This is a genomic window from Arenibacter arenosicollis (assembly GCF_014397245.1).
In the GTDB taxonomy this organism is placed as follows: Bacteria; Bacteroidota; Bacteroidia; order Flavobacteriales; family Flavobacteriaceae; genus Arenibacter; species Arenibacter arenosicollis.
In genome coordinates this window covers 57,672-173,014 of record NZ_JACLHY010000002.1, presented here as the reverse complement: position 1 = coordinate 173,014, position 115,343 = coordinate 57,672, and the positions used below count along the sequence as shown (strand labels likewise).

At 38.9% G+C, this 115,343-nt stretch carries 88 protein-coding genes, 1 tRNA gene, 1 other RNA gene and 1 pseudogene (2 of these 91 cut by a window edge); 48 read left to right on the top strand and 43 right to left on the bottom strand.

The window, feature by feature from the left end:
- The 3 genes from gldB to H4O18_RS03805 all read left to right on the top strand — a co-directional run.
- Window positions 1–294: the end of a gliding motility lipoprotein GldB gene (gldB, locus tag H4O18_RS03815; protein ID WP_187581786.1), read on the top strand. It extends 672 nt beyond the left edge of the window; the window shows 294 of its 966 coding nt (coding positions 673–966); the start codon falls outside the window, past its left edge; it ends in the stop codon at window positions 292–294.
- A gap of 27 nt (window positions 295–321) precedes the next feature.
- Window positions 322–657, top strand: coding sequence for a gliding motility protein GldC (gldC, locus tag H4O18_RS03810; RefSeq protein ID WP_187581785.1), 336 nt, complete (start codon window positions 322–324; stop codon window positions 655–657).
- Window positions 658–762: 105 nt separating this feature from the next.
- The gene (locus H4O18_RS03805; protein WP_187581784.1) at window positions 763–1,143 is read left to right on the top strand and encodes a GTPase; all 381 of its coding nucleotides are present in this window, start codon (window positions 763–765) and stop codon (window positions 1,141–1,143) included.
- Window positions 1,144–1,168: 25 nt separating this feature from the next.
- On the opposite strand, the gene yihA is transcribed toward H4O18_RS03805, so the two are convergent.
- Window positions 1,169–1,783, bottom strand: coding sequence for a ribosome biogenesis GTP-binding protein YihA/YsxC (gene yihA, locus H4O18_RS03800; protein WP_187581783.1), 615 nt, complete (start codon window positions 1,781–1,783; stop codon window positions 1,169–1,171).
- 38 nt (window positions 1,784–1,821) lie between these two features.
- Complete coding sequence (locus tag H4O18_RS03795; protein ID WP_187581782.1) at window positions 1,822–2,586, bottom strand: alpha/beta fold hydrolase; 765 nt, start codon at window positions 2,584–2,586, stop codon at window positions 1,822–1,824.
- Window positions 2,587–2,851: 265 nt separating this feature from the next.
- On the opposite strand from H4O18_RS03795, the gene mraZ reads away from it, so the two are divergent.
- From mraZ to H4O18_RS03715, 16 genes are all read left to right on the top strand, one after another.
- Complete coding sequence (gene mraZ / locus H4O18_RS03790; protein WP_187581781.1) at window positions 2,852–3,316, top strand: division/cell wall cluster transcriptional repressor MraZ; 465 nt, start codon at window positions 2,852–2,854, stop codon at window positions 3,314–3,316.
- Entirely contained in the window at window positions 3,303–4,199 is an 897-nt protein-coding gene (rsmH, locus tag H4O18_RS03785) for a 16S rRNA (cytosine(1402)-N(4))-methyltransferase RsmH (RefSeq protein ID WP_187581780.1), read from the top strand. The genes mraZ and rsmH overlap by 14 nt, the downstream gene beginning before the upstream one ends.
- 77 nt (window positions 4,200–4,276) lie before the next feature.
- Window positions 4,277–4,600: an FtsL-like putative cell division protein gene (locus tag H4O18_RS03780; RefSeq protein WP_187581779.1), complete on the top strand. Its 324-nt coding sequence runs from the start codon at window positions 4,277–4,279 to the stop codon at window positions 4,598–4,600.
- A complete protein-coding gene (locus H4O18_RS03775) occupies window positions 4,600–6,606 on the top strand; it encodes a penicillin-binding transpeptidase domain-containing protein (protein WP_187581778.1) in 2,007 nt (668 codons plus the stop codon). Before H4O18_RS03780 ends, H4O18_RS03775 begins: the two co-directional genes overlap by 1 nt.
- Window positions 6,603–8,066, top strand: a complete 1,464-nt coding sequence (locus H4O18_RS03770; RefSeq protein WP_187581777.1) for a UDP-N-acetylmuramoyl-L-alanyl-D-glutamate--2,6-diaminopimelate ligase — start codon at window positions 6,603–6,605, stop codon at window positions 8,064–8,066. The genes H4O18_RS03775 and H4O18_RS03770 overlap by 4 nt, the downstream gene beginning before the upstream one ends.
- A 51-nt stretch (window positions 8,067–8,117) precedes the next feature.
- Window positions 8,118–9,341, top strand: coding sequence for a phospho-N-acetylmuramoyl-pentapeptide-transferase (mraY, locus tag H4O18_RS03765; RefSeq protein ID WP_187581776.1), 1,224 nt, complete (start codon window positions 8,118–8,120; stop codon window positions 9,339–9,341).
- Between the two features lies 1 nt (window position 9,342).
- Window positions 9,343–10,677 carry a UDP-N-acetylmuramoyl-L-alanine--D-glutamate ligase gene (gene murD / locus H4O18_RS03760; RefSeq protein WP_187581775.1) on the top strand — a complete coding sequence of 445 codons (1,335 nt, stop codon included), beginning with the start codon at window positions 9,343–9,345 and terminating at the stop codon, window positions 10,675–10,677.
- A 24-nt stretch (window positions 10,678–10,701) separates the two neighbouring features.
- Window positions 10,702–11,874, top strand: a complete 1,173-nt coding sequence (locus H4O18_RS03755; protein ID WP_187581774.1) for an FtsW/RodA/SpoVE family cell cycle protein — start codon at window positions 10,702–10,704, stop codon at window positions 11,872–11,874.
- On the top strand, window positions 11,861–12,949 hold the full coding sequence (murG, locus tag H4O18_RS03750; protein WP_187581773.1) for an undecaprenyldiphospho-muramoylpentapeptide beta-N-acetylglucosaminyltransferase: 1,089 nt from the start codon (window positions 11,861–11,863) through the stop codon (window positions 12,947–12,949). Before H4O18_RS03755 ends, murG begins: the two co-directional genes overlap by 14 nt.
- 10 nt (window positions 12,950–12,959) lie before the next feature.
- Complete coding sequence (gene murC, locus H4O18_RS03745; protein ID WP_187581772.1) at window positions 12,960–14,321, top strand: UDP-N-acetylmuramate--L-alanine ligase; 1,362 nt, start codon at window positions 12,960–12,962, stop codon at window positions 14,319–14,321.
- A gap of 11 nt (window positions 14,322–14,332) precedes the next feature.
- On the top strand, window positions 14,333–15,052 hold the full coding sequence (locus H4O18_RS03740) for a cell division protein FtsQ/DivIB (RefSeq protein WP_187581771.1): 720 nt from the start codon (window positions 14,333–14,335) through the stop codon (window positions 15,050–15,052).
- Window positions 15,053–15,055: 3 nt separating this feature from the next.
- Window positions 15,056–16,384 (top strand): cell division protein FtsA, encoded by a 1,329-nt coding sequence (gene ftsA, locus H4O18_RS03735; RefSeq protein ID WP_187581770.1) that lies wholly within the window; start codon window positions 15,056–15,058, stop codon window positions 16,382–16,384.
- Between the two features lie 44 nt (window positions 16,385–16,428).
- Window positions 16,429–18,354 (top strand): cell division protein FtsZ, encoded by a 1,926-nt coding sequence (gene ftsZ / locus H4O18_RS03730; RefSeq protein ID WP_187581769.1) that lies wholly within the window; start codon window positions 16,429–16,431, stop codon window positions 18,352–18,354.
- Window positions 18,355–18,448: 94 nt separating this feature from the next.
- Window positions 18,449–18,901, top strand: coding sequence for a GatB/YqeY domain-containing protein (locus H4O18_RS03725; protein WP_187581768.1), 453 nt, complete (start codon window positions 18,449–18,451; stop codon window positions 18,899–18,901).
- A 136-nt stretch (window positions 18,902–19,037) separates the two neighbouring features.
- Window positions 19,038–19,229: a GIY-YIG nuclease family protein gene (locus H4O18_RS03720; RefSeq protein ID WP_187581767.1), complete on the top strand. Its 192-nt coding sequence runs from the start codon at window positions 19,038–19,040 to the stop codon at window positions 19,227–19,229.
- Between the two features lie 43 nt (window positions 19,230–19,272).
- Window positions 19,273–19,346: transfer RNA gene (locus tag H4O18_RS03715), tRNA-Arg, on the top strand.
- Between the two features lie 196 nt (window positions 19,347–19,542).
- Here the strand turns inward: H4O18_RS03715 and H4O18_RS03710 are convergent.
- From H4O18_RS03710 to H4O18_RS03700, 3 genes are all read right to left on the bottom strand, one after another.
- The gene (locus tag H4O18_RS03710) at window positions 19,543–20,169 is read right to left on the bottom strand and encodes a hypothetical protein (RefSeq protein ID WP_187581766.1); all 627 of its coding nucleotides are present in this window, start codon (window positions 20,167–20,169) and stop codon (window positions 19,543–19,545) included.
- Between the two features lie 77 nt (window positions 20,170–20,246).
- On the bottom strand, window positions 20,247–22,265 hold the full coding sequence (locus tag H4O18_RS03705; RefSeq protein WP_187581765.1) for a hypothetical protein: 2,019 nt from the start codon (window positions 22,263–22,265) through the stop codon (window positions 20,247–20,249).
- A 287-nt stretch (window positions 22,266–22,552) separates the two neighbouring features.
- A complete protein-coding gene (locus H4O18_RS03700) occupies window positions 22,553–23,146 on the bottom strand; it encodes a hypothetical protein (RefSeq protein WP_187581764.1) in 594 nt (197 codons plus the stop codon).
- A 140-nt stretch (window positions 23,147–23,286) separates the two neighbouring features.
- Here H4O18_RS03700 and H4O18_RS03695 point away from each other — a divergent pair, with 140 nt between their 5' ends.
- Complete coding sequence (locus H4O18_RS03695) at window positions 23,287–24,063, top strand: LuxR C-terminal-related transcriptional regulator (protein WP_187581763.1); 777 nt, start codon at window positions 23,287–23,289, stop codon at window positions 24,061–24,063.
- Between the two features lie 288 nt (window positions 24,064–24,351).
- On the opposite strand, the gene H4O18_RS03690 is transcribed toward H4O18_RS03695, so the two are convergent.
- Window positions 24,352–26,508 (bottom strand): cation:proton antiporter, encoded by a 2,157-nt coding sequence (locus H4O18_RS03690; protein ID WP_187581762.1) that lies wholly within the window; start codon window positions 26,506–26,508, stop codon window positions 24,352–24,354.
- 248 nt (window positions 26,509–26,756) lie between these two features.
- On the opposite strand from H4O18_RS03690, the gene H4O18_RS03685 reads away from it, so the two are divergent.
- Together H4O18_RS03685 and H4O18_RS03680 are read left to right on the top strand one after the other, a co-directional pair.
- A complete protein-coding gene (locus H4O18_RS03685) occupies window positions 26,757–28,553 on the top strand; it encodes an arylsulfatase (protein ID WP_187581761.1) in 1,797 nt (598 codons plus the stop codon).
- A gap of 229 nt (window positions 28,554–28,782) precedes the next feature.
- A complete protein-coding gene (locus H4O18_RS03680; protein ID WP_187581760.1) occupies window positions 28,783–29,970 on the top strand; it encodes a hypothetical protein in 1,188 nt (395 codons plus the stop codon).
- Here the strand turns inward: H4O18_RS03680 and H4O18_RS22570 are convergent.
- The 8 genes and pseudogenes from H4O18_RS22570 to kduI form a co-directional block, all read right to left on the bottom strand.
- Window positions 29,909–30,130: pseudogene (locus H4O18_RS22570) on the bottom strand (helix-turn-helix domain-containing protein). The gene H4O18_RS03680 and the pseudogene H4O18_RS22570 sit on opposite strands and share 62 nt — an antisense overlap.
- 3 nt (window positions 30,131–30,133) lie before the next feature.
- Complete coding sequence (locus H4O18_RS03675) at window positions 30,134–30,613, bottom strand: DUF2975 domain-containing protein (protein ID WP_187581759.1); 480 nt, start codon at window positions 30,611–30,613, stop codon at window positions 30,134–30,136.
- Between the two features lie 267 nt (window positions 30,614–30,880).
- Entirely contained in the window at window positions 30,881–33,010 is a 2,130-nt protein-coding gene (locus H4O18_RS03670; RefSeq protein ID WP_187581758.1) for a S9 family peptidase, read from the bottom strand.
- A gap of 717 nt (window positions 33,011–33,727) precedes the next feature.
- Window positions 33,728–35,020, bottom strand: coding sequence for a glycosyl hydrolase family 28 protein (locus H4O18_RS03665; protein WP_187581757.1), 1,293 nt, complete (start codon window positions 35,018–35,020; stop codon window positions 33,728–33,730).
- A gap of 309 nt (window positions 35,021–35,329) precedes the next feature.
- Complete coding sequence (locus H4O18_RS03660; RefSeq protein WP_187581756.1) at window positions 35,330–36,865, bottom strand: pyruvate kinase; 1,536 nt, start codon at window positions 36,863–36,865, stop codon at window positions 35,330–35,332.
- A 183-nt stretch (window positions 36,866–37,048) separates the two neighbouring features.
- Window positions 37,049–38,227 carry a DUF4861 family protein gene (locus tag H4O18_RS03655; RefSeq protein WP_187581755.1) on the bottom strand — a complete coding sequence of 393 codons (1,179 nt, stop codon included), beginning with the start codon at window positions 38,225–38,227 and terminating at the stop codon, window positions 37,049–37,051.
- 9 nt (window positions 38,228–38,236) lie between these two features.
- Window positions 38,237–39,031 (bottom strand): gluconate 5-dehydrogenase, encoded by a 795-nt coding sequence (locus H4O18_RS03650; protein ID WP_187581754.1) that lies wholly within the window; start codon window positions 39,029–39,031, stop codon window positions 38,237–38,239.
- A 19-nt stretch (window positions 39,032–39,050) separates the two neighbouring features.
- A complete protein-coding gene (kduI, locus tag H4O18_RS03645; RefSeq protein WP_187581753.1) occupies window positions 39,051–39,893 on the bottom strand; it encodes a 5-dehydro-4-deoxy-D-glucuronate isomerase in 843 nt (280 codons plus the stop codon).
- A 153-nt stretch (window positions 39,894–40,046) separates the two neighbouring features.
- On the opposite strand from kduI, the gene H4O18_RS03640 reads away from it, so the two are divergent.
- Together H4O18_RS03640 and H4O18_RS03635 are read left to right on the top strand one after the other, a co-directional pair.
- On the top strand, window positions 40,047–41,063 hold the full coding sequence (locus H4O18_RS03640) for a LacI family DNA-binding transcriptional regulator (protein WP_187581752.1): 1,017 nt from the start codon (window positions 40,047–40,049) through the stop codon (window positions 41,061–41,063).
- Window positions 41,064–41,131: 68 nt separating this feature from the next.
- Window positions 41,132–42,361 (top strand): glycoside hydrolase family 88 protein, encoded by a 1,230-nt coding sequence (locus H4O18_RS03635; RefSeq protein ID WP_187581751.1) that lies wholly within the window; start codon window positions 41,132–41,134, stop codon window positions 42,359–42,361.
- Between the two features lie 19 nt (window positions 42,362–42,380).
- Here H4O18_RS03635 and H4O18_RS03630 read toward each other — a convergent pair whose 3' ends face one another.
- The 3 genes from H4O18_RS03630 to H4O18_RS03620 form a co-directional block, all read right to left on the bottom strand.
- Window positions 42,381–43,379, bottom strand: coding sequence for a YpdA family putative bacillithiol disulfide reductase (locus H4O18_RS03630; protein WP_187581750.1), 999 nt, complete (start codon window positions 43,377–43,379; stop codon window positions 42,381–42,383).
- On the bottom strand, window positions 43,379–44,038 hold the full coding sequence (gene rpe / locus H4O18_RS03625) for a ribulose-phosphate 3-epimerase (RefSeq protein WP_187581749.1): 660 nt from the start codon (window positions 44,036–44,038) through the stop codon (window positions 43,379–43,381). Before rpe ends, H4O18_RS03630 begins: the two co-directional genes overlap by 1 nt.
- Window positions 44,039–44,149: 111 nt before the next feature.
- Window positions 44,150–45,385 (bottom strand): DEAD/DEAH box helicase, encoded by a 1,236-nt coding sequence (locus tag H4O18_RS03620; RefSeq protein ID WP_187581748.1) that lies wholly within the window; start codon window positions 45,383–45,385, stop codon window positions 44,150–44,152.
- 523 nt (window positions 45,386–45,908) lie between these two features.
- On the opposite strand from H4O18_RS03620, the gene H4O18_RS03615 reads away from it, so the two are divergent.
- A complete protein-coding gene (locus tag H4O18_RS03615) occupies window positions 45,909–46,883 on the top strand; it encodes an NmrA/HSCARG family protein (protein WP_187581747.1) in 975 nt (324 codons plus the stop codon).
- A 112-nt stretch (window positions 46,884–46,995) separates the two neighbouring features.
- Here H4O18_RS03615 and H4O18_RS03610 read toward each other — a convergent pair whose 3' ends face one another.
- The 5 genes from H4O18_RS03610 to rpsO all read right to left on the bottom strand — a co-directional run bounded on the left by H4O18_RS03610 (window position 46,996) and on the right by rpsO (window position 53,851).
- Window positions 46,996–47,289 (bottom strand): hypothetical protein, encoded by a 294-nt coding sequence (locus H4O18_RS03610; protein WP_187581746.1) that lies wholly within the window; start codon window positions 47,287–47,289, stop codon window positions 46,996–46,998.
- Between the two features lie 297 nt (window positions 47,290–47,586).
- Entirely contained in the window at window positions 47,587–49,788 is a 2,202-nt protein-coding gene (locus tag H4O18_RS03605) for a B12-binding domain-containing radical SAM protein (protein WP_187581745.1), read from the bottom strand.
- Window positions 49,789–50,082: 294 nt separating this feature from the next.
- On the bottom strand, window positions 50,083–50,946 hold the full coding sequence (locus H4O18_RS03600; protein ID WP_103440424.1) for a sigma-70 family RNA polymerase sigma factor: 864 nt from the start codon (window positions 50,944–50,946) through the stop codon (window positions 50,083–50,085).
- Between the two features lie 187 nt (window positions 50,947–51,133).
- Window positions 51,134–53,353: a polyribonucleotide nucleotidyltransferase gene (locus tag H4O18_RS03595; protein ID WP_187581744.1), complete on the bottom strand. Its 2,220-nt coding sequence runs from the start codon at window positions 53,351–53,353 to the stop codon at window positions 51,134–51,136.
- 228 nt (window positions 53,354–53,581) lie between these two features.
- A complete protein-coding gene (rpsO, locus tag H4O18_RS03590; RefSeq protein WP_187581743.1) occupies window positions 53,582–53,851 on the bottom strand; it encodes a 30S ribosomal protein S15 in 270 nt (89 codons plus the stop codon).
- 257 nt (window positions 53,852–54,108) lie between these two features.
- Between rpsO and H4O18_RS03585 the strand changes: the two genes are divergently transcribed.
- The gene (locus H4O18_RS03585; protein ID WP_187581742.1) at window positions 54,109–54,969 is read left to right on the top strand and encodes a hypothetical protein; all 861 of its coding nucleotides are present in this window, start codon (window positions 54,109–54,111) and stop codon (window positions 54,967–54,969) included.
- Between the two features lie 49 nt (window positions 54,970–55,018).
- Here H4O18_RS03585 and accD read toward each other — a convergent pair whose 3' ends face one another.
- The 3 genes from accD to tamL are packed head-to-tail and all read right to left on the bottom strand — an operon-like array spanning window position 55,019 to window position 59,574.
- A complete protein-coding gene (gene accD, locus H4O18_RS03580) occupies window positions 55,019–55,879 on the bottom strand; it encodes an acetyl-CoA carboxylase, carboxyltransferase subunit beta (RefSeq protein WP_187581741.1) in 861 nt (286 codons plus the stop codon).
- A gap of 24 nt (window positions 55,880–55,903) precedes the next feature.
- A complete protein-coding gene (gene fbaA, locus H4O18_RS03575) occupies window positions 55,904–56,971 on the bottom strand; it encodes a class II fructose-bisphosphate aldolase (RefSeq protein ID WP_187581740.1) in 1,068 nt (355 codons plus the stop codon).
- A 59-nt stretch (window positions 56,972–57,030) separates the two neighbouring features.
- Window positions 57,031–59,574, bottom strand: coding sequence for a translocation and assembly module lipoprotein TamL (gene tamL / locus H4O18_RS03570; protein WP_343065404.1), 2,544 nt, complete (start codon window positions 59,572–59,574; stop codon window positions 57,031–57,033).
- A 75-nt stretch (window positions 59,575–59,649) separates the two neighbouring features.
- Here tamL and H4O18_RS03565 point away from each other — a divergent pair, with 75 nt between their 5' ends.
- Window positions 59,650–60,372, top strand: coding sequence for a TrmH family RNA methyltransferase (locus H4O18_RS03565; RefSeq protein ID WP_187581738.1), 723 nt, complete (start codon window positions 59,650–59,652; stop codon window positions 60,370–60,372).
- Window positions 60,373–60,376: 4 nt separating this feature from the next.
- Here the strand turns inward: H4O18_RS03565 and porT are convergent, their stop codons facing one another.
- Both porT and ubiE read right to left on the bottom strand, forming a co-directional pair.
- Complete coding sequence (gene porT / locus H4O18_RS03560) at window positions 60,377–61,072, bottom strand: type IX secretion/gliding motility protein PorT/SprT (RefSeq protein ID WP_187581737.1); 696 nt, start codon at window positions 61,070–61,072, stop codon at window positions 60,377–60,379.
- 3 nt (window positions 61,073–61,075) lie between these two features.
- A complete protein-coding gene (gene ubiE, locus H4O18_RS03555) occupies window positions 61,076–61,804 on the bottom strand; it encodes a bifunctional demethylmenaquinone methyltransferase/2-methoxy-6-polyprenyl-1,4-benzoquinol methylase UbiE (protein WP_187581736.1) in 729 nt (242 codons plus the stop codon).
- A gap of 358 nt (window positions 61,805–62,162) precedes the next feature.
- On the opposite strand from ubiE, the gene trkA reads away from it, so the two are divergent.
- Window positions 62,163–63,512 carry a Trk system potassium transporter TrkA gene (gene trkA, locus H4O18_RS03550; RefSeq protein WP_187581735.1) on the top strand — a complete coding sequence of 450 codons (1,350 nt, stop codon included), beginning with the start codon at window positions 62,163–62,165 and terminating at the stop codon, window positions 63,510–63,512.
- A 1-nt stretch (window position 63,513) separates the two neighbouring features.
- Window positions 63,514–65,004, top strand: coding sequence for a TrkH family potassium uptake protein (locus tag H4O18_RS03545; protein ID WP_187581734.1), 1,491 nt, complete (start codon window positions 63,514–63,516; stop codon window positions 65,002–65,004).
- Window positions 65,005–65,072: 68 nt separating this feature from the next.
- Here the strand turns inward: H4O18_RS03545 and H4O18_RS03540 are convergent, their stop codons facing one another.
- Window positions 65,073–66,257: a pyridoxal phosphate-dependent aminotransferase gene (locus H4O18_RS03540; protein ID WP_187581733.1), complete on the bottom strand. Its 1,185-nt coding sequence runs from the start codon at window positions 66,255–66,257 to the stop codon at window positions 65,073–65,075.
- A 14-nt stretch (window positions 66,258–66,271) separates the two neighbouring features.
- A complete protein-coding gene (locus tag H4O18_RS03535; protein ID WP_187581732.1) occupies window positions 66,272–67,375 on the bottom strand; it encodes a fatty acid desaturase family protein in 1,104 nt (367 codons plus the stop codon).
- Window positions 67,376–67,492: 117 nt separating this feature from the next.
- On the opposite strand from H4O18_RS03535, the gene rsmG reads away from it, so the two are divergent.
- The 5 genes from rsmG to H4O18_RS03510 all read left to right on the top strand — a co-directional run bounded on the left by rsmG (window position 67,493) and on the right by H4O18_RS03510 (window position 78,824).
- Entirely contained in the window at window positions 67,493–68,128 is a 636-nt protein-coding gene (rsmG, locus tag H4O18_RS03530) for a 16S rRNA (guanine(527)-N(7))-methyltransferase RsmG (RefSeq protein WP_187581731.1), read from the top strand.
- Between the two features lie 816 nt (window positions 68,129–68,944).
- Complete coding sequence (locus H4O18_RS03525) at window positions 68,945–72,223, top strand: SusC/RagA family TonB-linked outer membrane protein (protein WP_246473960.1); 3,279 nt, start codon at window positions 68,945–68,947, stop codon at window positions 72,221–72,223.
- An 11-nt stretch (window positions 72,224–72,234) separates the two neighbouring features.
- Window positions 72,235–74,103, top strand: coding sequence for a RagB/SusD family nutrient uptake outer membrane protein (locus H4O18_RS03520; RefSeq protein ID WP_187581730.1), 1,869 nt, complete (start codon window positions 72,235–72,237; stop codon window positions 74,101–74,103).
- A gap of 96 nt (window positions 74,104–74,199) precedes the next feature.
- Window positions 74,200–77,508 carry a VCBS repeat-containing protein gene (locus H4O18_RS03515; RefSeq protein ID WP_246473958.1) on the top strand — a complete coding sequence of 1,103 codons (3,309 nt, stop codon included), beginning with the start codon at window positions 74,200–74,202 and terminating at the stop codon, window positions 77,506–77,508.
- A gap of 77 nt (window positions 77,509–77,585) precedes the next feature.
- On the top strand, window positions 77,586–78,824 hold the full coding sequence (locus tag H4O18_RS03510) for a multiheme c-type cytochrome (RefSeq protein ID WP_187581729.1): 1,239 nt from the start codon (window positions 77,586–77,588) through the stop codon (window positions 78,822–78,824).
- 121 nt (window positions 78,825–78,945) lie between these two features.
- On the opposite strand, the gene pruA is transcribed toward H4O18_RS03510, so the two are convergent.
- Both pruA and apaG read right to left on the bottom strand, forming a co-directional pair.
- Window positions 78,946–80,574, bottom strand: a complete 1,629-nt coding sequence (gene pruA, locus H4O18_RS03505; protein WP_187581728.1) for an L-glutamate gamma-semialdehyde dehydrogenase — start codon at window positions 80,572–80,574, stop codon at window positions 78,946–78,948.
- A gap of 210 nt (window positions 80,575–80,784) precedes the next feature.
- A complete protein-coding gene (apaG, locus tag H4O18_RS03500; protein ID WP_187581727.1) occupies window positions 80,785–81,171 on the bottom strand; it encodes a Co2+/Mg2+ efflux protein ApaG in 387 nt (128 codons plus the stop codon).
- 545 nt (window positions 81,172–81,716) lie between these two features.
- Between apaG and H4O18_RS03495 the strand changes: the two genes are divergently transcribed.
- Together H4O18_RS03495 and H4O18_RS03490 are read left to right on the top strand one after the other, a co-directional pair.
- Window positions 81,717–84,140, top strand: a complete 2,424-nt coding sequence (locus tag H4O18_RS03495) for a transglycosylase domain-containing protein (RefSeq protein WP_246473956.1) — start codon at window positions 81,717–81,719, stop codon at window positions 84,138–84,140.
- Between the two features lie 413 nt (window positions 84,141–84,553).
- The gene (locus H4O18_RS03490) at window positions 84,554–84,964 is read left to right on the top strand and encodes a response regulator (RefSeq protein WP_187581726.1); all 411 of its coding nucleotides are present in this window, start codon (window positions 84,554–84,556) and stop codon (window positions 84,962–84,964) included.
- A gap of 240 nt (window positions 84,965–85,204) precedes the next feature.
- Here the strand turns inward: H4O18_RS03490 and ssrA are convergent.
- Window positions 85,205–85,603, bottom strand: a transfer-messenger RNA (tmRNA) gene (ssrA, locus tag H4O18_RS03485).
- Between the two features lie 477 nt (window positions 85,604–86,080).
- Here ssrA and H4O18_RS03480 point away from each other — a divergent pair.
- The gene (locus H4O18_RS03480; RefSeq protein WP_187581725.1) at window positions 86,081–87,301 is read left to right on the top strand and encodes an NAD(P)-dependent oxidoreductase; all 1,221 of its coding nucleotides are present in this window, start codon (window positions 86,081–86,083) and stop codon (window positions 87,299–87,301) included.
- A 42-nt stretch (window positions 87,302–87,343) separates the two neighbouring features.
- On the opposite strand, the gene H4O18_RS03475 is transcribed toward H4O18_RS03480, so the two are convergent.
- Window positions 87,344–88,459 (bottom strand): Sb-PDE family phosphodiesterase, encoded by a 1,116-nt coding sequence (locus tag H4O18_RS03475; protein WP_187581724.1) that lies wholly within the window; start codon window positions 88,457–88,459, stop codon window positions 87,344–87,346.
- A gap of 92 nt (window positions 88,460–88,551) precedes the next feature.
- Between H4O18_RS03475 and H4O18_RS03470 the strand changes: the two genes are divergently transcribed.
- The gene (locus H4O18_RS03470; protein ID WP_187581723.1) at window positions 88,552–88,911 is read left to right on the top strand and encodes a DUF1801 domain-containing protein; all 360 of its coding nucleotides are present in this window, start codon (window positions 88,552–88,554) and stop codon (window positions 88,909–88,911) included.
- A 90-nt stretch (window positions 88,912–89,001) separates the two neighbouring features.
- On the opposite strand, the gene H4O18_RS03465 is transcribed toward H4O18_RS03470, so the two are convergent.
- Together H4O18_RS03465 and kdsA are read right to left on the bottom strand one after the other, a co-directional pair.
- Window positions 89,002–90,609, bottom strand: coding sequence for a sulfatase family protein (locus H4O18_RS03465; RefSeq protein WP_187581722.1), 1,608 nt, complete (start codon window positions 90,607–90,609; stop codon window positions 89,002–89,004).
- Window positions 90,610–90,913: 304 nt separating this feature from the next.
- A complete protein-coding gene (gene kdsA, locus H4O18_RS03460; protein WP_187581721.1) occupies window positions 90,914–91,732 on the bottom strand; it encodes a 3-deoxy-8-phosphooctulonate synthase in 819 nt (272 codons plus the stop codon).
- Window positions 91,733–91,911: 179 nt separating this feature from the next.
- Between kdsA and H4O18_RS03455 the strand changes: the two genes are divergently transcribed.
- From H4O18_RS03455 to H4O18_RS03440, 4 genes are all read left to right on the top strand, one after another.
- Complete coding sequence (locus H4O18_RS03455) at window positions 91,912–92,397, top strand: DinB family protein (protein ID WP_187581720.1); 486 nt, start codon at window positions 91,912–91,914, stop codon at window positions 92,395–92,397.
- 198 nt (window positions 92,398–92,595) lie between these two features.
- Complete coding sequence (typA, locus tag H4O18_RS03450) at window positions 92,596–94,395, top strand: translational GTPase TypA (protein ID WP_187581719.1); 1,800 nt, start codon at window positions 92,596–92,598, stop codon at window positions 94,393–94,395.
- Between the two features lie 310 nt (window positions 94,396–94,705).
- A complete protein-coding gene (locus tag H4O18_RS03445) occupies window positions 94,706–95,494 on the top strand; it encodes an SDR family NAD(P)-dependent oxidoreductase (protein WP_187581718.1) in 789 nt (262 codons plus the stop codon).
- Between the two features lie 39 nt (window positions 95,495–95,533).
- A complete protein-coding gene (locus H4O18_RS03440; RefSeq protein WP_187581717.1) occupies window positions 95,534–96,442 on the top strand; it encodes a hypothetical protein in 909 nt (302 codons plus the stop codon).
- 124 nt (window positions 96,443–96,566) lie between these two features.
- Here H4O18_RS03440 and ppgK read toward each other — a convergent pair whose 3' ends face one another.
- The 3 genes from ppgK to H4O18_RS03425 all read right to left on the bottom strand — a co-directional run bounded on the left by ppgK (window position 96,567) and on the right by H4O18_RS03425 (window position 99,807).
- A complete protein-coding gene (gene ppgK / locus H4O18_RS03435) occupies window positions 96,567–97,319 on the bottom strand; it encodes a polyphosphate--glucose phosphotransferase (RefSeq protein ID WP_187581716.1) in 753 nt (250 codons plus the stop codon).
- A gap of 128 nt (window positions 97,320–97,447) precedes the next feature.
- Window positions 97,448–98,935 carry a sulfatase gene (locus tag H4O18_RS03430; RefSeq protein WP_187581715.1) on the bottom strand — a complete coding sequence of 496 codons (1,488 nt, stop codon included), beginning with the start codon at window positions 98,933–98,935 and terminating at the stop codon, window positions 97,448–97,450.
- 56 nt (window positions 98,936–98,991) lie between these two features.
- On the bottom strand, window positions 98,992–99,807 hold the full coding sequence (locus H4O18_RS03425) for an NUDIX hydrolase (protein WP_187581714.1): 816 nt from the start codon (window positions 99,805–99,807) through the stop codon (window positions 98,992–98,994).
- 285 nt (window positions 99,808–100,092) lie between these two features.
- On the opposite strand from H4O18_RS03425, the gene H4O18_RS03420 reads away from it, so the two are divergent.
- Window positions 100,093–103,128, top strand: coding sequence for a ThuA domain-containing protein (locus tag H4O18_RS03420; RefSeq protein ID WP_187581713.1), 3,036 nt, complete (start codon window positions 100,093–100,095; stop codon window positions 103,126–103,128).
- A 186-nt stretch (window positions 103,129–103,314) separates the two neighbouring features.
- On the opposite strand, the gene H4O18_RS03415 is transcribed toward H4O18_RS03420, so the two are convergent.
- The 4 genes from H4O18_RS03415 to H4O18_RS03400 all read right to left on the bottom strand — a co-directional run bounded on the left by H4O18_RS03415 (window position 103,315) and on the right by H4O18_RS03400 (window position 106,705).
- Complete coding sequence (locus tag H4O18_RS03415; RefSeq protein WP_187581712.1) at window positions 103,315–104,076, bottom strand: LytR/AlgR family response regulator transcription factor; 762 nt, start codon at window positions 104,074–104,076, stop codon at window positions 103,315–103,317.
- Window positions 104,073–105,110: a sensor histidine kinase gene (locus H4O18_RS03410; protein WP_187581711.1), complete on the bottom strand. Its 1,038-nt coding sequence runs from the start codon at window positions 105,108–105,110 to the stop codon at window positions 104,073–104,075. Before H4O18_RS03410 ends, H4O18_RS03415 begins: the two co-directional genes overlap by 4 nt.
- A gap of 149 nt (window positions 105,111–105,259) precedes the next feature.
- Window positions 105,260–105,742 carry a hypothetical protein gene (locus H4O18_RS03405; protein ID WP_187581710.1) on the bottom strand — a complete coding sequence of 161 codons (483 nt, stop codon included), beginning with the start codon at window positions 105,740–105,742 and terminating at the stop codon, window positions 105,260–105,262.
- Between the two features lie 279 nt (window positions 105,743–106,021).
- Complete coding sequence (locus H4O18_RS03400) at window positions 106,022–106,705, bottom strand: cell division ATP-binding protein FtsE (protein WP_187581709.1); 684 nt, start codon at window positions 106,703–106,705, stop codon at window positions 106,022–106,024.
- Window positions 106,706–106,852: 147 nt separating this feature from the next.
- Between H4O18_RS03400 and H4O18_RS03395 the strand changes: the two genes are divergently transcribed.
- From H4O18_RS03395 to H4O18_RS03375, 5 genes are all read left to right on the top strand, one after another.
- Window positions 106,853–109,873, top strand: a complete 3,021-nt coding sequence (locus H4O18_RS03395) for a tetratricopeptide repeat protein (protein ID WP_187581708.1) — start codon at window positions 106,853–106,855, stop codon at window positions 109,871–109,873.
- 25 nt (window positions 109,874–109,898) lie between these two features.
- Window positions 109,899–111,650, top strand: a complete 1,752-nt coding sequence (locus tag H4O18_RS03390) for a TonB-dependent receptor (protein WP_187581707.1) — start codon at window positions 109,899–109,901, stop codon at window positions 111,648–111,650.
- Between the two features lie 243 nt (window positions 111,651–111,893).
- On the top strand, window positions 111,894–112,976 hold the full coding sequence (locus H4O18_RS03385; protein ID WP_246473954.1) for an OmpA family protein: 1,083 nt from the start codon (window positions 111,894–111,896) through the stop codon (window positions 112,974–112,976).
- 124 nt (window positions 112,977–113,100) lie between these two features.
- Window positions 113,101–113,292 carry a cold-shock protein gene (locus tag H4O18_RS03380; RefSeq protein WP_103440382.1) on the top strand — a complete coding sequence of 64 codons (192 nt, stop codon included), beginning with the start codon at window positions 113,101–113,103 and terminating at the stop codon, window positions 113,290–113,292.
- A gap of 430 nt (window positions 113,293–113,722) precedes the next feature.
- Entirely contained in the window at window positions 113,723–114,439 is a 717-nt protein-coding gene (locus tag H4O18_RS03375) for a sugar isomerase domain-containing protein (RefSeq protein WP_187581706.1), read from the top strand.
- 15 nt (window positions 114,440–114,454) lie between these two features.
- Here H4O18_RS03375 and H4O18_RS03370 read toward each other — a convergent pair whose 3' ends face one another.
- Window positions 114,455–115,343: the 3' portion of an Nramp family divalent metal transporter gene (locus tag H4O18_RS03370; RefSeq protein WP_187581705.1), read on the bottom strand. 386 nt of this gene lie beyond the right edge of the window; only the last 889 of its 1,275 coding nucleotides appear in the window; the start codon falls outside the window, past its right edge; its stop codon occupies window positions 114,455–114,457.

The following is a 115,343-nucleotide window of genomic DNA, read 5'->3' as shown; positions in this document are numbered from 1 at the left end:
GATGAACTGGAATGGGCCAATGTCAACGAGGAGCAGATTTGGCGTTATTTTATTGAGCGCGAATTATTGTATAGTACCAATAGTAAATTGGGGCCGCGTTTTTTAGATCCAGCTCCTTTTTCAAAATTTGAATTGGAACTTGATAACGAGTCGCCAGGCAAAATTGGGAGATATTTAGGTTGGCAAATAGTAAAGGCATTTATGAATAATAATAAGATCACTTTACAGGAAATGTTGACTGTACCGGAAGAAGAGCTATTTAAAAGATCGGGATATAAACCCAGAAAGCTATAAAAGATAAAACATATCAAAAAATAAAATATGGCAAAACTACATACATCAGAAATTACGTTAAAGGTTGGATTGGATGAAAATAGGGTTCCTGAGGAATTAACGTGGTCTGCCCAAGATGGCGGTATAGATAATGAAAAGGCTAAGGCTATGTTATTGTCCGTATGGGATAGTGAAAACCAGGAATCTCTGAAAATTGATCTATGGACCAAAGATATGCCTGTTGATGAAATGAAAATTTTCTTTCATCAAACTTTGGTTTCTTTGTCCGATACCTTTATGAAAGCAACACAAGACGAAAAAATGACCGCAACAATGAAGGATTTCTGCGATTATTTTGCCGAAAAACTTGAGTTGAAAAAATAGTTACTTCTACGACTTTTGTTCTCCCTGCCTTGTAATTTGAGCTTCAGTTAAGTATTGTTGTTGTTTACCGACAAAGTAGATAATAGGAACTTATAGTTTATTGTTATGGATAGTACTGGGGTAGATCGGCTAGTCTTTGTGTATAATGCCAAATCGGGTATAGGTAGTGCATTGTTGGGTAGTGCACACAAAATATTAAGTCCTGGCACTTACGATTGTAATTTATGCGCGATAACCTTTGGTGTTTTTTCTGAAAATAAAAAATGGAAAGAATTTAGGCGAAAATTCGATTTGGAGATGGAGTTTCTTCATCTAGATGAGTTTATGGAACGATATCCAAACGAAAATTATAATAACAGGGACTTTCCAAAGGTGTTTGTTTCAAAAAATGGCAGACTGGTAGGGTTTTTTGAAAAAGAAGAGATAAATGCCATGAAGAATCAGGAAGATTTAATATCGGGAGTTCAGGAAAAATATGCCCAATAAAACGCTAGGTGAATTTAAGGAAGTCCTAGTGTACTTCTTTGAAGAAATTGGTATTTAATTCATCAATATATCCCAGCAATTCTTCCTGACCCAAGCCATTGGAGGAGGAGGTGACAAAATAATGGGGTGCTTCTTCCCAAACTCCTTCCAATAGTTGCTTAATATAGGTGTTAACGTGGTTTTCTATGGCCTTTGGTTTCAATTTGTCGGCCTTGGTGAAAATCATGCAAAATGGAATCTGGTTTTCTCCCATCCATTCCAAAAATTCCAAATCCACTTTTTGAGGTTCATGCCTAATATCGATCAAAACAAATGCACATACCAATTGCTGGCGTTCAATAAAGTAGTCTGTAATATATTTCTGAAAAGTTTTTTTGTCTTTTTTGGACACACGGGCATACCCATAACCAGGTAAATCTACCAAAAACCAATTTTCATTTATTTTAAAATGATTTATGAGTTGGGTCTTTCCTGGGCGGCCGGATGTTTTGGCCAAGCCTTTCCTTTGGGTAAGCATATTGATCAAGGAGGATTTTCCCACATTGGAGCGACCAATAAAGGCATATTCCGGCAATTGGTCCTTTGGGCAATTTGTTACGTTGGAATTGCTCATGACAAAGTCGGCCGACTTTATTTTCATTTGTTTGCTATTAAAGAATTATTAGTAATGAATCCAGGTTATAAATTTCGCTTCTCCAACCAAGCGTCAAGAACAGTGTTGAATTCTTGCGGGTGCTCCATCATTGGTGCATGTCCGCACTTATCGATCCAAAATAAATCGGAATCAGGGAGAAGTGAATGAAATTCTTCAGCCACGTTCGGTGGGGTAACACTATCGTTTTTGCCCCATATAATACAAGTGGGGGTCAACATATGTGGTAAATCCTTGGACATGTTGTGTCTTATAGCACTTTTAGCAATGGATAAGGTCTTTACCAATTTTATTCGGTCGTTGACTGTAGCAAAAACTTCGTCTACAATTTCTTTGGTGGCTATTTCGGGATCATAAAATACATCCTGTGCCTTTTTCTTAATAAATTCATAATCGCCACGCTTGGGATACCCATCTCCCATTGCACTTTCGTATAGGCCAGAACTACCTGTTATTACCAGGGCCTTAACCATTTTCGGATAAAGTTTGGTGTGAAGTAGGCCAATATGTCCGCCCAAAGAATTACCCAAAAGAATTACATCTTTTAGTTCTTTGTGTTCTATAAACCGCTCCAAAAATTTAGCAAAGCTCTTTACGTTGGTCTTAAGCAATGGCATATCGTAAATCGGAAGCTCGGGTACCAATACCTTATAGCCCTTAGGTGGGAAATGATTCATGACCCCGTGGAAATTGCTCAATCCACCCATGAGGCCGTGCAATATTATAATAGGTGTTCCTTCACCCATTTCAATGTAGCGGTATTTCCCCTCTTTAATTATCTTTTTTTCCATTAAGGATCCTTCTGGTCTTAGTTGACAAATATAGGCATTTCATTGTTATACAAGTATAGCCAAGTTTTTGGAAAGGCAATAGATAATGACATTTTTTTTGTTGAAAGAATTTTTGCGGAATAGTTCCTAAGAATTTTTTGAAGGACAATTTGAGTGTCGTTTGTCGATAAAGTATGCATTTTATTAACAAAGTGGTATTTTGTGGTAAATTGTGGTAATAATTTCTATATATTTGAGTTATTAAATTAAAAACCAGCTACTTTAAGTGATAAGTTTCATTGGAACATATGATTGTAAGGCCGATTCTAAGGGAAGGGTAATGCTTCCTGTGGCGCTTAAAAATCAGATGTCACCCGTAATCAATGATGGTTTTGTCGTAAAGCGTTCGGTTTTTCAACCTTGTTTAGAACTGTATCCCATGGCGGAGTGGAATTTGCTGATGCAGAAAATGAACAAGAAGAATCGATTTAAGAAAAAGAACAACGATTTCATAAGAAGATTTTCTGCAGGAGTAAAGGTAGTTGAAATAGATGCCACAGGTAGGTTGTTGATTCCAAAAAATTTGGTGGATGTGGCAGGAATTACCAAAGAAGTGGTATTGAGTTCGGCAATCAACATTGTTGAAATATGGGACAAGGATAGTTACGAAAAAGTATTGGAGGAAACGGCCGAGGACTTTGCGAGTTTGGCAGAAGAAGTAATGGGAGACGACGACGATGACATATCATAATCCAGTATTGTTGAAAGAATCCGTTGATGGATTGAATATAAAGCCTAATGGTGTTTATGTTGATGTGACTTTTGGAGGTGGCGGACATTCTAGGGAGATATTGAAAAGGCTGGGGGACGATGGAAGATTGTTGGCATTTGATCAGGATGAGGATGCATTGCAAAATGTTATTGATGATGGGCGGTTTCAGTTGATCAATGAAAACTTTAGATATATAAGGCAGTTTTTAAAGTTCTATGGCGTGAAGAAAGTAGATGGGATATTGGCCGATTTTGGAGTGTCGTCCCATCAATTTGATAAGGCTGAAAGGGGTTTTTCAACTCGTTTTGATGCTGATTTGGATATGCGAATGAGCAAGAAAAATCAAATATCGGCTTTCGATGTGGTGAATGTGTATGAGTTTGATGAGTTGAGTAGGGTGCTATTTCAGTATGGTGACCTACGAAATGCAAATGCAATGGCAAAAACCATTATAGAGCGTAGGGAAAATGATCCTATAAAAACTACCGATCAATTGAAGGAGGTATTGGGTCAATATTTACCCAAGCATAGGGAACATAAAATACTGGCCCAGATATACCAGGCCATAAGGATAGAGGTGAACCAGGAAATACAGGTGATAAAAGAGTTTTTGTTGCAGGTACCGGAACTTTTGAATGATGGAGGTAGGTTGAGTGTTATAAGTTATCATTCTTTGGAGGATAGGCTTGTTAAAAGGTATATAAGGGCAGGTCAGTTTGAAGGGGAGCCTGAAAAGGATTTTTACGGGAACATTGAGGTTCCTCTTAAAAAGGTCGGTGGATTGGTGGTTCCGTCAAGAGAAGAGATAAAGATTAATAATAGGGCCAGAAGCGCCAAGCTAAGGATAGCGGAGCGTGTTTAGATAAGGTTGGAAATTGTGAATTACCCTCCAGGGAGGTGTTTACGATGATAAGGTATAATTGAGTGATTTTTTAAGCGATGAGAAAAGGAATATTAGACATATTAAAAGGAAAGTTTTTGGTGAGCGGAGGTGCTCCAAAAAACTGGATGTTTATCATTTATGTTTCTTTTTTGGCAACAGTAATGATTGCCAGTTCCCACAGCGCTGATGGAAAAGTACATAAAATTGCTGCTCTGGATGAGCAGGTTAAGGAGCTGAGAAGTGAGTTTGTAGATGTTCGTTCAGATATGCAGCATCTAAAGTTGGAATCCACTGTGTTGAGAATGCTGGAGCGGGATGCTTTGTTTCCTTCAGAGACTCCCCCAAAAAAAATTAAGGTTAAAACAGAAACAGAAGAATAGTGCCGGTAACAGAAAAAAACATATTGACCAGATTGTACATTGTGGCGGGATTGCTGTTCCTGTTCGCAATGGCTGTTTTGGTTAAATTGGTGAGTATTCAGGTGGTGGAAGGTGAGAAGTATCGGAAACTTGCCATGGATCGTACCGAGAAAATGTTCACTATTGCTCCTAAGAGGGGTAATCTTTATTCTGATGACGGCAGTTTGCTGGCTACATCGGTTTCACGATATACCATACGTTTTGATGCTGAAACTGTAGGAAAGAAAGATTTTGAGGAAAATGTTAAGCCCTTGTCGGATGCATTGGCAAAATTATTCGGTAAAACCACATCACATTATCAGCAATTGCTAAGAAAGGCGAAGGCAAATAAGAACAGGTATGCCTTGGTCGCCAGGAATTTGGACTATTCGGATTATATAGCGGTAAAACAATTTCCGCTCTTTAATAAAGGTCCGTATAAGGGAGGTTTGATCATTGAACAAAAAATTGTTCGTGAGCATCCCTTGGGTAAAATCGCGGAAAGAAGTGTGGGGTATGAAAGGGTAGATGAGAATGGATACTACACCAGAGTTGGCCTTGAAGGTGCCTTTGGTGAGTATTTACGGGGTATAGAAGGCAAAAGGTTAAAACAAAAGATTGCCAAAGGGCAATGGAAGCCCATAGGTTGGGATAACATTGTTGAGCCCCAAGATGGTTATGATGTTGTTTCCACTATCGATATCAACATACAGGATATTGCCCATCATGCTTTATTGGGGCAATTGGAAAAATATAATGCGGAACACGGTTGTGTAATTGTAATGGAAACCGAAACCGGGGAGGTCAAAGCTATTTCCAACTTGGGAAGAACTACAGATGGTAAATATTACGAGCGATTAAATTATGCCATTGGGGAGTCGCATGAGCCTGGATCTACTTTTAAGTTAATGTCCATGGTCGTGGCCTTGGAGGATAAAGTAATTGATACCAATACGGTTATAGATACAGAAAAGGGCACTTATAAGGTTTATAACAGGACTGTTAGGGATTCTAAACATGGTGGTTACGGTAAGATAACGGCCGCTAAGGCATTTGAGGTCTCTTCCAATACTGCCTTTGCTAAAATCATCAATAATAATTATAAGGAAAATCCGGAAAAATTTGTAAACCGCCTAATGAACATGAACCTACATAGGGAATTGGGATTGCCGGTAAAAGGTGAGGGAACCCCTGTAATTCGCTATCCAGGGGATAAGGGTTGGTCAGGAGTTTCCTTGGCATGGATGTCCCATGGTTATGAAGTTTCCTTAACCCCTTTGCAGACCTTAACATTTTATAATGCCATTGCCAATGATGGCGAGATGTTAAAGCCAAGACTTATAAAAGAGGTAAAAGAGTGGGATAAGACTATTCTTAAATTTGAAAAGGAGGTCATTAATCCGTCTATCTGCTCTAAGGAAACAGCGCATAAAGTACAACAATTGCTTAAAAATGTTGTAGAGAAAAAGCACGGTACCGGACATGGACTTTATTCGCCTAATTTTTCTATGGCGGGAAAGACTGGAACCACACAGAAAAATTATGTTTCCAAAGATCCTGAGGTGATGAAATACATCTCTACTTTCGCTGGTTACTTTCCTGCGGATGACCCCAAATATTCTTGTATCGTGGTAATTCATGAGCCGGATAAAAGTGTTGGCTACTATGGAGCGGATGTTTCTGGTCCGGTTTTCAAATCTGTAGCACAAAAAATTTATGCAAGTTCCCCGTTGGTGGACGAAGTTGATGTTCACAATGCCGAGACAAAGAACTTGGACGAAGAATTTCAAAGATATTTTGCCGCTTCCAACAAAAAATACAATGAGGTGCCCAATGTAGAGGGTATGAGTGGTATGGACGCGGTTTCTATTCTTGAAAATTTAGGGATGGAAGTTGAGGTGAAGGGAAATGGAAAGGTCAAGAAGCAATCTATTGCTAAAGGAACCGATCTGAAAAAGGTTAACAAAATAGTATTGGAACTATCATGATGACACTAAAGGACATATTGTACGGTGTTAGCCTTTCTGCGGTAAGTGGTTCTACTTCCATTATGGTGGACAATATTTGTTTCGATTCCAGAAAGGTTGGAATGGATGATGTTTTTGTGGCCATAAAAGGAGTTGTTGCGGACGGTCATGAGTTCATTGATAAAGCCATTGCTTCTGGTGCTAAATCTATTGTATGTGAAGAATTGCCAAAACAACTGGTTAATGAAATAACCTATGTGGAGGTGGACAATGGCAACAAGGCCTTGGCCATAATGGCCTCCAACTTTTATGGTAATCCTTCCAAGAATTTAAGACTGGTGGGGGTTACGGGCACCAATGGTAAGACTACTGTGAGCAGTCTGTTATATCAGTTGTTTAAGAAAGCTGGTTTTAAGGTAGGTCTTATATCCACTATAAGGATAATGGTTGATAATAAGGAATATGTCACTACCCATACTACTCCGGATGCGCTGACAATAAACAAATATTTGCAGTTGATGAACGATGCCGGTGTTGAGTATTGCTTTATGGAGGTGAGTTCTCACGGTATCCATCAAAAGAGAACGGAAGGTTTGGTGTTTGAAGGCGCTATTTTCACCAATCTATCCCATGATCATTTGGATTATCATAAAACTTTTGCGGAATACAGGGATACCAAGAAGATGTTGTTCGATAGGTTGCCGAAAAAAGCATTCGCACTTACCAATATAGACGATAAGAACGGTTTGGTGATGTTGCAGAATACAGAGGCAAGAAAGTATACCTATGCTTTAAAGTCCTATGCCAATTATAGGGCTCAGATATTGGAAAATCAATTCAATGGTCAATTGTTAAAGATCGATGACAATGAGGTTTGGTCCAAATTGATCGGGGATTTTAACGCCTATAATATGTTGGCCATATATGCTACGGCAGATTTATTAGGATTGGAAAAACTGGAAATTCTGCGTCTTCTAAGTGAATTGGAAAATGTGGAAGGAAGGTTTCAATATTATATATCAAAAGAAAGTATTACAGCTATTGTTGATTATGCCCATACACCGGATGCCTTGAAAAATGTACTTGATACTATCGGTACATTGAGGACTGGAAATGAAAATGTCATCACCGTCGTGGGGTGTGGTGGTGACAGAGATAAGTCTAAGCGTCCGGTTATGGGTCATATCGCATCATCATTAAGCAACAAAGTCATTTTTACTTCGGATAACCCTAGATCGGAATCACCTACTGTTATTATCGAGGAAATGGAAGCTGGTGTAGAACCTCAAAACGCCAACAAAACATTGTCAATTGTGAACCGCAAACAGGCCATTAAAACGGCATGTCAGTTGGCTGCTGCCAAGGATATTATTTTAATCGCTGGCAAAGGTCATGAAACCTATCAGGAAACCAACGGTGTCCGTGAAGATTTTGACGATTTTAAAATGGTTAAGGAGTTGTTGGCAAGTGTAAAGAAGTAGAGTTTTAGGTCAACTATATTAAAGTGAATAATAAAAAACAATAACCCAGGAATGCTATACTATTTGTTCGAATATTTGGAAAAACATTATCAACTGCCAGGGGCGGGGCTTTTCCAATTTATTACGTTTAGGGCGGCAATGGCGGTGATGTTTTCACTTATTTTGGCCACTGTCTATGGGAAAAGGATCATTAACTTTTTGCGACACAAACAAATTGGGGAAACCGTAAGGGACTTGGGTCTGGAGGGTCAAAAACAGAAGGCGGGTACGCCTACCATGGGGGGACTCATTATTATTATGTCCACATTAATTCCGGTATTGCTATTTGCTCGTTTCTTGGATAATATTTATGTAATCCTTTTGATCGTTACCACAATTTGGATGGGGATAATTGGCTTTGTTGACGATTATATCAAAATATTCAAAAAGGATAAAGAAGGATTAAAAGGAAGGTTCAAAGTTTTGGGCCAGGTAGTTTTGGGTCTTATGGTAGGGGCAACCTTATATTTTCACCCAGATGTGACCGTGAAGGAGCATTCCAAGACAGAGATTACACAGAATTACACCGTTAAGCAAGTTCCGGGCAAGGAAATTAAATCTACCATGACCACCTTGCCGTTTATAAAAAATAACGAGTTGGATTATTCCCGCTTTATTTCTTGGATGGGAGATGGTATGGAGAAATATGCATGGTTGGTATTTATCCCCATTATCATAATTATTGTCACAGCTGTTTCCAACGGGGCAAATCTTACAGATGGAATAGATGGATTGGCCGCCGGGACATCGGCAATAATCGTATTTACACTCGGCATCTTTACACTTGTTTCGGGTAATATAATTTTCTCCGATTATCTGGATATCATGTTCATACCTAGGGTGGGTGAATTGGTAGTGTTTATTGCTGCCTTTGTGGGTGCTTTGGTTGGATTTTTATGGTACAACGCTTATCCCGCAACGGTTTTTATGGGAGACACCGGTAGTTTGACCATTGGTGGAATTATTGCCGTGATAGCCATCATAATCCGAAAGGAATTATTAATACCTGTTTTGTGTGGGATTTTCTTTGCAGAGTCCATTTCGGTAATGCTGCAGGTGGGTTATTTTAAATATACCAAGAAGAGATTTGGGGAAGGTAAAAGGATATTTCTGATGGCGCCATTACATCATCATTATCAGAAAAAGGGCTACCATGAAAGTAAAATTGTAACCAGATTTTGGGTTGTCGGAATCCTATTGGCGGTAATTACCATTGTAACGTTAAAGGTGCGATAAAATGAAGCGGTTGGTTGTTTTGGGTGGTGGAGAAAGTGGTGTTGGAACGGCTATTTTAGGTAAAAAGGAAGGTTTTGAAGTTTTTGTTTCCGATAAGGGGACAGTTAAAGAGGAATATAGAAAAGTTCTTGAACATTTTGAGATTGATTGGGAAGAAGAGCAACATACCGAGGGCAAGATTTTAAATGCCGATTTGGTTATGAAAAGTCCTGGTATCCCCGATACGGTTCCATTGATACTCTTGCTTAAGGCGAAAGGAGTTCCGGTTATTTCGGAAATCGAGTTTGCATCAAGGTATACAAAGGCTACGATTATTGGGATTACGGGTAGTAATGGAAAGACTACCACGACCATGCTTACAAACCATATTTTAAAGTCAGCCGGACTAAATGTGGGTATGGCAGGTAATATAGGGGATAGCTATGCCAAAATGGTTGCGGAAAAGGATTTTGATTTCTATGTATTGGAGATAAGTAGTTTTCAATTGGATGGAATAGTGGACTTTAAGCCACATATAGCCATCCTTACCAATATCACTCCAGATCACCTGGATAGATATGGATACAATTTTGAAAACTATATAGCATCCAAGTTTAGAATTGCAAAAAACCAGACAAAGGAAGATTATTTAATATATGATGCCGATGATGAAGTAATAGTCCACTGGTTGAGGAACAACCCGGTTCAATCAAAATTATTGCCTTTTTCAATCAATAAGAAATTGGATGAAGGGGCATTTTTAGAAAATGATAAAATAATTATTAAAACACACAATAACACTATAGAGATGGGTACAGATGCTTTGGCTTTGGAGGGAAAACATAATTTAAAGAATACTATGGCGGCTACTACAGCAGCTAAATTGATTAGTATTAGAAAAGAGACTATACGTAGAAGTATAGAGAATTTTCAAGGGGCGGAGCATAGGCTGGAAAAAGTATTGAAGATTCATCATGTACAATATGTCAATGATTCCAAAGCCACCAATGTGAATGCTACTTACTACGCATTGGACAGCATGAAAACACCAACGGTGTGGATTGTTGGGGGAGTGGACAAAGGAAATGATTATAAGGAACTAATGCCTTTGGTCCGTGAAAAAGTAAAAGCAATTATTTGCTTGGGTATGGATAACTCAAAAATCAAGGATGCCTTTGGAAATGTAGTGGATTTGGTTGTTGAAACATTTGCCATGGATGAAGCAGTAAAGGTAGCTTATAAAATAGCCGAACGGGGAGATACGGTATTGCTATCACCGGCATGTGCCAGTTTTGACTTGTTCAAGAATTATGAAGATAGGGGAAATCAGTTTAAAGCAGCAATTAAAAAATTATAATCTGTGTTGGGATTTTTAAACAAAATGAATGGAGATAAAGCTATTTGGGCGGTTGTAGCCCTTTTGGCCCTGTTTTCATTTTTACCTGTTTATAGTGCCAGTAGTAACTTGGTCTACGTTGTAGGCAACGGAACTACTATAGGTTATTTGGTAAAACATGCCATTCTTCTGCTTATGGGGTTTGGTATTATATATGGGGTACACCGTATTCCTACCCATTTTTTTAAAGGATTGTCCTTGATTGCAATGCCGGTGGTGTTGCTTTTGTTGCTGTATACACTAGCTCAGGGGAAGGTAATAGATGGGGCCAATGCCAGTAGATGGATACGAATTCCAATTGTTGGGTTTACCTTTCAAACCTCCAATTTGGCAGCTGTAGTATTGATGATCTATGTGGCTAGGTATTTAACAAAAATAAAAGATAAGACCATAACCTTTAAAGAGAGTATTCTGCCTTTATGGTTGCCGGTTTTTTTGGTGATAGTGTTAATACTTCCTGCTAATTTTTCTACGGCTGGTATTATATTTTCCATGGTGTTGCTGCTTTGTTTTATAGGTGGTTATCCTTTTAAGTATTTGTTGGGTATAGTTGGAGCAGGGATATTGTGTTTAACCATGTTTATATTAACGGCCAAGGCTGTGCCAGATTTATTTCCCAATAGGGTGGATACTTGGATGAGCAGGATAGAAAGCTTTTCCAATCCAGAGGATACCGAAGCGGATTATCAGATTGAAAAGGCGAAGATAGCTATTGCAACAGGAGGAATAGTCGGTAATGGAGCTGGTAAGAGTGTAATGAAGAACTTTTTGCCACAGAGTTCCTCGGATTTTATTTATGCCATTATCGTAGAGGAATATGGATTGTTAGGTGGCTTTGTCCTTATGTTCTTTTACTTGCTGTTGCTTTTTAGAATTGTGGTTGTGGCCAATAGTAACGGAACAGTTTTTGGAAAATTATTGGTTTTGGGAGTGGGGCTCCCCATAGTGTTTCAGGCTTTGATAAATATGGCAGTAGCCGTTGAACTCTTTCCGGTTACTGGTCAGACTTTGCCTTTGATAAGTAGTGGGGGAACCTCGAGTTGGATGACTTGCTTGGCCATAGGTATAATTTTAAGTGCCAGTAATAAGCATGCACAGTTCGAACCTGAGGAAATTGATGAAACTAACCCTTTAGAAGTTTTAAGTGGGCAGTTATAGATTTATACTTTCAGGAGGGGGAACAGGCGGGCATATATATCCTGCCATTGCAATAGCTAATGAGTTGAAAGTTAGGTATCCTGATGCCGAATTTTTGTTCGTTGGGGCAAAAGACAGAATGGAGATGGAAAAGGTGCCTCAGGCCGGTTACAAAATAGAAGGTTTATGGATAAGTGGGCTACAAAGGAAGCTCACCTTGAAAAATTTAATGTTTCCTTTTAAAGTAATAAGTAGTTTGATAAAAGCGGCAAACATAGTAAGGAATTTTAAACCACATGCGGTTGTGGGTACTGGTGGTTTTGCGAGTGGTCCCCTTTTAAAGGTGGCCTCTGGTAAAGGTGTTCCATGCGTGTTGCAGGAACAGAATTCCTATGCCGGAATTACCAATAAATTATTGGCCAACAAGGTTGCAAAAATATGTGTTGCTTATGACGGTATGGAGAAATTTTTTCCAAAGGATAAAATTGTAAAAACGGGAAACCCTGTCCGAGGCGATTTAGTTTCATTGACAAGCAATAAAGTCGAGGCGTTAAGTTTCTTTGGATTGCAGCCTGGTAAAACCACGTTGCTGGTCTTAGGAGGGAGTTTGGGGGCAAGACGCGTAAATAAACTTATAGAACAGGAGTTGTCTTTTTTTAAAGCTCAAGGAATACAAATCGTTTGGCAAAGTGGTAAGCTTTATTATGAGGAGTATAAAAAATATGATTGTGAAAATATTAAGGTAGTAGCGTTTTTAAATAGAATGGACCTCGCATATATGGCGGCAGATGTTATTATTTCCAGGGCCGGAGCTGGTTCTGTATCGGAACTGTGTATAGTGGGCAAGCCCGTGATTTTTATCCCTTCTCCAAATGTGGCGGAGGACCATCAAACAAAAAATGCCAAGGCCCTTGTAGAAAAGGATGCGGCCATTATGATCAAGGAGACGGAGTTGGATGATAAGTTTGAGCCTGCGTTTTCCAATTTGCTCAGTTCGGATAGCTTAGGCGAAAAGTTGGGAGCCAATATTAAAAAATTAGCCTTGCCAAATGCTACCAAGGAGATTGTAAATGAAATAGAAAAATTATTAGCGTAATAAATAGAAAATGGGTATAAAAGATATACATAACGTCTACTTTATAGGTATTGGAGGTATTGGTATGTCTGCCCTTGCGCGGTATTTTAAATTTGTGGGAAAAAATGTTGCCGGCTATGATAAGACCGAAACCCCGCTTACAAAGGATTTGGTGGATTTGGGTATAGATGTGCATTACGATGATGAATTGGAATTGGTGCCGAAAATCTATTTAGATCCTGATATGACACTAATTGTTTATACTCCAGCTGTGCCAAATGACCATATGGAATATAATTATTTCATAGGCAATGGGTTTCAGGTAAAAAAACGATCTGAAGTTCTGGGTTTGATTACAAAGGATACCTTCTGTTTTGCCGTTGCAGGTACTCACGGCAAGACAACTACCTCTTGTATCCTGGCACATTTATTAAAAGAAACAGGGACACCCATTACGGCATTTTTGGGAGGAATATCAGAGGATTTTAACAGTAATTTTTTATTGGAAGGTTCGGATTACTCTGTAGTGGAGGCTGATGAATTTGATCGCTCCTTTCTTCGGTTATCTCCTGATGTAGCCTGTATTACTTCCATGGATGCGGATCATCTGGATATATATGGCAGTAGTGAAGAGCTTCAAAAGTCGTTTGCCGATTTTGTAAAACGCATTAAGCCGAATGGCAAACTGTTTGTGCGCAATGGTTTGCCATTGGAGGGAACAACATACGGTATTGAGGATGGTTCCGATTATTGTATCAGAAATATTAAAATAGACCAGGGCAGCTATGTTTTCGATCTGGAATCACCGGAAGCTAAATTAAAAGCAGTTCGTTTTAACAAACCTGGTAGGCATAACCTTCTCAATGGTTTGGTGGCCTACGCTATGGCAATCCAAGCCGGTTCGTCGCCGCAGGGCCTAGCCAATGCATTGGCGACGTTTAAGGGGGTTCAAAGGCGTTTTTCATATCAGATTAAAAGGGCCGATTTTGTTTTTATAGATGATTACGCACATCATCCTACGGAAATTGATGCGGCGTTTCAGGCTGTTTCGGAAATGCACCCTGGCAAGAAGGTGTTGGCGGTTTTTCAACCACACTTATTTTCTAGAACGAGAGATTTTGTGGATGAATTTGCCCGAAGTCTGTCCAATTTTAACAGTTTGTTGTTGTTGGACATATATCCTGCAAGGGAAAAACCAATTGAAGGAGTTACCTCTCAATGGTTGTTGGATAAAGTTACGAGTCCAATGAAAAAAATGATTGCCAAGTCAGAGTTGATTTCAGAAATAATAGCCCAAAACCCCGACGTTTTAATAACATTGGGGGCGGGAGATATTGGATTGGAAGTTCCAAAAATTAAAAAGGAATTAAATCCAGTAGATAATAAACTATAAAATTAGAAGAAATGAATATTAATTGGAATTTCATAAAATTCGGGGCCTTACTGCTTGTTGTTACAGGTCTTTATGCATTTTCCAACATTAGGAACAAGCATAAAAAGATTGATAATATTGAAATTAAGTTTGTCGGAGATCAGAATCTATATATGACCCAAGAGACGGTTAATAAATTGTTAATACAAAATTCCGGGGACCTTAAAAACCTGCCCAAAGAAGATATAGTTTTGAATACTATAGAAAAAGCTATCGAAGCTAATGAAATGGTAAAGAATGCCCAAGTTTACCTTACGGTGAACGGGGACCTAATGGCTAAAGTCATACAGCGTAAACCAATCGGAAGAGTTGAGGGAGTTGCAAAGTTTTATATTGATGAGGATGGCAGACGCATGCCATTTTCCAGATACCATTCTGCGCGAGTGCCAATAATTACAGGGGTAATAACCGAAAAGAGTACTAAACGAGTGTACGAAATTTTGACCTATATAAATTCTGATGAATTCTTAAGAAAGAATGTAATAGGCGTTCATATTGCCGAGGAGGAAAAGTATCAGTTGAAATTTAGAATGGAGAATTTTGTTGTAGATCTTGGTGATGTAAAGGAATTGGAGAAAAAGTTCAGCAATTTCAAAGCGTTCTATACCAAGGCGAACAAAGACAAAACGTTGAACGATTATAACAGGGTGAGTTTAGAATTTAATAACCAGGTAGTGTGCACCAAAATTTAAAATATGGAACAAGGTAATTATTCAGTTGGGTTGGATATTGGAACCACCAAAATTGTAGCCATCATTGGTAAGGAGAATGAGTATGGCAAGATTGAAATTTTGGGTATTGGTAGATCTAAGAGTTTGGGAGTGCACCGTGGTGTGGTCAATAATATTACGCAGACCATCAAGTCTATTCAACAAGCTGTTGAACTGGCAGAAGCCAATTCGGGTTTAAAAATCAGCTCTGTAGTAGTAGGTATTGCCGGACAACATATTAGAAGTTTACAACATAGCGATTATATAACCAGGGCTAAATCCGAAGAAGTTATCAATGAAGATGATGTGGAAAAGCTTTGTAATCAGGTGTATAAATTGGTAATGCTTCCAGGTGAGGAGATAATACATGTCTTACCACAGGAATTTAAGGTAGATGGGCAGGCGGAGATAAAGCAGCCAATGGGGATGTATGGAGGACGACTGGAAGCCAACTTTCATGTGGTTGTGGGACAGGTTTCCTCAATCCGGAATGTGGGGAGATGTATAAAGAGTGCCGGTCTTGATCTGGGCAATATAACCTTGGAACCTTTGGCTTCCGCGAATGCTGTTTTGAGTCAGGAAGAAAAAGAGGCAGGTGTGGCGCTCATCGATATAGGTGGTGGTACTACGGACTTGGCCATTTTTAAGGATGGAATAATCCGTCATACCGCAGTTATTCCTTTTGGAGGAAATGTAATTACCGAAGATATTAAGGAAGGTTGTTCCATCATTGAAAAGCAAGCAGAACTTTTAAAGATCAAGTTTGGTTCGGCTTGGCCTGGGGAAAATAAGGATAATGAAATTGTTTCCATCCCAGGATTGAGAGGGCGGGAGCCAAAGGAAATCACCTTGAAAAATCTATCCAAGATTATACATGCCCGAGTGGTGGAGATTGTGGAGCAGGTGTATGTGGAGATAAAGAATTATGGGCACGACGAGCAAAAGAAGAAATTAATTGGAGGTATCGTATTAACGGGTGGTGGAAGCCAGTTGAAACACCTTAAGCAATTGGTGGAGTATATTACGGGAATGGATACAAGGATCGGTTATCCCAACGAACACTTGGCAGGCGATTCGGATGAGGAAATAGCCAGCCCTTTATATGCAACTGCTGTGGGATTATTGATGAACGCGGTGCAGAACAGGTCTAAAGTAAGGGAAGTAAATCAAGAGGTTGCCGATAATGATGTTGATCAAGATGTTTTTACAGGGGAAGATAATACCCAGACCAAAACTGCCCTTAAAAAAGAGCGCAAATCTATTTTCGATAAATGGTCCGAGAAATTGAAAGACTTCTTGGATAATGCGGAATAGATTATAGATTAAGAACAGTATAGTAAACCAGTAAAATAAAAAATATGAGCAAGAACACTGAATTTGAAAGTATAGCCTTTGATTTGCCCAAAAATCAAAGCAACGTAATTAAAGTCATAGGTGTTGGCGGAGGCGGTAGTAATGCAATTAATCACATGTTCCAGGCCGGTATCAATGGGGTGGATTTTGTGATTTGCAATACCGATTCGCAAGCACTTCACAATAGTCCTGTACCCAACAAGATACAATTGGGAGTTTCATTGACAGAAGGACTGGGTGCTGGTGCCAATCCTGAAGTAGGGGAACAAGCGGCCATTGAAAGTATGGAGGAGATCAAGCAAATGCTTGAACCTACAACAAAGATGATCTTTATTACTGCTGGTATGGGCGGGGGAACAGGTACTGGTGCTGCCCCTGTCATTGCAAAAATGGCGAAGGAAATGGACGTTCTTACAGTGGGGATCGTTACCATGCCTTTTCAATTTGAAGGTAAAATGCGTTGCCAACAGGCTCAGTTGGGAATTGAAAAATTACGTGCCAATGTAGATTCCTTGATTGTTATCAATAATAATAAATTAAGGGAAGTATATGGCAATTTGGGATTTAAGGCTGGTTTTTCCAAAGCAGATGAAGTGTTGGCTACTGCGGCTCGTGGTATTGCAGAGGTAATTACACATCACTATACTCAGAACATAGATTTACGTGATGCCAAGACTGTATTGAGCAGTAGTGGTACGGCCATAATGGGATCGGCCATATCCTCTGGATCTTCCAGGGCTCATGAAGCTATTATGAAGGCGTTGGATTCCCCTTTGCTCAATGATAACAAAATTACAGGAGCAAAGAATGTGCTTCTACTTATTGTTTCAGGTGCTCAAGAAATTACTATTGATGAAATAGGTGAAATTAACGACCACATTCAAAATGAGGCCGGTTTCGGTGCTAATATAATTATGGGTGTTGGTGAAGATGAGGGACTGGGCGAGGCAATCGCAGTGACGGTTATTGCCACGGGTTTTAATATTGATCAACAGGATGATATAGTAAATACTGAATCCAAAAAAATCATTCATACGTTAGAAGATGAACAACGAGCGGAGCACAATCTGACTCCAAAGAATGTTGTTCACCAGTTGGTCGAAGAAGAGGAAATTACGGCATCTCCAGTTAAGCCTGTAGAGGTAAAAAAGGAGTCGCAAATGGATTTGATACCTACCACCAATTTCATTAAGAACTTTAATGTTTTCTATGAGGAGGTTGTAGCTGAAAATGTTCAAGACGATTTTATAATAATAAATGCCTCCGATGAAATTAAGGATATAGAGGTGGTGGATCCCCGAGTAGTATCCAATAAGGTTGTTGAGGAAGATCAATTTGCATTTAGTTTTGATATGCCTTTGGCCAAAAAACCTACTGAGGAGGAAGAAGAGGCCCAACATATCATCACCTTCGATTTGGATGAAGAAGTAAGGGATTTGGAAGTAAAAGATCATGTAGAGGTTATACCAGTTCTGGAATACAATAAGAATGGGGAAAAGCGCTACAGTTTGGATGATTATATGGAGTTGGAGAAGAAGCTTACTGGAGCCCAATCCAAGGCAGAAAAGTTTGAGCCCCGTATTGTTGAAGATGAGTTGGTATTTGAAAAGCGCACCGTTGCAAATCAGGAACCAAGTCAGACTAGGGTGAATGTGGAGGATGAAAACCCTGTTAACACCCCAATAGAAATCCTTTTAAAGGAGCGGGCAGACGAAAGAAGAAGGAAGCTAAAAGACTTCAATTATAAATTCCAGAACAGCCTTAGTAACTTGGACGAAATATCCAAGCAGCCGGCTTATAAGAGACAAGGAATAAATTTAAATGAAAACCCTAGGGAGAATAAAGTTTCCAGAACTAGCCTTAGTGAGGATAGTAATGACGATATTCAATTGCGCTCCAATAACTCTTATTTACATGATAATGTAGACTAGTAGAATTTGGCGTACTATTATTAACAAAGTTTAAACCCGAAAATAGCTTTTATTTTCGGGTTTATTTTTATCTTCGCAGGGCTAAAAAAGAGATATGGGTTTACAGCAAAGGGTAATGGAAGATATGAAGGCGGCAATGAGGGCTAAGGACACCGTAGCATTGGAGTCGTTACGAGCTATAAAATCTGCTTTATTGTTGGCACAGACAGAAACTGGACCAGGCACGGAACTGTCTGAAGAAGAAGAAGTAAAGCTGGTTCAAAAATTAGTAAAGCAGCGTAAGGATAGTGCAGCTATTTATAAGGAACAGGGACGTGAAGATTTGGCCGAGCCGGAATTGGCACAGGCATTGATCATAGAAAAGTTCTTGCCAGAGCAATTGTCGGAGGAAGAAATTGAAAAGGTTGTGGTTCAGACCATCGATGCGGTTGGTGCTGCTGGAATGAAGGATATGGGCAAGGTTATGGGAATTGTATCCCAAAAATTGGCTGGAAAGGCAGATGGGAAGACCATTTCCAATATCGTAAAGGCTAAATTAGCTAATTAAAAGTATATCTGACCATATAGGTCAATATTAGGCCCCGTGGCGCAACTGAATACCCGCCCGTGCCCGAACTTGGTAGGGTAGGTTTATAGGATAGTCGTTGGCACGTTCGGGCGGGGCGCATCAGATTTTATAGAGAATGTATAAGGTCTATGTCATATATAGTAGTAATTTTGAAAGATACTATGTTGGAATTACGGATAACATTGAAGTTCGTATCAAACAGCATAATTCTGGAAAGACAAAATCGACCAAGGCTTATGTCCCTTGGGAAGTAGTCCTGACGGAGGATTACGAAACCAGGCTTGCGGCTAGAAATAGAGAAAAGTAGCTAAAATCGGCTGCTGGTAGACGTTGGAGAAAATTAAATATAAGGCCCCGTGGCGCAACTGAATAGCGCATCAGATTTCGGCTCTGAGGGTTGGGGGTTTGAATCCCTCCGGGGTCACGAATAAACCACAAAAAAGTGGTTTTGCAAGCGAGCTTCTAAAAGAAGCTCGCTTCTTTTTTGAAGTATAGCGAAGCATAACTTTTTGTGGTTTTCAAAGCGGAGCTTTGTAGGGAAGGGCGCAGCCAATCCCGTTTTTCGGATTTGGTTCCAAGGTATTTGTGAAGAGTAAAGAGTTCTGAGAAGGCCTGGGTTGTTAAATGTTTGAGGTGGAAACACGGTTGGGAAGGGAGCAGCCAATCCCTTTTTCGTAATCCTGCTCCATTCTCGCTTCTTTTTTGAAGTATAGCGAAGCATAACTTTTTGTGGTTTTCAAAGCGGAGCTTTGTAGGGAAGGGCGCAGCCAATCCCGTTTTTCGGATTTGGTTCCAAGGTTTTTGTGAAGAGTAAAGAGTTCTGAGAAGGCCTGGGTTGTTAAATGTTTGAGGTGGAAACACGGTTGGGAAGGGAGCAGCCAATCCCTTTTTCGTAATCCTGTTCCATTCTCGCTTCTTTTTTGAAGTATAGCGAAGCATAACTTTTTGTGGTTTTCAAAGCGGAGCTTTGTAGGGAAGGGCGCAGCCAATCCCGTTTTTCGGATTTGGTTCCAAGGTTTTTGCGAAGAGTAAAGAGTTCTGAGAAGGCCTGGGTTGTTAAATGTTTGAGGTGGAAACACGGTTGGGAAGGCGCAGCCAATCCCTTTTTCGTAATCCTGTTCCATTCTCGCTTCTTTTTTGAAGTACCGCGAAGCATAACTTTTTGTGGTTTTCAAAGCGGAGCTTTGTAGGGAAGGGCGCAGCCAATCCCGATTCTGGCAGATGTTTTCCGTCTTAAAATCACCCATTTAACGCTGTCTAACCATACAAATGTGAATCTAAAAACATCTCTTGGATATTAATAATTTATCCTTTGGAAGGGGGACTAATCTTTAACCATCATAGCCCCATCCTGAGGATTTATCTTGTTTTCAAGATATATCCTGCCACCTTTCTCATTTCCAATTAGTAAAATAAGGTAGTAACCAGTTTCAATGCTTCCCGTGTATCGATATCCTACAGGCCAATCCGAAAAAAATTGGGTATTACCACTACTGTCAGTATATTGATTTATTGCCCCTGAACCAAATTGATTTGTACCCTGACCTGGGGAAGGACTTTCGAAGGTAACTTTATACACCTCACTTGAGCCATCTGGGTAAAAAATGGTATTTGTCCAATTTCCGGGTATAAGGTTTTTATAGTATTCCAGGGAATCCAGTTTCATAGAAATGCCTTTCGGATAATCACCTATAACTAGCTCTTTTTTATTCTTTGCAAAGGAGGGCTCAATTAAAAAATAGGAATCAGGATTATTAATATTGCTGGTAACGTGACTACTACCATTAATAAAAGTAAAACTTAATCCGCCTTCACTGTTGGTGATCACCTTGCTTTCATTTACTGTTGCATCACCAAACTCTTTCCTAACATCAAATACCAGGCCCTTTACAGGGATATAATTGGTTTGTTTCTCAATAGTGGTTAGGCTTGCTGCTCGAGATATGTTCCATTTATTAACGGTTTCTTTTATGGTATCATTAACCGTATAAGGTGAATTGGCCACGCCTAGGTAATAACCAAGATAAGGATCTTTGTCGAAATTGGCGACAAGATCACCAAATGCCATTTGATCAAAATAATTAAGTCTTAAATAGTTATTTGAATTATTGAAGGAATTATAATCTTTTAATATCTGAAATAGTTCCAATGAATATTCATCTATTTTTAAATTGGCACCTATTAAGCGTATGGCGTTGAAGTAGTTCCATTTAGCTTCGGGAGTACAATTTTGTATCCCGGTGTAAAAGTTATCATGACTGGATTTTATATAGCTTACGAAATTGGTTTCATAAACAGGGGAATAATAGTTGGATTTTGTCAAATCTTTAATGAGGTTGCCGCACTCCCCCTTTAAAAGGTATTTTAAGCCTATAGGGAAGGCAGTTACAAGTAGATTAATATTTAAGTTCGCAAGGTTTTTGGCATTGGCCTTTACTATGGTTTCTGAAATTCCATAATTTTGGTTTACTGAGAAATCCAGATGGTAATATCCTTCATCAAAAAGCTGAACCGAATTTGCATCATTTCGGTATCCCTCGAAAAAAGTGTCATATATATAGGCCGTTAAGGAACTAGGACTGTCTATCATGCCCTTGGAGTTGACCAAAAAAGGACTAAGTTCGGTGTCTTGATTATCTATATTCCTAATGACAATCACTAATGAGGAATAAATGGGGAGTTTGTTTGGCCATTCAATTTTGCCGGCCCTGGAATATGTGAACTTAAACTCAAAGGGTTCGTCAGTGTCTTTAGATGTTCTTTTGCCGGTAACCATTATATTTCCAGATTCCTTTAAGAGCTCTACAAATGCCGTATTTTTTAGGGGGGATGAATTGGTATTAAGGGTAACGGCCAAAAGATCTTTTAATTCAGTATACTTGGGGCTAGCTTTTATTATACTTAAAAGCGTTTCATGGGTATAGCCGTACTTGGATATTTCAGGATTTAGAGAGAAATAGAATAAAAGGATGTCATCAAAATTAATGGCATTATTGGTAGTTGATTTAGGATAATACCCGAACATAATTTCTCCGTCTTTCATAAAAAATAAGGGTAAAATCTCCACTTCATTGGCCTCTTGCGCCACTTGAAAGCTTCCATCTGCGTTAACTTTGGATGTTCCACCTATAGATTGAGCTGTCAACTTTGAAAAATCTAAACTGCTTACACCATTGATAGTGAGTGTTGCGCTTGTTGTAACAGGGGGCTCTCCCGGATTGTCAACGATGATTTCATCTGGTGTTTCATTTTCCTGTTCTATTTCTTCACGACAATCTGTACAACATGAATGAAAGCTAAGGGCGACAAGTGTTACTATAATAGTAGAGATGTAATTTTTCAAAATATAGAATTTACTACTGTCAGATTATTTAATTAATCATATCCGGATCCACAATATCCTTATCCAATTTTAATCTTCTCTTTTTGTAGGCTGTGATCTTTAATCCGCCATAAATGTAGGCCGACATCGCATTATCGGAAAAGAGATTTTATATGATCGTTCCAGAACCAATAACCAATGGCTCCATCCTAAAGCCTGTACCAATTGAAGTCCCACATAATTTGCAGAAACTTACGGGGAGATACATGCTAAAGAACCTTGTTTCAAAATTTTTCATTTTATTAAACTTAAAAAGCAGCCCCAAAACCAAAATTGAACATCAAGCCTGAATTTAATGGGCTGATACTTTCTTGTTGTACTTCTGAGGTGCCGTCAGAAAATATTACAGTCGTATCCAAAAATTCGGGTACAGGGGTAAAAGCATATCCAATCTCGGGACGAAAATAGAAGCCTGACCCCAGTTTAGCCCCGAGCTTAAAATTGACTGATTTATTCAATAACTTCACATAACCAGTTCCAGTTTTATTATAATCAGTATCTGACGAATACCCGGAATCTATTATTTCAGTTTTAAGAATTCCATAGCTCAAATTGGAATATAAGCCCTTCCCAGGTTTAAAGAAATAATAATTAAATCCAAACTGTAAATAGGAATAATCAAATTTTTCAATCTCTAAAAGCTTCTCCGGAGACAATGTTGAATACTCTATAGATGGTGCCAATTTTTTGCCTAATAAAGGTGTGACATATTCAATGTTACCACCCAAAGCATTCGGATAACCAATTTTAACTCCAATCCTAATTGGCTTTTCTTGAGCTGATGTGCTAAGAGATACTAAGAAGGAGGCAATAATCAAACAACTTTTAAATTTAGATTTCATTTCGAGGGCCTTTAAATTATTTTAATGAACTAATCAAATGTGTTATATCGAATTTATACTATAACTCCACGATACGAAATACCCAAGATTGGGTATTTTAACATATCTTTAATTGAACAATTACTGATAAACTTCCCCCTATGAAGGAAAACGATATTGCCCAGGTATTGAGCGTTTGGGAATCTCGAAATAAAATCCTGAGCCCTAACAAAAAAGTACTCTTCTCGGAGATTTTGGATCAAATCTCATTTCTCTTTTCAGTCGGACCTTTCTATTACTACATTCTAAACTTTGAAGATTTGAAAATGGAATTTGTCAATGAAGGAACAAGGGAAGTTTTGGGTATTGGCCCAGAAGAATTTACGATGGAAAAGGTATTTTCTTTAATGCATCCCGAAGATCTTGAGAAAATGCATGAGAAGGAAGCCCTGGCCTTCGATTTTTCCCTGAACAGGATTTCAAAAGACGATATTTTACTTTATAAAATTGTATATATGTTTAGAATGCTGCATGCCGATGGCGCATATAGGACTATCTTACATCAAGTGAAGGCTTTAAGCGCATCAGGAGATGGCAAAATACAACAAGTCTTAGGTATTCATACGGATATCACCTATTTAAATATTCCGTTTCACCAAAAGGTGTCCTTCATAGGTACCAATAGACCTTCTTATTATAACATTAGTCCCAAAAATATATTTAATCCTAATGATATTGCTTCGAGATCTATTTATTCCAAGCGTGAGATACAAATCATAAAAGAATTGGCCAAGGGAAAAAAATTCATTGAGATAGCAAAACAATTGTTTGTATCCCCACATACAATAAATACGCACAAAAAAAATATCCTTAGAAAATCGGGCTGTAAGAATACCCCAGAGTTAATTGCCAAGTGCATAATGGATGGTGTTATTTAAGCTATATATAACCGTTGATATTGTTTGATATTTTTAAAATTTGAAATCTATTTTTTATAAATGCATTGACTTGGTCAAAAATTATTAATTCATGATTCGATATGAAGTTCCATTTCATTAAAGCGGAGCTTAGTAGGGAAGGGCGCAGCCAAAACTATTTTAATATGGACTAGGACAAGGTTACAGTATCAAGAATCATTATAATTCTTGTAGGCTTTTAAGCTCTCCAAATCACTTAAACCGGATACCGGGGAATAAGTCCTCTCCGAATAGTATTCTTCCATCAGATTATTCCTTATTATCCTTTTTAAAAATTTTTCCAATGCCCTTACTGATGTTCTGTATGGTTTTAATTCCTTTGTTTAGTGGTGCAGGGTTAATTTGATCATATCGCTTGCTTCCAAAATTCTGAACGAACTGCTGCGGATATATTATAAGTCGGCTATTATTTGGAAAATGTTTTTCCACTTTGGACGGGAGATTATCGAGCATAACCATATACGATGCAGCGCCTTTACGGGCAGATACCAAAACAAACAAGTCATCTTCACGTATGTTTCTTGAGAGAATCAGGAAATCTTCCCAATCACTGAAATGATTGGCGGTAATTGTAGCGGATAATTTAGATTCTTTAACCAATTTTCTAACTGATTTCAGTGTTAATTCATTGCAGTATAACTGAATTGGCACGCTTAATTCCTGAGCCAATTTGGCAATTTTAGAAAACCAAAGTTCGAAGCCGTTTTCGTGTTCTGTTAAAGGAGGGGCTGCAATTACAATTCTTTTATGAAGCACCAAGGGTTTTTCAAAATGACAGATAAAAGTAGTTTTGTTGGTGTTGCTTATAATACTGTCCACTTTTTCTCCAATCAGTTTGTCAATAAATCCAGTACGTTTTGGCCAGCCCAAAACAATGATGTCCGCCATTATTTCTCTTGCAATACGAGATATTCCGCTGGCTGCATTGTGGTCAATGGTGGTAATGATACTTACTTTGGTTTCCGTTGCAGATGCTTGTTCTACAAATTCTTCCAGCTTGTTCCTAGCTTTTAAAATATTTGTTTCCGCTTCATCATTATTGGAAACCACCGAGAGAACAGATAAGGGATTGGCTGATTTCGTTCCTTTTATAAAGATTGAAAATTCGAGAAGTTTTTCCATGTTCTCGATATTGGCAATTGGCAATAATATGTGTTCGTTATGTAAGCCGTTAACTTTCATTAAGCCCGTGGTGTCATCTTCTGATTCAATGACAAGTTTTTTAGCGGCTTTTTCTGTAGCAAAGGAGGCAACAACACAGGTGATTAAAATAAGTATAATTGTGCCATTCAAAATATTTTCGTCCAGAATTTGCGCCTTATAGCCCACTAAAATTACGGCAAGTGTTGCAGCGGCATGGGAACTGCTCAAACCGAAAATAAGCTGGCGTTGTGTTTTTGAATATTTAAAAGCTAACTGAGTAATCAATGCAGCAAACCACTTTCCAAATAATGCCACAATTGAAAGCGTTGCAGCAACAATAAGAGCCATTTGACCATTTAGAATAACACTAACATCAACCAGCATTCCTACGCTTATCAAAAAAAAGGGAATGAATAGGGAATTGCCTATAAATTGTATTCTATTCATCAATGCCGAAGAATGGGGGATAAGCTTGTTTAAGGCCAATCCTGCCACAAATGCTCCAATGATTGGCTCAACTCCCGCTAATTCGGCCAAGAACGCCGCAAAAAATACAATTGAAAGGACAAAGATATAATGTGAGTGTTTTTCACTTTCCAGTTTACGAAAAAACCAATTCGCAATTCTTGGAATTAAAAGGAACATAATAGCTGAAAAAATAGTTAATGAAACGCCCAATTGTATCCAAAATGCCATATTCAAATTACCCTGACTATTGCCCATAATTACGGCTAGGATTATTAGTACGGCTGTGTCCGTTAATATGGTTCCGCCAACAGTAATGGCGACAGCCTGATTTTTCGAAACTCCTAATTTGCTTACTATGGGATATGCCACTAGGGTATGTGTTGCAAACATACTGGCAGTAAGAAAACTGGCATTAAAATCATATTCGAGAAAGAAAAAACAAACTGGGAAACCGATTGCTAATGGGAAAATGAATGTAAAAAAACCAAATAAGAGACTTTTATTTCGATTCGATTTAAACTGGTTCATGTCCAGTTCGAGTCCAGCTATGAACATGATATACAACAGTCCAATAGTGGAAAAAAGGTCGATTGCAGAATTTTTTTCGAGAACATTGAGTCCAAAAGGACCCACTACAACGCCCGAAATTATTAAGCCAATTATTCCGGGAATATTTAGTTTTCTCAATAGAATGGGAGATAACAGAATGATAAATAAGATTAATGAAAATATCAGCACTGGATTTCCCAATGGTAATTCAAATTCGTGCATGAAGTGTTTAAAAAAATCTGTCATCTTGTAGACTTCCCCTTTTTTAGGACAACTCTAAATTCAGCTATTTTTGGTTAATAATGTGCGTTTCAGAAAAGAATTCTTCCACTTAACGTTTCCTTAATTTACCTGATGGTACGACTCACAAACCCTTTATAGTCCTTTTCTCCTTAGGTGAAAACAAAGAAAAAGTGGCTTCAAACCAGTTCGATGAATAATTTGTTGAGAAATTATCTGGATTTCATACCTTATACTTCCAAAATAACTACCAAATGAGGTATTTCCAATTCAAGTATATGGTGCTGGCCATATTGGTGACATTTGTTTCTTGCAAGGACAAGGTAAAGCCCGATTTAATTTCCAATTCCCATCGCACCAACAAACCCAACATCGTTCTCATATTGGCGGACGATCAAGGATGGGGAGATCTGGGTATAACTGGAAACACTAATCTGCAAACCCCGAACATCGATGCTATTGCCAAAAACGGAGTTATGTTCGATCATTTTTATGTAAGTCCTGTTTGTTCCCCTACTAGGGCCGAACTGTTGACCGGCCGCTATTTTCCAAGACTGGGGGTATATTCCACTTCTGCCGGCGGGGAACGTTTAAACTTGGATGAAACGACAATTGCACAGGTGTTCAAGGAAGCCGGGTATACCACTGCGGCTTATGGAAAATGGCATAACGGCATGCAACCACCCTATCATCCCAATGCAAGGGGTTTTGATGATTATTATGGATTCTGCTCCGGTCATTGGGGTAATTATTTTAGTCCAATGTTGGAGCATAATGGGGAAATAGTAAAGGGAGAGGGATTCATAATAGATGATCTTACCAACAAGGGGATAGATTTTATAGATAAGAATAAAGACAAACCTTTCTTCCTGTACCTGCCTTATAACACGCCACATAGTCCTATGCAGGTTCCGGATGAATTCTGGGGTCGTTTTAAGGACAAAGAGCTTGCCATGAAATATCATGGAGAAGAGGAGGAAAACGAAAACTTTACGAGGGCTGCCCTGGCCATGGTAGAAAATATAGACTACAATGTGGGTCGGGTATTCAACAAGCTTAAAGATTTGAAACTGGAAGAAAATACTATCGTAGTATATCTATCGGACAATGGTCCTAACGGATGGCGCTGGAACGGTGGATTGCGGGGTAAGAAAGGATCTACCGATGAAGGTGGGGTGCGATCACCGCTTGTTATGCAATGGAAAAACAACTTGCCTCAAGGAAAACGGATTACGCAAATAGCAAGTTCCATAGATTTATTGCCCACTTTATCCGAATTGGCACAAATCCAAGTAAAAACCCTTAAGCCATTGGATGGAAAAAGCTTAAAGGCACTTCTAATGGAAGATAATCCCGAATGGATACCAAGAGTGGTCTACAACCATTGGAATAGTGGTACAAGCATCCGAATGGATAAATATAGATTGGATAACGAAGACCGCTTATATGATATGCTCCTAGATAGTGAGCAAACTGTAGATCTTTCCAAGAAATTACCCCAGTTGACTGATTCTTTAATAAGTTTAAAAAGAGATTGGCTTCAAGAGGTGCTGCCGAAATCCAAAGATACGGAGGATCGCCCCTTCACTTTGGGACATCCGGATTATGTGTATACCCAGATTCCAGCTCGGGATGGAGTAGCTCATGGCAATATAGAACGAAGTAATCGGCATCCGAACTGTACCTTTTTTACTAATTGGAAAAGTACGGAGGATAGGATAAGCTGGGATGTGGAGGTGTTGGCCCACGGGGAATTTGAAGTGGTACTTTATTATACGGCCAAAGAACGGGATTTAGGGTCCGAATTTGAATTGCGAATTGGTGAAAGTACCCTGAAAGGAACGATTAGCAAGGCACATGATCCGCCTCTTGTTGGGGAAAGCAGGGATCGAGATCCCAGAATCGAATCCTATACCAAGGATTTTATTCCTATGGATTTAGGTAAGATGAAACTTAAAAAGGGGAGGGGCAATTTAACACTAAAAGCACTAAAAATTCCTGGAGAAGAAGTTATGGATGTGCGACTATTGATGTTTAAGAGAATTGATTGATGTTTTATGTCTTAGAAAGGGACTATTGCTTTTCATTATATTTGGCACTCGAATTTATCGATTCGTGTGGTAAGAATTATGTCATAGCTTCATATGGACAGGATGTCAATCCAAATTATTCAATGCATTTATTCGAGTATTGGTTACAAATTGTTTAATAGTTGATAATCTTTCTATAGAATAATTCCCAAATTTAAAAGATTAAATTAGTTTCCAAATTTTGAACGCAATGAAACTTAATAAGATTTTACTTCTACTTCTACCACTTTTTTGTCTATTGATATACGGATATGGTACACTTTCCCAAAAAACCAATACTCCTGAGCTTTATTTAGATCCCATCTTTAAAGTTAATTACGGAGATGCTACTGCGGATAAACCCCAATCAAAATCATGGACAAACGATCATGGTCAATGGCTGGTAGTAGGTGATGAAGACGGTCCTAAACTATTGAAAAAGGAGGGTTCTGGTTGGACAAGTCAGGATGTAGTTAATAGAGCGTGGCATAGCTTACCGAGTAGAGCCGACGTCTGGAGCAAAGGTGATGAGGCGCATATTGTCTTGGTTGGTGAATGTGCTTTGAACGTTGTTCAAATAACTTATTCCCATCACAGCAAGCAATACGAACATCAAAGGAAGAGTTATCTTCCCATTCCTCAGGACTGCCTCTCTATTGAAACTGCTACTATTACACAAGATTCAAAAAATGAATATTGGGTTTGTGCCGACATGAATGAAAAAATCATGGTTTGGCATTCTTCCAATGGCAGGGATTGGTCTAATCCATTTACACTGGCGGATGATATCAATAAAGATGACATCTCTTTAATAGTCCGACTTAAAGATCAGGTATCGGTTATCTGGTCCAACCAAGATACTCAATCCATCAATGAGCGAATCCATTATGATGGGGGTGCTCTGAACGATTGGTCAGAGCCCATAATTGTTCAGCAGGGGGATAATAATGCAGACGATCATCTGAATGCTACTGTGTTTGAAAATGGGGAAATGGCTTTGGTCACCAAGAACAGTGTGGACAAAATCAATCAACCTCAATTTGTAATGCGAGTGAGGGACTTGAGAGGCAAATGGACCAACGTTCCATATGAAAACCTCAAGTCTGGACTTAGTCCTAGCCGTCCTATTATTAATCATGTTGAATCAGGAAAGATATTTGAAATACATTCTGTAAAAAACAAAGTGAATAATCGATATTATATTTCTGTCAATGAAATAGTAAAGCAGAAAGATGGCTGGGAGTTTAAGGAGCTCGTCCAATTGAAGACCAAAATAAATGGAAAAAACGGGGATGCCACTTCGAGTAAGGCCAGTTTTTTGCCCAATGGACCTAAACTTATATTTTTCTCGGATGATTTGGGTAACGTGTATTCGTTTGATCTAGATACGTTAAAGTAGGTTTGCAAATTGCGTTCAAGGTGCTAAAACGAATTGCTTTCGCCTATCATGATCTTAAAATAGAAAGGTTGGATTATGTAAAATTTATTCTTTCAGGAAGTTCATTCAATGAAATTTTTCGTTTTGCCATCATCACCTCTAAATTCACAATAATTGGTATGGCTTAAAGTGTTAAGTCATTTTCAGATTTTAAATCTACTGCCTTTTGCAATTTTTTTTCAAGCACTGCCACAGCAGTGGCAATTGTGATAGAAATAAAAGTAATTATGATACACATGGCAAGAAAACCGGCAGGGTCGTCTTCTTTATTATGATATATCTTTATAAATATTCCGGCCATCGCAATTAAAATGCTTAATATAATTACGCAATATTTTATACTTCTCATGGTTCTTATCGAGTTCAGTGTAAACAATTTATCCTGTCCAAAATATCCAAGTAATTTGAATGTTTTGTACAACCCTACAAAAAAAACGATTGACGATGCATATCCGTACAAGATGAATGGGTCAATGTAAATGCTGAACAGGTCTAAGTTCTCTGCTCTTCCTTCGGTCAATGGAAAACGAATCAAAATGTAAAGTGCCACAATGCTGATTAGCACGATAATTGCCTGAAGAAATATTATTATAATTCTTTTCATAATGATTTCTAAGCTATATCGTTAAAATAATATTCATTTCTCTCCAAAGTGTTGCTCTTGAAAATTAAAGATTGGCTTTTTGTTTTAAAGTCAAAATGCATATCGGGGTTCTAAATAATTCGAGATTGTCCGTGTCGCATAGCGGTTAACGTACCTATGTAGCAAAAAGTTATGGAACACCTATTATCAATCCAATATTGCATATCGTTTATTTGGTTTTGTATTATAAATTGGTCATCGAATGAAATCATTAATTGATCAACCTTGCTATTTATAAAATCCTTCAAGATTGAACAAAAACGCATAGATCTCAGCTATTTCCTTTAAATAATCGAATCGTCCACTGGCACCACCATGACCAAAATCCATATTGGTGCGAAAGAGCAATTGATTTTTATCAGTTTTCATAGACCTGAGTTTAGCAACCCATTTTGCTGGTTCAAAGTACTGTACTTGGCTATCATGTAAACCTGTTGTGACCAAAATGTTAGGGTAGTTTTTCTTTTCAACATTTTCATAGGGACTATAAGACTTAATGTATGAATAGGCCTCTTCATTTTTTGGGTTTCCCCATTCATCAAATTCGTTTGTCGTTAATGGAATGCTTTCATCAAGCATGGTATTTACCACATCCACAAAAGGCACCGCAGCTACAAGTCCATTCCATATGTTAGGTGCCATATTTGCCACGGCTCCCATTAGCAAACCACCAGCACTTCCGCCCATGGCATACAGATGGCCGTTGCCAGTATATTCCTCCTGTATTAAAAATTCTCCACAATCGATAAAATCGGTAAATGTGTTTTGCTTTTTCATCAACTTACCATCTTCATACCAACTGCGACCCATTTCCTGGCCACCTCTTATGTGGGCAATTGCAAATACAAAACCCCTATCCAATAAGCTTAGTCTACTACTTGCAAAACTTGCATCCATACTAATTCCATAACTGCCGTAACCAAAGAGCAGTAGAGGCGTTGTGGTATCTTTTTTTAAGTCCTTTTTATAGACCAAGGATATTGGGACTTTAGTGCCATCTTTTGCAGTGGCATAAATACGTTCGGTAACATAATCGGTGGAAATGTAACCGCCAACAACTTCTTCTTGTTTCAATAATATTTTCTCTTTGCTTTTTATTTTGTAATCATAAGTAGACGAGGGAGTAGTTAATGAGGTATAACTATAGCGTAGCACATTGCTTGAGTATTCAGGATTGGGAATTACAAAGGCCTTATAGGCAGCTTCACCGAAATTGAGATAATGTTCCGCATTATCCTTTAAACTTCTAATACGTAATTTTACCAGTCCATCTTTACGTTCGTGAACCACAATAAAGTCTTGGAACTCTTCTATACCTTCTATTAAAACATCATTGCGATTTGGTATTATTTCCTTCCAATTGGATACTCCGGTCTTGTCAAGGGGACATTCCATTAATTGAAAGTTCTTGGCGCCATCCTTATTTGTGAGGATTAAAAATTTATCATTCAGGGGTACCACGTCATACAATACATCTTTTAGCCTAGGTTGAAACACCTTAAAGACACTGCGAGGTTTGTTGGCATTTATCATCCTTAATTCCGAAGATAGGGTTGCCATGGAATAAATAAAAATGTGCCTATTGTTTTTGCTCTTTTTAACCCCTAAATAATTGGTATTGTCTTTTTCGTGATAAACCACTTCATCTTTTTCGGCACTTGTGCCTAAAGAATGGTGTTTTATTTTTTCGGGCAATAGTGTGGCTAAGTTTTTTGAAGTGTAGAAAAGGGTTTTGTTATCGTTTGCCCAGCAAGGGTCACCTTCGGTATTTTGAATGCTATCCTTAAGAATTTCGCCAGTTTCTATATTTTTTATGTGAATGGTATATTGTCTACGACTAACCAGGTCAACACCAAATGCCATAAATTTGTTGTCTGGGCTTACATCAAATCCGGTAGCTGCATAATAAGCATGTCCTTCAGCCGATTTATCAACATCAAGTAAAACTTCTTCAGGGGCGTCCAAATTTTCTTTTTTTCGGCAGTATTTATAGTACTGTTTTCCCTCTTCTGTTCTGATGTAATAATAATATCCATTTTTATATACTGGCACACTTTCGTCTTTTTCCTTTATCCTTGACTTCATTTCGACAAATAAGTCTGACTGAAATGGTTTGGAAGGACTCATTACGGTATCCAGATAAGCGTTTTCGGCTTTCAGGTAGTTGATGGCCTTTGTACTGTCCGGCCCTTTGCCAAAATAGTCATACATCCAGTAATAGTTGTCAGCTACACTATCGGCATGTATTACTCGCCAGTGTTCTTTTTTTTCTGCGATGGGAGCTGTGGCCTTTTGGAATTGTGCCTGTGCATTGGTAATACAAATTATCAGACCTAATAGGGTTGTGATTTTTTTCATTTTTTAACTTTATGTTGACATGTCTGAGTATACAGGGAACACTAGGATTATAGGTAGTACAAGGGGGGCAAGAACTAATCTTTTATGCTGGTTATTGGCATTAGTTCAATGTTTTCAATTCAAGAGCAAAATTTAAAATTAAATGTTGGGTAATTTTCATTTTTGCTTACCTCATAAATATACATAAAATTCAGAATTCAACTCTCAATTAATATAGTATAATTGGATTGAAAGTATATTATACATTAACTATAAAGTTCCCATTATTGTCGAGCTGAAATTGGGCCTTTCATATGAGATTTTGGCATAAAACATCTTTTGTGCCCTTGTGGAAAGCTATTTCAGACTTAAATATGCTTTAAGTCGCCATGAGACAGTCCAATATCGGGTAATACGGATGTAAGATTTTAGGTAATTAAGGAGGGTGCTTTCGGTAGAAATTAAATAGTTCACGATTCGTATTTTAAATTTCAAAAAAGTTGGTTGATTTCAAATTTATTCTAACGATCTTTAGAAGAATAATAGCGGATTTCGGAACTCCATGATTTCAAAATGCAAGAAAGTTGAAGCGGCCCACGACACCTATATTTATTACTCGACCGACCATTGTTTTTATACATTGAGGTGACATTTTTAGTTTCACCATTAAACTTAAAGAAGGATCCGACGTCTTTTTATTACAACTTCCTACTTCTTATAATGAGATTGTTTTTACTTTTATTTTTGAGTTTTTATCAAATTATTTAAAATAACATTTGATGTTTCAGATGGGTCAATTTTATTATACTTAATGATATTGTCACCACTCCCTTTGTAAATTCCATAACTAAAACTACAATCAGATATTGCTTCCTCAATTTGAATTAAAGATTGACCTTCTCCGATAATATTCATAGCATGGATATTATTTATTTTTCCCGGTTGCGAATCATGACCATATCCTTTTCCACCTATGAGCATGGCATTATACCCTCCGTTAAACATTACCCCGTCTATAAACACATTATTAATACTGGCAACATCATTTGCCCTAATAGCAACTGCTCGTGTAGAACTTTTGCAGACAATGTTGGTAATAAAAATTTGTTCTGTATCATCTTGCGCTCCACTCCAAGTACGGGAGGAGACCATAGTTGAATTTATACTTCCACCTTCTGGATTTTCAGAGTATAATCCTAAGGTGGAAAGTGCGATAAAATCATCCCCAGTAATACCGGAAATATTATCAATTCGGAAATTTTTACATCCGTGACGGAGATCGATTCCATCTCTGTTTGCAATAAACACTTCTTTGCCGTTGACCATTTGTGTCTCGGGGCACTTAAACCTTATGTTGGAAATTTCTGCATTTATGGTTCGTTCAAAACTTATTGCCCAGGCATGTGCGTTTTCAATAGTTACATTCTTTAATTTGAATCCATTAACATAAGCCATTAGAATCATAATATTACGCCAATCTCCTTTTTGCTTCATACCTTCTTTTCCGGCATCACTGCCATAACTAACCCTCCAGTTTCCGGCATTTTTCTCTTTTTCTGGATCTAAGGTTAATTTTCGGTGAGCATCTCCTGTTGCCCTTGGATTATTAGCTCCTTTTAAATAAACGTCCCCAATTCCGATTATATTTATATTGCTATTCCATGTAGGATCGGGTATTCCAATACCAATATTTGTACTCCGGAACATATTATCTCGGCTTTTATCGGATAATTGCAAGGTGCAGTTATCAAGTAGTACGGTCATGTTACTTGGCAATAAAATTGCATTGTCCAATAACCAAATATTTGTCCCGTTGGCATTTCTTGAGGGAATGACAATCTTATTGGTGGTTCCCTCAGCTGCATCAATTGCCGATTGTATACGTTGAATATCAGTGCCTTCAAATTGATTAGGATTGATTTGTACCGTACTATTGTTTTTAATCAGTGGAGAACAGCTATGTAACAGTAAAAAAAGTAGTATAATTAGGGAATAGTGGAAAAATGATTTTGATTTTAATGTTTTATACATATTGATTTTAAGTTTTGACAAAATTCAAAGCATATTCTTTATTACAATTTAAAAAAGAATGAAACATATTAAATTGCAGGATTGATTTTCATCTTAAATTTGGTATAGTAGCATTTTGTCTTTGAAATGCACCTACAACGAAGGCAAATAAAAACAACTAGTTCTATGGCTTTAACCTGTTCAATATAGCAAATATTTTATTTGGTTTTGCATTTTAAAATGCTCCCCTATCTGTAAATTTGAGTAGCCTCGTCTCCTTGTTAGCTCACCTTATTTTTAGTGTTATGCTTTCAAAAATTGAATTTATAACTACTGAAATTCTTTGTGGATATCTTTCAACCCTTTTTTGGCTACTTTCAAGGCCCTCAGGGTCTTCTTTGTTTTTTGTGAATGGGCTTCCATTCGTATAAGCACATTCTTTAAGGTTTTAGTGGCTTCCACTATAAATGGACCTTTGTTGAGCATAACGCATTCTGCTTGGGCACTAATGGTGGCATCCGAAATTTCGGCCCTAGTGGCCATGCCCTTTTTTGCCATAGTATCCAGCACCTGGGTGGCCCATATCACGGGTATCTGTGCTGCCTCGCACAACCAGAGTATCTCATTCTGTACTTCGGATATACGTTCAAACCCTAACTCTACCGCCAAATCCCCTCTGGCTATCATTACACCAATTTTTGGTCTTTTCATGGCTCTAAAAAGGATGGAAGGTAAATTCTCAAAAGCGGTCCTGTTTTCAATCTTAAATACAACCCCAATGTCATTATTCCCTAGTTTGTCCAGTTCCTCATAAAGTTGGGATACATCCTCTGCATTGCGTACAAATGAGTAGCCAATTAAGTCCGCATTGGCAGAGATAAACGGCAATAGTTGTAAATCTTCCGGAGTTAATGAGGGAAGGTTTAGATGGGTGTCGGGTAAATTGATGCCTTTCCCAGGTCTAAGTTTTTTCTTGTGTGTTCTTTTAATGTCCAGGGATGCTGAATTATCGGAGATTGATTTGACCTTGGCATATATAGCACCATCATCAAAAAATACGGATTGTCCCACTTTAAGGTCATCAATGATTTGAGGAAGTGAAACTTCGATCAAGGCAATATCCAGAGGATGGGTTATTTTATCATTGCCTTCTAAAATATATCGCGAATTGGGCTTTATCAATAGTAGTTTAGTCCCCTTGTGTATTTTTAGGAAGGGAACAGAATTCAGGGGTTTTTCACTATCGACCCCTATATAAATATTGCTAATCCTTATTTTGGGACCAGGTAGGTCCATATAGACGTTTATGGGAAGATTTAATTCATGTTTAAGACTTTTTATGTTTTTAAGAATCTTTTTCCAAAGTTTTTCATTTCCATGACTGAGATTTAGACGTGAAATACCCATACCCGCCAGTCTCAATTTTTTGATAAGTTTTTTATTTTTCGTCACCTCATCTGGCATGGTCACCATTATTTCGGTCTCCCGTTCCCCACTATCCGTTTTAAAGAGGTCATTGGCATGCTTTACCAATAATTCTTTGCTTCCTGAATATCCGATGGCCTCCAAGCTGGAATTCTTTTCCCAAGTTTTGCCATTCAGTAATTTCACAAGTTTTAAGGCATTGGAGATATTTTCATAGACGTACCCGGCCCCGCTTCCCAAGGAAGATATGCCTATTTCGGATAGATCACTCTGAATCTCACGAATATCCAAGCTGCGGAGCAGTAAATAGCGATATAGGTTTTTGGCACTGGATTTATATTGTGGATGTACGGAAGTGGCAATGCTGTCCGCTATAGACTCATTATTTAGAAGTCTTTCATAAATTTTTTCGAGCTCTGTTTCCAGTTTTTTGAATTCCATATCATGTCGATTTTGAAAAAATAATGACTTTGCATATGCTACTTAAAAATACGAATATAAAACATGGTTAAGTCTCGGTAGAAGCACAAAATGGAGTTAATATTTGTCATAAAAAAAGCAGTACCTCTAAACATAATTATGAAAAGGGGTATTGCTAAATATATTATAAACTAATAATGCTTCCTAGGGGGTTACAGTAACTTCCAAGGGGTGATTGATCTGCTCGGAAAACGCATCCAAATAATTCTCCCAGTCCTGTTTGCTGTTAAATTGCCCGCTTTTTTTCCATCCAAATCCAGCGTAATAGGTTACGGTATTATTTTTCACTTTTAGATGGGCATAGGCGTTGCTTAGATCTTTTGTTGGTACATCGTATTTTTGAAAATCAATGAAAGTGTTAATGGAGGCAATAATGGCCGTTCCCAATTCCGAATCACCATGTGGCTGCCAGTAACTTACCCATCCCTTGTCTTTCTTTCCGCTAACCTCACCATCCTTTTCATGAAGGGTGAGTCCGGCGTAAATATCATCTACACCTTCTAGGGTGATATTGAATTTAGATAAATTTTGACCTAGGTCCAAGCTTATAACACGCGATTCCTTAATGGTTTTTCCATTGGCATCCCAGTCTTCATATTCCAGATAGAAGCTGGTCCTTATAGGGCCGGTGGTAATAGTGCGCCATTTCGTATAGTTTTTGGAATAGTAGAAGGTGGTGTCTACCTTGGCGGCAATACCTCCAACTCCACGACTGGCACCTACGTGAAAATCATCCAGGCCTTCCCCCGTATCCTTGTGGTAACTACTGACTCCGCTCAGTTCCTCTTTATACCATTTGTCAATTATGGGATATTCCACCCTCTTCAACCAGGCGTCGACACCGCTGGACAAAGTGCCGCCAGGAACCTTATCTTCTATCATCTTTTGTGCGGTGGGACCGTATACTCGAAAGGCGACCTTATTGTTCTCCCAAGTGTAATCATCGGTGCGTTCCGGAACAAACCTGGAATAACATAACTCTGGGGCGGTGGGATTTTCCCCTTCCCCAACTTTAACAATCTCAAATTTGCTTTCGCTATTCGCGGCCATTTTCGGTTGAAATAGTATCATATCCAAAGTACCATCCCCATCATTGTCCACCTTTTGGATGATTTCCAGCTGATTGGTTTCTGTATTTTTAATTCCTATCGTAGATAGGTCCTCCATCTTAAGGATGGCCTTGCTGAGCTCCACAGTTTCCGTAGTCCGTTCCATTTCGAGAACATTTTTTACTGTAATGATCGTGGGTTTCTCTTTTTCGGAACAAGCTATTGAGAACAGGACGCTAACGGAAAGTATTGCTATTTTATAAAGTGATTTCATAACATTATTTTATTTTTCATTGGACGGTTTTCCAATTGTGGCTAATATGCCTCCATCTACATAGACTATTTGTCCATTAACAAAATTACTTGCCTTGGAACTCAAGAAAATGGCTGCGCCTTGTAGGTCATCTGGGTCACCCCATTTCCCCGCTGGTGTTCTTCCCACAATGAAATCGTTGAAAGGGTGTCCATCTATTCGTATAGGGGCTGTCTGTGCCGTGGCAAAATAGCCAGGTCCAATTCCATTGACCTGAATATTGTGTTTTGCCCATTCCGTAGCCATATTCCGGGTCAACATTTTTAAACCACCTTTGGCAGCGGCATAGGCCCCTACGGTGTTTCTGCCCAATTCGCTCATCATGGAGCAAATGTTAATTATCTTACCTTCTTTTCTGGCAATCATTCCCTTGACCACGTGTTTGGATACGATAAATGGACTTACGAGATCTACTTTTATGACATCTTCAAAATCGGAGACCTCCATATCCTCAAGGGGAATTCTTTTGATAATTCCGGCATTGTTGACCAAAATATCAATATGCCCAACTTCCTTTTCAATTTTGGATATATTTAGTTTGACTTGGTCCTCTTTGGTAACATCAAAAAGATAGCCATGTGCCTGTAATCCTAAAGCCTTGTATTCTGCAACAGCATTGTTCAGCTTTTCTTGGGAGGAGGCTCCATTAATGACCAGTGTTGCACCTGCCTTACCAAGTCCAATGGCCATAGCTTTGCCCAAGCCATGGGTAGCACCGGTAATAAGTGCTGTTTTTCCAGTTAAATCAAATAGGTTTATTGACATCTTTATACGTTTGAAACTGTTATTTTAAGTCTTGTATTTTACAGTGGTCCATGTCGCCATAGTCCAAATTCTCACCGGCCATTCCCCAGATAAAGGTGTAATTGCTCGTTCCTGAACCGGAGTGTATGGACCATGGTGGAGAAATTACAGCTTCATTATTGGCCATCCAAATATGTCTTGTTTCTTGGGGTTGTCCCATGAAATGACAAACGGCCTGATCTTCTGGAACTTCTAAATAGAAATAAACTTCCATTCTTCTATCGTGTACGTGTGCTGGCATCGTATTCCAAACGCTTCCAGGTTTTAATTCTGTCATTCCCATTTGAACTTGACAGGTCTCTACCAGACTGTTAACGATCAATTTTCTTATTGTTCTGGCATTGGCAGTCTCCATGGAGCCCAACTCTACGATTTCCGCGTCTGCTTGACTAATTTTTTTCGTTGGATAAACCTTATGTGCAGAAGTGGAGTTTAAATAAAATTTGGCTGGTTTTTCGGCACTGTTGCTGCTAAATACAACATCCTTATTTTCCTTTCCAATGTACAGGGCCTCCTTGTAATTTAAATCATATTTTTTACCATTAACAGTGACAGAGCCTGATCCTCCTACATTGATAATTCCAATTTCCCTTCTTTCCAAAAAATAATCCGATTTTAAAGGATCTATGGTGGTTAGTTTTAATGAAGTTTTGACTGGTGTTGCCCCACCTACTATGTATCTGTCAAAATGGGTGTATACCATATTAATAGTATCGGCTTCCATTAAATTCTGAATTAAGAACTCCTTTCTTAAGCCTTCTGTGGTTAGTTCCTTAGTCTCTTTTGGAGAGCAAGCATATCTAACTTCGTAATTGTTTTTCATGACTATATATATCTAATAATTAGTTTCAACGCTGGTGGGGAACTATGGGCTTCTTTTGTATTTAGATTGTAAATATATTAAAAATATCCCAAAAATACAATCGATTGTATTTTTGAATTTGTATATTTGAGGAAGTTAATATACTCTTTATTCATGAAAAATAAAACTACTATTCATGATATTGCCAAGGCATTGAGCATTGATGCCTCTACTGTATCGAGAGCATTGAACAATAGTCCGAGGGTAAACCAAAAAACCAAGGATAGGATATTGTCAAAGGCAAATGAGTTAGGGTATCAACGTAATTTATTGGCTTCCAATCTCCGCAAAAACAAGACCAATACCATAGGTGTGATCGTGCCAAGAATATCGCGACATTTTTTTTCATCGGTAATTTCAGGTATAGAGGAAGCTGCCTATGATGCGGGATATAATGTGATTATTTGTCAGTCCTTGGAACAGTTGAAGCGGGAACGGGATATTGTAGGAACCTTATTGGCCAACCGGGTTGCTGGAGTGCTGTTATCTGTTTCGATGGAAACTAATGACTACGACCATTTATTGAATATGAAAAATAATGGTACACCTTTTCTTTTTTTTGATAGACATTGTGATATAGAAGGTATTAGTAGTGTACTAATTGATGATGTTCAGGGTGGGTTTGATGCTACTGAGCATCTTATTTTAAATGGGTGTAAAAACATAGGTCATTTCTCCGGCCCCCAAAAATTGTCAATTTATAAAAATAGACTGGCGGGATATATAAAGGCTTTGGAAAAATACAAAATTCCATATAGACCAGAGTTGGTACTCCGATCGAGTCTAATGGAAATTGACGGTACGGAAGGAGCGAAAACCTTGCTTTCTTTGCCCCACAAAATAGATGGACTGTTTTCAGCCAATGATATTGCTGCCATAGGGGCAATGAAGTATTTTAAAAATGAAGGTATTCGAATTCCTGATGAGATTGCTATTGTAGGATTTAGTAATGAACCTATTTCGGAAGTAATTGATCCCTCTTTGACCACAATTGATCAGCCTGGGTTTCAAATAGGTCAAATCTCTACAAAACTGTTATTGGAAGAAATAAATAAATCATCCAACTTAAAAAAAGCCAATAAAACTATTCTGAAGTCTTCTTTAATAGAACGCGATTCGTCTAGAAAATGATATTTAAAGCCTTATATAACATCTTTTATATGTTTAAATACAATACCAATAAATAAAATTAATAGCTCATGAAACTACTCTTCGCATCTGTTCTTATTTGTTTGGCAAGTTGTCAAAATTTGTCTAAAAATAAAAATAGTACAGTAGATAGCAAGGTTACCGCCAAGCTTAGTTCCTTTGATCTTAATAAGGAAATTAAAAACTGTGAGGCCCAATTAAACCAAGCGGTTCCTAAACTTACTGATCTGTCCAAACATCCACGATTGATCGAAACCAATGAAACTGAATGGAAAGAAATATCTAATGGGAGATTGGTGTGGACTTCCGGATTTTATCCTGGGATTCTTTGGTATATGTACGATCTTACCAAGGAGGAAAAATGGAAAGCGGAAGCTATAAAAAGGACAGAAGTTTTTGAGGATTTTAAAACGATCAATGAACATCATGATATTGGGTTTATGATGTTTCCGGCCTATGGCAATGGATATATTTTTGGAGACAAAAAGGAGTATAAGGACATTCTTCTAACCTCCGCTGAATCCTTGGCCAGTAGGTTTAACCCAAAAGTGGGAACTATACGATCATGGTCCAATAAAATGCATCCACGTTGGCAGCAGCATATTACCATAATCGATAATATGCTTAATTTGGAACTATTGTTCTGGGCCGCTAAAAATGGTGGTAGTAAGGAATTTTATGATATTGCCGTAAAACACGCCGAGACCACAATGGAAAATCATTTTAGGCCAGATTATACTTCTTGGCATGTTATTGAATATGATTCTATAACCGGAAAAGTATTGAACAGACATACCAAACAAGGCTATGCAGATGATAGTCGTTGGTCCCGGGGACAGGCATGGGGGATTTATGGATATACTATGGTGTATAGGGAGACAGGAGATAAAAAATTCTTGGAGTTTGCGGAAAAGTTAACGGATAAATATCTGGAACTACTTCCGGAAGATTATATACCTCATTGGGATTTTGATGTTCCTAATTTAGAAAATGAGGAACGTGATGCCTCTGCAGCTGCTATTGTAGCTTCCTGCCTGTTGGAGCTAAGCACTTTGGTAGAAGACAAAATGAATCAGGAGCGGTATTACAATGCTGCTATGCGCATGATGGAATCCTTGAGTTCAGAGCAATATTCTGGAGTGGGGAAAACAGATTCCTTTTTAGTACATTCCACGGGAGCTAAATCCTTAGGCCATGAAATTGATGTGGCCTTGATTTATGCAGATTATTATTATATAGAGGCGTTGGACAGACTGCAAAAAATGGCACATTCTAAATAGTCTATCACTTAACGGCCAGTTAGCCTAGGTTAACTGGCTGATTAGTAATTGATTTAATATTTTGTACAATATTCTCCATAATCATTTTGGCATGTATCCTTGAGTTTTCTATAAACCATTTATGGGTTTCCATTCCTCCACAGATTACTCCCGCCAAATATAAATTCTCAATATTGGTTTCCATGGTTTCCGGATTATACTGTGGAAGTCTTTTCTCATCTTTGGATAATTGGATTCCTATTTTTTCCAGAAAACTAAAATTGGGCATATAACCCGTAAGGGCCAATACATAATCATTTTTTAAACTTATGGTTCCAGTTGGTGAATTCAGGATAATTTCATCTTCTGTAATTTCCTTTACCACACTATTGTAATAGACTTTGATGCTCCCTTCCTCAATTCTATTTATAATATCCGGTCTTACCCAATATTTTACACGTTGGCCCACCTCTGGTCCACGAATGATCAAGGAGACTTCCGCTCCTTTTCTATAACATTCCAGAGCAGCATCTATGGCTGAATTGCTTGCCCCAATGACCGCTACTTGCTGGTTGGAATAAAAGTGTGGATCCTTGTAATAATGCGTTACTTTTTTTAAATCTTCCCCAGGTACATTCATTTTGTTGGGGATATCATAGAAGCCTGTTGAAATGATTACATTGGTTGATTTATAAGTACTTTTTTCGGAGACAATGTTAAAATACCCGTCAATTTTATTGATTGAATTTACTTTTTCAAAAAGGGAAATATTTAATTGGTTAGAGGTGACTATTCGCCTATAATATTCCAGGGCCTCATTTCTTTTCGGTTTCGCCTCAATGCTGATGAAAGGAATTTCATCAATTTCCAATTTTTCCGAAGATGAAAAGAACTGCATGTTTAACGGATAATTATAAAGTGAATTAACGATACATCCCTTTTCAAGGATTATATACGACAATCCTTTTTTTTTAGCTTCCAATCCACAGGCAATCCCAATTGGCCCACCTCCAACAATTACAACATCCCAAATCTTCATTATCCTATAATTTTTTTAAGTTCCTTAATTGTTTGGGTTGGGTCATCGCTTCTAAAAATAAAGCTTCCAGCCACCAAAACATCTGCACCGGCATCTATAAGTTGCTTTGCGTTTTCAGAGGTAACACCACCATCGATTTCTATAAGAGTATGTGCACTTTTTCTATCTATGAGTTCTTTTAAGGCCCTTATTTTTTCGTAGGTGTTTTCAATAAATGATTGTCCGCCAAATCCTGGGTTTACGCTCATGACACAAACAAGGTCAATGTCATTTATAGTGTCTTCCAACAAGTTGATATTGGTATGTGGGTTTAACGCTACACCAGCCGCCATCCCTTCGGCCTTTATAGCCTGCAATGTGCGGTGTAGATGCGGACAGGCTTCGTAGTGAACGGTTAAATTATTGGCGCCCAGTTCGGCAAAGGTCTTGATGTAGCGGTCCGGGTCAACAATCATTAAATGCACGTCCAAAGTTTTTGTGGCGTGGGCTGCAATTGCTTTAAGGACTGGCATGCCAAAAGATATGTTGGGTACAAAAACACCATCCATAATATCTATGTGGTGCCAATCGGCATCACTGTGGTTAACCATTTCAATATCTCGCTGTAAGTTGGCAAAATCGGCTGCCAATAGGGAAGGGGCAATAATCTTTTCGTCCATTACTTTAACTCAAATTAATTCTACAAAGGTAATAAAATGATATGGTTTAAGGGAATAGGGGTAAGTGTTTGCGCATTGTGTTTACCTCGCTGTTTTTAGGTAAATGCACTATCAATACCAACGCTTCTTTTTCTTTTTGGATGCTACGGATTTCCTTCCTTTCTTGTGTTTGCTGCCTTGTTTTTTGTGTACTTCCGGTTTGGCCTTGGGATCTAGTGGGTAAGGATGGTCTTCAACAACTTCAATGTGCTTCTGCATCAGTTTTTGAATAGTTGACAAATATCCTTTTTCATCCGCAGAACAAAAGGCATAGGATGTCCCGGTGTTACCTGCCCTTCCCGTTCTTCCTATACGGTGAACATAAGTTTCTGGTATGTTGGGAAGGTCAAAGTTGATAACGGCGTCCAGATCGTCTATGTCCAATCCGCGTGCCGCAACATCAGTAGCCACTAAAATGTTGGTCTCTCCTTTCTTGAATTTCCCTAAGGCTTCTTGGCGCTCGTCCTGGGACTTATCGCCATGTAAACTTCCTGCCTTGAAATTATTGTTCAGGAGTGTTTTTTCCAATTTATCCACTCCGAATTTTGTACGTCTAAAAATAAGGATATTGCCTTTTATTGTATTTCTCAGTAGATAAAGGCACAATTCTATCTTATCGGGTTTTGGGGTATAATATAATAACTGATGTACGGTAGCTGCTGCCGAAGAAGTAGGCGTTATGGCCACTTTCTTGGGGTCTTTTAAAATATTATCCGCCAATTGAACCACTTTAAAAGGCATGGTGGCAGAAAACAACAAAGTTTGCTTTTCCTTAGGACATAATCGCTCTATTTTTTTAACGTCATCTATAAATCCCATATCCAGCATTAAGTCCGCCTCATCCAAAACTAAAGTTTCTACATAATCCAAATTAACCACATCCTGCTTGTGCAGGTCCAATAATCTACCTGGGGTTGCCACTAAGATATCCACTCCCTTTCTTAAGGTGGATATTTGCGGTTCTATCCGTGTTCCACCATAAATAACGGCCGAGGTTAAATGGGTGTGCTTGCCATAATCTATAAAACTCTCATGAATTTGTGATGCCAACTCCCGCGTAGGACTAATTATTAAGGCTTTTATTTTTTTACCTTTTTCAGAAGTTTCCTGCTTGTCAAATAACAGTTGTAATATGGGAAGGGCAAAAGCGGCTGTTTTTCCCGTTCCTGTTTCGGCAGAGGCAATAATGTCATTTTTCTGTAAAACTAATGGAATGGCGATTTCTTGAATAGCAGTGGGGTCGTTATAGTTCATTTCTGCGACCGCTCTCAAGAGATGTTTATTTAGCTTTAATTCTTTAAAATTCATATGGATACTAGTTTTGGCAATGATGAATACAAAGGTAAGGTAAATTCAGGCTTAACCCTTTGTATGAATTTATCTCTAAGCTGCTAATTGTAAAAAACAGTATATCAGCTCGCTAAAGTCTGTCCTCAATGAATAATGTTAAAATTAAATACTATAAAATTGGCTTAACCTTAACTAAGGAAATTTAAATGGAAAAAGGTAATTTATTAAATTTAGAATTGTTTTGTTTCTTGTTCAATGGTGAATTCAATCAGTGAAATGTAGATGAAAGCATTCTTCGAAAATCCTAATTATTAAAATAGTTGGGTGAAATATGATCACAATGTCCCCCTTTTTATAAGATTTTAATTAGATCGTAATTAAAATCAGCAAAACACAGATGTGGAAAGGCGTTTATATTCCATTGTGAAATTGAAATGGGTAATGCCATGGAAACTCCTTTCCTGATAATTATGAAGTTGAGAATTTGGTTCACTTCAAGATATACTTCGATGTAATTGATTAATCTAAAATGTAATTTATTATGGAAAAAAGGAAAATTATTGCTGTAGTAGGGGCTACTGGGGCCCAAGGTGGCGGATTGGTCCGCGCAATCTTAAAAGATGGTAAAAAGGAATTTGCTGTAAGGGCAATAACCAGGGATGTTAAGTCAAAAAAAGCCCAGGAATTAAAGGAATTGGGAGCTGAGGTGGTAATGGCCGATCTGGACGACAAGGATAGTATTGTTAAGGCTTTTAAAGGAGCTTATGGGGCCTATTGTGTAACTTTTTTTTGGGATCATTATTCTCCCGAAAAGGAGATGGAGCAAGCCAAAAATATGGCACAAGCGGCCAAAGAGGCTGGATTGAAACATGTAATTTGGTCCACTCTTGAAGATACGCGTAAGTGGGTTCCATTAAGTGATAATCGAATGCCAACCTTAATGGGGGATTATAAAGTGCCCCATTTTGATGGCAAAGGAGCCTCGAACACCTACTTTGAACAAAGTGGTGTGCCCTATACTTTGCTGCTAACTTCGTTTTATTGGGACAATTTTATATATTTTGGCTCAGGTCCTGCCAGGGGGATGGATGGTAAATTGTGGATAACCATGCCTATTGGCAGTGCAAAGCTACCAGGGATTGCCGCTGAAGATATAGGTAAATCTGCTTTGGGAATTTTTAAGGCCGGTAAAAAGTATCAAAATAAAACAGTAGGCATATCCGGTGAGCATCTAACAGGGAACGAAATGGCTGAAGCTTTTACAAAGGTATTCGGAATTGAAATTGGTTTTAATGATATTCCTGCAGATGATTACAGGAAATTGGGATTTCCCGGTGCAGATGATCTAGGAAATATGTTTCAATTTAAAAATGAATTTGAAGATGATTTCTGCGGGGCCCGTGATGTAAATTTCACCAGGGAATTAAATCCCAGTTTGATGCCCTTTAAAACGTGGTTGATCAAAAATAAAGGGCTATTGGAATCTGGTATCAAGGGAGAGGCCGCTATGGCATGATCTGGAATTTGGTAACATATTGCTATAGTTATTAAAAGGAGAAGCATTGATAATTCAATGCTTCTCCTGTTGTTAATATGGTCTATTTGGCTTGTAGTTGGATGAAGTGTTTTTAATGAGCAACTAAATTACCATTGTACTCATAATGCAAGGGTAGAATGTTAGGCTTTGTTTTGGGGATTTGTAATTTTTCTAAAATCGGCATTAGTGTTTTTCCAAATGCTTCAAAACGCTCTGCCGATTCCCAGATATCAACAATCAACATTCCATTGGAAACAGGTGCACCATAGTGATGCAGCAATCCTTTAGGGTGGGCATGACCAGCTTTTCTGATTTCTACCCAACATTGGTCGTACTGTTTCGTGGTCATTCCACGAAAGTCAAATTGAACTACAACTTTTTTCATAGTACCTATATTTTTTCCTACTCGTGTGGCTTTTCGGTTACGCCCCGTTTTTTAAAGGGGTAGCTGGACTCCTCTTTTTTCTATATTTTATCAATAAAAACATATGCAGAAAGCTTAATTGGAGGGGGAAAATTGGAGGTTAAAAAAAAAGAGTTTGGTAGGTGGGTTTATGTGATTTTAGTAACCTCATTATTAATGATTTAAACTAAAAATAACATTTAAAGTTACTGAATAGATTTTAGGGTAAGCTGTTAATTGTGATATACTTAACGTGTTGAGGGAATCTGTTTTTAAGGTTTACAACGTTAATAGACCATGACTCCTTAAGGTCTGTAAAGGTTTGGAATACCAGAACAATTCAAAATCTTCAAAGTGTGATTCGAAATCGGTTTTAAGCTGGCCAAAGGTGATGGTTTTTCCTTTTGGGTCCGATAAATGTCCCAAAGTTTCCCTTAGCCATTCCCCTTGTTTATTATCTACCGTTATGGAAATAGCGCCAACCTTGTCGTGAAAGGTCAATTTTAGCAATTCCCAGGTAAGTCCTTTTTTAGATTTTGTAAGGGTCTGTGCAATAGGGGTACTTCCCAACCAAACTATTTTGGCATTCGGTTTGGTCGTTAAAACTGGTTCTTCAAGCAATGCCTTTTCTATGAAATTGGGCGAAATTGTGGTTTTTGGAATTTTGAAATCGAACCACTCCTGCAAGGGGTGATCAAAACAAATTCCGTGCATAAAGTTAAAGAGCGATTTTTTTAATCCGAAACTAAAGCGTTCGTGATCAATACCGGTAGTATCCGTGAACTGGATATCATTATTGGCAAATGTTATGGGTTGATAGTCGGGTATTATGTGGTAATCAGAGGGGTTGAGGCCCACCGGACTATGTGCCGTCAAGGCAAATTGATGCCAAAAACCGGATTGCAGAATACCAGCTTGAAACATTTGGCGTACCATTTCCAGACTGTCCACCGTTTCTTGGACGGTTTGGGTGGGGTAGGCGTACATTAGATAACAATGAACCATAACGCCCGCTTCGGTAAAATTACGGGTCACCTTGGCCACCTGTTCCACGGTAACCCCTTTCTGTATCAAGGCCAACAATCGGTCCGAAGCCACTTCCAAACCACCTGAAACGGCAATGCAACCTGATGCCTTTAATAATAGGCAGAGGTCTTGGCTGAAGCTTTTTTCAAATCTAATATTGGTCCACCATGTAACGATCAATCGGCGATTTATTATTTCAAGCGCCAAGGCCCTCATTAAGGCTGGGGGTGCTGCTTCATCCACAAAATGAAATCCACGTTCACCTGTTTGTTCTATGAGTTCCTCCATGCGGTCCACTAATAGTTTGGCAGCAATGGGCTCATAGATTTTTATGTAGTCCAAGGAGATGTCGCAAAAGGTGCATTTTCCCCAATAGCAACCATGTGCCATGGTAAGTTTGTTCCATCTGCCATCACTCCACAGACTGTGCATTGGATTGGCGATTTCTATAACAGAGATGTACTTATCCAATAAAAGATCGGAATAATCAGGAGTGCCCACCTCACTTTGTTTGTAATCTGTCCTTGTAGATAGGTTATTGTAAAATACGGCCTCGTCCTTGATTAAAAAGGTTCTTTTGAATTCGGCAGTACTGTCATTGGAATTGTGCTCTTTGCAATGGGCCGCTAAAAGTTCCAATGGCACTTCGCCATCATCCAAAGTAATATAATCAAAGAAATCAAAAACTCGGGTATCAGAAACCGACCTCAATTCCGTGTTCGGAAATCCCCCGCCCATAGAGACCTTAATCTTCGGAAAGTTTTGTTTTATAAATTGGGCACATCTAAAAGCGCTGTATAAATTGCCAGGAAAGGGCACTGAAAAACACACCAGTTTAGGATTTACCTTAATCAACCTTTCTTGTAAAAGGCTTAAGGTGATCTGATCTATATATGTGATTTTATTTTGCAGATGACTGTACAATTCATCAAAGGAGTTGGCACTTCTTCCCAATCGTTCCGCATACCGACTAAATCCAAAATTTTCATCAATACATTCTACTATAAAATCGGACAGGTCTTCAAGGTATAAGGTTGCCAAATGTTTGGCCTTATCCTGATTGCCCATGGTGCCAAAGGCCCATTCCAAATCGTCCAATTGATCAAATCTCGCTGCTTGAGGCAAAAAATTAGGAGTGCATATTTGTCTGGCAAATGTGCTATTGTGTCCCTGCAAAAAGGAAATAACGGAATCTATGGTTTTTAAATATTCCTCTTTTAAGGCATATATTCTTTGGCTATTGTCGGAGATTATTGAATTGTTTTTATGGGCTAGGTCAAAGATTTCCTGCAATCCGCCTTTTGAAAACAGTTGTAAAATAACTTCAATGCCCAAGTCGATTTGAAAACCGCTAATTCTTTTGGTGTTTAAAAAACCCTTTAAATATGCCGTGGCCGGATAAGGGGTGTTCAATTGTGTAAAGGGAGGGGTTATTAGAAGTAGGTCTTTGGCCATTGCAATATTATGGATTATGGTACAAAGATAAGGGGCTTTCTAGTAATAGGCTTGATGCGTAGGGAATGCAATTGCAATAAATCAAGTTTTTTGCTTTAAAATAGTGTAACAAATAGTGTAACAGTATTTTTAGTTGGTCGTATAAACGAAAAAACTCCGGTAATCAGCCGGAGTTTATTCATCAATCAAAAAACGAACAGTCATGATAACTGTTGTTACTGTCCACAATTTACGATTTTTGCACTAGCATTCCAATGGGGATAGGCGTTTGCGCAAAAATTTTAATTGTTTGGGTTAACCAAGATATGTTTTTAGGATTTTGCTCCTTGAGGTGTGTTTCAACCTTCTAATAGCCTTCTCCTTTATTTGACGAACTCTTTCCCTGGTTAGGTCAAAGGTTTCGCCAATTTCTTCCAATGTCATAGAATGTTGCCCTGCCAATCCAAAGTATAAACGAATAACATCCGCTTCCCTTGGGGTTAAAGTTTCCAAAGCTCTCTCTATTTCGGTCCTAAGGGATTCGTGCAACAATTCCCTGTCTGGGTTGGGCGACTCCCCACTACGCAATACGTCGTAAAGGTTGGAATCCTCACCGTCAATCAAAGGCGCATCCATGGATACATGACGACCTGAATTTTTAAGGGACTGTTTTACATCCTCAACGGTCATGTCCAATTCTTTGGCAATCTCTTCCGCAGAAGGTTGTCTTTCATGGGCTTGCTCCAAGAAGGCGAACGTCTTATTTATTTTATTGATAGACCCAATTTTGTTCAATGGTAATCTTACAATACGCGACTGTTCGGCCAAGGCTTGTAAGATAGACTGGCGTATCCACCATACTGCATAGGATATAAATTTAAACCCACGCGTTTCATCAAAACGTTGTGCAGCCTTAATCAAGCCAAGGTTACCTTCGTTGATCAAATCGGGAAGTGTTAAACCTTGGTTTTGGTATTGCTTTGCAACGGAAACCACAAATCGTAAATTGGCCTTGGTCAATTTCTCAAGTGCAAGTTGATCACCGGCCTTGATCCGTTGTGCCAATTCTACTTCTTCATCTGCTGTAATTAAATCGACCTTACCAATTTCTTGTAGGTATTTGTCCAAAGAAGCAGTTTCTCTATTGGTAACCTGTTTTGTAATTTTAAGCTGTCTCATCGAAATTTTTTCTTTCTAAATTATGTGCATTAAGCATAAGCTGCATTAGGTTATACGTTCAAAAGTTAGAAATGTTACAAATGGTCCCTTTTATTTTACTTTTTTAGTTGAAATGCATGAAAAAAGCCACGTTCTCCCTTAAAAAAGGATTCAACGTGGCTTTTAGTTTGTGACTGTTATTTAAGAACTAGTCCCTTCTTGGCTTGCGATCTCTATCTCTATTTCGATCGTTGCCCCTGTCATTTCTACCGCGATCTTCTCGTGGTGGTCTTTCCTTAAAACCTTCAGGTTTTGGCAATAAAGCTTTACGGGATACTTTTTCCTTTCTTGTTCTTGGGTCTACACCGAAGTACTTAACATCAAAAACATCTCCCATATTTACCACATCGGAAACATTTTCGGTACGTTCCCATGCCAATTCAGATACATGAAGCAATACTTCGTTACCTGGAGCGTCCAAATATTCAACTACGGCACCAAAATCCAACATTTTAATTACCTTAACTTCGTATGCGCTGCCCACTACTGGTTTAAACAATAAAGAATCGATTTTGGCTAGTACCATATCAATACCTTCTTGCGAAGTACCTAGAATTTCCACAATACCTTCTTCTGTAACTGGATCTTCATTGATAACAATCGTTGTTTTGGAAGTTTTTTGTAATTCTTGGATTACCTTACCTCCAGGTCCGATCAATGCTCCAATAAACTCACCAGGAATAACTCTGGTGACCATTTTAGGTGCATGTGATTTAACATCTGCATTTGGAGCAGCAATGGTTTCAACTAGTTTACTTAGGATGTGTAAACGACCAGAGCTAGCTTGCTTTAAGGCATTGACCAAAATTTCATAGGACAATCCTTTTACCTTAATGTCCATTTGACAAGCGGTAATACCATCTGCAGTTCCAGTGACCTTAAAGTCCATATCACCAAGGTGATCCTCATCTCCAAGGATATCGGATAATACAGCGTACTTTCCTGTTTCGCTATCGGAAATTAATCCCATGGCAATTCCGGAAACTGGTTTTTTTAATTGAACCCCGGCATCCATTAAGGCCATTGTCCCGGCACATACAGTGGCCATTGAAGATGAACCGTTGGATTCCAATACTTCAGAAACTACACGTACAGTATAAGGACATTCATCAGGAACCATACCTTTTAAGGCGCGTTGGGCCAAATTACCGTGTCCTACTTCCCTACGTGATGTACCTCTAATAGGTCTTGCTTCTCCTGTTGAGAAGGGAGGAAAGTTATAATGTAAATAGAAAGTTTCTTCCCCTTCAAAAGATGGCATGTCTATTTGGTTGGCTTCTCTGGAAGTCCCCAAGGTAACCGTAGCCAATGCTTGTGTTTCCCCACGGGTAAAAATAGCAGAACCGTGTGTAGAAGGCAAATAATCAACTTCACACCAGATTGGTCTAATTTCATCTGTTTTTCTACCATCCAAACGAAGTCCGTCGTTTAGGGTAAGATCTCTTACTGCGGCTTTTTCTGCCTTGTAATAATATTTGGAAACCAAATCTCCAAAATCTGCCAATTCCTCTTCGGAGAAAGTAGCCTTAATTTCCTCTTTTATAGCATCGAAAGCTGCGCTTCTCTCATGTTTGGCTGAACCAGCTTTGGCTATGGCATATACTTTGTCATAAGCCATATCGTGGATTTTCTTTGCCAAATCTGCATCCTCTCTTTCAGCATCGTATTCACGAACCTCTTTTCTGCCAAATGCTTCAGCCAACCTTAGCTGAGCAGCACATTGTACCTTAATGGCATCATGTGCAAATTTAATGGCTTCCACCATTTCCTCTTCCGAGATTTCTTTCATCTCACCTTCAACCATCATTACAGAATCAGCTGAAGCACCTATCATCATATCAATATCTGATACTTCTAATTGAGCACGCGTAGGGTTAATAATAAATTTACCATCTACACGACCTACTCTGGCTTCTGAAATAGCACATTCAAATGGAAAATCTGAAAGTTGGATAGCTGCAGAAGCTGCCAATCCTGCCATAGCATCGGGCATTACATCGTCATCATGGGACATTAATTGGATCATTACCTGAGTTTCTGCATGGTAATCCTTTGGGAAAAGTGGACGTAAAACTCTGTCTACCAATCTCATGGTCAATACCTCACCGTCACTAGGTCTTGCTTCTCTTTTGAAGAAACCTCCAGGGTAACGTCCAGATGCAGCAAATTTTTCACGGTAATCTACCGTTAGTGGAAGGAAATCCACATCACTTTGTTTGTAATTGGAAACTACTGTACATAACAACATACATTTTCCAGATTGTACAACAACAGAACCATGGGCCTGTTTTGCCAATTTTCCGGTTTCGATAGAAATTTCCCTACCGTCTCCAAGGTCAATGACCTCTTTAAATACTTTTGGTATCATAAATACGAATTAAAACCTGTGTCGTTACAGGTTTGTTAAACAATGGTCTTTCGTCTGTTATAGACGACGTTGTTGTGTTGTAGTTGTGTGTTGTTGACCAATGAAAAACTATGTGCAAGCTTTTTGTTTTGCCCAATGGAAACCCTTTGGGACTTTACAATAATACGGTAAATTGTAATATTGATATTGTAAAAAAGGGGAAAAGTTAACTTTTCCCCTTTTTGTAATTTATTTTCTAATTCCTAATTCTTTAATTATAGCACGATATCTAACAATATCTTTTTTAATTAAATAATCTAGAAGAGATCTTCTCTTACCAACCAGTTTCACCAATGAACGCTCCGTGTTGAAATCCTTACGGTTTCTTTTTAAATGCTCGGTCAAATGATTAATTCTGTGGGTGAACAAAGCAATTTGTCCTTCAGCAGAACCTGTGTTTTTTTCTTCCCCGCCGTGTTTCTTGAAGATGTCGGCTTTTACTTCCTTAGTTAAATACATTCCAATATTATTTTAATGATTTTTATGTACATGATTGATTTTCAATCAGGGCGCAAAGATAGACTTTTTTTTAGAAACCTTGAGTAAACATAATGTTTTTTGAAAGGTAGATTAAACTTTTTGACTTAATCACCGTCAAATTAATAAATGTTAATGAAATGTTATAATGAAATGAGCGGTAAACGATCGTATTAATAAGCTAGCTATATAATCGCGAATGACATATGACTTTTTGAAAAACAATTAAATTTAAAATCATGAAAAAAAGACTGATAAAAATGAGCATTAAAGGAATAGCGCTAATGGTTGTATTGGTGATGGGTTCCTGTGACAATGAAGATTCCACTACTATTGATGAGGGATCCTCTATAGAAGTGGTAGAACTTGTAGCCAGCGATGAAGCGGATTTAATTTCAGAAGAAATTGCCAACATTGGAGAAGATGTTTATGCTACCGAAGAGATCAGAGCAACATCAAAAGCGTTCTTTATTTCCAATTACCTACCGGACTGTGTTACCATAACTACGGTGATTGTCAATGGCAAAAAGGAAACTGATATAGATTTTGGAGAGGGCTGTGAGCTGCCCAATGGCAATTTGTTAAGTGGGATTATCCATTTGAGTTATGAAAAGGAGGTAGACATGGCAACTAAAACCATAAGTCTGTCCTTGGAGAATTTCACCTTTAACGAAGTGGCTGTTGAGGGTGGTGCCAGTTTGGATAGAAAACGGTCCAATGACAATGGCAATCCAGAATCCCATGCTGTTGCCAGTTATAATGGCGTATGGCCAGATGGAAGTGCTGCCAGTTTTACGGGTGATAGAACACGGGAATGGATAGAAGGTTATGGTTCGGGATTTTGGGCTGATAATGTATTCCTTATCTCTGCTCAAGGTACTTACACTGGTAAAACGGGGGATGTTTACTCCAGGGAAACCATTAGTCCATTACGCAGGGAATTATCCTGCAGATTTTTGGTCAGCGGGGTGGTAGAGGTGTCTAAAAATGATACTTCGGTTAGTCTCGATTTTGGGGATGGCACTTGTGATGCCAAAGGCATGCTTACATTTCCCAATGGAGAGACCAAGGAAATATTCTTAAGAAGGTTCAACAAGTAAAACGAGTTCAAAAAAAAGGCCCTGATTTACTTAACAGGGCCTTTTATACTTATCCTCTAACTGGATTGTTTTCTATTAAATCTATATAAAGATTGATTTTCTTTTTAAGATCTCTTCGATGGACTATAAAATCTAAAAATCCATGTTCCTGTAGAAATTCAGCGGTTTGAAACCCTTCTGGCAATTCTTTACCAGTAGCTTCTTTAACAACGCGTGGGCCGGCAAAACCGATCAATGCCCCAGGTTCAGAAATATTTATATCGCCCAGCATGGCATAGGAAGCAGTAGTTCCGCCCGTGGTTGGATCTGTACAGAGTGAAATATAAGGGATGCCAGCATCAGCAAGCTGTGCCAATTTAGCAGATGTCTTGGCCAATTGCATAAGTGATAATGCGGCTTCCATCATACGTGCACCTCCAGATTTGGAAATCATTACAAAGGGAATTTTCTTTTTAATAGCATAGTCTATACCTCTTGCAATTTTCTCACCTACCACACTACCCATAGAACCGCCAATAAAGCTGAAATCCATACAGGCAATGACTACATCTTTACCAAGTGATTTGCCCACTGCAGTCCTAACGGCATCTTTAAGTCCAGTTTTTGCCTCTGCTGCCTTTAAGCGTTCAACGTACTTTTTCGTGTCCTCGAACTTTAAGGGATCTTTGGAGGACAATTTGGCATCCAACTCGGTAAATTTGTTTTTGTCGAATAGAATTTCAAAATATTCCTTACTACCAATTCTAACATGATAATCATCCTCTGGGCTAACATAATAATTCTTTGCCAACTCATCGGACTCAACAATTTTACCCGTTGGTGATTTATACCAAAGGCCTCTTGGAGTATCCTTTTTCTGATCGGTAGCGGTTTGTATTCCTTTTTCCTTTCTTTTGAACCAAGACGACATAAGTTTTCTTTTAGGGTTGGGGGATTATAGGGTATTCACGTTATTAAGGTCTTCAAATGCCTTTTTTAGACGTGTAACAAAAGTTTTCTCTCCTTCTCTTAACCAAACACGTGGGTCATAATATTTTTTGTTTGGCTCGTCGGCACCATTTGGATTACCGATCTGAGACTGTAAATAATCTTTTTTGCCTTGAACATAGTCCCGAATCCCTTCCAAGAAGGCATATTGTAAATCGGTATCTATATTCATCTTAATGACACCATAACCAATGGCTTCACGTATTTCTTCCACCGTAGAACCTGATCCGCCATGGAAAACAAAATCGATATGGTTGTGTTCCACACCGTATTTTTTAGTAATGAATTCCTGAGAATTTTTTAAAATTTTCGGAGTCAATTTTACGTTTCCTGGCTTATATACACCATGTACATTTCCAAAAGCGGCTGCAATTGTAAATTTAGGGCTTACTTTGGATAATTCCTCATAAGCATAGGCAACCTCCTCTGGTTGGGTGTATAGCTTGGAATCGTCTACATCAGAGTTATCCACACCATCCTCTTCACCTCCGGTGATTCCCAATTCTATTTCCAAGGTCATTCCCATCTTGCTCATTCTAGCAAGATACTTTTTACAAATTTCAATATTCTCTTCTATCGGTTCCTCTGATAGGTCGATCATGTGAGAGCTATATAGAGGTTTGCCCGTTTCCTTAAAATGCTTTTCACTTGCATCCAATAAACCGTCTATCCAAGGTAATAATTTTTTGGCACAATGGTCTGTATGCAATATTACGGTAGCACCGTAGGCTTCTGCCAATTGGTGAACGTGTTTAGCTCCGGCAACGGCACCCAAAATGGCTGCTTGCTGACCGTCATTGGATAATCCTTTTCCAGCATTGAATTGTGCACCTCCGTTAGAGAACTGTATTATTACAGGAGCATTTAAACTGGCTGCAGTTTCCAAAACTCCATTAATCGTGTTTGATCCTATAACATTAACAGCAGGTAAGGCAAATCCCTTTTCTTTGGCATAGTTGAAAATCTTCTGAACCTCATCTCCGGTTGCAACTCCTGGTTTAATATTGTGTGCCATAATCTTATTTTAGTGTAGTTAATTAAAATGATGGGACAAAAGTAATAAAATATTCAGCTCTAAAAAGGATAATTTATACCTATGTTGAATACCGCGTTGGACAGATTATAGTCTCTAAACCATCTTTTGGAGGATTCTTCGGCCGGATTATAGGTTTTTAAACCCATATCCAACCTGAACACGAAATAGGTGAAATCGTAACGGATCCCAAGGCCGGTGCCCAATGCTATGTCTGCTAGGGAGCCCAAGTTTTCGAAGTTGGCCTTCTCATCGGTAACATTGTCGAAGGCATTCCAAATATTACCGGCATCGGCAAAAATAGCTCCTTTAATATCGCCTACCAATGGAAATCTATACTCCAAATTAAAAGCGATTTTTAAATTTGCTTCGTTAAAATCGTTTACATCCTCTGTTCTTCCCGGTCCCAGGGAATAAGGTAGCCAAGCTCGGTTATCGTTAGATCCACCTGCAAAATAACTCCGAACAAATGGGATGTTGTCCGAATTTCCATAAGGTATCGCAATGCCGAAAAAACTCCTGAAGGCCAGTACATTGGTTCCAGAGGAACTCCAATGTTTTATAAAGTCGAATTCAGTTTTAATGTATTGGGAATAGGGGACGCCGAAAACCAAAAGTTTGTCGTCATCACTTTTGTCAAACGGAATTATATTGGAAATCCCGGACAATAGATTTCCGGCACTTTCCAATTTGAACCTAAACTGATAAAAATCATCATCGGTAATGCCCTTCTTGTTGTTTTTGTTATACGTGAAGTTACTTGCGAATATTAAATTGTTTTCTGTAAGTCTTATTCTTCTTTCTTCAATACTACTTATGTCGTCGTAATCCGATGTGCTGGAAGCTACTTCCCCGTTGAGGATGGCGTTTGTAAAACCCGTAGTACCTTCGGGAATAATTAATTGTGGATCTGTACTGCCTTCAGCGGTCTCATAAAAATCGGAAAGTGCCGGTTCGTTCTCATAATTGTCGGCAATTTCATCCAAATTTTCATAGGTGTTCTGATAGACCGTAAAGAATCTATTGGGGTTTACATTGCGCACAAATTGCACATTTAACAGCTCCAACGTATTCTTTTTGAAATCTGATGGTGACCAATTATAACCAAAAACCGTATTAAAGGTCTGCTTGTCCAAACCAATATTTTGTTGAAAACTCGTTCCAATGGATAATTTGGTTTTGGGAAGCATGTAATTAGGTATAATTCTCGATGTCTTTACGAACGGGAACCAAATCCGGGGTAAATTAAGGTTGATATCCCCTCCCGTTTCCAAAATGTTAAAGAAGCGGTTATCTACTATGTCTGGATCACTGGAGGCACCTACGCTTATCCTTCCCGAAAGGCTTAGGTTTTCTGCTCCTTTGAACAAATTTCTTGCTTGTAGGGACGGACTGAACGCAATACCCAAAAATTGGATGTTGGAGTGGGTTACATCAAAATCGGTGCCCAAGGAATATTTTGGCCGGGGGGAAAGGTAGATGTTGGCCGTTAATTTGGCCGCCACACTATCTTCAACAAACTCAATATTAGGATATTTAAAAGTGTTTAGGTTAGTGATCTGTCTGTAGGTCCTTATACGATCAATTTCTCTGTAGATACTATCCTTTTTAAGGAAAACGGCATCTGTAAGCGTTTTTGGCTTGTAACGCAATTTGCCTTGATAGTAGATGGTAAAGTCCTTATAATCCAGCTTATTTACACTGTCCAATCCATTGTCAAAGGTGTAGTTGGTGTAAATATTAATTTTCTTAAAGGAATGTACCTTATATTTTGAAGTAGAAAGGGCATTGTCGGTTCTTGTTTTTAGATCTTCAATATTTAAAAGAATATCCAATTTTTGATTGCTTCCCAATTTGGTGGTGTCCCCAATAAGATCATAGGAAATAGAGCTTTCCTGAAAATTGTGGATTCCAGTATTTCTAAAAAGATTGGTCAGTCGCTCCCTTTCGTTGTTGAAATTGTCCAAATCTATTCGCTGGCCCGGTTTTATAAATGAATTTTTCTTGTACGCTTTATGTATGGAGTCTAAAGCGGAAGAGGTGATTTTAGTGGATATGGAGTCTACTAGGTAAGGGTTGCCCAAATCCAATTTATAGTTAATTATAGCCCTTTGTTTTTTATTGGTGCTATCTATAGTATAGGTGGTGTTATTATTAAAGTATCCTTTGCTTTTGTAGTAGGCATTTAATCTTTGTAATGACCTTCTTGTTCTTGAGGTATCAATGATGGTGGGTGGTTCGCCTATATTCTTGAGCCAAACACTGGCTCCTTTGACCAAAAAGGATTCCCCTAATCTTTCTACCTGTTTTTTGGATAAAATATTGATGAGGCGCTGCTCCCTTTTTTCTTTTTTGTGTAACCAAACCTGATAGGAGGAATCCGGGTTTTTCTTGGCCAGATTATATAGGTTTAGTCTAAGCGGGTATCCCAATAAGGTGCTGTTCGGTTTTTGAAAAATAAGGCTGTGGATATCGTCGTCGGTTACTTTAACACTATCGGCGTAAAGTAGATTTTTGGTTAATAAGAGTTCATCTTCACCAACTCTTTTTGTGGCATTGCACGAGGTAATTGCAATTACTAGCAATAATAATCCTATTTTCGTAATGTTAAAATACATACACGGCCGTGTCCTCATAGAAGTCAAAAATACATTATTTGTATGGTTGTTAAAAGCCAAATAAAATTTATAAAAAATTTACAGCAAAAAAAGTACCGAACGCAAAATAAGTTGTTTGTTATAGAGGGAATCAAGACTGTAAAAGAGCTATTGGAATCCACTCTTAAGGTTTATAAAATATATGTCACGGATAGCACCGTATTGGGGCAGAATGATGATTTTGTTGAATTGATAAGTGAGGGGGATTTAAAAAAAATGAGTGGATTGTCCACGCCCAATAAGGTGTTGGGTGTTTTTCATTTTCCTGTGCCAGAGCAAATAGACTTTTCTGACTGGGTAATTGCCTTGGATGATGTTCGGGATCCGGGAAATATGGGTACTATTATCCGTCTATGCGATTGGTTTGGTATTACAAACCTAATTTGTTCATCCAATTCTGTAGATTGTTATAATCCTAAGGTTTTGCAGGCTACCATGGGGTCCATAAGCAGGGTAAATATTGTGTATGAGGATTTGGAGCAGATTTTTAGCCAAATGGATATTCCTGTTTACGGCGCATTTATGGATGGTACGGTGGTATATAAGGAACAATTTCCTAAAAAGGGGGTATTGGTGATGGGAAACGAGGCCAACGGGGTGTCTAAAGCCATCGAGAATTTGGTTGACAAAAAAATAAGTATACCACAGTTTGGGCCTAAAACAGCGGAAAGTTTAAATGTGGCAACGGCTACCGCTATTCTATTGAACGAAATTAGAAGGGGGTAGTCCTTTATTCAAACGTAAAATTAATAAAAAGTCCTCTTGTCATCATGGCCTCAATATTGCCTGTCCAAGGGCTATTGGGGTCGTTGTCACGGATTAATTCATCATTAATGGCGAATACGCCACGGATGGAAGGCGTGAACTTGAAATATTCCAAGTAGAAATCTATCCCAAAACCCATTTCATAATAATAGGTGGTCTTTTTCATTCGGAAAGTGGCACTGCTGTTATCGTCCAAACTTTGTTCGTTGCTTCCCAAATTCATAGAGGTAGATGCACCTCCGACAAGGAATGGTTTCCAGTTTCCTAGCCTTTTTGTGCTCACTTTTAGGAGTAACGGAAAGTTTATATAGGTCGATTTCACCTCTCGGATGGCGTCCCTTTCATTATCAAAACCAGGAAATCCCAAGTTTCTCTGATTGTAATGTAGTCCCGGTTCAAATCGAAGGTCCAAAAATTTGTTGAGTCGTAGTTCACCAATGAGACCTACATTAAAGCCGAAGGATTTGTCTACCAGAATATCGGGCAGATCGTCTTTGTATTCAAATTTAAAGTCGTATTGATTGAAGCCTAAAAAATATCCCCAATTTAATAATGGCTGGTCCTCATTTTCAAGGTTCATTACGGGTTTTTCGTTGAACTGGGCATTGGAATTGGTGCCTAGTAGTATAAAACCCAATAGAAGAATAAGAATGTTTTTCATATTTTACTTTGTAGCTACATAAATGGAGGCAACCCCAAATGTTTGTGGTCTATTGTCTATACCTATAAACCCAATTTTATTCAAAATATTGTTGAAGGCCTCCCCATGTGGAAAGGCAGCTGCGGATTCCGATAAATAAGCATAGGCGCTACGGTCCTTGGAGAATAACTTCCCAATGGCCGGCAGGATAAATTTAGTATAAAATTTATAGCCTTGTTTAAAGGGTGTTTTTGTGGGGATGGAGGTTTCCAGAACTACAAAGGAACCGCCAGGTTTTAATACCCTATATATTTCGGACAGGCCTTTTTCTAGATTTTCAAAATTCCGAACGCCAAAGGCAACGGTAATTGCATCAAAGGAATTGGCTTCGAATGGCAGATTTTCACTGTCGCCCACTATCATTTTAATAATTCCATGCAAATTTTTTTCAGCGATTTTTCTTTTACCAACTTCCAACATGCCGGGAGAAATGTCCAAGCCAATAATTTCCTTAGCACCTGTTTTGGTCATATTAATGGCTAAATCCCCCGTACCGGTAGCGATGTCCAATATTTTTGTGGGATGTTTTTCGGAAACTATGGATACAACACGCTTTCTCCATTTAATGTCTATTCCAAAAGATATTACCCTGTTCAATCCATCATAATTTCCGGAAATAGTATCGAACATTTTTGTTACCTGTTCCTTTTTGCCTAGCGTTGAATCTTTATACGGGGTTACCTTCTTATCCATAATCAGTATATTTTTGGTAAAGATACTATATAGACATAAAGTTATACTTCTATTTTTTTACAATAAGCACCGACCTCTTATTTGTTTTAACTTCCATGTTTTGGAATACAACCCAATTTAATTGTGTAATTTTGTGCCGCTTATATTCAGATTTTATTTGAAATTGGCCTTAACAAGCTTCTGTACTTTTTAAGCAAAATGGATTTAATACCAAATCATAAAGGAAGGTATACAAATAAACAGATGTAGTTTCCATTTTAATTAAATGTAGGTGACGGAGGGTGCAACATTATAACAACACCGGACCAACCATTAATTATTATGCACTTAGGTTGATGAAAAACAATTTATATAACAGATGAAAATTATTATTGCAGGAGCAGGTGAAGTAGGTTTTCATTTGGCTAAATTATTGTCGTACGAATCTCAGGATATTACGTTGATAGATTGTAATAAAGACAGTTTATCATATGCAGATAGCCATTTAGATATTAGGGTACTTAGGGGAGATGCCACGTCAATTGCCATTTTAAAGGATGCCCAGGTAGAGAAATCAGACCTGGTAATTGGTGTAACTTCTTCCGAGACTACCAATATTACCTTGTGTATGTTGGCCAAACAATTGGGTTGTAAGCGAACAATAGCCCGTATATCCAATGCCGAGTTTATCCATAATAAAGAAGCCATAAGATTTTCGGATTTGGGTATCGATGAGCTTATTTCACCGGAGGCTTTGGCGGCTACTGAAATACAGCTTCTATTAAATCAATCCGCATTTAATAATACCTACGAATTCGAGGAAGGTCTGTTGATAATGGTGGGTGTTTCCTTGCCCAAAACCGCACCTTTTGTGGGGAAGACGGTTAAAGAAGCGGCAAAAATATTTTCTGAACTACACTTTATGCCCATTGCAATTCAAAGGATGGGTACTCAATATACCATTGTGCCTAGGGGAGATACCGTTTTTAAAGAAAATGATCAGGTTTATTTTATAACTGCCAAAGAGGGGTTGGATGAACTTTATAAGCTCACCGGCAAAGAGAAAAAGGAGATTAAAAACGTTATGATACTTGGAGGTAGTAAGGTGGGCTATAAAACGGCTCGCGATCTCTGTAGAAATAAGTTCAATGTAAAGCTTATAGAGAAAAATAAAGAAAAGGCCTTCGATTTGGCCGATGAACTACCGAGTGCCCTTATCATTAATGGTGATGGACGAAATGTAGAATTGCTGGAAGAGGAAAATCTGGAGGCAATGGATGCTTTTGTTGCTGTTACCGGAAATTCGGAAACGAATATTATGTCTTGCTTGGTGGCCAAGTCCAAGAATGTTAAAAAGACAATTGCCTTAGTGGAAAACATGGATTATTTTCAATTGTCTCATTCCATTGGTATAGATACCTTGCTAAATAAAAAACTATTGGCCGCGAATAATATCTTCAGGCATATCCGTAAAGGTGAAATAGTTGCGATGACCAGATTGAATAATTTAAATGCGGAGATTTTGGAATTCATTGTTAAGCCTACGTCCCAAGTGAACGGGCAAATAATTAGGGAGCTCGAATTTCCTAGGGAAGCTACTATTGGAGGTGTAATCCGGGATAATCAAGGGATCATAGCTCTTGGAGGATTTAAGATTACTGAAGGTGATAGGGTAGTGGTATGTTGTTTGCCAAGTGCTATTCCAAAAATTGAAAAGCTATTCCTATAGTATGGGTTTAAATTCTAAAATTATCATTCACCTCATGGGATTGCTATTGCTTTGCAATGGTTTTTTTATGATTTTGGCTGCAGTGGTCAGTGGAATTTACGATGACGGCGCTACTTTGGACATTACCCTGGCTGCCATAGTTACGATGCTGGTAGGTGTTTTGGCCATGTTTTATACCCGCAATCACAAAAAGGAGGTAAAACGCAAGGAGGGGTACATCATTGTTACCTTTGGATGGTTGGTCATGTCCGCTTCAGGTATGTTGCCCTATCTCTTTTCCGGAGCTATTCCGGATATTACCAATGCTTTTTTTGAAACCATGTCTGGTTATACAACCACTGGCGCTTCAATAGTAGATGATATAGAAGCTTTGCCGGAAGGGATTCTTTTGTGGAGAAGTCTAACACACTGGATTGGTGGAATGGGGATTATAGTACTTGCTATTGCCATATTGCCCCTTTTGGGAATAGGTGGAATGCAGTTGTTTGCGGCGGAGGCTCCTGGACCAAGTGGAGATAAATTGCATCCTAGGATTACGGATACGGCTAAAAGACTATGGTTGATTTACTTTAGTTATACGGTGGCCGAGACCTTATTATTGAAACTTGCTGGAATGTCTTTTTTTGATGCAATAAATCATTCCTTGGCAACCTTGTCCACTGGAGGTTTTTCTACCAAGAATGCCAGTATGGCCTATTGGAACGACCAACCTTTAATACAGTACATTGTGATTCTATTCATGTTTTTGGCGGGAAGCAATTTTGTGCTAAGTTATTATGCCTTTAAGGGAAGGGTGCAAAAAGTGATAATGGACGAGGAATTTAAATTCTACTCCATTTTTATAGTTTGTTTTACCATAGTTGCGAGTTTAGTGGTCTATTTTCAGGCCAATGTGCAGGTGTCCGATTTTCATCCCATGGTTTTTGGAGAGTGGGAAAGCGCTTTTAGGCATACCTTGTTTCAAGTGGTTTCCGTAATTACTACCACAGGGTTTGTAACGGCCGATTTTACTTCCTGGACCCCCTTTTTAACCATATTCTTTTTTGGGCTGTTTTTTCTTGGTGGCTCGGCTGGTTCTACCGCTGGTGGTATCAAGGTAATGAGGCATTTGCTTATTATTAAGAATGGTTTGTTGGAATTTAAACGTACCCTGCATACCAATGCCATTATTCCTGTTAGGTATAACAATAAGACAGTACAGGAAAATATTGTATACAATATCATCGCATTCTTTGTGCTCTATATGTTGCTTTTTATAATTGGATCCTTGGTGCTTGGTGCGCTGGGGTTGGACTTTGAAAGTGCTGTTGGAGGGGCCGCTTCTTCCTTGGGGAATGTAGGCCCGGCCTTAGGTACCTTAAATCCTTTGGCCAATTTTAATAGTCTTCCGGCATTGGGTAAATGGTGGTGCGGGTTTCTAATGCTCTTGGGTAGATTGGAACTATTTACGGTGTTGATTTTGTTAACGCCATATTTCTGGAAACGTATTTAGAATATCAAAAACATAAAAAAAAATGGACGCCGATTGGGCGTCCATTTTTTTTAAGATTAAAGTGTGTTTTATACAACAGCCTTTATTCTGGCAATGGCTTCTCTCAATTCTTTTTCGGAGGCCGCATAGGAAATACGAATACAATTGGCATTTCCAAAGGCTTCACCTGTAACAGTAGCTACATTTGCCTTTTCCAAAAGGTATAGTGCAAAATCAGATGCATTATTGATTAAGGTCCCGTTAAGTGTTTTTCCAAAAAAGCTGGAGATATCAGGGAATACGTAAAATGCTCCCTCTGGTACGTTAAGGTTAAATCCTTTTATTTCACCCAATAATTCCAATACTAGATCACGTCTTTTGTGGAATTCATCGATCATGAACTTAATGGAAGAAATAGGAGCATCAAGAGCAGCTATTGTAGCGCGTTGGGCAATTGCATTGGCGCCACTGGTAATCTGTCCTTGGAACTTGTTACATGCCTTGGCAATCCATTCTGGACCCCCAATGTAACCAATACGCCATCCAGTCATTGCAAATGCTTTGGAAACTCCGTTCACTGTAATGGTACGGTCGTACATTCCATCAATATTGGCAATACTTACATGGCCACCAATAAAATTGATATGCTCATATATTTCATCGGAAACAATAAAAATGTTTGGATGTTTTCTCAAAACTGTGGCCAGACCTTCCAATTCCTCCTGATTGTAGACAGATCCACTTGGATTACAGGGAGAACTGAACCAAATCATTTTGGTTTTTGGTGTAATGGCCTTCTCCAATTGTTCTGGAGTCATTTTAAAATCGGTGTCGATACTCGTAGGAACTTCCACGGGTACACCTTCGGCCAATTTTACAATATCGCTGTAGCTTACCCAATATGGAGCTGGTAAAATAACTTCATCCCCATCGTTGAGCATTACCATAGCAATATTTGCCAAGGATTGTTTTGCACCTGTAGATACTACAATCTGGTTTAGGCCATAAGTAAGGCCATTGTCCCTTTTAAATTTATTGGCAATGGACTGCTTTAAATCGGCATAACCATCCACAGGGGAGTAGCTGCTATAATTTTGGTCTATTGCTTGTTTGGCAGCTTCTTTGATAAAATCCGGTATGTTAAAGTCAGGTTCCCCTAGACTTAAACCAATGATATCTTTGCCTTCGCTTTTTAATTCCCTGGCTTTAGCGGCCATAGCCAGTGTGGCCGAGGTGGACATGGAGTTGATCCTATCGGATAAATGGTTCTTCATTTTTCTATTATAATTTACTGATATTGTAATGTGGGTTTTTTGCCCAATTCTTTTAGATGTTTGAAGTGCGAAATTATAGCTTTTCTTGTAGTTTTATATTCGTTGTATGGCAAATTAAACTCATTTGCTGTCTCTTTAACAATTTTGGCAATTTTTGTGTAATGTATATGGCTTATGTTGGGGAAAATATGATGTTCCACTTGATGGTTTAAGCCTCCTGTAAACCAGTTTACTATACGGTTTTTAGTGCCAAAATTAACGGTCGTGAACAATTGGTGTATTGCCCAGGTATTTTTCATGGTACCGTCTTTTTCAGGTAAAGGGGTTTCCGCTTCATCTACCACGTGCGCCAACTGGAATACCACGCTCAAAATAACACCGGCAACATAGTGCATTATAAAGAATCCTATAAGAATTTTCCACCAGGCGATATCTAAAAATACCATTGGTACAATAATCCAAATGGTAATATAAATAAGCTTGGTAACGACCAACATACTCCAGTTCATGAAGGGGTTGGGGAATTTTCCATAAGCTAATTTTCTTTTGGTATAGCGATACATTTGTTGAAAATCGGTTGTAATGGCCCAATTAAAAGTTAGAAGACCGTAAAGAAGAATGGAATAAAAATGTTGGAATTTATGGAATTTGTGCCATTTGGCATGTTTGGAAAACCTTAATATCCTGCCTGCTTCCAAATCTTCATCATGCTCGTGAATATTCGTGTAGGTATGGTGCAATACATTGTGCTGAACCTGCCAATTGTAAACGTTTCCGGCAAGGATATAAATACTTCCCCCCATAAGTTTGTTAACCCACTTTTTATTGGAATAGGAACCGTGGTTTCCATCATGCATTACATTCATGCCAACTCCGGCCATACCAACACCCATGGTGATGGTCAATAACAAATTGGCCCAATTTGGGAGTCCTAAGGTCAATATTAGAAAATAGGGTGCCAAAAATAGGGCAAACATTACGGCTGTCTTTAAGTGCAATTTCCAATTCCCTGTTTTTTTTAGGTCGTTCTCCTTGAAATAATCATTAACGCGCTTATTGAGGGTTTTGAAGAATTGTGCAGAGTCTTTTCTTGAAAATCTTATGGGTTTGTTGTCCATGATTTAATTTTTTGTAAATATACGGCAATTCGAGCCCAAATTAAGTATAACTGCTTTGTTAAAACTTAGGCCATGCCTATTAAAGTACTATTTTTGCCAAAAATTTAACGAAAGATTATGGACTATACAATTATTTGTAAATATTTTCCCGAATTAACAGATTTGCAGAAACAGCAATTTGAAAAGTTGCAAGATCTGTACCGGGATTGGAATCTAAAGATAAATGTGGTTTCCAGAAAAGATATAGATGAATTGTATCTTCGGCACGTACTACATTCACTGGCAATAGCCAAATTTCACAAATTTAATCCTGGGGCAAAAGTGTTGGATGTGGGCACTGGAGGAGGCTTTCCTGGCATTCCCCTGGCTATTTTCTTTCCCGAGACCCATTTTACCTTGGTCGATGCCATCGGTAAAAAGATAAAAGTGGTAAAGGAAGTTGTGGAGGGTCTGGAAATTACCAATGTCACTGCCATTAACTCCAGAGTGGAAGAAATTAATGATCAGTTCGATTTTATCGTCAGTAGGGCAGTGGCCGCTATGCCCACTTTTACCCATTGGGTGAAAGGTAAAATAAAAAAGAAATCGGAACACGAGCTCAAGAACGGAATCCTTTATTTAAAGGGGGGTGATTTGGAGGAGGAATTAAAGGATTACCGTACCGTTCAGATATATAATCTTTCGGAAATGTTTGAAGAGGACTTTTTTGAAACCAAAAAATTGGTTTACCTGCCGGTAAAATTCAAAGGTTAAGTTTATAGGCTTAACATATGGTAATAAGACTCTCTACACGTTTTGGCATAGGTCCTTATGTATTTTGGCAAATTTTTCAACGAAAAGGCTTTAGCTTCTTTAGGAGTGTTTTTTTCAAGACTTTCTTTCATGACGTTATAATTTAGGGTTAACTTTATTTTGACTATAAATTTACAATAAATTAACGTTAAGTTTACATTAATATTGTGAAAATACGTAAATAAAAGGTTTTCACCTCTTTATTTTACCCTGCTTTAACAATTGATAACGCTGTTTTGTAGATTGTTGGATGTTTTCTGGAAAGTTGACATTATTTAGTTTCTGTAGCTTCTTTTTTATTTTTAACATCTCTCCAGTACCACTTAATTTTATTTTCGTTTTTCACCTGTTCAGGTGTAGGTCAACTAGAGTCAATTCATTGCCATCTTTAAGATTTTAAGGGGTTTGTGGGTTTTATGTTAAATGCGAATTTGTTAATTTCAGTATGGCTTTTTTAACAGTTTATGTTTTTTGTTAACAATTAATTCACATATCTTAACAGAAGTTTAGCAAAATTTATATATTTGCTATGTAAGCGTTATTCTTACGGTTATCAATATTTTGAAATAGAATTAAAGTTGGAGTAGGAGGGTTTTAATTTTATTATTCGATTTGGAATAGAAAAATTTCCACGAACATTTTTGGATATTACTTTGATTTAGGGAATCAATAAAAAGATTGTTTGGGGAGTTCTACGTACCAATTTCTAAAAGTAAATATGTTGATGTACTGTAAAGTGCCGCTTTTCGCTAACTAACTAACTTAACATTTGACATTATGAAGAAAAAAACCTGGTTTTCTGTCCAAACAGAAATCATTCAAAAAAGGAAGCTCACAATGAAGCTTTCGGTTTTGATGTTTGCCATGGCATTTTGCAGTGTACAGGCATTCGCAAGTCTTAAAACCGAAACTATTAATTCTGTATCGGTTCAACAAACCATTTCTGGGGTTGTTTCTGATGCCAACGGCCCTCTGCCTGGCGCTAGTATTGTGGTCAAAGGGACCACCAACGGAACCCAAACCGATTTTGACGGTAACTATACCTTATCGGGTGTAGATAATAATGCAACGCTTATATTTAGTTATATAGGTTATAAAACGCAGGAAGTAGCTGTTAGTGGTCGATCCACGGTAAGTATTACTTTGGAAGAGGATGCAAGCCAGTTGGAAGAAGTTGTTGTTGTAGGGTATGGTACCCAGAAAAAGGCAACTTTAACAGGATCGGTATCAAGTGTAGGTGGTGATGAACTGGAAAAATCTTCTTCTCCTAACTTAGGAGCTGCATTGGCCGGAAAGGTAGCTGGTTTATTTATTGATACTGGACAGGCTACCCCTGGTGCTGATTCACCCGCCATTAGGGTGCGTGGTACCAATACTTTTAATAACTCTTCGGCCTTGGTTGTTGTTGATGGTATCCCTGATAGAGCTGGGGGTATTACAAGGATCAACCCAGCCGATATTGAAAGTATCTCGGTTCTTAAAGATGCTTCAGCCGCCATTTATGGAGCAAGGGCAGCGAACGGGGTTATCCTGGTTACTACCAAACGTGGTAAGATCGGTGCGCCAGTTGTTAAGATAAATACAACTTACGGTTTGCAAAGTTTCACTTCAACACCAGAAATGTTGAAAGGAGCTGAATACATGGATTTGGTAAACGTACTTAACGTGTATAAATTACCAACCTCGGAATGGAATGCGGCGCATGCTGGTAGAGGTGCACCATATGTTAGATCTGATAATGGCGAGACCGTGAATCCAACTTTTACCAACGATCGAATCCAACAGACAGCTGCGGGCAATGACCCATGGCAGTATCCGGATACCGACTGGATGAAGGAAGTAACTACGAGGGGTGCACCTATTCAGCGCCAGAACCTACAAGTTTCTGGGGGAACGGACAATGTTAGGTATCTTGCTTCTTTAGGTCACTTAAGACAAGATGTTAACTTTAGAAATGCCCCAAAGGGGTATCAGCAATTTGATTTGAGGCTGAATCTGGATGCTAAAATAAGCAAGTCTTTAAGTATGGACGTTGGGCTTTATTCTAGACAGGAAAATAATTATTCAAATACAAGGGGGGCCAATTCCATTTTTGATGATTTGGTGAGGCAATATCCTTGGTTCCCAGCCTTCTGGCCGAGCGGTGAATTAGGTCCGGATATCGAAAACGGAAATAACCCGGCAGTTAGGGTTACCGATGGACCTGGTTATATTGATAGAAATACAAATTACGTTCAAAGTAATATTGGGCTGACCTATAAAGTTCCAGGGGTAGATGGATTGGAGTTTAGAGGTAACGTTTCTTATGACAAAATGAATTTTGATTATAAACAATGGGATCGGCCCTGGACACTTTATACGTGGGATGGGGTAAATAGAAACTCTTCTGGTTTAACCGCCGCCCAACGTGGTCCTGGTGATCCAAGTTTGAACCAGCAACATACAACATTGACCGATGTTACCGCAAGTTTTAATGCTCAATATTCCAAGGAATTTGGCAACCATGATGTTAAATTATTGGGCGGTATAACCCGTGAAGAATCCGAACAAAGTTACTTTGGGGCCTTCAGAAGGTTTTTTCTTTCCAGTGATCTTGCACAATTGGACTTAGGGGGTAGTGAAGGACAGAATAGTTTTGGTAATGGATATGAAACCGCACGTCTTAACTATTATGGTCGTTTAAACTATGCCTATAAGCAGAAATATTTATTGGAATTCCTATTTAGATATGACGGTTCTTATCTTTTTGCTAAGGATAACCGTTTTGGGTTTTTCCCCGGTGTATCTGCAGGTTGGGTTGTTTCTGAAGAGCCTTTCTTTCAAAAAGGCTTGCCTTTTATCAATTTCTTGAAATTGAGAGGTTCTTATGGGGAATTGGGTAACGATAATGTTAATGCCTTCCAGTATATCTCAACTTACGAATTGTCGGCTACTGGTTTAGGTCCGGTTGTAACTACGGCATACGAAAGTAAGGTAGCAAACCCCGATGTTTCATGGGAGACCGCTACTTCGCGAAATGTTGGTTTTGACTTGCGTATATTGAATAATCATTTGACAATTGGTTTTGATTATTATAGAAACACACGAGCAGATATTTTGACGACCCCTTTGAAAACATTGCCGGAATATAGTGGTATTGCTGCTCCTGCAGTTAATATTGGAGAATTTGAGAACAAAGGTTATGAAATAAGTGCTGGTGTTCAAGGAGGAAATGATTCAGGTTTTAGTTATAATCTAACGTTTAATTTTAGTGATTCTAGCAATAAACTGTTGTTTTTTGATGAACCGGCATTGGCGGACCGCCCATGGCAACGTGAAACCGGAGGCGAAATAGGAAGACCGCTTTTATATAGATTTGATGGCGTTTTTCGTACACAAGCCGAAATTGATGCTGAATCCTTGGATTACAGTGGTGTCACTTCCCAGTTGAAGCCGGGAGATGCGCGAGTAGTGGATATCAGCGGTGACGGTAAGATTGGTCCGGAGGATAAGACCCGTGTAGGAGGTAGTGCCTTTGCGGATACTCAATTTGGGTTCAATACTGCTCTAAACTATAAGAATATTGATTTCAGTATGTATTGGTCAGGGGCAGCCGGTGGTTACAGTAACTACGAGTGGAGTTTTATGTCCGGTACCCTTGCCAACGTACAACGTGAAGTTCGTGATCGCGCTTGGTCACTAGATAATTTGGACGCACCAAAACCTAGATTGGCTGATAGGGGCGATCAATGGTATTCTGGACAAACAGATGCATATCTTCTTAAAAGAAACTACGTACGTTTAAAAACTTTGGAACTAGGCTATAGCTTGGACGAGGAAATAATTGGACAATTTGGAGCAAAAAGCTTGCGTATTTCAGTTTCAGGCACTAACTTATTGACATTCACCGATTTCCCATTTGATCCTGAAGTTGTTCAAGTTAGTAACTCGGATCTTGCGAATAATGGTGCTGGTCAGGACGCTGGAACCCAGGGAGTCAGTGGTGGACGGACAGCCAATGGTGGAATATACCCAATGCTGAAGACTATCAATGTTGGATTTCAAATAACATTTTAAAAAATACTGAAATGAAAAAGAATATATTTAGAAATGCTGCCCTGTTGCTTTTTGGCTTTCTTGTGCTAGCGTGTAATGAAGATTTTTTGGAGACCACTCCGCTGACCGAGGTTGGGGATGCGAGTGTTTGGACAGATGTTAAACTTGCGGAGGCAGCAGTTTTGGATTTGTATCAAGGAACGTGGGCGGGTACGCTTACCCGTGAAGAAACTACGGATGCCTTTACCGATCAGGCCGTTTTTACACACCCAGGTAGGGGTGTAGATGGCTATACTGAGGGTAAAATGAACCCTGCAGGTAATTTTATGGACATGCAATGGTTTAGTTGGCCTCAATTATACCCGTTCATACGAAGTGCTAATATTGCTATCCAGAAACTTACCATTAATGAGGCTGAAATGGATGCTGCTTTAGTGAATCGTTTACTCGGGGAAGCTTATTTTATGAGAGGCTATTATTACACCCAATTAATGAGACAATTTGGGGGGGTAGTATTGTTGACCGAACCTTTGACCTTGGATAGCGAGGCCAATAATCCACGAGCTACTTTTGCCGAAACCGTTAGCCAGATTTTATCCGATTTGGATCGTGCCATAGATTTGTTGGAAGAAGCACCTAGAGATCCTGCTAGAGCGGATAAAATTACTGCTTTGGCCATGAAATCCAGGGTGTTGACCCATGTTGCCAGTGATTTGTATGAGCCTTCAAAAGCTTCAAGTGTATCCACTATTGCATCCTATAGCAATCCTGAATTGATAGGATGGACCAGTGGTTCCCAATTACAGAGATGGGAAGCTGCGAAGGCTGCTTCCAAAACATTGTTGGATGCCACTACTGGTTATAAATTGGATTATACAGCGCCGGCTTCTCAGGAGGAGGCTATTCAGAACTATGAAGATATTTGGCTGCAAGGAGACCAGAACCAAGATTTTATTTGGGGAAGATTGGTAGAGGAATTTGGATTTGGTTCCAGAACGTATCCTGGAGGAGATGGATGGTCACAGGGCCCTGGTATGGTAGCCTTGTACCACGGTCCCAACGGTTACCACGAATGGGCAGGAACTACGCCTACCGAAGCCTTGGTTTCCAAATATGATTTTGCAGATGGTACCAAGTTCGACTGGGACAATCCTGCACATGCAGCGGCGCCCTACGACAATCGTGAGGCTCGTTTTTATTCTACCTTCCTTTATGATGGAGGAGCATGGAAGCAAAGGACCGATGATGTTGTGAAATTTGATAAATTCAATGAAATCCAGACCGGGTTCTATACCTTGTCCGATGGTACTATTATAAATGGTGTTGATACGCGTCAAGGTCCTATTGAGGATTGGAACGGTTCCAGAACTGGTTATTATTTTAGGAAATTCGTTGATCCAAATCAGCCGGCCTCTTGGCCCAATGACCTTCAAAAAGTGGATGCTCCGTACATTAGATATACAGAGGTCTTATTGAATTATGTGGAGGCCAATATCAATACCAATGACGAAGGGGAAGCCATTACCTGGTTGAACAAACTCCGCTTTAGAAATGGTCTGCCAGCAGTCACGGCATCTGGTTCTGCGCTGTTGGAACTTTACAAAAGGGAACGTGATAAGGAATTGGTCAATGAAGATGCTAGGCTATTTGATATGAAACGATGGTTGGAAGGTCCACAGTCCTTGAACAAACAGGTACAGCAAATATTGATTCAGGCCACGCAAAAACCAGGTACTACTGTAGCAGACTATAGAAAGGATACCTCACTTTTTGATTATGAGTATAGACCAACAAATATTGTTTTCGAAAATAGAGTTTGGCAAGACCATGTTTATTTTATGCCTATAAAACAAGAGGAAATAGATAAAGATCCTTCTATAATCCAGAATCCAGGCTATTAATAATTAAAAATATTAATTAACATTTAAATTGAATAACCCTTAGCGCTTATGTGCGGGGTTATTCTTATTTTAGGGATGTTATGTCAATACCGATTTATGATGCAAAGATTTAGTTATTTTATTTTTTTGGCACTGTCATTATTATCATGTGAACCAAAGTCAACCCAATTATTTTCCAAACTTGATGCTACGACAACTGGAGTCGACTTTAAAAATAAACTCACAGAAACCCATAAGTATAACTACTTTACTTATCCTTATATGTATTTGGGGGGCGGCGTTTCTATTGGAGATGTGAACAATGATGGTTTGGAGGATATCTTTTTTACCGGCAATATGGTGGCCAATAAACTCTATTTGAACAAAGGTGATCTAAAATTTGAGGATATTTCCGAAAGTTCTGGAATTACAGGTGATGAGCGTTGGTATTCCGGAACTACTTTCGTGGATATTAATCAGGATGGATTTTTGGATATCTATTGCTCCGTGGGTGGAAAAAATGGACCCAACAATAATGTGCTCTACATTAATAACCAAGATAATACGTTTACAGAAAAAGCTGCGGAATACGGCATAGACTGTGACGGCATAAGTATGCAGTCTACCTTTTTTGATTATGACAAGGATGGTGATCTGGATTTGTACGTAATTAATTATCCACCGACCAGTTTTACGGCCCCAGTGGAGTACTATCAGTATATGTTGGATAATCATGAAATAAAGGATTCGGATAGGCTCTATCGCAATGATGGCGGACATTTTACAGATGTCACCGTAGAGGCAGGTTTAAGCTCCTTTGGTCTTAGTCTTGGAGTTGTGGCCTCGGATGTTAATAATGATGGTTACACGGATATATTTGTTTCCAATGATTTTAATGCACCGGATTTTCTATTTATAAACAATCAGGATGGGACCTTTACCAATCAGATCAATACCAGTTTACAGCAAATCTCCTTTTTTGGGATGGGCGCTGATATAGCTGATTTCAACAACGATGGTCTTATGGATATTTTTCAATTGGATATGTCCGCCGAGGACAACTTCCGATCTAAGGCCAATATGTCCTCCATGGACCCCGCTGCGTTTTATAAGTCCGTAAATGTAGGCTTACACCATCAATACATGCAAAATTCCCTTCAAATGAATAATGGAAATGATGAGGGAGAGCTTCCTTTGTTCAGTAATGTCTCCCGCTTGGCCGGGGTTTCCTCCACGGATTGGAGCTGGGGAGCTCTAATGGCCGATTTTGACAATGATGGATGGAAGGATCTCTTTGTTACCAATGGAATCCGCAGAGATGTCAATAACAAAGATTTTTATGCTAAGTATAGGGAGTTTTTTAATAAGATGGAAAAAGATCCCAATTACAAAAACAAGGAAGAAGAAGTTGAACTGTTAAAGTATCTTGAAGAGTTGCCGTCGGAGAAATTGAGCAACTATATGTTTCAGAACAACAGGGACCTAACCTTTACCAAGAAAACCGAAGAATGGGGCTTTGAGGAAAAAACATTCTCCAATGGCGTAGCCTATTCCGACTTGGATAATGATGGGGATCTAGATCTGGTTATCAGTAATCTAGAGGATACGGCAAGTATTTATCGGAACAACTCTACTGGCAGTAACCAATTGACCTTGGAACTTAAGGGGCAAGGAAAGGTTTTGCCCAATGGAAGTAAGGTTTCCCTTTATACATCAGATGGGTTACAGGTTCAGGAGTATAATACCGTTAGAGGTTATTTGTCCTCCGTTTCCCCATTACTTCATTTTGGCCTTGGAGCTGTACAGCAGGTAGATAGCGTCTTGGTGGCCTGGCCCAATGGTTCAACCACTAAGCTTGATCAGATAAAGGCGAATCAAAGGCTTACGATAAACTATGATGCTACCAAGTTGGTTAGTTCCGTTAAATCCAGGAATAAGTCTGTAAAGCTATTCGAAACCATTGATACCCAGGATATATTTAAGCACAATGAAAACATATTTAACGATTTTGAAGTGGAGGTGTTATTGCCCCACAAGAATTCTACATTGGGCCCATCATTGGCCACTGGGGATATAAATGGAGATGGCTTGGACGATTATATTGTTGGGGGCGCTGTAGGGCAGCCGGTATCAGTGTATATACAGGATGATGAGGGCGATTTTTCAGAATTGGTTATTCCAGACTTGGCTAGTGATAAGTACTATGAAGATTTGGGGATATTAATATTTGATGCGGACAATGATGGGGATAACGACTTTTATATAGCCAGTGGAGGAAACGAGTTTAAACCCAATTCCTTGGGATACGAAGATCGCTTTTATGAGAATTTGGGGAATAATAAATTCCAACGCAATAAGGAGGCCATTCCGGATACCAAAATAAGTGGTTTAAACGTTTCTGCCTCTGATTTTGATAAGGACGGGGATTTGGATCTATTTATTGGTGGTAGGCTTGTTCCTAAAAAATACCCCTATCCGGCAGATTCTTATATTTTGGAAAATGTAAGCACTCCGGAGGGTGTTAAATTTGTGGATGTTACGGAAAAAGTGCTTCCTGGAGTAAAATCTTTAGGGCTTGTAACCTCCTCCAGTTGGGTCGATTTTGATAATGATGGCTGGGAAGACTTGGTAATTGTAGGGGAGTGGATGCCGATTAAATTCTTTAAGAATGTAAAAGGTGTTTTTGAAGATGTCTCTGACCAACTATTACAAGGCAATACCTCAGGCTGGTGGTTCTCGGTTGAAAAGGGAGACTTTGACAAGGATGGAGACCAGGATTTAGTAGTAGGTAATCTGGGTAAAAATTATAAGTATCAAGCCAGTGAAAACTCGCCATTTAAAGTGTATTTGAATGATTTTGATAGCAATGAAACTTCCGATATTGTTTTGAGTTATAAAAAAGGGGAAACTGAATTTCCGGTACGGGGACGACAATGCTCCTCCCAACAAATGCCTGCAATAAAGTTGAAGTTCCAGGATTATAATTCATTCGCAAGCGCAACATTAAATCAAATTTATACCAATAAAATGTTGGAGGAATCACTGAGTTATGAAATTAACTCTTTTGCCAGTATTTACTTGGAGAACAATAATGGAAAGTTTACGGCAAGGCAAATGCCACAGATGGCACAGATATCCAGTATAAATAAATTTGTAGTAGACGACCTCAATAAAGATGGTAATTTAGATATTGTTTTGGCGGGTAACTTGTATAATAGCGAGGTGGAAACCCCTAGGAACGATTCCAGTTTTGGCCTTTACCTCCAAGGCGACGGTAGTGGAAATTTTATTCCTAAATCCATGATGGAATCAGGTTTAAAAATTGTGGGTGATGTTCGGGGAATGGAACTGATAACCGTAAAAGGCGAAAAGCATATTTTGGTGGCCAAAAATGATGATTTTATGCAGATGATAAAGGTGAATTAATAAGCATACTTTAAAATTAAACCCAACACAGGCTGTGTTGGGTTTAATTTGGTACGCAAAAAAGTATAAGGGTCTATATGGCTGTAATCAATAAAAAGGTTTTTAAGAATACCCTTGTAATATTCATGTTTTTGGGCCTGGCTACCTTGGCATATCATTGTAAAAATGGAAAAATGGAATCGGATTATTACAATCCGGAGGTGGTGGCGACCCATGACAACGGGGAGCATTTTGTAGGTTCTGAAACTTGTATGGAGTGCCATGCCGATATTTACAGCTCGCATTTAAAGACGGCACATTTTAATAGTGGAGCCATAGTGGATTCATCCAATATTAAGGGAAGTTTCAAGGAAGGTTCCAATATATTGGACCTTGAGACCGTGGAGTTTATAATGAGGTCGGACGGAGAAGATTTTTATCAACATACCAGGATTAAAAATAGGAGTACAGAGATTCCACCTTCAAAATTTGATATTGTAATTGGATCCGGGGTAAGGGGACAGTCCTATCTCACTTGGGATAAGGACGATTTATATCAATTACAGGCTTCCTATTACACCCCTACGGACAGCTGGGTGAACAGTCCAGGATATCCTACCTATTACGATGAGCCGAGACCTATACGGGATGCCTGTCTCAAATGCCATATCACTTATGCTAAAAGTGTGGAGGCGTCTCCCAATGGAAACCGTTTTGACAAGACGCAGATGATTTATGGAATAGATTGTGAACGCTGCCATGGTCCGTCTGCTAAGCATGTTGGGTATCACAGGGGGAATCCCGAAGCAACTGAGTCTAAATTTACCTTAAAAATCGAGGACCTTTCGCGACAACAGCGTTTAGATCTTTGTGCCCAATGCCATTCTGGTTTAAGAAATGTAATATTAAAGGGAGGTTCATTCTCTTACTTTCCGGGCGAGGATTTGAGTCGTTTTTCCCAAAATGCGGACGATACAGATAAGGAGATAAGCTTAGATGTCCATGGAAATCAATATGGGCTGCTTGCAAGGAGCGAATGTTTTAAGCAAACGGCAACAATGGACTGTAGTACCTGTCATGATCCCCATAGGAAGGAGAGGGGAAATACTGCCAACTTTAATGGTAAATGCATAGGCTGTCACAGGGATAGAGCAACGGCTTGTTACAATAAAACCGATAACAGTGATATAATGGCAAATGATTGTATTACGTGTCATATGCCCACCACCCCTTCCCAGGCTATGATGGTACAATTAACTAAGGATAGTCTTGAAACCTCATTTAATATAAGAACTCATTTAATCGCCATCTATGAAAAGGATCAATGGCGTAATTGATTAAAATAAAGATAGCTCTGAAGTAGTTTAAGGCTTAAATATCTTTAATTCATGAGTTTGCAAAAAAAAAAGCCCGTATTTACAATGTAAATACGGGCTTTGAAATTATAAACGAATTCTTCTAACCCAAAAACGGATATCTGTAATCTACAGGAGTAACAAAGGTTTCTTTGATCAATCTAGGTGATACCCAGCGCAATAGGTTTTGGGCCGATCCGGCCTTATCGTTGGTGCCTGATGCCCTTGCCCCACCAAATGGTTGTTGCCCTACGACAGCACCTGTTGGTTTATCGTTGATATAAAAATTGCCGGCACAGTTCTGTAATGCTTTTGTTGCTTCCGCAATAGCATAACGATCACCTGAAAGAACAGCACCAGTAAGAGCATATTCAGAGGTGCTATCTACCAATTTAAGTGTTTTGGACCAATCCTTGTCCTCATAAACATAAATGGTAACCACGGGTCCGAAAAGCTCGGTTTCCATGGTAGTATATTTTGGATCGGTCGTTACTATGACCGTAGGCTCTACAAAATAACCTTTGGATTTGTCGTAATTACCACCTGCATAAATTTCTGCATTTTTGTTTTTTCTGGCCTGGTCGATATATTTGGCCAGCTTGTCAAAAGAACCTTCGTGAATAACGGCCGTAATAAAATTGCTCATGTCCTCAGGGGAGCCTGGTTTGTTGAACGATTCCACATCCGATTTAACAAAATCCAATATTTCTTTTGAAATGGATTTTGGAAGGTAGACTCTTGAGGCAGCACTACATTTCTGACCTTGGAATTCGAAGGCACCTCTCACAATAGCTGTAGCTACCTGCTTAGGATTAGCGGTAGGATGGGCAATAATGAAATCCTTGCCTCCTGTTTCGCCAACAATCCTAGGATAGGTTTTGTAGATATGGATATTGTTTCCGATCTGTTTCCATAATTCCTTGAAGACGTGGGTAGATCCCGTATAATGGATTCCTGCAAAATCAGGGCTGCTCAAAGCTTCTTTAGTAATCATCACGGGATCTCCGTAAACTACATTGATAACGCCATCGGGAAGTCCTGCTTCCTTAAAGATATCCACTATTACTTTTGCAGAAAAGACTTGGCTGTCACTTGGTTTCCATAGTACCACATTTCCCATCATTGCCGCACTGGCCGGAAGATTTCCTGCAATAGCTGTAAAATTGAAAGGAGTAATGGCATAGATAAAGCCTTCTAAAGGACGGTATTCCACTCTATTCCAAATACCTTCGGCAGAATCCGGTTGCTCCTCGTAAATCTGGGACATGTATTCCACATTGAATCGAAGGAAATCTATAAGTTCACATGCTGCATCGATCTCGGCCTGATGTATATTTTTTGATTGCGCAATCATCGTTGCAGCATTAATTTTCGCCCTATAAGGTCCAGAAATCAACTCAGCGGCCTTTAGGAAAATGGCAGCGCGTTGTTCCCATTCCAAATTTGCCCAATGTTCCCTTGCTTCCAATGCGTTGGCAATGGCATGGGTTACATCTTCCTTCTTGGCAGTATGATATTGGCCTACTATGTGCTTATGGTCATGTGGAGGAGAAATAGGTTTGGTGTTTCCCGTTTTTACATCCTTCCCTCCAATATACATTGCAACGTCGGTGTGGCCATTGAAATAGGCACTGTATTGCTTTAGTACTTCTTCCCGCTCAGGAGAGCCAGGGGCATAACTTTTAATAGGTTCGTTATATGCCGTGGGGACTTGAAAAAATCCTTTGCCCATGATATTTTATTTTTAAGTTCAAATTCACGGCAAAGGTACTAAATGCATCTGCGATAATAAAAAGAAGTATTAAGTGAATTTAGTTTTTGGACATGGCACTGTAAATGTAAAATCAACAGATTCATTATTGCTTATAATTTATGCAATATGCAGTTTTTTCCATGAAAGAATATCAAGGAAAATAGAGAAAAACTAAGTAATTTATGAATTCTAATTTAAGGCGAACGGAGCGCTAAATTTAAATGTTGGGATATAAACCCTGAACTTATCCGAATTATTTATGCTTACCATGTTATAATGGCCCTTCATAGCTCCAATAGTGGAAGCCAATAGGCACCCGGAACTGTAGGTGTGCGATTCACCAGGCTTAATTACCGGCTTTTTGCCAATTACCCCTTCTCCATCCAACACTTCCAATTCATTTAGGGAATCGTAAATCTGCCAATGGCGAGATGTCAATTGAACAGAATCCTTACTTTGGTTTTCTATGGTAATGGTATAGCCGAAAGCAAAATGCATCTTATAATTCTTGAAGAAAGTTCCTTCAAAACTGGTGTTCACCGATATTTTAATGCCTTTAGTTACCTGTGTTATCATAAGATTGGATTCTAAAATGTAAATAAACTACCTATCTAAAACTATACTTCTTATAGTACTGGCCTAAACATAAAATACAATATTCGAAAATACGTATTCAACTAGGATTATCAATTTACCTTGCCCCAGAGGATTTCCATACTGTTTTGCAAAGATAAATAGCAAATTTCGCAAATTATCTTAAAATTGCAATTCTTTTATGAATCAAAACATTACCTCTAAAAAACAATTAGTCAGCAAGATAAGTAAGAAGAGCCAATTTAAAAAGTTAATATTGATATGATCGGTGTAATTATATTTTTTTCTGATGTAAGTCTAAACATTTCTTCCTTGGACACTGTTGGAAAGAGTATTGTTGACTGAAGAGGTTGGCCGTCAGACTTTTTGGAAACTCTCAGGACCTGCCCTATAATTTCCTTAAAGCAGTTGGATTGATTTCAATGGATTATTTATTAACTACGGCAAAATTTATTTATAATCAAAAGAGCGCAGGTTAGTGAATATTGACTTATTTTTATTTATAATCGAATTATAATTACTGAAATTTGAGAAAAGTTAATATGGTATTGAAAGGAGTAAAGAATGTTTTGGCGACAAGCCGGAGAAGGTTGACAAAGGTGTTGGTCTATGTCCGGGAACATCCTTTCAAATCATTATTTTTTGCCGCAATAGCTGGATTATTTAGTCTGTTTTTACTTTTTTTGGTCATCTATATGGGTGCTTTTGGCAAATTACCGACCAAAGCCTATTTAAAAAGTTTGAAAAATCCGGTTACCTCTACCATTTATGCTTCCAATAAAGAGCCTATTGGGTATTATTATCTTCAAAACAGATCTAATGCTGATAGTTCACAAATAGGGTCGTCCCTTAAACAGGCACTCGTTGCCACAGAAGATGTTCGTTTCTATGAACATGGGGGAATAGATTACCAAAGTTATGCAAGGGTATTGATAAAGTCGATCATACTTCAGCAAAATGCAGGAGGCGGAAGTACTATTACCCAACAGGTGGCTAAAAATTTGTTTGGAAGGGAAGAACAGTTTTTTCTTTCTACCCCAATTAATAAAATTAGGGAAATATTTATAGCCGGAAGACTGGAAAGTATTTATGATAAGGAGGATATCATTTTGCTGTATTTCAATACCGTTTCCTTTGGCGAAAATGTTTATGGGATAGAAAAGGCATCCTCTCGTTTTTTTAACAAGCCTCCTGAAGAATTGACATTGCCAGAAAGCGCAACCTTGGTTGGCCTGTTAAAGGCGCCATCCTATTATAATCCAAGGAGGTTTCCGGAAAGGGCCGAGCAAAGACGAAATGTGGTTCTTTCCCAAATGCTTAAATACAATTATATAACGGAAGAAACTTTCACCGAGGCCCAGATTCCAATGAAGGTGGATTATCAGACTCCAAAAAAAGTTTCGTCTTTTTCTGCTTATTTCAAGGATTATGTAGCTGCGGAATTTGCGGTTTGGGCAGCAGAAAACCCGTCGCCCGATGGTCATATTTACGATTTGGAGGCAGACGGCCTATCCATATATACTACCTTAAATACCAACATACAGAAGTATGCAGAATCTGCCCTGCAGCGCCAAGCGGACAATCTGCAGAAACTTATGGATACCTATTGGGCTTCGGCGACTACCGAAGGGGGCAAGGAGGTGTTATTGAAAAAATTGGTAGACCAAAATAATCAAGTACGACAAATGCGTCAAAGTGGAAAAACGGAAGCTGAAATAGAAGCGTTTGTTAAGGATAAGCGAAATAGAAAATACTGGGTGATCGGCAAGGGGTATGAAGATCAAATGCAGTCATTGGAAGACTCCATTGCAAAAAGTATAAATAGGTTGCATGCCGGGGTTATTGCTGTTAGTAGTGTCTCTGGCAGGATAATGGGATATGTAGGCGGAATCGATTATGGATTTAGTCAAATAGACAATGTTACCACGCCTAGGCAGGTGGGTTCTACATTTAAGCCAATTACCTATTTGGCGGCCTTGCAGGCAGGGGAGGAACCCTGTAATTATTATGACAACAATCTTGTTACATATTCAAAGTATGAAGATTGGAGACCTCGAAATTCCAATAATAGGTATGGAGGTAGTTATAGTATGTATGGTGCTTTGGCGAATTCCGTGAATACGGTTTCCGTTACCCTTCAGCTGAAGACGGGAACTGAGAGGGTATTGGAACAGGCAAAAAAGATGGGAATAGAATCGGAGCTTCCCAATGTGCCTTCCATTGTGCTGGGGACTGCAGATATCAGCTTATTGGAAATGGTAACCGCATATGCCAGTATTTCCAATGGGGGGAATAAAATAAAACCCTATGCCATTGATCGCATAGAAGATGAACAAGGTAATATTTTGTATGAAGCCAAGCCGATATATGAAGGGCGGGTGGCGAGTACCGAAAATATTAAAGCCATACAAAAAATGATGGAGGGTGTTATTAAGGAAGGTACTGGTTCTCGATTATTGGGTTATGAAATTCCTTATAACCTTATTGGTAAAACGGGAACTACCCAAAATAATGGGGATGGTTGGTTCATAGGCTGTTCCCCTGAGCTCGTTGTTGGCTCCTGGGTAGGCACCTTCGATAAACGGGTGCAGTTTGCCACCACGAGTATGGGATCTGGTTCCAATACAGCCCTGCCCATTGTGGCATCCATATTTAAAAATTTAAGTTACTGGAAACGACCGCTACTCAGCAATTTTGAGTATGGTTTTGATTACTTTCCTTGTAGGCCATTTGTAGAATTGAATGCCAAAGAGGCTTATGAATTTGCCCAGACAGATTCTATCTATTTACAGGAATTACGGGTAAGGGATACGCTTGCTGTATTGGTAGATGCACCTATCACAATCGATTCGGTCCAAGGGATTGTACCCGGGCAAATAGCGTTTGATTCTATTGTTAAGGATAGCCTTTCAATAGAGTTGAATACTTCCAAAACTGAGGTCAACCAATAAAATGATTTTATGAATTTGATTTTCTGTTTGTATAATAATCTGCGATTTAATAGATTAAAAAATTATTGTTAATGATAAACATAATGGCCAAACGGACATCTTGTACCTTTCTTAAACACTCAAATATCTTAAATAACGTACAAATTCCATTTGGATGGTTGTTGATCCATTGGAATTTAGATAGTTAGAATTATAAAATTTCATTTTCATTAACAATTTTTTCTTACATTTGTAGAAATATAAATTATAGGAAAAATATTACTTTTTAAAATTATAGACTTACCCAAATAAGGACTACCAAATCTTTAGCAATATTTCCATAGGTATTGTAGGTTGTACATTATTCACCTTAATCATATCCAGAAAATAGTTGGCAGGCGATTTGTTTGTGTCTTTTTACACTTTTTAAGGTTATGAAGATTGAGACAGTATGCATTATTGATGATGATCCCATTTTTGTTTATGGGACAAAAGTTTTATTAAACTACAACAGCTGTTTTGGTTCCTCAGTGATTGTTCATGAGGACGGAAAGGAGGCTTTGGAAAATCTCACTGCAATGGTTAAAGGTGGGGAACAATTGCCTGATGTCATTTTCCTTGATTTAAATATGCCCATTATGGATGGATGGGAATTCCTGGATGAATTTGTAAAATTACCCCTAGAGAATAAACCTAGGGTGTATATAGTGAGCTCTTCAATAGATAACCAGGACATTGAAAAGGCCCATACCTATGATGTAGTAAAAGACTTTATAGTAAAGCCATTGTCCGATTCCATTCTTTCTGATCTGTTCGAGACCATTGAGACGGAGGGCGCAGCTTAAAACGTAAAAGTAAGGTAGTTTACTTTTGCTTAAGCGGGGTATGAGCCGGCGTGCTGGCCTTCGAAGCCCATAGACCTAACTTACTTTTTCCGAGGGATTACCTTCGGTTTTCCCTAATGGTTATCGTACTGCAAGTAAAACTGCCTGACTTTTCAGGCCAGATATCTAAAAACAACAAAACCCAATCAAGTAAACTTGTTGGGTTTTTAAAGTTTTGATCCACAGAATAACTGTGATTAATCGTGGAGCCGGGGAGAATCGAACTCCCGTCCAAACAAGCAATTACAATGCCTTCTACATGCTTAGTTTCTAATTGATTTTCGATGTGCACCTGACTAGAAACAGCCTAATACACACTTATCTTCTTAAGTTTTGGTGATAGTGCCGAAACTTCACTACCCTTATGGTGACTTTGATGGTGCTTCTGATAGGGACGCCGTCAACAAGGGCTTCCCAGAAACATCTCGCTTCCCTACCTTGTAGGGACGAGGCTAAATCCTACTATGATTCGGATTAAGCGGCAAGAGCGTAATTATTTTCGCCAATTAAAAAGTGTGGAAAATGAGATTAACGAGCTGTAGCCCAGCGCTCGGCATGCTTACATTCCAATTGGTCTCGCTGTCAAAACCAGTCGGCCCCTTCAATGAGATAGGTACGCCTGGGCGTACCGTAATCGAACCTGCCTGCCGGCAGGCAAGTTGAATCCCGCCGTTGGCGGGATATTTTATCCAACCTGCCTAATCGTAGGATAAAGTCAGGTTTGATTCCGCTAGCAGCGGAATATTATTTCGTTGAATAAAATTCCGCCAACGGCAGAAATATTCTCTCATCTTTTTTTTCAATGAACTCTATAATCTATTCTTGGGCGTTCCCTTTTTTCTCCTGCAAGGTTTTGAAAACCTTGTAGGTATCAAAAAAAGGTCGGGCTTTCGGCTATATTTTTTTGATTTTTTCCCGAACACGGTTCAGGGAAAATCAAAAAAGATGCCGCCTCTATCCCTAACGCGGTCGCCAAAGGTACTCCAAAAACTATTCCAAAAAAAGTTTTGCTTGTCAACTTGTCATTTGTTACATTTACAACTATACAGTTTAATAATGTTACAAATATAAATCATTATGAAATTTGGGATTATTAGGGAGCGAAAAAATCCACCCGACCGCCGGGTGGTCCTAACACCGGATGCTTGTGTAAAGGTTCTTACTAAATTCAAGGAGGCAGAAATAATAGTGGAGCCTTCTCCTATTAGGGTTTTTAGTGATAAGGAATATGAGGCAAAGGGCCTACAGGTGGCAGCGGAAATGGAAAAATGCGATGTGCTTATTGGTGTTAAGGAAGTGCCCATAGATCATTTGATTCCCAATAAACAATACTTCTTTTTTTCCCATACCATTAAAAAGCAGCACTATAATAGAAATTTGCTTAAAGCTGTTTTGGACAAGAATATTGAATTGTATGATCACGAAGTAATTACCAATTCCAAACGACAGCGTTTGGTAGCATTTGGAAGGTATGCCGGAATTGTTGGTGCTTACAATGGTATTAGGACGTATGGACTTAAATTTGATTTGTATCAACTGCCAAAAGCGGAAACATTGGCAGACCAGCAAGCTTTGATATCGGAGCTAATAAAGCTAAAACTCCCCAACATTAAAATACTCTTGACGGGTAGGGGAAGGGTTGGCAATGGTGCCAAAGAAATGTTGGATGCAATGGATATCAAGAAAGTTAACGTCTCCGATTACCTAACCGAGACCTTTCAGGAACCTGTCTATTGCCAGATAGACGCCTCTGAATATAACAGGCGCAAGGATGGAGTAAGAGGGAATAAGGCTGATTTTTTTGCTCATCCAGAGGAATACAAGTCCAATTTCTTTCGTTTTGCCGAAGTAACGGATTTTTATATTGCCGGGCATTTTTATGGAGACGGTGCGCCTTATCTTTTTACCCGAGAGGATGCCAGACATCCCAATTTTGGAATAAAGGTCGTAGCCGATGTTAGCTGTGATATCAATGGCCCCGTCGCCACGACTATCAGACCAAGCACAATAGCAGAACCAATTTATGGATACGATCCCATTACGGAGTCTGAAATAGATTTTAAGGATCCGAAAGCCATTGCAGTAATGGCCGTGGATAATTTACCCTGCGAATTACCACGTGATGCCAGTGTTGGTTTTGGCGATGCCTTTGTGAAAAATGTAATCCCTGCTTTTTTTAATGGGGACAAAGATGGCGTTTTGGAAAGGGCCAGAATGACCAAAAACGGAAAACTAACCAAGAGATATTCCTATCTACAGGGTTATGTAGATGGGGGGACAGCAATCAGTAGGCGGTAAACATTAAACAGGGATGTCTGACTAAAAATAAACTGGTCCCGTCTATTCAACATTGATTTTCCATTCAATCATTGGGTGCTCCTTGGGTGCAGTAAAGGCGCCTAGGGCCTCGAGTTTCAGGTCTAGGCTACCAAGCCTGTTCAAAGTTTTTATTTTGATGATTTTCGATTCTCCAGCGGGAATCTCAAATACTGGGGAGCTATCGTAAAAGGTAAAAGACATTGCATTTTCAAATAAGAGGTCGCTACTGGATATATTTTTAAGCTCTATTTCCAGAACCTGGGTCTTCCCAATATACGCTGCACTTACTATCTCAATACTCGCTTTTAATAAAGGCTTTAGGTAACTGGCTTTCCCAACAAGAAGATCGTTATAAACGGCAACTGTTCTACCTGCAAAAAGGGCCACTTTTAATCCCTCAATGCTCTTTTCTTTTGCAAATACCAAGGTAATGGGGCGGTGGTTGCCCTTTTGGGTGTAGCTCCAGTCGATCAACCCGTGTATGTCACTGGTTCCCATAATAGTTAAATTGTTCTCAAGTGCCAGAGCAAGGGATTCCTCGGAATAATCCACGGTGTTAATGACTTCAATTCCGTGTAATTCACTTTTCTTTATCCTTTCTTTTTGAAAATCACTTAATATCGGGGTGCCGGCCATACTTTGGGCATACCATGCGGGGTGGTTCCAGAAAACGAAAGCCTGTTGTTTTTTTGCAGCAGTAAAAGCATCTTTCGCATCATCATGCAGTAATTCATTGGCATCGGTAATAAAAACGGCATTGTTATGTCCAACTGGGGCGGAACGGGTAATTTCAGAGCCTGGCACTATTAATAGCTCGTGTTCCTTAGCTTCCTCCATGGCTAGATGATAGGCTCTGTTGCGATCTGGATGCGGAATATCCTCTTTATGTGGCTGGTACTCCAAATGCTCGGTCAGGGATATGGCATCCAAGTTTTCCCGTAGTGCTTCCTCTACTCTTATTGTAGGCCAAACCTTGCCGTCAGAAAATACACTGTGCATGTGTAAATCGGTCTTCAAGGTAACATATCCATCTATGTTGGGGTAGGACAGTGGCTGTGCCCCGGAATGTGAATGGGTTTGGGCGTTTAGGCCTAGGAAAGTGAATAGCAACGCCAAGGTTATAATGGTATTTTTCATTTCGGTTGTTTTTTCAAAAATAATGGATAGAATTCCTTGAAAATAAAGAAAAATATGTTCATTTGGTTAAGAAAAGGTAAATTAAGTCCATCATGAATCCAGCAGAAGAATATATCCTTAACCAGCCAGAGCCATACAGGGGCATTCTATTGTACCTCCAAGCGGTCATTGAAGGTGCCATTCCAGGTGTGGAGTTAAAATTTAAATATAAGATCCCTTTTTACTACATCAACGGCAAGCCTTACTGCTATTTAAACCAAAGTAAGGATTATGTGGATCTTGGGTTCTGGAACGCGGCCCATTTAACTGTGCATTTGGAGCAAATGAACACAGAGGGGCGAAAAATGATGAAATCCCTTCGTTACAAATCCTTGGAAGACATTGATACTACCGTTCTAAAGGAAGTCCTGGAGGATGCCTATAGCGTTAAGGATAGAAAATTTTGGAAATAAAATCAAAAAAAACCATAATTGGTTGTGAGATTTACATGAATTCCCCCTTGTCTTATTAAATTTTACTGACCACTGACCACTGACCACCGCCTACTCCTCGATCAACCCTTTATCCTTATAAAGTTGAATATATTGGTTGCTCAACGAATCGGAATCTTTGTATTTTTTCCTTAATTCATTAAGTTTCTCCTTCAGTTCAGATACCACTTGGGCATAATCCGAGTCATCAAATACATTGTGCAACTCCTGTGGATCTTTTTCGCGATCGTAGAGTTCCCACACATCCACATCGTAATAAAAGTGTATTAATTTAAACTCTTTTGTGGCAATGCCATAATGACGCTTTACCGCATGTTCCGCAGGATATTCGTAATAATGGTAATAAACTGCATCCCGATCCCATTTCTCCTTTTCAACCTTAAGAAGTGGTACTAGGCTTTTGCCCTGCATGTCCTCTGGGGATTTTACACCCGCAACTTCCAAAAAGGTCTGGGCAAAATCCAAGTTCTGTACCATTTCATCTTCTGTAGTTCCTGGAGTAATTACATTTGGCCATTTTATAAGTAGCGGGGTTTTAAAAGATTCATCGTACATAAACCTTTTGTCGAACCAGCCGTGTTCCCCCAGATAAAAACCTTGATCAGAAGTGTACACCACCAAGGTGTTCTCCGCAAGTCCCTCGTTATCCAAATAATCCAAGACTCGACCTACGTTTTCATCAACCGCAGCAATGGTCCCTAAATAATCCTGCATATACCTTTGGTATTTCCAAACCATAAGGGTAGAATCGTTCATGTTACTATACTCCTTTTTAAATGCCTCATTAATAGGGCCGTATACCTTGTCCCATTCAGCTCTCTGTTCAGGATTAAATTTGTTTAGGCCTCCAATGCCCAAGTGTTCCTCTATTTTTAATTCTTCCAGTACCGCATCCGTTATTTTTAGGTCATATCGCAAGGTCATATGCTTAAGTATGTTCATCTCGGCAGGACCGGCCGTGGTTTCACGTGTAGCATAATCGTCGAACAAAGTAGCTGGTAATGGATAGTTTTTTTTGGTAAATTCTTTGTAATGTCTTGGGGCTGGCATCCAGGACCTGTGTGGTGCCTTGTGCAAATACATCAACATAAAGGGTTTTTTGGCATCCCTACGGTTTTTTAGCCAATCCAATGTGAGGTCGGTGGTAATATCGGTAACATAGCCTGTAACGGTGGTATCCCCGGTAGCTGTAATAAAGCGGGGGTTGTAATAATCTCCTTGTCCTGGAAGAATCTTAAATTCATCGAAACCCTTGGGGTTGTTGCCAAAATGGAGCTTCCCGAACATAGCTGTCTGGTAGCCTGCTTTCTGCAATAATTGGGGAAATGTCACATTGGTAGTGTCAAATGGGGAGATATTGTCAATCTTGCCATTAATGTGGCTATGTTTTCCGGTCAGGATAACGGCACGCGAAGGCGCACATATGGAATTGGTAACACTGGCATTGGTAAAGAGCATTCCTTCCTTGGCAATTCGGTCTATATTCGGGGTGTTAATTAATTGATCATCATAGGCGCTAATGGCTTGATATGCATGGTCATCGGACATGATGAACAATATATTCGGTTTTTTCGATATTTGTTCCTCTACTTTCTCATTACAAGAGGTCAACAATAAAAAAAATCCTCCGAAAAAGAGATAAAATAGTATGCGATTCATAGTTACGGGTTAGGGTGAACATCAATTATGCCTGTATCAATTTTTTATTGGCATTACAGGCTAGGCCAAGGACAAATTTATGTTTTTAACCTACAAATGCCAACTAAATGCCTTGTAAGAATAAAAATATATGCTCAGTTGGCCCTTGTTGATTAGTATGGATTATGAATAGGCGATATACTTTTGTTCGAAGTCTTTAAGTCATCTTTTTTATATTACATTATATCTATAATGAAAAATGCCGCACATTTTAGTGCGGCATTCAATAATATCTCGATAAAATCTTTAAAGAATTTCAGTGTAGTTATAAGGAATTTACCGTTTTTCTTATCGCTACCAAATTGGTCAACAGTTTCTCCAGATGATCCAGATGAAGCATATTGGCTCCATCACTTTTGGCATTGGCAGGATCAAAATGGGTTTCCATAAAAATACCGTCGGCACCAGTAACAATGCCTGCTCGTGCTATGGTTTCTATCATATCCGGTCTTCCGCCCGTAACTCCGGAAGACTGATTGGGCTGTTGTAAGGAATGGGTAACGTCCAATACCACTGGTGCATACTGCTTCATAGTAGGGATGCCACGGAAATCCACGATCATATCCTGGTAGCCAAACATAGTGCCCCTATCGGTTACCATAACCTGTTCGTTATTGGAATCAAGGACTTTTTGTACTGCGTGCTTCATGCTTTCCGGGCTCATAAACTGTCCCTTTTTTAGATTGATTACTTTTCCGGTTTCGGCTGCCGCAACAACTAAATCGGTCTGACGCACCAAAAATGCGGGAATTTGCAGGATATCGACATATTCTGCGGCCATATGGGCGTCTGAAATTTCATGAATATCCGTTATGGTAGGTACCTTAAAAGTTTCGGATACTTTTCTGAGAATTTTTAGGGCCTTTTCATCCCCGATACCAGTAAAGGAGTCTACCCGGCTACGGTTGGCCTTTTTAAAACTTCCCTTAAAAACGTAGGGAATGTTTAATTTATCGGTTATAGATACTACCTTTTCTGCAATTCGCATCGCCATTTCTTCCCCTTCAATGGCACATGGCCCACACAGTAAAAAAAAGTTGTTGCTTTTGGTATGTTTAAGTTGAGGTACAAGCTCTAGATTCATTGGTCCTAATTTTGGTACAAAGATAGGAATTTGAAGACAGCAAATTATTCTTTGACCATTCTTAAAGTGTTTTGGAGGTAGGTTAAATTTGTGATAATTCTAGGTAAACTAGGTACTTGGATGACAACATAGTGGGATAATTGTTGTAAATTAAAGAGTTAATCAAAAAACAAGACATCATGGAAATTCAAAAATTACTTATTCCGGAATTGGAACACGAAGTAGCTCTTACAGAGAAGTTCTTAAGACGCATTCCTAAGGATAAATTGGACTGGCGTCCTCATCCTAAATCCATGTCCATTAAGCAATTGGGTAGTCATTTGGCCGAATTGCCTAGTTGGGTGGTAGGAACGATGTCTCAAGATGAGATGGTGATGGATGAATACAAACCTCCAATTAATGACAATGTGGACGAAATGATTAAAACCCTGAAATCGGCTGCAAAGGAAGCGGCAGATTCTCTAAAAGTAGCCAACAGTGAATATGATAGGAAATGGAAAATGATCCAAGGAGGACAGACTGTGATGGAAATGCCCAAGTATCAAGTGCTAAGGGGGATGGTATTAAATCAATTTCCGCATCATAGAGCCCAATTGGGTGTATGCCTTCGGTTGTTGAACGAGTCGGTTCCTGCTACCTATGGTCCCTCTGCAGATGAGCAATAAATCAATATGGAGCAAAATAGGGTTTCAAATAGTAGGGTTAATACTACTTTTCCGTAATTAAAGAGCATTATCCCAAGCTTTGTAAAACTGCTTCAATATCAATAAGATAAGAAAAATTGGGCTTTTGTAGTTGGCGTAAAAAAAATGAGTATCTTTGCGCCCGCATTTAGGGTGCTTAGATGCGTATAAAATCATATTATGGGAGTAACAAAAAACATAGCTATTATAGCCCACGTTGACCACGGTAAAACCACCTTGGTAGATAAAATAATGTATCACTGTCAACTATTTAGGGAGAATCAGAATACTGGTGACCTAATTTTGGACAATAATGACTTGGAGCGTGAAAGAGGTATTACTATTACCTCAAAGAACGTTTCCGTGGTTTACAAGGATACCAAGATCAACATTATTGATACCCCTGGTCACGCCGATTTCGGTGGTGAAGTAGAGCGTGTTCTTAATATGGCTGATGGTGTTCTTTTGTTGGTGGATGCCTTTGAAGGTCCTATGCCACAAACTCGTTTTGTACTTCAAAAGGCGATAGATCTAGGTCTAAAGCCCTGTGTTGTTATTAACAAGGTTGACAAGGAAAACTGTACTCCAGAGGAAGTACACGAGAAAGTTTTTGATCTAATGTTCGAACTTGGTGCCGAAGAATGGCAATTGGATTTTCCAACGGTATACGGTTCTGCAAAGAACAATTGGATGAGTGATGATTGGAAAAACCAGACCGAGAACATAGAGCCGTTATTGGATATGGTTATTGAGCATATTCCTACTTTTGAACCTAAGCCAGGTAATACGCAAATGTTGATCACTTCTTTGGATTTCTCTTCTTTTACCGGTAGGATCGCTATTGGTAGATTGCAAAGAGGTACTTTGAAAGAAGGTCAACAAGTCTCTTTGGTGAAAAGGAACGGAAATATTGTAAAGACTAAAATTAAGGAACTATATACCTTCGAGGGAATGGGCCGATTGAAGGTTCAAGAGGTAGCTACCGGAGACATTTGTGCATTGGTAGGTATCGAAGGTTTCGAAATTGGGGACACTGTTGCTGATATTGAAAACCCTGAACAATTAAAGACTATTGCTATAGATGAGCCAACCATGAGTATGTTGTTTACCATTAACGATAGTCCATTTTTTGGCAAGGATGGTAAATTTGTTACTTCCAGACATATCAATGACCGTCTAAAAAGGGAATTGGAAAAGAATTTGGCTTTAAGGGTAAATGAAACCGATAGTGCCGATAAATTTTTAGTTTTTGGTCGTGGAGTATTGCACCTTTCAGTTTTAATTGAAACTATGAGAAGGGAAGGTTATGAATTACAAATTGGGCAGCCACAAGTAATCATTAAGGAGATTGATGGGGTGAAATGTGAGCCTATTGAGCAATTGACCATAGATTTACCTGAAGAAGTTTCAGGTAGGGCAGTAGAAATGGTTTCAATCCGAAAAGGGGAGATGACCAGTATGGAGGCCAAGGGAAATAGAATGATTTGTGAATTTTTAATCCCTTCACGTGGTATCATTGGCCTAAGAAACCAATTGTTGACAGCTACTGCAGGTGAGGCAATTATGTCGCACCGATTTTTGGAATACCAGCCTATGAAAGGGGATATCCCACAAAGACAAAATGGATCTTTGGTTTCTATGGAAACAGGAAAGTCTATTCCTTACTCAATTGATAAATTACAGGACAGAGGTAAGTTTTTTGTTGATCCGGGAGAAGATATCTACGAAGGTCAGGTAATTGGAGAAAACTCCAGAGGTGACGATATGACGATTAACATTACGAAAACTAAGAAATTGTCCAACGTTCGTTCCTCAGGCGCGGATGATAAAGCCAAAATTGTTCCTGCTATTAAGTTTTCGTTGGAGGAAGCTTTGGAATATATTCAGAAAGATGAATATGTGGAGGTAACTCCAAAACATATCCGTTTAAGGAAAATATATTTAACGGAAAATGATCGTAAGCGTAATAAAATAGCATAAGTAGAAAAGTCCCTTTTAAAGGGGCTTTTTTTTTTGCTCCATTTATATAAACTTTGAGCCACCTTTTTAGGTGGCTTTTTGGTTGCAACAAATTTTCTAGCTCAATTTTAACCCGAGAGGCTTGGTGATATAAGTCAGGAAAATTGTCATTTTGGCCCCTTGGACTAAGAAATCACTAAAATTTTGGGTTACATTTTTCTACTTTCTGAATAATTTGAACTAAGTCTATTTTTCTTCGCTTCGGATATGAATTTTAGCTAATTTAAAGTTGAATTATAACTTAATTCAGCCTAATCCAAATTAATAAAATATGCAACTAGAAGGAAAAAATGTACTCATCACTGGTGGTACTAGAGGGATTGGAAAATGTATGATACAGGAATTGGTAAATGGTGGTGTACGCCATATTGCCGTGATTGCCCGTGATAAACAAAATTTAAAACAGCTATCCCAGGATTTTGAAGACGTTAAGTTTATACGCATTACTGGCGATGTGGCGAACATAGAAGTTTTACGGGAGGCAGCGGCTCTTATAGAAGACAAATGGGGGCATCTGGATATCTTAATCAATAATGCTGGCATTGTATCTGCAGGTCCCTTGGAAGATATTCAGGATGAAGATTTGTATGATCAAGTAGCGGTAAATATTACAGCTGTATTTTTACTTACTAAATACTGCATACCACTTTTAAAAGCATCCAAAGAAGCTGCAATTTTAAATATATCTTCAGGTTTGGGTCTGTTAGGTATGCCCTTTTATGCAGCCTATGGAAGCACTAAGGCTGCCGTACGCCAATTTTCGGATGCTATGCGAAGGGAGCTTGCCCCGTTCAATATAAGTGTTACCTGCTCTTTTCCAACCGCAACGGATACGGATATGATGGAGAAATTTAAAGGTAGAGTGATGGATTCCCCTGAATTTGTGGCCCACAGGTCCATAGAAGGTTTACTAAATAAAGAATTACATGTAATTTTTGGCGGTGAGGAACGACTTAGGGAAAATATTATGAATTTCGAGGCACCTAAGGAATTTGACAAAATGGTAGCACAGAATTATGAGGACCGAAAAAAAGCAAGTTTAGGCCATAAAGCCGTTTAATCCTTGTGGGAATATTAATAGTAAAACACAATTTTAAATATGAAGTATACGCTTATCTATGCAGTAATAATAAGTAGTTTTTTGTTGTCCTGTAAGGAAACTTCCCAATCAAAACATGAGGTTGCTGAGACCGAATTGGGTAGTGAAGCCAACCCAAGTTCAACTCCAATTTCTTGGGTGAATAATAGGGTTGACAAGGCAAAAAAGAGACTTGATGGGTCTGAGGCGGGAAAAGTGGTTTGGGATGCCATGGAAGCGATGGGAGGTTTAAATAAATGGTATAGCAATGGCTATTTGACCTTTAGATTTAATTATCAGCCATTGGATGGTTCAGTACCTCGTGACACTTATCAAACTATAGATACATGGAGCAATAAGGCAAGGCACATTAGTGCGGCCGACAGTACCGCAATTTTTGGATGGGACGGTGAAAATGCTTGGGTAAAAGCAAAGGACAGCACTGCTTTTAATTATAATTTGCGTTTTTGGGCATTGACTCCTTTATATCTGGCCGCACAACCTCTTGTTTTGGATGGGGAAGGTGTTAATTTGGAATTGTTGCCGGGAATTAATTATAAGGATGCACCACAGGATGTGGTTAAGGTAACCTTCGCTTCCGGTACTGGTGATGCCCCTGACGATTATTATATTTTGTATCTGGATGCCAAAACACATTTGTTAACTGCACTTAGGTATATAGTTTCATACCCGGGGTATTTTCCCAACGGAGGAAATAATCCGGAAAAAATTATGGATTTGGTCGACCGAAAAACTATTAACGGTATTAGCTTGCCATTAAAATTTAATACATATTGGTCAACTGAAGAGGGACAGCCAAAAGGAGAGCCTATTACTACTATTGAATTGAGCCATATTGAATTCAAAAATCACTTGACTGAAGATTTTTTTAAACGCCCAGAAGGTGCTACGCTGATAGAAGGTCTATAATTTATGCATAAAAAAAGGTGATTTCCAATTTCTGGAAATCACCTTTTTTATAGATCCGCCAAATTGGCCAGATATATGTAATAAACCTTAGTTGTAATGGCGGGCCAATCTAAAGTAACAGTCTTTACTGTGCCAATGCCTTTTTGTTGTATGCTGCGGCTGCGGCACCGATAATCCCGGCATGATTTTGTAACTCTGCTGGAATTACAGGAGTTTCAATACTTATGTAGTCTTTAAATTCGTCCCAGTCCTTGGAGGTTCCTCCACCCAATATAATTAGATCGGGAGACACTATCAATTCAACGAATTCCAAAAAGACATTAAAGCGTTTTCCCCATTTTTTATAACTAAGTTCTTCCCTTTCTTTGGCGGAAGCTGCTGCCCACAGTTCAATTTTATCATATTTTTTATACGGAATTTGTCCCAACTCAAAATTTGGTATCAATTCTCCGTTAAAAAATACACCGCTGCCAAGTCCCGTTCCGATAGTAATCATCACCACAAGACCATCCTTGCCTCTTCCTACACCAAAGTTCATGGATGCATATCCTGCAGCGTCGGCATCGTTGACCACTTTTACGGGTAAACCGGTAGCTTCGCTAAATAGTTCGTCCACATTTACTCCTGCCCATTTCTTGTGTAGATTTCCGGGAGTCTTGCAAATACCTTTTTTAATAACTGTTGGAAATCCGCAACCAATGGGTCCTTTGTAATCAAAATGTTTTACAATTTTGGCTACTACTTCGGCCATGGGTTTTGGTTTTCGCGATTTTGGAGTGGGTATTCTAAACCGCTCCGTAATCATTTCACCTGTTTCCATATTTACTAGAGCTCCTTTTATGCCCGAGCCACCGATATCTATTCCGAGGATTTCCATGTATTAAATTAAAGTATTTGCGAACAAAGAAACAAAAAACTTTTGGGAGTTGTAGTATGCATACTTCCCGGACAGACTTTTGTGCCCTTGATGAGGCCTATTTATAGCGCAATTGCCACCTGGATTCTTTAGTTACTTCCGTACAATCCCGTATTCCCTTTTTCCAACAATGGCATTAGTGATTCAATAATGTCCGGATTCATCTGGGCTATATTTTCGGTTTCATTAGGGTCTGTAATGTGATCGTAAAGTTCAATGGTAGGTTCGTCCTGCCTATAATATTTGGTTAATCTATATTTTGCGGTCCGCAACGAAATTCCATTTCTAAAATAGCTGTATGCCACTTGATCTTTTTTTGGTGTAGCGCCTGTGAAACTATCGCTAAAGCTTTCGCCATCTATTTGGTGTTTCATATCAATGTTGCAAAGTTCCATTATCGTTGGGTAAATATCCACGGTTTCAACAATGGATTCCACTTTTTTAGTCTGATTTTCTTCAAATGGTGATTTAATGATCAAGGCACTTTTTAATGCATTTTCAAATAGGGTATGTTTTCCCCAAACCCGCTGATCCCCCAAATGCCAGCCGTGGTCGCCCCAAATCACAATAATGGTAGTTTTATCCAAATCCAGCACTTTTAGCTCATCCCAAATCATCCCTATTTGCGCATCTATATAACTTATTGAGGCTAAATAGGCATGTCTTAGTTTTTTGGAGTATTCATCGGATACGGATTTGGATAGACTCGCCTTTTCCTCGCCAAGTGCATATTGATTAAATTCCCCACTCTCATGTAGACTCTTTAAACTAATGTTCCCTGGGATATTTGGGTTGGGTGAAAGAGGTATTTGTTCCCGATCGTATAGATCCCAATACTTTTTTGGAGCATTAAATGGCAAATGGGGTTTAAAAAAGCCAACGCCCATAAAGAACGGTTGCTCCTTATCTTTAAGTTCCCTAAGTTTTGAAATGGCCAATTTGGTGGTTAATCCGTCGGGGTAACCCTCGTCATCCACTTCCCCTGCCTCAAATGGTTTAACCTGTTTCTTTAGGCTTTGCCTATTTTCTCCGTTGGCATACCCAAAAAATGCGTTCCAACCAGTACCCCATTTTCCAGCATCAAATAATAGCTCGTCCCAACTATAGGGCAATTCTTTTTTGGTGGATACGGGTGCTTCATAATCATAGACCAAACCATCTGCTGAGTGACTTATCTTACCAATGCCAACGGTGTAGTAGCCATTCCTTTTAAGATGGTGGATAAAGGTCTCCGGTACATTATTCTCTTTTGCATTTGATATTTCCTTTTCAATGGCATTATTGTTCAAATGTAATGGCTTGCTGGGGCGCATACCGGTTAACAGTGCATATCTAGACGCTCCGCAGGTTGGGACCTGTACAAAGTGATTGGTGAAAACTGATCCTTCGGACGCCAAAGCGTCCATATTGGGGGATTGAACAATTGGATGGCCATAAGCACCTAACTCCGTTCTCAGGTCATCCACGGCAATAAACAAAACATTGGGCGGCTTTTGTGCTTGCTTGCATTGCAGATTACTTCCCAAGAATACTAGAATTGCCAGTAGGATGAATGGTTTTTTAAAATGGGTTGGCATGGGCAAATTAAATTAATTGGGTTAAAATAGTTATAAATATATGAATCGGAAAAATATCATGCCAACAGGCCTGAGTCTTTAAGGATGTCAAAGATTAAACTATCAACTTCGGATACACTTTCCCTGTCCACGTAATTCAGCCAAAAAATTTCACCTACTTCCGGGTTAACCTTAAGTTCTCCCGTATATTCGGATGAATAGCAGGTTGATCTGATCAATATATTGGGTTTCCTTCCGTTGGCCCGTGCTTCAAAAATTCCTAGATGTTCAAAGGAGGAGATATCTAAAATTATTCCCAGTTCATCTTTGATTTCCCGGGACAGAGTCATTACGTCCGACTCTTTTGGTTCTTTTTGTCCCCCAGGAAGAATAAAGTTGGTCTTTCCTTTAGGTTTAATGGCCAATAGCTTTTGGTCTGCGACATGGATCCATGCCAATTGATCTATGATTTCGGACGAAGGCTCAATATAGTAGTCAATGGAATTTAGGGAGTGGTTCTTGTCTATAAAATCCAAGAGTTGATCTATGGCTGTCCCAAATTTGGTGAGTGTCCCCAACTTGTGATTTCGGCCAAGGGCACTTGAAATGGTCTCGTCCCGATTGCCAAATTTATAACCCCCCTTCTTGATCCAGACTAGGTTTAAAAGATGCTGCATCCCAACATTTCCCAATTGATCTATGGATATGGCAATTTTCAGAAGATACTCGGACAATCCAACAATACCCTTTTTGAACATACCATGAAAAAGACCATATACAAAACCCAAAGGGAGGGTGAATATGAGTAAAATTATAGAGATGAAGAATAGGAGGATCCCAATTAACGGATTAACCTTTCTGTCTACCTTATAGACTTGTTTTTTTAAAATCATTGGCCTTAGTTGGTTGCTTAAAGGTATAAAATAATTTTCGCTGGAGGGTAGAGTATTGAAAGTGATATTGGGAATGGGAAAATGAAATCGTTTCAATAATTAAAAGTGTCGCTGTAATAATATTAAATAAATGCTATATTTGAGAAATTCAAAATTTCGGGCATGGCCAATTGTTTATTATTTTAAAATAGAGCTATGTCCTTGTTGATATTTCGACTTCTAATCCTGTTATGTATAATTTAAGCTTCTCCGTTAGATCCAAATAATCTTTTTAATAACTTATTGATGAAAAATTACATTGCCCTGATCCTTGGTGTTTTTATATTATTCTTTACCTCTTGTGATAGCAAGAAAAGGGAAGGCGAACCCCGAATTTTGGTCTTTTCAAAGACTATGGGCTTTAAACATTCTTCTATACCTAAAGGATTGGAAGCAATTCAAAAGTTGGGGGAGGAAAACAATATTAGTGTAGATACTACAAAAAATGCCGAAGTCTTTAATGATGATGACTTAAAAAAGTATTCGGCTATAGTATTTTTGAGTACTACAGGCAATATATTGGATGCTAAACAAGAGGCTGCCTTTGAAAGGTATATTCAGGCCGGTGGAGGTTTTGTTGGTGTACATGCTGCAACTGATACCGAATATGATTGGAATTGGTATGGAAGATTGGTAGGTGCTTATTTTGCCAGTCATCCTGCAGGTACACCAGAAGCGGATTTTGTTATTAAGGACAACACTTTTGGTGCTACCAACATGTTTACCGATTCTATTTGGCATCGCACTGATGAACTCTATAATTTTAAGAAAATAAACCCTGAGGTAAATGTTTTAATGACCGTTGACGAAAAGAGCTATGAGGGAGGTATCAACGGAGATCATCACCCTATGAGCTGGTATCACGAATACGACGGCGGTCGTGCCTTTTATACAGCCTTGGGCCACACCGAGGAAAGTTTTTCCGAAGAATTGTATTTAAAACATCTATTGGGAGGTATTCAATATGCCATAGGGAAGAATGAAATCTTGGATTATACAAAGGTTACTACTCAAATTCCACCGGATACCGATCGTTTTACCAAAGTTCCCTTAAAATATGGTGAATTTTTTGAGCCTACAGAAATGGCCATTTTACCCAATAATGATATTTTAATTTCCCAAAGAAGGGGTGAAATAATGTTGTACAAGGCAGCCACCAAAGAATTGTCCCAAGTAGGATATTTGGATGTTTATAACAAAACATTGAGTGCAAATGCAAATGCGGAGGAAGGATTAATGGGTTTGCAGAAAGATCCCAATTTTGACACCAACCATTGGATTTATTTGTACTACAGTCCAACAGGTGATAAATGGGTGAACCGTTTGTCCAGGTTTAAATTTGAGAACGATGTTTTGGATACCAATACTGAGCAGATTATTCTTGAAGTGGATAGTCAGCGTGAAATATGTTGCCATACAGGAGGGTCTATAGCTTTTGGTCCAGATAACATGTTGTATTTGTCTACAGGAGATAATTCCACTCCCTTTAGTGAAAAAGGGGTGAAATACGTGAATAGTGGTTTTGCTCCCTTAAACGATATCCCGGGAAAAGAACAGTACGATGCCCGTCGTTCTTCTGGAAATACCAATGATCTGAGAGGTAAAATATTGCGTATTAAGGTAAATGAAGATGGAAGTTATAGTATCCCGGAAGGGAATTTATTTCCGGTAGGAACTGCCAAGACCAGACCTGAAATATTTACTATGGGCCATCGTAATCCGTATAGGATTTCTGTAGACCCCAAAAGAGGTTATGTATATTGGGGAGATGTGGGGCCGGACGCTAGGGTCGATAGTTTGGATACTAGAGGACCCAGAGGTTATGATGAAATGAATCAGGCCAGGGAAGCTGGAAATTTTGGTTGGCCATTGTTCGTAGCGGATAATAAGCCATACCGCAGTTATGATTATGCTACAGGGGAGAGTGGAGAAGCCTTTGATCCCGAAAAACCTATAAACGATTCAAAAAACAATACGGGGCTTAGGGAACTTCCTAAAGCAATGCCGGCCTATGGTTTTTATCCATATGTGGAATCCCAGGAATTCCCGCAAACAGGTACTGGAGGTAGGAACGCTATGGCAGGACCTGTGTACTATTCCGATCTCTACAATGGTCCCAATGCCCTGCCGGAGTATTACGATGGTAAAGTATTGGTTTATGATTGGATACGTGGCTGGATGATGGCCGTTAGCTTATTTCCAAATGGGGAATTCAATAAGATGGAACCTTTTGCGGATCACATTACTTTAAATAATCTTATCGATATGGAGGTTGGTCCTGATGGTAGGGTGTATCTCTTGGAGTACGGCAGCGGTTGGTTTTCTAAAAATGATGATTCTGCATTGAGTTATATAGAATACAATGGCGGCAATAGACCTCCGGTAATAGAAAATATTACTGTTGATAAAACATCTGGAAAACTTCCTTTGACTATTTCTGCAAAAGTAGAGGCAAGGGATAGGGAACAGGATGCAATGACCTATGTGTGGGATTTTGGGAATGGTGAAACCAAGGAAACTACGACCCCTGATATTACCTATACCTATGAAAACGTGGGAGATTATATTATGTCCGCTACTGTTGTGGATAACAAGGAGGCTTCGGCCAAAAGTCAAGTTCTAAACATAGTGGCCGGAAATTCCAGACCGGAAGTATCTATAGATATCATTGGTGACAATTCATCTTTTTTTATGCCTGGGGTGGCTTTGAATTATAAAGTTTCCGTAACCGATCCAGATGGTTCCGCGATTGATGAGAGCAATATTTTTGTTTCCGTAGATTATCTGGAAGGCATGGATGAGGCTTCACTTTCATTGGGACATCAAGAAGTTTCGGCGGCCGTTACCGGAAAGGCTTTGACATTGGCATTGGACTGTAAAACCTGTCATAAGGAAAAGGAAAAATCTGTTGGACCCATGTACCGCGATATCGCTGAAAAGTATAAGAACGATAAAAAGGGGCTAAGTTATCTGCAGGGTAAGATTATTTCCGGAGGTAGTGGCGTTTGGGGAGAAGTAACCATGCCTGCACATCCCAACATGACCAAGGATGAATCAAGGCAGATAGGCCTGTATATCCAGTCCCTTGCAAGCACGGCCGTTAAGAAGAAATCCTTGCCAGCAGCGGGAAGCATTGTTCCAAACCCTGCAAAGGGCGCTACTGTTATGGTGATTACAGCCAGTTATACAGATAATGGGAAAAACAATGTTAAACCGTTGACAGGGTCTAAATCGGTAGTATTGCAAAGAGACGCCAATGCCGACAATGCAGGGGCCAAGTAAGGTCCGTTTTTGGTGAATAATTTACCCCTTATGATTGCAAAATTGGCAACCATAAGGGGTAAGTTTTGTTAAATTGGATGCTATCCGGCGGATTGATATCTTTTACGTCCGCCAGGTTCATATCTAAAGCCTTTGACGGATAAATGAGTTTGAATAAAAAGTCATATTGACACTTTATCTTTCGGGTCAGTTATTCATCCAGTTTTTAAATTCGGCGGCCTTGGCCTTACTGACGACTACCCGCTCTTCAAACACAGGAATTACGTTTACGATAAGTTTTCCGTTGAAATATTGTTTGATCCCAGAAATAGCGTCCCTTTGAACAATAAATTGGCGGTTAAGACGGTAAAAATTGGACGGGTCCAGTTCATTTTCAATATCCTCCAGTTTTTGTTCTATGACATAAGTTTGTTTATCCTTAGTTACTGCTTTAACGATGCCATTATCAATATATAGGTACGCAATTTTTTCTGTCTTTACTGGTATCAATTCATCCCTGTGATGAACCAAATACATTGATTTGTAGCCTTTTTTCTGATCTTTTAATAAATGTAGTAATCCTTCGACTTGATTGGAAATAAGGCCCTTGCCTTTTTTTTGCTCTTTAAATTGAATTAGGCTTTCTTCCAACTCCTCCTCATCTATGGGTTTTAATAAATAATCGATGCTATTTAGTTTGAATGCTTTTAAGGCATATTGGTCATAAGCGGTAGTAAAGATTATGGGAGCATCAATTTTTATGGCATCAAAAATTTCAAATGACAGCCCATCGGCCAGGTGTATATCCATAAAAACCAGGTCGGCCCCTTGATTTCGCGAAAAATAATCGACCGAGGTTTTTACCGAATCTAGAACTGCCAGTACCTCAATGGTATCCTCCAAGTTTTTTAGCATATAGACAAGATTTTCACTTGCCGCCAATTCATCTTCTACAATAACTACTTTCATGTCATTTTGTTCAATGGTAACTTTACACGGAATATATCATTTTGTTTATCAACAATAATTTGCTGCTTTCTTATCATGTAATAACGTTTGTACAGATTTAAAAGTCCGGTACCGGTACCTTCCGCCAATGTAGTCCGCGCCCGTACTTTGTTTTCCACATAAATGCATTCGCCCTGTGAGTAGATTTGAACTTTTAAAGGATGTGTTTCCGAAATCTCGTTGTGTTTTACCGCATTTTCTACCAATAACTGTAAAGCCAACGGGGGAATTTTTCTGTCAAGATAATTTTCGTCAATTGAGATATCAATTTGAAAACGGTTCCTGTATCTTGTTTTTATTAAATAGGTATAGCTTTCCAGGAATTTAAGTTCTTCTTTTAATGAGACCAGATCTCTATCCCCGCTTTGTAATATATAACGGTACATAAAGGAAAGCTTTTTAACAAACATGGTAGCCTCCTTATTGTCTCGTATTAGGGAATTGAGTGTATTTAGGGAATTAAAAAGAAAATGCGGGTTGATTTGATTCTTAAGGGCAGAAAGTTCATTTTGTAAGTTTTGTTGTTTTAAATGTTCGTTTTCCAAAATACTTTCACCCTGAATAATTTTTAGCCTTAAAATTCTGGAGATAAAAAGTATGATGATGAGTACAACGATAAATATAAAATCCTGAAAATCCTCTTCCCTGTTAGAAACGTCTTTTTCAATAAAAATAGGGTATACAAAATTTAGAATAGAAATTGTGGCCACTAGAATTCCAATATTGCCCACGAGCCTCAATCCCCAATCCACCAAGCGGTTCTTTTTAGGGATGCGATAAATGAAATTGGTATTGAACTGCAGTGCAGACCAGGAAAAAAGGAAGAAAAACCAGAATTTTAAATCAAGATCTACAAACAGCTCACTGGAAAAAATCTCTTTATTAAAACCGGTTGACCTGAAAAGCGATATGGTCAGCGGAAGGGTAACTAAAACAGCAATCAGTAGGGCGATTTTTATTATTTCGAGCTGCTTTACCTGTTTTGGACTTTCCATGTTAACCTAGTTATTTTTAAATATACTTCATTAATTATCCCTATCATAGTTCCATATATGGAATTTAATTGATATAACGACATTAGAAAAAAAAATAAGCCCATGGAATTGCCAAGGGCTTAGATGTAGTCTACTTATAAAACTTTTCTTTATTTAGAGAAGGGGTTAAATCCTTTTGGAAGATAGTTCATAACTTCAAAACCAAGATCAATTTCCTCTTCTACTTCTTCTACTACAATATCGTTGAGGTTCAGTTCCATGCCTTCATATGCATTAAAACCTAGGGGAAGATATTTTGCCGGATCAAAATCCAAAACAATTTCTTCATCCAATTCCTCAACAATAATACTGTTAAGATCCAAATCCATCCCAGCATAAGCATTGAATCCAAGGGGAAGGTAGGTTGTCGTATCGAATCCTAATTTAATTTCTTCCTCATCTTCAATTAGGTTAATTTGATCTAAGCTTAAATTTCTTACTTCTTCATCCATAAGCAATCCTTCGGCAAAAGGGTTGTGGGATTCAATATAACAGTTGATGTCATCAGAATTAAGACATTTGTCCTTCCCTGAAAATGAGAATAATGAAAGAGATACTAGTATGGTACTTAATAGTAAAGCTGTGTTTTTCATGATATATAATTTTAATATTTTGATTTGCATTTTATTTCTGGTACAAAGATAAAGGGCGCACTAGTGTCAAATTGGTAGTTATTAAGTGAAGTGGACAAAATGGTGGGTGAAGCGACTTTGGATTTAACTGAAACGAACGGGATTTGGAAAATAAAGTAATAAAATTGGTGTAGTATGGCTCATACGCAACTAGTTAAGCCGGTAATATGGCCAGCTGTTTAAGGTCAGCTAGATGAAGGATATGGTGGGTCTAGACTAGGGGATTTTCTTTTTTAATATTTACACTGCCCGTTGTATGACTTCAAAAACCTTATTACCATCGCACTTTAATGTCTTTGATGGATATTTAAGGATAAGGGCGTAGTCATGGGTGGCCATAAGGATGGTCCTTCCTGTTTTGTTGATGTCCTGCAGTACTTTCATAACTTCTACGCTGGTCTGAGGGTCCAGATTTCCGGTGGGCTCGTCCGCCAGTATTAGATCAGGATCATTCAATAGGGCTCTTGCTATGGCAATACGCTGTTGTTCCCCGCCCGAAAGTTCATGGGGAAATTTAAAGCCTTTGGTTTTCATGCCTACTTTATCCAGGACATCTTCAATCTTGGCGTTCATTTCGCTCCGGTCTTTCCAACCAGTTGCTTTTAGCACAAAAAGCAGGTTGTTGTTGACATTGCGATCGGGTAATAATTTGAAATCCTGGAAAACAACCCCTAGTTTTCTTCTCAAATACGGAATTTCTTTTTCCTTTAAAGTGGTAAGGTCGAAATCCACAATGTGCCCTGTCCCCTGTTTTAACGGGAGGTCGCCATATAAGGTTTTCATAAAGCTACTTTTTCCACTGCCCGTTTTCCCGATAAGATATACGAACTCTCCTTTTTTTATTTCGAGGCTTATATCGTTCAATACTAAATTTTCTCCTTGAAATACGGCTACATCCTTCAGCTGCAATATGCTTTCGCTCATAGTTTTTAATGTTGATATAAATGTAATAAGTTCCTACGGAAATAAATCAAATCTTCTTAAAAAATCTTTTTCTTTATCATATACTTGAGGACAATATTTATCGTTATATAATTTAATTACGGTAATTCTTAACTTCTAGAGAACATTATGCTAAGAAAAAAAACCGCTGTAATACTGTGTTTTTTTGGGTCTTTGTTTTACGCAAACGCCCAAGAATCAGAAATTTATACTTTTGACCAAAAGGACTACCAAGAAGCTTTGGCCTTGTATAACAATAAACAGTATCAAGCAGCTCAGACAATCTTTGACAAGGTAAAAAACAATACCAGGGATGAAGAAACCCAGGCCAACAGTGCTTATTATGCCGCTACAGCGGCTATTCGCCTAAATCAGCTGGGGGCCGACAGGTTAATGGAGGACTTTGTAGAAAAGTACCCTACTTCCACCAAGCGCAATTCCGCCTACCTTGATGTGGCCGATTATTATTTTGAAACTGGAAAATATCCCTATGCCTTAAAATGGTATGCCAAGGTAGATCAGAGTTCCATGTCCAGAAAAGATAAGGAACGCTTCAATTTTAATAATGGATATGCCTTATTTTCATCCAACAAACCTAAAGATGCCGAGCGTTATCTAAATCAGGTCACCACCTCGCCTACCTATGGTTCCCAAGCAAAGTATTACTTGGGATATATTGCATATCAACAAGACGATTATGCACAGGCCAATCAGCGTTTTGATCAGATAGCCGATCAAGATTTGTTGGAGGAAAAGCTGTCTTATTATCAGGCAGATATGAACTTTAAATTGGGCAAGTTTGAAGAGGCCATCGCCCTTGCGAAAAAACAATTGCCAAAATCTGATCGTAACGAGGTCTCCGAGCTTAATAAAATTATTGGCGAGAGTTATTTCAATCTAAAGCAATACGCCAACGCCATACCTTATTTAAACGAATACAAGGGTAAAAGGGGGAAATGGAGCAATACCGATTATTATCTGCTTGGCTATTCCTATTATATGCAAGGCGACTATGCAAATGGGATACAACAATTTAATAAGATAATTGCTGGGAACAATGATGTTTCGCAAAATGCATATTATCATTTGGCGGAATGTTATCTGAAATTGGATAAGAAACAGGAGGCTTTGAATGCCTTTAGAAATGCGTCCCAAATGGATTTTAACCAGGAAATTCAAAAGGATGCCTATCTAAATTATGCCCGATTGAGCTATGAAATTGGGAATGCCTACGAGCCCGTTCCAAAGGTTTTAACTACTTATCTTGAAAAATATCCCAATGATGCCCATAAAGCAGAGATGCAGGAGCTGTTGGTAGATTCTTATATTACTTCAAAGAATTTTGCCGGTGCGATGGACCTTTTGGAAAAAAACAAAAATTTTGCCAGCAAGGCTACATATCAAAAAGTGGCGTTTTATAGGGGAGTGGAATTATTTTTGGAGTTGAACTATGAGCAGGCTTCAGTTGTCTTCAAAAAATCCTTGGACAATGCGGAAGACCAATACTTTAAAGCCAGGGCAAGTTACTGGAAGGCGGAATCGGACTACAATATGAATCATTTTGATGATGCTTTGGCGGGATTCCTTCAATTTAAATCCATTCCAAGTGCCAAATCCACCCCTGAATACAAAGACCTAAATTATAATTTGGCATATACCTATTTCAAGTTAAGAAATTATTCAAATGCCATAGCAGCATTTTCCACTTATGCGGAGACCAGCAACGATGGAGAAAAATTGAACGATACCTACCTGCGTTTAGGGGATAGTTATTTTGTTAGCAGTAAGTATTGGCCTGCTATAGAAACTTACAATAAGGCAATTGCCAGAAATATTCCGGAGAGTGACTATGCAGCATACCAAAAAGCATTGAGTTATGGATTTGTGGACAGGAGTGCCACGAAGATTGAGGAGCTTTCCAATTTTGTATCCAGATATCCGAACTCGACCCTTAAGGATGATGCCTTGTTTGAGTTGGCCAATTCCTATGTGAGAGCCAATAACACTGAAAGAGGGTTGCAACTTTACGATCAATTGATCGGGGATTACAGAGGAAGCTCTTTGGTGCCCCAAGCTATGTTGCGTCAGGGATTGGTGCATTATAACGCCAATAGAAACGAACAGGCTTTGTCCAAGTTTAAAACAGTGGTCAGGGACCATCCCAATACACAGGAAGCGCTTCAGGCCGTAACTACCGCTAAACTTATTTATGTGGATTTAGGAAGGGTAAATGAATATGCGCAATGGGTAAAAGGACTTGACTTTGTGGAGGTGACGGATACCGAATTGGACAATGCCACTTTTGAATCTGCGGACAAACAATATATAGAAGGTAACCAGGATGCTGCCATAAAGGGTTATGAAACCTATATTAAACAATTTCCAAACGGTTTAAATACATTGAAGGCCAATTTTAATTTGGCACAATTATATTTTGGAAAAGGCCAAAAGGATAAAGCCTTGCCCTATTTTAAAAATGTTGCCAGTAAAGGAATCAATGAATATGCCGAACAGGCCCTTACAAGGGTGTGCGAGATTTATGTAGGCAAGAATGATTATGTTACTGCCATTCCATACTTGGAACAATTGGAGTCCAAGGCTGAAATTCAACAGAACATCACTTTTGCCCAGTCCAATTTAATGAAAGGCTATTATGAGCAGTCAGACTATGGCAAGACCATTGCATATGCTGGGAAAGTATTGTCCAATTCAAAAATAGACAACCGAATAAAAAGTGATGCGCAAATAATGATCGCAAGATCGGCCATTAAGACCAAGGATGAAAACAGGGCGGAAAAGGCGTATGCGGAAGTGTTGAAAATTGCAACAGGAGAATTGGCGGCAGAAGCGCTCTATTATGACGCCTATTTTAAGAATAAGGCCCAAAATTATGAGGCTTCCAATGCATCTGTTCAAAAATTGGCGAAGGATTATGCCGGTTATAAGGAGTGGAGTGCCAGGGGATTGATCGTTATGGCCAAAAATTTCTACGCCTTGGGAGATGCTTTCCAAGCTACCTATATTTTGGACAGCGTTATTGCCAATTTTGGTGATTTTCCAACTATTGTGGCCCAAGCCAAACAAGAGTCATCCATAATTAAGGCCAAAGAAGCCCAAAGTAATTCCTCCATTAGTACAGATGGAAATTAAAAATTCCTTGCAAAAAGAACAATATATGCACAAGCACATAAAAATATCCATATTTGCCATTCTTGGTTTTTTTCAAATCGGATTGGCACAGGACGACAAAAAAGATATCGGTACGGAAACAGTGACGGTGGTAAAGGCCTATGCGCCTACCATTTCAGATGCTTTTAAGGTGAAGTCAATGCCCACCCTGAACGATTCCATCGTTTTACAAAAGAAACCTATTAATTACAGTATATTTTCAGTACCAGTAGTGTCTACCTTTACCCCTGCCAAGGGTAAGGCTTCAGGGGTAAAAAAGACTCCACCGGAAAAAATATATAATTCCTATGCATCTGTAGGCTTGGGCAATTATAACAATGCCTTGGTGGATTTTTATACCAGTAGTGCCTTGAACAGGGACGAGCGATTGGATCTAAGCCTTAATCATCACTCCTCTAGGGGAGAAATTGATGGTACTGCTTTGGACAATGTATTTTACAATACCAAACTGGATGCCAACTACACCAAAAAAGATAGGGACCTAAGTTGGGGAGCCAATATAGGGGCACAGCATCAATTATATAATTGGTATGGAATTCCCAATGGATATTACACCGAGGAAACGGTAAACGGCATAGATGAAAAGCAGAACTATTTTAATGTATTTGCAGGTGGTTTTGTGGAAGTGGAAGATTCGTTTTTTAAGAGTGTCAATTTAGAGGTGAGACGGTTTTGGGATGCTACCAAATCAGGTGAAAACAGGGCAGTTCTAAAACCAGCCTTCGAGTTTCCTTTGGGTGATGAATTATTGACCCTCAAGGCAAAGGTAGATTATTTGGGCGGTAAGTTTGAAAATGGTCAGGTTGCCAATGATTCCAATATTCCTGGCATAGATTATTCCCATTTGCAGGCGGGAATAAATCCCAATATCAATATCCTAGGGGATGATCTTTCACTTAATTTGGGCGTGAATTTGGTGTATGGTATGGATTTGGAGAATAGTGAGGGTAATTTTTATATTTATCCCACAATAACGGCATCCTATCGTTTATTGGATGAGGTGGCCATTGCCTATGGAGGTGTAGAAGGGGAGTTGAAGCAAAACTCGTTCTATAACTTTGTGGAAGAGAACCCATACGTTTCGCCCACCTTGGACATTCAGCCCACGGACCAACAATACGATGCTTACATAGGTTTAAAGGGACAATTATTGCCAAACCTTAGCTATAACTTAAAAGGGTCTTATACGGCCGAGAATAGAAAACCACTCTTTATACTAAATCCTGAAAATACCTCCAGGACCGATGAAAAAGGATATTTCTACGGAAATAGTTTTCAGGTGTTTTATGACGACGTTAAAACATTGGGAGTTTTTGGTGAATTAAATGTAGATGTAAATCGTAATTTTAGCTTGGGTATTAATGTGCAAGTGAACGATTACGATACAGAAACCGATAATCCAGCTTGGAACCTGCCTGGTCTTACTGCTTCCACCTTTATGGATTATCAAATAGGGGAGAAGTGGTTTCTGGGTGCCAATCTATTTTACGTAGGGGAGCGAGATGATCTATATACTGTGGCGTCCCCTGGAACCCTGCCAGAAAATTTTACCATGGAGGCGAAGACTTTGGAGAGCTATTTTGATGCCAATGCGCATATTGGCTATAGGGTAAATAAACAATTATCCGTGTTTGCAAGGGCCAATAATATTGCCAACCAGAATTATATGCGTTGGAACAATTATCAGGTGCAAGGTTTTCAGGTATTGGCCGGAGCCACGTACAAGTTTGATCTTTAGTATAAAAACGATATTTGGAATTAGCGGTTGATCATGATGTGCCAAAAACCCCGAGGTATTTTGTGATTGCCGTAATTGTACCTTCTGCCTTTACGCCTCCTTATTGGGGAGGTAAAAGGCAGTAAGGTATTTTTATTCTCAGTATTGCCTAGCCAATATTTATTGTACTACAACGAATTGGCAGGTCATGTTTAGCGAAGCATTCCGTTAATTTGCTATTTTAGAGGTGCTTAAACATATTTAATGGTTCTCGCCATTGCCATAAAACGATTTTTAAATGTTGTGTGCATGGGCTGCACCCTGATTCTTATGTCCCAAAATTTGGTAGAGAACCCCAGTTTTGAATCTTTTTTGGAATGCCCAGATCATTTAGGAAATTTTGGGCAAGACCTTAAATATTGGTCGGTACCCACTCTCGGCAGCACCGATTATTTTAATGCCTGTAGTCTTAGTATGGGGGTGCCCAACAATTTTATGGGAAAACAGATGGCGAAATTTGGGGAGGGGTATTTGGGATTTTATATGTACGCCCCTGAAGATTATAGAGAATATGTACAAGGTGAGCTAAGGCAACCTTTGCAGAAAGATCTTACCTATACACTTTCATTTTATATTAATTTGGCCGAGAATTCTGATTATGCCATACGTGATTTTGATATTTTATTGTCATCCAAACCACTGGAGATTAAAATAAAAAAGGGACTCTCCAAATGGCAGCTTTCTAAAATTGAGGGGAACAATTTTACCTTTATCGAGATCTTGGGAGACCAATTCTTCATTGATGAGAGTTCTTGGACCAAAGTGTCCACTACCTTTGTTGCAAATGGCGATGAACGGTTTATTACGGTTGGAAATTTTAAGGACAATGCCACTACGAGGCGACAGAAGTTGGTGAAGGAAAAAAATGTGAAGGGGGCCTATTATTACTTGGATATGATATATGTTGGCGAGGGTATCCAGTCCTATGCCTTGGACGAGGCCCATGTTTTTGAGAACGTTTTTTTCAATTTTGATGAGTTTGAACTCGGGGATAATGGCACTCAGGAGATAAAGCGCGTATTCAATTATTTGCAATCTGATAGTACTTTGCAAATTGTAATCAATGGTTATACTGATAGTATGGGCACCAATTCCTACAACATGGAACTTTCTGATAAACGCGCTTTGGCCGTTGCCAATAGGCTCATCCAACTGGGTTTGGCCGGCAAAAGAATTACTTGGAATGGTTTTGGAGCCGCCAGACCCCTTGGAAATAATGGAGATGAAGAAGGCAGGGCTCAAAATAGGAGGGTGGAATTTATAATCTCCAAATCCCTTGAAAAGTGAGCATTTTATGGGGTAGTCGAAATTATTTTAGTTACTTGTTAAAATTCTTGCCTTTAAATGATTGTGGTTCAAACTTTTGGAACTATATTTGATTTATAATAAGTAATTAATTTAAATTTTAGTAATGAGTAGAGGAACAGTAAAATTTTTCAACGATGCCAAAGGATTTGGGTTCATCACCGAAGAAGGTTCTAACAAAGAACATTTTGTACACATCTCTGGTTTAATCGACGAAGTTCGCGAAGGCGACGAAGTTGAGTTTGAACTAAAAGAAGGAAAAAAAGGATTAAACGCAGTAAACGTTAAAGTTATTTAATAAATACTTTTTAATTTCTTAAGACCCAAAGCCTATCAATCGATAGGCTTTTTTTTGTTCGTGAGACCCGTATTTCAAAAGCCGCAGGCGCATTGGAATAGGATAGTCGAACGAAGCCCGCCTTTTGGCGGGGTTTTGGGTTTAATACCCAGATCTTGGGACGGTTTAATACCCAGGTCTTCGGGTACGTCCATTATAGGAGCCTAGTATTTGGTTTAGGTTTTAATGCCATTTATTAAGTTATGAAGTTGAATATTGTTGCTTCACAATGTGCTGATATGGCTATATATTTTTAGACCTTTGCTGGTCATAGTTTTTATTCTTTATATTGGTCTATGGAAACATTTATTTACATTATTGATAAATAGGCAAGCTATTCCCCATATTAATATTGATAGTTTCCTTCCCTAACTAAAATGCTATTGTTCCTATGTTTGAATATTTAGATAAAATAAAATTGCTGATAGACAAAATGTCCATAGACCAGCAGGAACAATTGATCACTGCCTCAAAAATGGTAGCGGAGGTTATTAAGAACGATGGAATAATTCACACCATTGGTACAGGTCATTCCCAAATAATAGGCATGGAAATGTTCGGTAGGGCGTCCAATCTGGCCAATGTAAATGCCATTATGGATGACATGGTACTTATGGCCAGCGGGGCAAGGAGATCGGCAGCAATGGAGCAAATAAGTGGTCTTGCCGAAATTCTTTGGAACAAATATCAATTTAATAAGGGAGACGTATTGATCGTTGTATCAAACTCCGGTAGAAATGCATTGCCATTGGAAATGGCCATGAAGGCCAAGAAGGAAGGTTTAAGGACTATAGCGGTCACTTCTTTGGAACAATCAAGAAAGTATGCTTCTAGGCATGAAAGTGGAAAGAAACTGTATGAGATCGCAGATTTGGTTATTGATAATTGTGTTCCGTCAGGGGATGGGGTTATTTCCATTAAAGATCTTCTGATCGGTCCGGCTTCATCCGTTCTTGGAATGATCATTGTCAACATAATTTCAACCGAAGCCATAAAAATTAATTTGGACAGAGGTGTGGATGTCGCTGTTTTTCAAAGTCAGAACATAGATGAGGCGGACAATGAAGCCCTCTACCGTAGATATGAATCTAGGGTAAAACATCTTTAGTAAAATTGGAGTCAACTAAAAAAAGTCGAATAGGGCCACAACGCCATTATACGAGATTACAATGGAAAATAAAAGTGCGGCATATAAGCCCAAATTAAGCCAAAAACTTCCTTTGTATTGGCCCATCAGTTTTTTGTTATTGATCAATAAAATAATCCCTAGAATTACTAGAGGTAGGACGAATACATTAAAAACCTGGGACAAAATCTGCATCTGAATAGGATTGGCTCCAAATACAGGTACAATTAGAGCAAACAGGCAGGCAATGGCTGTAATTATCTTAAACTGCTTGGAACTGGTGTCCAATTCACCTGATTGGTAATCGGCTAAGAGAATGGGGGCTATGAGTAGGCATGGGAATATTGAAGATAGCCCAGCACTTAAAGTCCCAAAAAAGAAGAGGGTCAATGCGAATTTCCCTGCAACCGGTTCTAGGGTATTTACCATGTCCAATACTTTGGTTACGGGTTGACCTTGGTGAAACAAGGCTCCGCTAGCTACGGCCATAACCGATGCACTAATTACAAAGACCAAACCTGCGGCTATAATGGCATCTTTTTTTTGTTGGTTGAGATTGCTGATATTCCAACCTTTGCCCTTAACGAAAAGCGGACGGGACAGAAAGGTGGCAGCTGCCATTGTGGTGCCTACAAACGCAGCCACCATCATTTTTCCTCCCTCTACCTGTGGTATGGATGGTATTAATCCTTTGGCGACCTCAATGGGTAGTGGGTAGACCATAAAAAGAGATATTATAAACGAAAGCCCCATGATGGTCACGAAAATGACAAGAATCTTTTCGAAGAAGGCATACTTCCCTACCATCAAGAAACCGTACATAATTATTATGACCAATATGGCTATTATCAATACTGATTCATAATGATAGCCACCCAAACCAGGA

Bases quoted from the DNA above. Each gene is read 5' to 3' on its own strand.
- gldC (WP_187581785.1), top strand. From the start codon at position 322: ATGGCAAAACTACATACATCAGAAATTACGTTAAAGGTTGGATTGGAT.
- H4O18_RS03805 (WP_187581784.1), top strand. From the start codon at position 763: ATGGATAGTACTGGGGTAGATCGGCTAGTCTTTGTGTATAATGCCAAA.
- yihA (WP_187581783.1), bottom strand. From the start codon at position 1,783: ATGAAAATAAAGTCGGCCGACTTTGTCATGAGCAATTCCAACGTAACA.
- H4O18_RS03795 (WP_187581782.1), bottom strand. From the start codon at position 2,586: ATGGAAAAAAAGATAATTAAAGAGGGGAAATACCGCTACATTGAAATG.
- rsmH (WP_187581780.1), top strand. From the start codon at position 3,303: ATGACATATCATAATCCAGTATTGTTGAAAGAATCCGTTGATGGATTG.
- H4O18_RS03780 (WP_187581779.1), top strand. From the start codon at position 4,277: ATGAGAAAAGGAATATTAGACATATTAAAAGGAAAGTTTTTGGTGAGC.
- H4O18_RS03770 (WP_187581777.1), top strand. From the start codon at position 6,603: ATGATGACACTAAAGGACATATTGTACGGTGTTAGCCTTTCTGCGGTA.
- mraY (WP_187581776.1), top strand. From the start codon at position 8,118: ATGCTATACTATTTGTTCGAATATTTGGAAAAACATTATCAACTGCCA.
- murD (WP_187581775.1), top strand. From the start codon at position 9,343: ATGAAGCGGTTGGTTGTTTTGGGTGGTGGAGAAAGTGGTGTTGGAACG.
- H4O18_RS03755 (WP_187581774.1), top strand. From the start codon at position 10,702: ATGAATGGAGATAAAGCTATTTGGGCGGTTGTAGCCCTTTTGGCCCTG.
- murC (WP_187581772.1), top strand. From the start codon at position 12,960: ATGGGTATAAAAGATATACATAACGTCTACTTTATAGGTATTGGAGGT.
- H4O18_RS03740 (WP_187581771.1), top strand. From the start codon at position 14,333: ATGAATATTAATTGGAATTTCATAAAATTCGGGGCCTTACTGCTTGTT.
- ftsA (WP_187581770.1), top strand. From the start codon at position 15,056: ATGGAACAAGGTAATTATTCAGTTGGGTTGGATATTGGAACCACCAAA.
- ftsZ (WP_187581769.1), top strand. From the start codon at position 16,429: ATGAGCAAGAACACTGAATTTGAAAGTATAGCCTTTGATTTGCCCAAA.
- H4O18_RS03725 (WP_187581768.1), top strand. From the start codon at position 18,449: ATGGGTTTACAGCAAAGGGTAATGGAAGATATGAAGGCGGCAATGAGG.
- H4O18_RS03720 (WP_187581767.1), top strand. From the start codon at position 19,038: ATGTATAAGGTCTATGTCATATATAGTAGTAATTTTGAAAGATACTAT.
- H4O18_RS03710 (WP_187581766.1), bottom strand. From the start codon at position 20,169: ATGGGTGATTTTAAGACGGAAAACATCTGCCAGAATCGGGATTGGCTG.
- H4O18_RS03700 (WP_187581764.1), bottom strand. From the start codon at position 23,146: ATGAAATCTAAATTTAAAAGTTGTTTGATTATTGCCTCCTTCTTAGTA.
- H4O18_RS03695 (WP_187581763.1), top strand. From the start codon at position 23,287: ATGAAGGAAAACGATATTGCCCAGGTATTGAGCGTTTGGGAATCTCGA.
- H4O18_RS03690 (WP_187581762.1), bottom strand. From the start codon at position 26,508: ATGACAGATTTTTTTAAACACTTCATGCACGAATTTGAATTACCATTG.
- H4O18_RS03685 (WP_187581761.1), top strand. From the start codon at position 26,757: ATGAGGTATTTCCAATTCAAGTATATGGTGCTGGCCATATTGGTGACA.
- H4O18_RS03680 (WP_187581760.1), top strand. From the start codon at position 28,783: ATGAAACTTAATAAGATTTTACTTCTACTTCTACCACTTTTTTGTCTA.
- H4O18_RS03675 (WP_187581759.1), bottom strand. From the start codon at position 30,613: ATGAAAAGAATTATAATAATATTTCTTCAGGCAATTATCGTGCTAATC.
- H4O18_RS03670 (WP_187581758.1), bottom strand. From the start codon at position 33,010: ATGAAAAAAATCACAACCCTATTAGGTCTGATAATTTGTATTACCAAT.
- H4O18_RS03665 (WP_187581757.1), bottom strand. From the start codon at position 35,020: ATGTATAAAACATTAAAATCAAAATCATTTTTCCACTATTCCCTAATT.
- H4O18_RS03660 (WP_187581756.1), bottom strand. From the start codon at position 36,865: ATGGAATTCAAAAAACTGGAAACAGAGCTCGAAAAAATTTATGAAAGA.
- H4O18_RS03655 (WP_187581755.1), bottom strand. From the start codon at position 38,227: ATGAAATCACTTTATAAAATAGCAATACTTTCCGTTAGCGTCCTGTTC.
- H4O18_RS03650 (WP_187581754.1), bottom strand. From the start codon at position 39,031: ATGTCAATAAACCTATTTGATTTAACTGGAAAAACAGCACTTATTACC.
- kduI (WP_187581753.1), bottom strand. From the start codon at position 39,893: ATGAAAAACAATTACGAAGTTAGATATGCTTGCTCTCCAAAAGAGACT.
- H4O18_RS03640 (WP_187581752.1), top strand. From the start codon at position 40,047: ATGAAAAATAAAACTACTATTCATGATATTGCCAAGGCATTGAGCATT.
- H4O18_RS03635 (WP_187581751.1), top strand. From the start codon at position 41,132: ATGAAACTACTCTTCGCATCTGTTCTTATTTGTTTGGCAAGTTGTCAA.
- H4O18_RS03630 (WP_187581750.1), bottom strand. From the start codon at position 43,379: ATGAAGATTTGGGATGTTGTAATTGTTGGAGGTGGGCCAATTGGGATT.
- rpe (WP_187581749.1), bottom strand. From the start codon at position 44,038: ATGGACGAAAAGATTATTGCCCCTTCCCTATTGGCAGCCGATTTTGCC.
- H4O18_RS03620 (WP_187581748.1), bottom strand. From the start codon at position 45,385: ATGAATTTTAAAGAATTAAAGCTAAATAAACATCTCTTGAGAGCGGTC.
- H4O18_RS03615 (WP_187581747.1), top strand. From the start codon at position 45,909: ATGGAAAAAAGGAAAATTATTGCTGTAGTAGGGGCTACTGGGGCCCAA.
- H4O18_RS03610 (WP_187581746.1), bottom strand. From the start codon at position 47,289: ATGAAAAAAGTTGTAGTTCAATTTGACTTTCGTGGAATGACCACGAAA.
- H4O18_RS03605 (WP_187581745.1), bottom strand. From the start codon at position 49,788: ATGGCCAAAGACCTACTTCTAATAACCCCTCCCTTTACACAATTGAAC.
- H4O18_RS03600 (WP_103440424.1), bottom strand. From the start codon at position 50,946: ATGAGACAGCTTAAAATTACAAAACAGGTTACCAATAGAGAAACTGCT.
- H4O18_RS03595 (WP_187581744.1), bottom strand. From the start codon at position 53,353: ATGATACCAAAAGTATTTAAAGAGGTCATTGACCTTGGAGACGGTAGG.
- rpsO (WP_187581743.1), bottom strand. From the start codon at position 53,851: ATGTATTTAACTAAGGAAGTAAAAGCCGACATCTTCAAGAAACACGGC.
- H4O18_RS03585 (WP_187581742.1), top strand. From the start codon at position 54,109: ATGAAAAAAAGACTGATAAAAATGAGCATTAAAGGAATAGCGCTAATG.
- accD (WP_187581741.1), bottom strand. From the start codon at position 55,879: ATGTCGTCTTGGTTCAAAAGAAAGGAAAAAGGAATACAAACCGCTACC.
- fbaA (WP_187581740.1), bottom strand. From the start codon at position 56,971: ATGGCACACAATATTAAACCAGGAGTTGCAACCGGAGATGAGGTTCAG.
- H4O18_RS03565 (WP_187581738.1), top strand. From the start codon at position 59,650: ATGGTTGTTAAAAGCCAAATAAAATTTATAAAAAATTTACAGCAAAAA.
- porT (WP_187581737.1), bottom strand. From the start codon at position 61,072: ATGAAAAACATTCTTATTCTTCTATTGGGTTTTATACTACTAGGCACC.
- ubiE (WP_187581736.1), bottom strand. From the start codon at position 61,804: ATGGATAAGAAGGTAACCCCGTATAAAGATTCAACGCTAGGCAAAAAG.
- trkA (WP_187581735.1), top strand. From the start codon at position 62,163: ATGAAAATTATTATTGCAGGAGCAGGTGAAGTAGGTTTTCATTTGGCT.
- H4O18_RS03545 (WP_187581734.1), top strand. From the start codon at position 63,514: ATGGGTTTAAATTCTAAAATTATCATTCACCTCATGGGATTGCTATTG.
- H4O18_RS03540 (WP_187581733.1), bottom strand. From the start codon at position 66,257: ATGAAGAACCATTTATCCGATAGGATCAACTCCATGTCCACCTCGGCC.
- H4O18_RS03535 (WP_187581732.1), bottom strand. From the start codon at position 67,375: ATGGACAACAAACCCATAAGATTTTCAAGAAAAGACTCTGCACAATTC.
- rsmG (WP_187581731.1), top strand. From the start codon at position 67,493: ATGGACTATACAATTATTTGTAAATATTTTCCCGAATTAACAGATTTG.
- H4O18_RS03525 (WP_246473960.1), top strand. From the start codon at position 68,945: ATGAAGAAAAAAACCTGGTTTTCTGTCCAAACAGAAATCATTCAAAAA.
- H4O18_RS03520 (WP_187581730.1), top strand. From the start codon at position 72,235: ATGAAAAAGAATATATTTAGAAATGCTGCCCTGTTGCTTTTTGGCTTT.
- H4O18_RS03515 (WP_246473958.1), top strand. From the start codon at position 74,200: ATGATGCAAAGATTTAGTTATTTTATTTTTTTGGCACTGTCATTATTA.
- H4O18_RS03510 (WP_187581729.1), top strand. From the start codon at position 77,586: ATGGCTGTAATCAATAAAAAGGTTTTTAAGAATACCCTTGTAATATTC.
- pruA (WP_187581728.1), bottom strand. From the start codon at position 80,574: ATGGGCAAAGGATTTTTTCAAGTCCCCACGGCATATAACGAACCTATT.
- apaG (WP_187581727.1), bottom strand. From the start codon at position 81,171: ATGATAACACAGGTAACTAAAGGCATTAAAATATCGGTGAACACCAGT.
- H4O18_RS03490 (WP_187581726.1), top strand. From the start codon at position 84,554: ATGAAGATTGAGACAGTATGCATTATTGATGATGATCCCATTTTTGTT.
- H4O18_RS03480 (WP_187581725.1), top strand. From the start codon at position 86,081: ATGAAATTTGGGATTATTAGGGAGCGAAAAAATCCACCCGACCGCCGG.
- H4O18_RS03475 (WP_187581724.1), bottom strand. From the start codon at position 88,459: ATGAAAAATACCATTATAACCTTGGCGTTGCTATTCACTTTCCTAGGC.
- H4O18_RS03470 (WP_187581723.1), top strand. From the start codon at position 88,552: ATGAATCCAGCAGAAGAATATATCCTTAACCAGCCAGAGCCATACAGG.
- H4O18_RS03465 (WP_187581722.1), bottom strand. From the start codon at position 90,609: ATGAATCGCATACTATTTTATCTCTTTTTCGGAGGATTTTTTTTATTG.
- kdsA (WP_187581721.1), bottom strand. From the start codon at position 91,732: ATGAATCTAGAGCTTGTACCTCAACTTAAACATACCAAAAGCAACAAC.
- H4O18_RS03455 (WP_187581720.1), top strand. From the start codon at position 91,912: ATGGAAATTCAAAAATTACTTATTCCGGAATTGGAACACGAAGTAGCT.
- typA (WP_187581719.1), top strand. From the start codon at position 92,596: ATGGGAGTAACAAAAAACATAGCTATTATAGCCCACGTTGACCACGGT.
- H4O18_RS03445 (WP_187581718.1), top strand. From the start codon at position 94,706: ATGCAACTAGAAGGAAAAAATGTACTCATCACTGGTGGTACTAGAGGG.
- H4O18_RS03440 (WP_187581717.1), top strand. From the start codon at position 95,534: ATGAAGTATACGCTTATCTATGCAGTAATAATAAGTAGTTTTTTGTTG.
- ppgK (WP_187581716.1), bottom strand. From the start codon at position 97,319: ATGGAAATCCTCGGAATAGATATCGGTGGCTCGGGCATAAAAGGAGCT.
- H4O18_RS03430 (WP_187581715.1), bottom strand. From the start codon at position 98,935: ATGCCAACCCATTTTAAAAAACCATTCATCCTACTGGCAATTCTAGTA.
- H4O18_RS03425 (WP_187581714.1), bottom strand. From the start codon at position 99,807: ATGATTTTAAAAAAACAAGTCTATAAGGTAGACAGAAAGGTTAATCCG.
- H4O18_RS03420 (WP_187581713.1), top strand. From the start codon at position 100,093: ATGAAAAATTACATTGCCCTGATCCTTGGTGTTTTTATATTATTCTTT.
- H4O18_RS03415 (WP_187581712.1), bottom strand. From the start codon at position 104,076: ATGAAAGTAGTTATTGTAGAAGATGAATTGGCGGCAAGTGAAAATCTT.
- H4O18_RS03410 (WP_187581711.1), bottom strand. From the start codon at position 105,110: ATGGAAAGTCCAAAACAGGTAAAGCAGCTCGAAATAATAAAAATCGCC.
- H4O18_RS03405 (WP_187581710.1), bottom strand. From the start codon at position 105,742: ATGAAAAACACAGCTTTACTATTAAGTACCATACTAGTATCTCTTTCA.
- H4O18_RS03400 (WP_187581709.1), bottom strand. From the start codon at position 106,705: ATGAGCGAAAGCATATTGCAGCTGAAGGATGTAGCCGTATTTCAAGGA.
- H4O18_RS03395 (WP_187581708.1), top strand. From the start codon at position 106,853: ATGCTAAGAAAAAAAACCGCTGTAATACTGTGTTTTTTTGGGTCTTTG.
- H4O18_RS03390 (WP_187581707.1), top strand. From the start codon at position 109,899: ATGCACAAGCACATAAAAATATCCATATTTGCCATTCTTGGTTTTTTT.
- H4O18_RS03385 (WP_246473954.1), top strand. From the start codon at position 111,894: ATGGTTCTCGCCATTGCCATAAAACGATTTTTAAATGTTGTGTGCATG.
- H4O18_RS03380 (WP_103440382.1), top strand. From the start codon at position 113,101: ATGAGTAGAGGAACAGTAAAATTTTTCAACGATGCCAAAGGATTTGGG.
- H4O18_RS03375 (WP_187581706.1), top strand. From the start codon at position 113,723: ATGTTTGAATATTTAGATAAAATAAAATTGCTGATAGACAAAATGTCC.